The 112174-nt window shown below is 74.5% G+C and carries 98 protein-coding genes and 1 pseudogene (2 of these 99 only partly in view); 40 read left to right on the forward strand and 59 right to left on the reverse strand.

Annotation, left to right across the window (positions count from 1 at the left end; translation table 11 throughout):
* A protein-coding gene (gene lnt, locus ACGFZP_RS11825) for an apolipoprotein N-acyltransferase (protein WP_392931201.1) crosses the window boundary here: on the forward strand, positions 1 to 509 show its end. It extends 1030 nt beyond the left edge of the window; only the last 509 of its 1539 coding nucleotides appear in the window; its start codon lies beyond the left edge, outside the window; its stop codon occupies positions 507 to 509.
* A gap of 29 nt (positions 510 to 538) precedes the next feature.
* On the opposite strand, the gene ACGFZP_RS11830 is transcribed toward lnt, so the two are convergent.
* The 4 genes from ACGFZP_RS11830 to gdhA all read right to left on the reverse strand — a co-directional run bounded on the left by ACGFZP_RS11830 (position 539) and on the right by gdhA (position 4433).
* Positions 539 to 1303, reverse strand: coding sequence for a VOC family protein (locus ACGFZP_RS11830; RefSeq protein WP_392931203.1), 765 nt, complete (start codon positions 1301 to 1303; stop codon positions 539 to 541).
* Between the two features lie 22 nt (positions 1304 to 1325).
* Positions 1326 to 2234, reverse strand: a complete 909-nt coding sequence (locus tag ACGFZP_RS11835) for an NADP-dependent oxidoreductase (protein WP_392931205.1) — start codon at positions 2232 to 2234, stop codon at positions 1326 to 1328.
* Between the two features lie 193 nt (positions 2235 to 2427).
* Positions 2428 to 2931, reverse strand: a complete 504-nt coding sequence (locus ACGFZP_RS11840; protein ID WP_392931206.1) for a DinB family protein — start codon at positions 2929 to 2931, stop codon at positions 2428 to 2430.
* Positions 2932 to 3053: 122 nt separating this feature from the next.
* Positions 3054 to 4433 carry an NADP-specific glutamate dehydrogenase gene (gene gdhA, locus ACGFZP_RS11845; protein ID WP_392931207.1) on the reverse strand — a complete coding sequence of 460 codons (1380 nt, stop codon included), beginning with the start codon at positions 4431 to 4433 and terminating at the stop codon, positions 3054 to 3056.
* Positions 4434 to 4726: 293 nt separating this feature from the next.
* Between gdhA and ribA the strand changes: the two genes are divergently transcribed.
* Complete coding sequence (gene ribA, locus ACGFZP_RS11850; RefSeq protein ID WP_392931209.1) at positions 4727 to 5371, forward strand: GTP cyclohydrolase II; 645 nt, start codon at positions 4727 to 4729, stop codon at positions 5369 to 5371.
* Positions 5372 to 5455: 84 nt separating this feature from the next.
* A complete protein-coding gene (locus ACGFZP_RS11855; protein ID WP_392931211.1) occupies positions 5456 to 6667 on the forward strand; it encodes an FAD-dependent oxidoreductase in 1212 nt (403 codons plus the stop codon).
* Here ACGFZP_RS11855 and ACGFZP_RS11860 read toward each other — a convergent pair.
* The 11 genes from ACGFZP_RS11860 to ACGFZP_RS11910 all read right to left on the reverse strand — a co-directional run bounded on the left by ACGFZP_RS11860 (position 6635) and on the right by ACGFZP_RS11910 (position 21267).
* The gene (locus ACGFZP_RS11860) at positions 6635 to 7921 is read right to left on the reverse strand and encodes an ATP-grasp domain-containing protein (RefSeq protein ID WP_392931212.1); all 1287 of its coding nucleotides are present in this window, start codon (positions 7919 to 7921) and stop codon (positions 6635 to 6637) included. The two genes, ACGFZP_RS11855 and ACGFZP_RS11860, sit on opposite strands and share 33 nt — an antisense overlap.
* A gap of 15 nt (positions 7922 to 7936) precedes the next feature.
* Positions 7937 to 9331, reverse strand: a complete 1395-nt coding sequence (locus tag ACGFZP_RS11865) for a family 16 glycosylhydrolase (protein WP_392931214.1) — start codon at positions 9329 to 9331, stop codon at positions 7937 to 7939.
* Complete coding sequence (locus ACGFZP_RS11870; RefSeq protein WP_392931215.1) at positions 9328 to 11250, reverse strand: glycosyltransferase; 1923 nt, start codon at positions 11248 to 11250, stop codon at positions 9328 to 9330. The genes ACGFZP_RS11865 and ACGFZP_RS11870 overlap by 4 nt, the downstream gene beginning before the upstream one ends.
* Positions 11243 to 12055 (reverse strand): polysaccharide deacetylase family protein, encoded by an 813-nt coding sequence (locus tag ACGFZP_RS11875; protein ID WP_392931217.1) that lies wholly within the window; start codon positions 12053 to 12055, stop codon positions 11243 to 11245. Before ACGFZP_RS11875 ends, ACGFZP_RS11870 begins: the two co-directional genes overlap by 8 nt.
* Entirely contained in the window at positions 12052 to 13068 is a 1017-nt protein-coding gene (locus ACGFZP_RS11880; protein ID WP_392931218.1) for a glycosyltransferase family 2 protein, read from the reverse strand. The genes ACGFZP_RS11875 and ACGFZP_RS11880 overlap by 4 nt, the downstream gene beginning before the upstream one ends.
* Entirely contained in the window at positions 13068 to 14441 is a 1374-nt protein-coding gene (locus ACGFZP_RS11885) for a lipopolysaccharide biosynthesis protein (RefSeq protein ID WP_392931220.1), read from the reverse strand. The genes ACGFZP_RS11880 and ACGFZP_RS11885 overlap by 1 nt, the downstream gene beginning before the upstream one ends.
* Positions 14441 to 15733: a glycosyltransferase family 2 protein gene (locus ACGFZP_RS11890; protein ID WP_392931221.1), complete on the reverse strand. Its 1293-nt coding sequence runs from the start codon at positions 15731 to 15733 to the stop codon at positions 14441 to 14443. The genes ACGFZP_RS11885 and ACGFZP_RS11890 overlap by 1 nt, the downstream gene beginning before the upstream one ends.
* Positions 15730 to 17076, reverse strand: coding sequence for a glycosyltransferase family 2 protein (locus ACGFZP_RS11895; protein WP_392931223.1), 1347 nt, complete (start codon positions 17074 to 17076; stop codon positions 15730 to 15732). Before ACGFZP_RS11895 ends, ACGFZP_RS11890 begins: the two co-directional genes overlap by 4 nt.
* Positions 17073 to 17900 (reverse strand): glycosyltransferase family 2 protein, encoded by an 828-nt coding sequence (locus ACGFZP_RS11900; RefSeq protein ID WP_392931225.1) that lies wholly within the window; start codon positions 17898 to 17900, stop codon positions 17073 to 17075. Before ACGFZP_RS11900 ends, ACGFZP_RS11895 begins: the two co-directional genes overlap by 4 nt.
* A gap of 449 nt (positions 17901 to 18349) precedes the next feature.
* Entirely contained in the window at positions 18350 to 20464 is a 2115-nt protein-coding gene (locus ACGFZP_RS11905) for a putative bifunctional diguanylate cyclase/phosphodiesterase (RefSeq protein ID WP_392931227.1), read from the reverse strand.
* Positions 20461 to 21267: an SAM-dependent methyltransferase gene (locus ACGFZP_RS11910; RefSeq protein ID WP_392931229.1), complete on the reverse strand. Its 807-nt coding sequence runs from the start codon at positions 21265 to 21267 to the stop codon at positions 20461 to 20463. The genes ACGFZP_RS11905 and ACGFZP_RS11910 overlap by 4 nt, the downstream gene beginning before the upstream one ends.
* Before the next feature lie 184 nt (positions 21268 to 21451).
* Here ACGFZP_RS11910 and ACGFZP_RS11915 point away from each other — a divergent pair, with 184 nt between their 5' ends.
* Together ACGFZP_RS11915 and ACGFZP_RS11920 are read left to right on the forward strand one after the other, a co-directional pair.
* Positions 21452 to 23233 (forward strand): glycoside hydrolase family 15 protein, encoded by a 1782-nt coding sequence (locus ACGFZP_RS11915; RefSeq protein ID WP_392931230.1) that lies wholly within the window; start codon positions 21452 to 21454, stop codon positions 23231 to 23233.
* 9 nt (positions 23234 to 23242) lie between these two features.
* A complete protein-coding gene (locus ACGFZP_RS11920) occupies positions 23243 to 23686 on the forward strand; it encodes an SRPBCC family protein (RefSeq protein WP_392931232.1) in 444 nt (147 codons plus the stop codon).
* Positions 23687 to 23755: 69 nt separating this feature from the next.
* Here the strand turns inward: ACGFZP_RS11920 and ACGFZP_RS11925 are convergent, their stop codons facing one another.
* Positions 23756 to 24388 (reverse strand): antibiotic biosynthesis monooxygenase, encoded by a 633-nt coding sequence (locus ACGFZP_RS11925; protein ID WP_392931234.1) that lies wholly within the window; start codon positions 24386 to 24388, stop codon positions 23756 to 23758.
* A gap of 268 nt (positions 24389 to 24656) precedes the next feature.
* Between ACGFZP_RS11925 and ACGFZP_RS11930 the strand changes: the two genes are divergently transcribed.
* From ACGFZP_RS11930 to ACGFZP_RS11960, 7 genes are all read left to right on the forward strand, one after another.
* On the forward strand, positions 24657 to 25808 hold the full coding sequence (locus ACGFZP_RS11930; protein WP_392931235.1) for an aminotransferase class I/II-fold pyridoxal phosphate-dependent enzyme: 1152 nt from the start codon (positions 24657 to 24659) through the stop codon (positions 25806 to 25808).
* Positions 25809 to 25985: 177 nt separating this feature from the next.
* On the forward strand, positions 25986 to 27338 hold the full coding sequence (egtA, locus tag ACGFZP_RS11935) for an ergothioneine biosynthesis glutamate--cysteine ligase EgtA (RefSeq protein WP_392931237.1): 1353 nt from the start codon (positions 25986 to 25988) through the stop codon (positions 27336 to 27338).
* Positions 27335 to 28774, forward strand: coding sequence for an ergothioneine biosynthesis protein EgtB (gene egtB, locus ACGFZP_RS11940; protein ID WP_392931239.1), 1440 nt, complete (start codon positions 27335 to 27337; stop codon positions 28772 to 28774). The genes egtA and egtB overlap by 4 nt, the downstream gene beginning before the upstream one ends.
* Entirely contained in the window at positions 28774 to 29511 is a 738-nt protein-coding gene (gene egtC, locus ACGFZP_RS11945; protein ID WP_392931240.1) for an ergothioneine biosynthesis protein EgtC, read from the forward strand. The genes egtB and egtC overlap by 1 nt, the downstream gene beginning before the upstream one ends.
* Positions 29512 to 29567: 56 nt before the next feature.
* Positions 29568 to 30539, forward strand: coding sequence for an L-histidine N(alpha)-methyltransferase (gene egtD / locus ACGFZP_RS11950; RefSeq protein ID WP_392931242.1), 972 nt, complete (start codon positions 29568 to 29570; stop codon positions 30537 to 30539).
* Positions 30540 to 30657: 118 nt separating this feature from the next.
* Positions 30658 to 32088 (forward strand): sugar porter family MFS transporter, encoded by a 1431-nt coding sequence (locus ACGFZP_RS11955; protein WP_392931244.1) that lies wholly within the window; start codon positions 30658 to 30660, stop codon positions 32086 to 32088.
* 130 nt (positions 32089 to 32218) lie between these two features.
* Positions 32219 to 33433 (forward strand): nitric oxide synthase oxygenase, encoded by a 1215-nt coding sequence (locus ACGFZP_RS11960; protein ID WP_392931246.1) that lies wholly within the window; start codon positions 32219 to 32221, stop codon positions 33431 to 33433.
* Here ACGFZP_RS11960 and ACGFZP_RS11965 read toward each other — a convergent pair.
* Positions 33376 to 34074 carry a TetR/AcrR family transcriptional regulator C-terminal domain-containing protein gene (locus ACGFZP_RS11965; protein WP_392931248.1) on the reverse strand — a complete coding sequence of 233 codons (699 nt, stop codon included), beginning with the start codon at positions 34072 to 34074 and terminating at the stop codon, positions 33376 to 33378. The genes ACGFZP_RS11960 and ACGFZP_RS11965 overlap by 58 nt on opposite strands.
* Before the next feature lie 122 nt (positions 34075 to 34196).
* Here ACGFZP_RS11965 and ACGFZP_RS11970 point away from each other — a divergent pair, with 122 nt between their 5' ends.
* The 4 genes from ACGFZP_RS11970 to ACGFZP_RS11985 all read left to right on the forward strand — a co-directional run bounded on the left by ACGFZP_RS11970 (position 34197) and on the right by ACGFZP_RS11985 (position 38903).
* The gene (locus ACGFZP_RS11970; RefSeq protein ID WP_392931250.1) at positions 34197 to 35345 is read left to right on the forward strand and encodes an acyl-CoA dehydrogenase family protein; all 1149 of its coding nucleotides are present in this window, start codon (positions 34197 to 34199) and stop codon (positions 35343 to 35345) included.
* A 31-nt stretch (positions 35346 to 35376) separates the two neighbouring features.
* Positions 35377 to 36564, forward strand: coding sequence for a thiolase family protein (locus ACGFZP_RS11975; protein WP_392931252.1), 1188 nt, complete (start codon positions 35377 to 35379; stop codon positions 36562 to 36564).
* Positions 36565 to 36583: 19 nt separating this feature from the next.
* Entirely contained in the window at positions 36584 to 37342 is a 759-nt protein-coding gene (locus ACGFZP_RS11980; RefSeq protein WP_392931254.1) for a beta-ketoacyl-ACP reductase, read from the forward strand.
* Between the two features lie 196 nt (positions 37343 to 37538).
* Positions 37539 to 38903 (forward strand): S8 family serine peptidase, encoded by a 1365-nt coding sequence (locus ACGFZP_RS11985; RefSeq protein WP_392931256.1) that lies wholly within the window; start codon positions 37539 to 37541, stop codon positions 38901 to 38903.
* Positions 38904 to 39005: 102 nt separating this feature from the next.
* Here ACGFZP_RS11985 and ACGFZP_RS11990 read toward each other — a convergent pair whose 3' ends face one another.
* Positions 39006 to 41198: a hypothetical protein gene (locus tag ACGFZP_RS11990; protein ID WP_392931258.1), complete on the reverse strand. Its 2193-nt coding sequence runs from the start codon at positions 41196 to 41198 to the stop codon at positions 39006 to 39008.
* A gap of 510 nt (positions 41199 to 41708) precedes the next feature.
* Positions 41709 to 42665, reverse strand: coding sequence for a hypothetical protein (locus ACGFZP_RS11995; RefSeq protein ID WP_392931260.1), 957 nt, complete (start codon positions 42663 to 42665; stop codon positions 41709 to 41711).
* 65 nt (positions 42666 to 42730) lie between these two features.
* Here ACGFZP_RS11995 and ACGFZP_RS12000 point away from each other — a divergent pair, with 65 nt between their 5' ends.
* Positions 42731 to 43393, forward strand: coding sequence for a TetR/AcrR family transcriptional regulator (locus ACGFZP_RS12000; protein WP_392931262.1), 663 nt, complete (start codon positions 42731 to 42733; stop codon positions 43391 to 43393).
* A gap of 60 nt (positions 43394 to 43453) precedes the next feature.
* Here ACGFZP_RS12000 and ACGFZP_RS12005 read toward each other — a convergent pair whose 3' ends face one another.
* The 14 genes from ACGFZP_RS12005 to ACGFZP_RS12070 form a co-directional block, all read right to left on the reverse strand.
* The gene (locus ACGFZP_RS12005; RefSeq protein ID WP_392931264.1) at positions 43454 to 43888 is read right to left on the reverse strand and encodes a VOC family protein; all 435 of its coding nucleotides are present in this window, start codon (positions 43886 to 43888) and stop codon (positions 43454 to 43456) included.
* A gap of 133 nt (positions 43889 to 44021) precedes the next feature.
* Positions 44022 to 47783: a BTAD domain-containing putative transcriptional regulator gene (locus ACGFZP_RS12010; RefSeq protein WP_392931266.1), complete on the reverse strand. Its 3762-nt coding sequence runs from the start codon at positions 47781 to 47783 to the stop codon at positions 44022 to 44024.
* Positions 47783 to 48178 (reverse strand): hypothetical protein, encoded by a 396-nt coding sequence (locus ACGFZP_RS12015; RefSeq protein ID WP_392931268.1) that lies wholly within the window; start codon positions 48176 to 48178, stop codon positions 47783 to 47785. Before ACGFZP_RS12015 ends, ACGFZP_RS12010 begins: the two co-directional genes overlap by 1 nt.
* Positions 48179 to 48434: 256 nt before the next feature.
* Positions 48435 to 48839, reverse strand: coding sequence for a TadE/TadG family type IV pilus assembly protein (locus ACGFZP_RS12020; RefSeq protein ID WP_392931270.1), 405 nt, complete (start codon positions 48837 to 48839; stop codon positions 48435 to 48437).
* A gap of 95 nt (positions 48840 to 48934) precedes the next feature.
* Entirely contained in the window at positions 48935 to 49414 is a 480-nt protein-coding gene (locus tag ACGFZP_RS12025; protein ID WP_392931272.1) for a TadE/TadG family type IV pilus assembly protein, read from the reverse strand.
* Positions 49415 to 49449: 35 nt separating this feature from the next.
* Positions 49450 to 49770, reverse strand: a complete 321-nt coding sequence (locus tag ACGFZP_RS12030) for a hypothetical protein (RefSeq protein WP_392931274.1) — start codon at positions 49768 to 49770, stop codon at positions 49450 to 49452.
* Between the two features lie 54 nt (positions 49771 to 49824).
* Entirely contained in the window at positions 49825 to 50706 is an 882-nt protein-coding gene (locus ACGFZP_RS12035) for a hypothetical protein (RefSeq protein ID WP_392931275.1), read from the reverse strand.
* Positions 50703 to 51683 carry a type II secretion system F family protein gene (locus tag ACGFZP_RS12040; RefSeq protein WP_392931277.1) on the reverse strand — a complete coding sequence of 327 codons (981 nt, stop codon included), beginning with the start codon at positions 51681 to 51683 and terminating at the stop codon, positions 50703 to 50705. The genes ACGFZP_RS12035 and ACGFZP_RS12040 overlap by 4 nt, the downstream gene beginning before the upstream one ends.
* On the reverse strand, positions 51680 to 53284 hold the full coding sequence (locus ACGFZP_RS12045) for an ATPase, T2SS/T4P/T4SS family (RefSeq protein WP_392931279.1): 1605 nt from the start codon (positions 53282 to 53284) through the stop codon (positions 51680 to 51682). The genes ACGFZP_RS12040 and ACGFZP_RS12045 overlap by 4 nt, the downstream gene beginning before the upstream one ends.
* Positions 53274 to 54566, reverse strand: a complete 1293-nt coding sequence (locus tag ACGFZP_RS12050) for a hypothetical protein (protein WP_392931281.1) — start codon at positions 54564 to 54566, stop codon at positions 53274 to 53276. The genes ACGFZP_RS12045 and ACGFZP_RS12050 overlap by 11 nt, the downstream gene beginning before the upstream one ends.
* 1 nt (position 54567) lies before the next feature.
* Positions 54568 to 55317, reverse strand: coding sequence for an SAF domain-containing protein (locus tag ACGFZP_RS12055; RefSeq protein WP_392931283.1), 750 nt, complete (start codon positions 55315 to 55317; stop codon positions 54568 to 54570).
* A gap of 157 nt (positions 55318 to 55474) precedes the next feature.
* Positions 55475 to 56416, reverse strand: coding sequence for a hypothetical protein (locus ACGFZP_RS12060; RefSeq protein ID WP_392931285.1), 942 nt, complete (start codon positions 56414 to 56416; stop codon positions 55475 to 55477).
* Entirely contained in the window at positions 56410 to 56970 is a 561-nt protein-coding gene (locus ACGFZP_RS12065; protein WP_392931287.1) for a hypothetical protein, read from the reverse strand. The genes ACGFZP_RS12060 and ACGFZP_RS12065 overlap by 7 nt, the downstream gene beginning before the upstream one ends.
* Before the next feature lie 201 nt (positions 56971 to 57171).
* The gene (locus tag ACGFZP_RS12070; RefSeq protein ID WP_392931289.1) at positions 57172 to 58020 is read right to left on the reverse strand and encodes a hypothetical protein; all 849 of its coding nucleotides are present in this window, start codon (positions 58018 to 58020) and stop codon (positions 57172 to 57174) included.
* A 284-nt stretch (positions 58021 to 58304) separates the two neighbouring features.
* Here ACGFZP_RS12070 and ACGFZP_RS12075 point away from each other — a divergent pair, with 284 nt between their 5' ends.
* The 3 genes from ACGFZP_RS12075 to ACGFZP_RS12085 all read left to right on the forward strand — a co-directional run bounded on the left by ACGFZP_RS12075 (position 58305) and on the right by ACGFZP_RS12085 (position 60733).
* Positions 58305 to 58736, forward strand: a complete 432-nt coding sequence (locus ACGFZP_RS12075; RefSeq protein ID WP_392931291.1) for a pyridoxamine 5'-phosphate oxidase family protein — start codon at positions 58305 to 58307, stop codon at positions 58734 to 58736.
* 101 nt (positions 58737 to 58837) lie between these two features.
* The gene (locus tag ACGFZP_RS12080; RefSeq protein ID WP_392931292.1) at positions 58838 to 59290 is read left to right on the forward strand and encodes a MaoC family dehydratase; all 453 of its coding nucleotides are present in this window, start codon (positions 58838 to 58840) and stop codon (positions 59288 to 59290) included.
* A 252-nt stretch (positions 59291 to 59542) separates the two neighbouring features.
* Positions 59543 to 60733, forward strand: coding sequence for an MBL fold metallo-hydrolase (locus ACGFZP_RS12085; RefSeq protein WP_392932224.1), 1191 nt, complete (start codon positions 59543 to 59545; stop codon positions 60731 to 60733).
* Positions 60734 to 60800: 67 nt separating this feature from the next.
* Here ACGFZP_RS12085 and ACGFZP_RS12090 read toward each other — a convergent pair whose 3' ends face one another.
* Both ACGFZP_RS12090 and ACGFZP_RS12095 read right to left on the reverse strand, forming a co-directional pair.
* The gene (locus ACGFZP_RS12090) at positions 60801 to 63491 is read right to left on the reverse strand and encodes a DUF6493 family protein (RefSeq protein WP_392931294.1); all 2691 of its coding nucleotides are present in this window, start codon (positions 63489 to 63491) and stop codon (positions 60801 to 60803) included.
* Positions 63488 to 64867, reverse strand: coding sequence for an SWIM zinc finger family protein (locus tag ACGFZP_RS12095; RefSeq protein WP_392931296.1), 1380 nt, complete (start codon positions 64865 to 64867; stop codon positions 63488 to 63490). The genes ACGFZP_RS12090 and ACGFZP_RS12095 overlap by 4 nt, the downstream gene beginning before the upstream one ends.
* 135 nt (positions 64868 to 65002) lie before the next feature.
* On the opposite strand from ACGFZP_RS12095, the gene ACGFZP_RS12100 reads away from it, so the two are divergent.
* The 4 genes from ACGFZP_RS12100 to ACGFZP_RS12115 all read left to right on the forward strand — a co-directional run bounded on the left by ACGFZP_RS12100 (position 65003) and on the right by ACGFZP_RS12115 (position 68812).
* Complete coding sequence (locus ACGFZP_RS12100; protein ID WP_392931298.1) at positions 65003 to 65917, forward strand: acyl-CoA thioesterase; 915 nt, start codon at positions 65003 to 65005, stop codon at positions 65915 to 65917.
* Between the two features lie 93 nt (positions 65918 to 66010).
* Positions 66011 to 66661, forward strand: coding sequence for a TetR/AcrR family transcriptional regulator (locus ACGFZP_RS12105; RefSeq protein WP_392931300.1), 651 nt, complete (start codon positions 66011 to 66013; stop codon positions 66659 to 66661).
* Positions 66662 to 66855: 194 nt separating this feature from the next.
* Positions 66856 to 68493 carry a BCCT family transporter gene (locus tag ACGFZP_RS12110; protein ID WP_392931302.1) on the forward strand — a complete coding sequence of 546 codons (1638 nt, stop codon included), beginning with the start codon at positions 66856 to 66858 and terminating at the stop codon, positions 68491 to 68493.
* A 139-nt stretch (positions 68494 to 68632) separates the two neighbouring features.
* On the forward strand, positions 68633 to 68812 hold the full coding sequence (locus ACGFZP_RS12115; protein WP_392931304.1) for a hypothetical protein: 180 nt from the start codon (positions 68633 to 68635) through the stop codon (positions 68810 to 68812).
* 175 nt (positions 68813 to 68987) lie between these two features.
* On the opposite strand, the gene ACGFZP_RS12120 is transcribed toward ACGFZP_RS12115, so the two are convergent.
* On the reverse strand, positions 68988 to 70706 hold the full coding sequence (locus ACGFZP_RS12120) for a DUF2398 family protein (RefSeq protein ID WP_392931306.1): 1719 nt from the start codon (positions 70704 to 70706) through the stop codon (positions 68988 to 68990).
* Positions 70707 to 70933: 227 nt separating this feature from the next.
* Here ACGFZP_RS12120 and ACGFZP_RS12125 point away from each other — a divergent pair, with 227 nt between their 5' ends.
* On the forward strand, positions 70934 to 71731 hold the full coding sequence (locus ACGFZP_RS12125) for a lysoplasmalogenase (protein WP_392931308.1): 798 nt from the start codon (positions 70934 to 70936) through the stop codon (positions 71729 to 71731).
* Positions 71732 to 71820: 89 nt separating this feature from the next.
* On the opposite strand, the gene ACGFZP_RS12130 is transcribed toward ACGFZP_RS12125, so the two are convergent.
* The 7 genes from ACGFZP_RS12130 to ACGFZP_RS12160 all read right to left on the reverse strand — a co-directional run bounded on the left by ACGFZP_RS12130 (position 71821) and on the right by ACGFZP_RS12160 (position 79433).
* On the reverse strand, positions 71821 to 72426 hold the full coding sequence (locus ACGFZP_RS12130; protein ID WP_392931310.1) for a hypothetical protein: 606 nt from the start codon (positions 72424 to 72426) through the stop codon (positions 71821 to 71823).
* A gap of 157 nt (positions 72427 to 72583) precedes the next feature.
* The gene (locus ACGFZP_RS12135) at positions 72584 to 73387 is read right to left on the reverse strand and encodes an exodeoxyribonuclease III (protein ID WP_392931312.1); all 804 of its coding nucleotides are present in this window, start codon (positions 73385 to 73387) and stop codon (positions 72584 to 72586) included.
* Positions 73388 to 73500: 113 nt separating this feature from the next.
* Positions 73501 to 75288, reverse strand: a complete 1788-nt coding sequence (ggt, locus tag ACGFZP_RS12140) for a gamma-glutamyltransferase (protein ID WP_392931314.1) — start codon at positions 75286 to 75288, stop codon at positions 73501 to 73503.
* Positions 75289 to 75425: 137 nt separating this feature from the next.
* On the reverse strand, positions 75426 to 76487 hold the full coding sequence (locus tag ACGFZP_RS12145; protein ID WP_392932226.1) for an ROK family glucokinase: 1062 nt from the start codon (positions 76485 to 76487) through the stop codon (positions 75426 to 75428).
* 41 nt (positions 76488 to 76528) lie between these two features.
* Positions 76529 to 77392, reverse strand: a complete 864-nt coding sequence (locus tag ACGFZP_RS12150) for an ATP-binding cassette domain-containing protein (protein ID WP_392931316.1) — start codon at positions 77390 to 77392, stop codon at positions 76529 to 76531.
* Positions 77389 to 78417 (reverse strand): ABC transporter permease, encoded by a 1029-nt coding sequence (locus ACGFZP_RS12155; protein ID WP_392931317.1) that lies wholly within the window; start codon positions 78415 to 78417, stop codon positions 77389 to 77391. The genes ACGFZP_RS12150 and ACGFZP_RS12155 overlap by 4 nt, the downstream gene beginning before the upstream one ends.
* Entirely contained in the window at positions 78414 to 79433 is a 1020-nt protein-coding gene (locus ACGFZP_RS12160) for a sugar ABC transporter substrate-binding protein (protein WP_392931319.1), read from the reverse strand. Before ACGFZP_RS12160 ends, ACGFZP_RS12155 begins: the two co-directional genes overlap by 4 nt.
* A 366-nt stretch (positions 79434 to 79799) precedes the next feature.
* Between ACGFZP_RS12160 and ACGFZP_RS12165 the strand changes: the two genes are divergently transcribed.
* Positions 79800 to 80903, forward strand: a complete 1104-nt coding sequence (locus tag ACGFZP_RS12165; RefSeq protein ID WP_392931321.1) for an alpha/beta hydrolase — start codon at positions 79800 to 79802, stop codon at positions 80901 to 80903.
* Between the two features lie 98 nt (positions 80904 to 81001).
* Here ACGFZP_RS12165 and ACGFZP_RS12170 read toward each other — a convergent pair whose 3' ends face one another.
* On the reverse strand, positions 81002 to 82594 hold the full coding sequence (locus ACGFZP_RS12170) for a PucR family transcriptional regulator (RefSeq protein ID WP_392931323.1): 1593 nt from the start codon (positions 82592 to 82594) through the stop codon (positions 81002 to 81004).
* Positions 82595 to 83020: 426 nt separating this feature from the next.
* On the opposite strand from ACGFZP_RS12170, the gene ACGFZP_RS12175 reads away from it, so the two are divergent.
* From ACGFZP_RS12175 to ACGFZP_RS12195, 5 genes are all read left to right on the forward strand, one after another.
* Positions 83021 to 83908, forward strand: a complete 888-nt coding sequence (locus tag ACGFZP_RS12175; protein ID WP_392931324.1) for an FAD binding domain-containing protein — start codon at positions 83021 to 83023, stop codon at positions 83906 to 83908.
* Positions 83905 to 84393: a (2Fe-2S)-binding protein gene (locus tag ACGFZP_RS12180; protein WP_392931325.1), complete on the forward strand. Its 489-nt coding sequence runs from the start codon at positions 83905 to 83907 to the stop codon at positions 84391 to 84393. Before ACGFZP_RS12175 ends, ACGFZP_RS12180 begins: the two co-directional genes overlap by 4 nt.
* Positions 84390 to 86762 (forward strand): xanthine dehydrogenase subunit D, encoded by a 2373-nt coding sequence (gene pucD / locus ACGFZP_RS12185; protein WP_392931327.1) that lies wholly within the window; start codon positions 84390 to 84392, stop codon positions 86760 to 86762. The genes ACGFZP_RS12180 and pucD overlap by 4 nt, the downstream gene beginning before the upstream one ends.
* 316 nt (positions 86763 to 87078) lie before the next feature.
* Positions 87079 to 88569 carry an NCS2 family permease gene (locus tag ACGFZP_RS12190; RefSeq protein ID WP_392931328.1) on the forward strand — a complete coding sequence of 497 codons (1491 nt, stop codon included), beginning with the start codon at positions 87079 to 87081 and terminating at the stop codon, positions 88567 to 88569.
* Between the two features lie 87 nt (positions 88570 to 88656).
* Positions 88657 to 89847 (forward strand): XdhC family protein, encoded by a 1191-nt coding sequence (locus ACGFZP_RS12195; protein WP_392931330.1) that lies wholly within the window; start codon positions 88657 to 88659, stop codon positions 89845 to 89847.
* A 24-nt stretch (positions 89848 to 89871) separates the two neighbouring features.
* Here the strand turns inward: ACGFZP_RS12195 and ACGFZP_RS12200 are convergent, their stop codons facing one another.
* Positions 89872 to 90165: a hypothetical protein gene (locus ACGFZP_RS12200; RefSeq protein ID WP_387945951.1), complete on the reverse strand. Its 294-nt coding sequence runs from the start codon at positions 90163 to 90165 to the stop codon at positions 89872 to 89874.
* A gap of 168 nt (positions 90166 to 90333) precedes the next feature.
* On the opposite strand from ACGFZP_RS12200, the gene ACGFZP_RS12205 reads away from it, so the two are divergent.
* Entirely contained in the window at positions 90334 to 90627 is a 294-nt protein-coding gene (locus ACGFZP_RS12205; RefSeq protein ID WP_392931332.1) for a hypothetical protein, read from the forward strand.
* A gap of 12 nt (positions 90628 to 90639) precedes the next feature.
* Here the strand turns inward: ACGFZP_RS12205 and ACGFZP_RS12210 are convergent, their stop codons facing one another.
* Positions 90640 to 91260, reverse strand: coding sequence for a LysE family translocator (locus tag ACGFZP_RS12210; protein ID WP_392931334.1), 621 nt, complete (start codon positions 91258 to 91260; stop codon positions 90640 to 90642).
* A gap of 18 nt (positions 91261 to 91278) precedes the next feature.
* Entirely contained in the window at positions 91279 to 91485 is a 207-nt protein-coding gene (locus ACGFZP_RS12215; RefSeq protein WP_392931335.1) for a cold-shock protein, read from the reverse strand.
* 111 nt (positions 91486 to 91596) lie between these two features.
* On the opposite strand from ACGFZP_RS12215, the gene ACGFZP_RS12220 reads away from it, so the two are divergent.
* On the forward strand, positions 91597 to 91863 hold the full coding sequence (locus ACGFZP_RS12220) for a WYL domain-containing protein (RefSeq protein ID WP_392931337.1): 267 nt from the start codon (positions 91597 to 91599) through the stop codon (positions 91861 to 91863).
* Here ACGFZP_RS12220 and ACGFZP_RS12225 read toward each other — a convergent pair.
* From ACGFZP_RS12225 to ACGFZP_RS12280, 12 genes and pseudogenes are all read right to left on the reverse strand, one after another.
* Positions 91854 to 92768 (reverse strand): SDR family oxidoreductase, encoded by a 915-nt coding sequence (locus tag ACGFZP_RS12225; protein ID WP_392931339.1) that lies wholly within the window; start codon positions 92766 to 92768, stop codon positions 91854 to 91856. The genes ACGFZP_RS12220 and ACGFZP_RS12225 overlap by 10 nt on opposite strands.
* 300 nt (positions 92769 to 93068) lie before the next feature.
* Positions 93069 to 94802, reverse strand: coding sequence for an SDR family oxidoreductase (locus ACGFZP_RS12230; protein ID WP_392931341.1), 1734 nt, complete (start codon positions 94800 to 94802; stop codon positions 93069 to 93071).
* Entirely contained in the window at positions 94799 to 95641 is an 843-nt protein-coding gene (locus ACGFZP_RS12235) for a M24 family metallopeptidase (protein ID WP_392931343.1), read from the reverse strand. The genes ACGFZP_RS12230 and ACGFZP_RS12235 overlap by 4 nt, the downstream gene beginning before the upstream one ends.
* A 15-nt stretch (positions 95642 to 95656) precedes the next feature.
* Positions 95657 to 96742 carry a PDR/VanB family oxidoreductase gene (locus tag ACGFZP_RS12240; protein WP_392931344.1) on the reverse strand — a complete coding sequence of 362 codons (1086 nt, stop codon included), beginning with the start codon at positions 96740 to 96742 and terminating at the stop codon, positions 95657 to 95659.
* Positions 96743 to 96768: 26 nt separating this feature from the next.
* A complete protein-coding gene (locus ACGFZP_RS12245; protein ID WP_392931346.1) occupies positions 96769 to 97689 on the reverse strand; it encodes a metal-dependent hydrolase in 921 nt (306 codons plus the stop codon).
* Positions 97690 to 97900: 211 nt separating this feature from the next.
* Entirely contained in the window at positions 97901 to 98680 is a 780-nt protein-coding gene (locus ACGFZP_RS12250; protein WP_392931348.1) for an IclR family transcriptional regulator, read from the reverse strand.
* Positions 98681 to 98899: 219 nt separating this feature from the next.
* Positions 98900 to 100360 carry a catalase gene (locus ACGFZP_RS12255; protein ID WP_392931350.1) on the reverse strand — a complete coding sequence of 487 codons (1461 nt, stop codon included), beginning with the start codon at positions 100358 to 100360 and terminating at the stop codon, positions 98900 to 98902.
* Between the two features lie 266 nt (positions 100361 to 100626).
* Positions 100627 to 101679, reverse strand: a pseudogene (gene alc, locus ACGFZP_RS12260) (allantoicase); the annotation flags it as partial.
* Between the two features lie 13 nt (positions 101680 to 101692).
* Positions 101693 to 103048 (reverse strand): allantoinase AllB, encoded by a 1356-nt coding sequence (allB, locus tag ACGFZP_RS12265; RefSeq protein ID WP_392931352.1) that lies wholly within the window; start codon positions 103046 to 103048, stop codon positions 101693 to 101695.
* A gap of 108 nt (positions 103049 to 103156) precedes the next feature.
* Positions 103157 to 104299 (reverse strand): glycerate kinase, encoded by a 1143-nt coding sequence (locus ACGFZP_RS12270; protein ID WP_392931354.1) that lies wholly within the window; start codon positions 104297 to 104299, stop codon positions 103157 to 103159.
* 361 nt (positions 104300 to 104660) lie between these two features.
* The gene (locus ACGFZP_RS12275; RefSeq protein WP_392931356.1) at positions 104661 to 105548 is read right to left on the reverse strand and encodes a 2-hydroxy-3-oxopropionate reductase; all 888 of its coding nucleotides are present in this window, start codon (positions 105546 to 105548) and stop codon (positions 104661 to 104663) included.
* 40 nt (positions 105549 to 105588) lie between these two features.
* Entirely contained in the window at positions 105589 to 106434 is an 846-nt protein-coding gene (locus ACGFZP_RS12280) for a TIM barrel protein (protein WP_392931357.1), read from the reverse strand.
* Positions 106435 to 106670: 236 nt separating this feature from the next.
* Here ACGFZP_RS12280 and ACGFZP_RS12285 point away from each other — a divergent pair, with 236 nt between their 5' ends.
* The 7 genes from ACGFZP_RS12285 to ACGFZP_RS12315 all read left to right on the forward strand — a co-directional run.
* Complete coding sequence (locus ACGFZP_RS12285; protein WP_387946203.1) at positions 106671 to 106916, forward strand: thiamine-binding protein; 246 nt, start codon at positions 106671 to 106673, stop codon at positions 106914 to 106916.
* Positions 106913 to 107299: a helix-turn-helix domain-containing protein gene (locus ACGFZP_RS12290; RefSeq protein WP_392931359.1), complete on the forward strand. Its 387-nt coding sequence runs from the start codon at positions 106913 to 106915 to the stop codon at positions 107297 to 107299. The genes ACGFZP_RS12285 and ACGFZP_RS12290 overlap by 4 nt, the downstream gene beginning before the upstream one ends.
* Before the next feature lie 240 nt (positions 107300 to 107539).
* Positions 107540 to 108043 carry a 2-oxo-4-hydroxy-4-carboxy-5-ureidoimidazoline decarboxylase gene (uraD, locus tag ACGFZP_RS12295; RefSeq protein ID WP_392931361.1) on the forward strand — a complete coding sequence of 168 codons (504 nt, stop codon included), beginning with the start codon at positions 107540 to 107542 and terminating at the stop codon, positions 108041 to 108043.
* 59 nt (positions 108044 to 108102) lie between these two features.
* Complete coding sequence (uraH, locus tag ACGFZP_RS12300; RefSeq protein WP_392931362.1) at positions 108103 to 108438, forward strand: hydroxyisourate hydrolase; 336 nt, start codon at positions 108103 to 108105, stop codon at positions 108436 to 108438.
* Positions 108439 to 108465: 27 nt separating this feature from the next.
* On the forward strand, positions 108466 to 109380 hold the full coding sequence (gene pucL / locus ACGFZP_RS12305; RefSeq protein WP_392931364.1) for a factor-independent urate hydroxylase: 915 nt from the start codon (positions 108466 to 108468) through the stop codon (positions 109378 to 109380).
* Between the two features lie 271 nt (positions 109381 to 109651).
* Positions 109652 to 111115: a nucleobase:cation symporter-2 family protein gene (locus ACGFZP_RS12310; RefSeq protein ID WP_392931366.1), complete on the forward strand. Its 1464-nt coding sequence runs from the start codon at positions 109652 to 109654 to the stop codon at positions 111113 to 111115.
* A 62-nt stretch (positions 111116 to 111177) separates the two neighbouring features.
* Positions 111178 to 112174, forward strand: partial view of an 8-oxoguanine deaminase gene (locus ACGFZP_RS12315; RefSeq protein WP_392931368.1) — the 5' portion only. Its footprint extends 389 nt past the window's final position; the window shows 997 of its 1386 coding nt (coding positions 1-997); it begins with the start codon at positions 111178 to 111180; its stop codon lies off the right edge, out of view.

Raw genomic sequence — 112174 nt, forward strand, 5'->3', positions numbered from 1 at the left:
GCCCGCTGCTCGGCTGGATCGCCGGGGTCAGCAGGGCCGCGGGCGAGAACCGCGCCCCGGGGACGGCCTTCCACCCGCTGCCGGCCACCGGCCGCGGCGGCGACCCGCTGCCGGTCGGCGCCCTGATCTGCTTCGAGTCGGCGTTCCCCGACATGTCCCGGACGGCCGCGCGGGACGGCGCCCGGCTGCTGGTCTACCAGTCCTCGACCTCGACGTTCCAGCGCACCTGGGCGCCCGAGCAGCACGTCTCGCTCGCCGCGATCCGGGCCGCCGAGACCGGCCGCCCGGCCGTCCAGGCCTCGCTCACCGGCGTCTCGGCGGCCTTCGACGCCCAGGGCCGCGAGCTGGCCCGGCTCGGCACCGACCGGACCGGCGCGCTGACCGTCCGGCTGGCGCTCACCGAGCCGGGCGCGCTCACCTGGTACGACCGGGTCGGCGACGTGGTGCCGCTGGCGGCGCTGCTGGTCACGGCCGGCGCGGTGGTCGTCGCGGCCCGGCGCCGCCCCTGAGACGGGCCCTGGCACGTCCGCCCGCGGCCTCAGCCCTCGTGGCCGGCCGAGTAGAGGGCGAACGCAGCGCCGATCGGGTCGCGCAGGACGGCGACCCGCCGGCCGCCCGCCATCGAGACCGGCGGCAGCAGCACGTCGGCGCCGAGGTTCCCGGCCCGGAACGCCGACACGTCCACGTCCGCCACCGCGAAGTACGGCAGCCAGTGCGGCGGCACCTGCGGCGGGAAGCGCTCGTCCATCACCAGCATCCCGCCGAAGTCGAGGCCCGCCAGGCCCCACTGGGTGTAGACCTCGGACGGGTTGACCGTCCAGCCGAGGACCGCCGGGTAGAAGGCGGTGGCGCCCGCGGCATCCCGGGTGAGCAGCTCGACCCAGCCGAGCGCGCCGGGTGCGTTGAGCACCTCGGCACCGGCCAGGGAGCGCCCCTGCCAGAGCCCGAACACCGCGCCGGACGGGTCGGCGGCGATCACGAACCGGCCGAGGTCCAGCGCGTCCGTCGGCTCGACGAGGACGCTCCCGCCCGCCCCGCGGACCAGGGCGGCGGAGGCGTCCGCGTCGGCGACCGCGAAGGAGACCGTCCAGGCCGTCGGCTGGTCCTCCCCCATCAGCGGGGCGACGGCCGCGGCGATCGCCTGGTCCAGCCGCAGGTAGGTGTAGCCGCCGGCCTCGGGCCGTTCGTCGGTCTCGGCCCGCCAGCCGAACAGCTCGCCGTAGAACCGCTGGGCGCCCTGCGGGTCGGCGCTGCCGTGCTCGACCCAGCAGGGTCCGCCGACGGCCACTTCGTTGATCTTCATCCCTCGTACCCTCCTCGGTCGTTCAGCCGATTTCCAGGACCAGCTTGCCGCGCACGTGCCCGGACTCCACCAGCGCCAGCGCGTGGGCGGCGTGCGCCAGCGGATGGCGGCCGGTGATGTGCGGGTCCAGCGTGCCGGCGGCCACCATGGCGGCCAGCGCGGCGAGGCTCCCGGAGGTGGTGCTCCGGGTGATGTAGCGCCCGCCGAGCTCCGCGACGGTGTCCGGGTCCACGGTGCTGACCAGCTTCGAGCGGTCGGCGAGCGTCTCGGCGGCGGCCCGCAGGTCCTCGCCGCCGACCAGGTCGAGGATGCCGTCCACGCCGTCCGGCGCCGCCGCCCTGATCCGCTCCGCCACCCCGGCGCCGTAGCGCACCTGTACCGCGCCAAGCGACTCCACGTGGCCCCGGTTGGCGTCACTCGCCGTCCCGATCACCCGCAGGCCCCGGCTGCGGGCGATCTGCGCGGCGGCACTGCCGACCCCGCCGGCGATGCCGAGGATCAGCAGGGTCCGCCCGGAGCCGAGCCCGACGTCGCGGACCCCGTCGTCGGCGGCCGCGGCGGCCACCGGAAGCGCCGCCGCCTGGTCGAACCCGACCCCGGCGGGCTTGCGCGCGCTCTGGGCGGCGACCAGCAGGGCCTGCTCGGCGTAGGCGCCCGCCGCGGTGACCCCGAACACCTCGTCGCCCGGGGTGAACCCCTCGACGCCGGGGCCGATCCGCTCCACCACGCCCGCCGCCTCGGTGCCCAGCACGGCGGGCAGCTCGCGGCCCCGCCCGAGCAGCCCCCGGCGGATCTTCCAGTCGACGGGGTTCACCCCGGCCGCCCGGACGGCGATCCGCAGCTGTCCCGGCCCCGGATCAGGCGCCGGGCGGTCCAGGAACTCCTGAGTCTGGGGCCCGCCGTAGTCGACGAACCCGAACGCCTTGGACATCGTTGATCGCACTCCTCGGGTAGGCGGGCTGCACCCCCGCCCAGCATGCGGCCGCCCGCCGCCCTTGGCCCGCCGCCGCTGCGCCGAACGGACCAGGTCCTGTCCGGTCGGTCTTGGCGGATCAGCGCGCGGCTCCCCCGGCCTTCGGCCGGGAGGTACCCCAAGGGGCCGCGCCGCCTCCCCGGGGCCGGGCTCAGCCCCGGTTGTGGTCGCCGGTCCGGCCGTCGATCAGCTCGCGCAGGATGTCCAGGTGGCCGGCGTGCCGGGCGGTCTCCGTCGCCATGTGGATCAGCACCCAGCGCAGCGTCACCTCCTCGCCGAACCAGGACCGGCCGCGGTCCTCCAGGTCGAGCTCCTCGATCACCAGGTCGGCGGCGGCCCGCGCGCGGGCGTAGAAGGTCAGGATGTCGGCGGTCGACTCGTGCGGCGCGACCCGCAGGTCCGACTCCTCGTCCTCGTCCAGGTCGAACGGGAGCGGGCCGGTCTCCCGGCCGAACGTCTCGCAGAACCAGCCGAGTTCGACGCCGCCGAGGTGCTTGAGGAGCCCCAGCAGGTTCGTCCCGGACGGGGTTATCGGGCGCCGCAGCTGCTCGTCGTCCAGGCCTTCGAGCTTCCACAGCACCGCGTCCCGGTGCCGGTCGAGAGCCACGTACAGGCTCTCCTTCTCCCCACCCGTGAAGGGCACGCGCTTCGTCATGTCGCGGACCCTAACAGGCCGCCGGGCCGACGGGGCGGCCAACGCCCCATCGGCCCGGCCCAGTTCACCGCTCGGACCGCCCCCGCCCGGGGATCCGCCCCCGGGCGGTTCTTGAGCGGGCGTCAGATCAGGCCCTGCGCCAGCATCGCGTCCGCGACCAGTTCGAAGCCCGCGATGTTCGCGCCCACCACGTAGTTGCCCGGGCTGCCGTAGCGTTCGGCCGTGGCGTGGCAGGAGTCGTGGATGTGCCGCATGATCTCGGCGAGCCGCTGCTCGGAGTGCGCGAAGGTCCACGAGTCGCGCGAGGCGTTCTGCTGCATCTCCAGGGCGCTGGTGGCCACGCCGCCCGCGTTGGCCGCCTTGCCGGGGCCGAAGGCCACCCCGGCCTCCTGGAACACCCGCACGGCCTCCGGGGTGGTGGGCATGTTGGCCCCCTCGGCGACCGCCAGCACACCGTTCCGGACGAGGGCGAGCGCGTCCGGCCCGGTCAGCTCGTTCTGGGTCGCGCACGGCAGTGCGACATCGCAGGGCACGCCCCAGACGCCGGGGCCCTCGACGAACCGCACATGGGAGCCGCGCAGCTGCGCGTAGTCGGAGACCCGGCCGCGGCGGACCTCCTTGACCTCCTTGAGCAGGGCGAGGTCGATGCCCTTCTCGTCCACCACGTAGCCGGTGGAGTCGGAGCAGGTGAGCACGGTCGCACCGAGCTGCTGCGCCTTCTCGATCGCGTAGACGGCGACGTTGCCGGAGCCGGACACCGCCACCCGCCGCCCGTCCAGGCTGTCGCCGCGGCTGCGCAGCATCTCGGCGGTGAACAGCACGCATCCGTACCCGGTCGCCTCGGTCCGCACCTGCGCGCCGCCCCAGCCGAGGCCCTTGCCGGTGAGGACCCCGGACTCGTAGCGGTTGGTGATCCGCTTGTACTGCCCGAAGAGGTAGCCGATCTCGCGGCCGCCGACGCCGATGTCCCCGGCGGGGACGTCGGTGTACTCGCCCAGGTGGCGGTGGAGTTCGGTCATGAAGGACTGGCAGAACCGCATGATCTCGGCGTCCGAGCGGCCCTTCGGGTCGAAGTCGGCGCCGCCCTTTCCGCCGCCGATCGACATGCCGGTCAGGGCGTTCTTGAAGATCTGCTCGAAGCCGAGGAACTTCACGATGCCGAGGTTGACCGACGGGTGGAACCGCAGCCCGCCCTTGTAGGGGCCGAGGACGCTGCTGAACTCCACCCGGAAGCCGCGGTTGACGTGGATGCCGCCGCGGTCGTCCGACCACGGCACCCGGAAGATCAGCTGGCGCTCGGGCTCGCAGATCCGCTCGATGATCCGGGCGTCGACGAGCTCGGGCCGGCGGGCCAGCACCGGGCCGAGGGTCTCCAGGACCTCGCGCACCGCCTGGTGGAACTCCTGCTCGCCCTGGTTGCGGCGGAGCACCTCGGTGTAGAGCGACTCGATGAGCTGGACCTCGGTCGCGCTGGGCGCGGAGGAACGGGGGGTGGCCGGCATCTGATCAGGACCTTTCGTGGTCGAGTGATCGGCAGGTACGGGGAGAGCTGCGGCACAGATAAGTCTTGCAGTGTTAACAGCAGATTTCCGGCGGCATCCACCATCTGAAACTTCGTCGGGCGATTCCCCGGCGCCCGGGCGGGCGGTGGGAACACCGGGTGGGGCGGTGGTGTTCCAAGCGCCTGGTGGGACGGGCGGGGCCGGCGAAGGTCACATCCGACCCCTGTTGTTCAAATTGGAACTACCTAGTACGGTCGACAACCGATCCACCACCCAGTAACGGAGGCCCGCCCATGCCGCAGTCCGCCACGGCGCAGCCCGGCACCGCCACGGTGCGCTCGCGTGTGCGCATCCCGCTGACCTTCCCGGACGGCTTCCGCGCCGAGGCCGAGGTGTCCACCTTCCACGGCCTGGACGACGGCGCCGAGCACCTGGCGCTCGCCTTCGGCACCGTCCGCGAGGGCGCGACGCCGCTGGTGCGGCTGCACTCGGAGTGCCTGACCGGCGACGTGTTCGGCTCCGACCGGTGCGACTGCGGGCCGCAGCTGCGCGAGTCGGTGGAGCGGATCTCCGAGGCCGGCGGCTACCTGCTCTACCTGCGCCAGGAGGGCCGGGGCATCGGCCTCTACAACAAGCTCGACGCGTACGCCCTGCAGGACTCCGGCCTGGACACCTACGACGCCAACACCGCGCTCGGGCTGCCCGAGGACGGCCGGGACTACACCGCCGCCGCCCAGATGCTCACCGCCCTCGGCGCCACCGGCATCGACCTGCTCAGCAACAACCCGGACAAGGCCGCCCAGCTGGCCGGCCTCGGCATCACCGTCGAGCGCCGGGTGCCGACCGGCGTGCACCTGTCCGCGAGCAACGTCCGCTACCTCCAGGCGAAGGTGGAGCGCACCGGCCACTCGATCGAGCTGTCCCGGCTGGTCGGCTGAGCGGGGCGGCGGGCCTCAGCTGATGCCGCCGGGCGGGCGGGAGCGCATCCTGGGAAGGACTTCGCAGCGTTCCTGGAGGAGGCCATGCCGACGCAGTACCTGCCGGTCGCGGTGGTGGGGGCCGGCCCGTACGGGCTCGCCACCGCGGCCCATCTGAAGGCGCGGGGTGCGGCCCTGCGGGTGTTCGGGGAGCCGATGGACGGCTGGCGCACCCACATGCCGGCCGGGATGTTCCTGAAGTCCACACCGCGGGCGTCGAGCATCTCCGACCCCGCCGAGCGGCACCGGTTGGCGGACTTTCGCAGGTGGCGAGGCCTTCCGCCGATCAACGACCGCTACCCCGTGCCGATCGCGGAGTTCATCGACTACGGCGAGTGGTTCCAGCAGTCCTGCGTCCCCGAGGTGGAGCGGTCCGCCGTCCGGCACATCGGCTACGACCGCGGTGTCTTCCGGCTGCGGCTGGACACCGGCGAGGAGGTCGCGAGCCGCGCCGCGGTGCTCGCGACGGGCCTGCGGCCCTTCGCCCACGTGCCCGCGGAGCTGGCGGCGGCACGGGAGGCGGGCCTCGCCTCGCACCCCGCCGAACACGCGGACCTCGGCGTCTTCGCCGGTCGCCGGGTGGCGGTGATCGGCGCCGGGCAGTCGGCCCTGGAGAGCGCGGCCCTGCTGCACGAGGCGGGGGCCGACACGACGCTGCTGGCGCGCACGGACCGCCTGCTGTTCGGCAGCGCGCCCGAGGCGGGCCTGCCGGGCGCGCGCCCGCTGGCGGCCCGGGCCCGGCACCCCGGCTCCGACCTCGGCCCCGGGTGGAACCTGCTCAGCTACTGCCGGGCCCCCTGGGCCTTCCGCCACCTCCCGGACGGCGTCCGCGCCCAGCGGGTCCGGACCGTCCTGGGGCCGGCCGGCGCGTGGTGGCTGCGGGAGCGGGTGGAGGGCTCGGGCATCCTGCTGCTCACCGGGCACACCGTGGAGTCCGCCCGGGAGAACGGGGGATCGGTACGGCTGCGGATCCGCGGCCGCACCGGGGAGCTGGAGGTCGACCACGTCCTGGCGGCCACCGGCTACCGGGTGGACGTCGATCGCCTCGACGTGCTCGACCAGGGCCTGCGGCGGGCGGTGCGGACGGCGCAGGGCGCGCCCCGGCTGTCGAACGGGTTCGAGTCCTCCGTCCCCGGGCTGTACTTCACCGGGCTGGCCGCGGCGAACAGCTTCGGCCCGGTGCTGCGCTTCGTCTGCGGCACGGGCTTCGCGGCCCGCCGGGTCTCAGCCGCGCTGGTCGGCGGTCCGCGCGCCTGACGGCCGGGCCGCCGCCGCCACCGCGCAGCGGATCCGGCGGGCGGCGTACAGGGCGGCGCGGCCGCCGAACCGGGCTGCCTCGGCGGCGGCGGGCGCGGGATCGTCCGGGCAGAGCCAGGCCCGCTCGGTGCCGCGCTGCGGCGCCACGCCGCACGGCAGGCGGCGCCGGCGCCAGGCGGAGGAGCCGGCCGAGAGCAGGTCGAGCTGGCCGACGGTGTAGCCGCGGGCCAGTTGCGGCCCGCGCGGTACCGGGCGGCCGGTGAGCGACAGGTGCAGGGCGCGCACCACGTCGACGCCGTCCGCCGTCTCGAACAGCCGGAACTGGGCGCCCGTGCGCGGGTTGAAGTCGACCAGCTTGTAGCGGCCGTCCCGCAGGTCGAGGCGCCAGTCGAGGTCGGCGATCCCCTGGTAGCCGATCCGCCGGCAGAACCGCTCGGCCAGTTCGGCCAGTTCGGGGTTGGCGACGGCGCGGGCCCGTGTGGTGACACCGGCCTCGGGGGGCCAGGAGCGCAGCTTGACGCCGGTGAAGAGGACCAGCGGTGCGCCGCCGGGGCCGCAGGTCAGATGGGTGAACCAGTCCTGGGCCTGGTCGGCGGGCAGGTACTCCTGGGCGAGTACCGCGAGCGGCGGGCCGCCCGGCGGGCAGAGCTCCAGCAGCCGGGCCTCGTCGCGGACGACGGTGGTGTGGCCGACCACGGGGCGTTCCAGCCGGGTGAACGGCTCGCGGTTCTTCAGGACCAGCGGGTAGCCGAACCGGCCGGCGGCGGCCCGCAGTTCGGTGCAGTCGGCGGGCGCGCAGGCGCCCGGGGTGGGCGTGCCGGTGGCGTTGCAGAGCCGGTACAGGCCGACCTTGTCGGCGAGCCTGCGGGGCAGGCCGGGCTCCACCTGGGGCAGCAGGAGGTCCGCGGAGAGCTCCGCGGCGTGCTCGGCGAGCAGGACCGCCGCCTCGTCGTCGGTGGCCACCGCCACGGCGCGCCGCCCGGTGCGCCGTAGGACCTCGCCGGCCGCCTCCCGCAGGGCGGCGACCAGCCGCTCCGGCGGCTCGCAGCCGGTGGTGGGGCGGACGATCGCCCCGGCGAGGTAGCGGGAGACGGCGGTGGGGGTGAACCGGTCCTCGACCATCGCGTAGACCGGGACGCCGAGCCGGCCGAGCGTGCGCGCGGCGCCGACGGCGCTGTGCGACTGCGGGTAGTGGCCGACCTTCACCAGCAGGGCCGGAACGGTGCGGTCCGCATCGGGACGGCTGTGTGCCATGACGCTCCCACCTCCTCAGTGCTGCCACACCTGGACCCAGCGCACACCCAGCGCGGCCGAGTCGGTGCCGGCGGGCGGCGACTGCAGGTACCCGACGGCCAGGTTGATGACGATCTCCATGGCCACGTTCGGGATCCGCGAGGGGTCGGTGACCTGGAACCACTGCCTGCCGTCGATGTACCAGGTCACCGCGTCCGGCTCCCAGTCGACGGCGAAGACGTGGTAGCCGGAGGCGAAGTCGGTCGGCCCCCAGTTGTCGCCGACGTGCTGGTCGGATCCGTCGGCGCCGCGCCAGTGCAGGTTCATGTGGACGTACTGGCTGGTGTTGGGGAACTCGGCGACGTCGACCTCCGGCGGGGTGCCGCGGGTGTCGGCCGGGATCAGCCAGAAGGCGGGGAAGAAGCCGTCCGGGTTCGCCGGGACCTGGATCGAGGCGGCGAAGTAGCCGTAGGTGAAGGTGTGCCGCGGTTTGGCGTTCCAGCTGTCCCGGCCGGTGCTGATCATGCCGGAGACCCAGGGGTACGCCTTGCCGTCGCCGCCCGTGACGGCCCTGCGCTGCGCGGTGAGGGTGAGCCGGTCACCGCCGACCTTGACCTGGCCGGGCTGGTACCACTGCTGCTCGTGGTTGCCGGCGTTGGTACAGCCGTTGTCGTTCCAGTCGTAGCAGGTGGTCCAGGCCGACCGGTCGAGGGTGGATCCGGTGAACTCGTCCTGGAACGCCAGGCGCCAGCTGCCGGCGGCGGCCGGCTGGCCGGGCAGGGCTCCGCCGAGCTGTTCGGCGGCCGGGCCCGAACCCGGCTGCACCACCGCCGTCCTCGGCCCGGAGCCCGCGGTGGCGCCGGAACAGGCCGTGGCGAGGACCAGCAGGGCGGCCACCGCCATCCCGCCGGCGCCGCGCCGCAGCCGGCGCCGCCCCTTCCGCGAGCGGTCGGCCTGCGAGCGGTCGGCCTGCGAAGGCCCGGACCCCTCGGACCCGCCGGACCCGCCGGATCCGGGCCCGTCGGACCCTGACCCCGCGGACCCGGACCGATCCGCCCGGCCCGCCCGGGAGCGGCCCGGCCACGACCGGTGCGGCAGCAGGGCGAGCAGCGTGCCGACGACGGCCAGGACCGCGATCGCCCGGCCCGCGGTGAAGGCCCCGTAGCCCAGCAGCGCGACGGCGACCAGCGCCGCGAGCGCGGTGCTGATCGCGACCGCGAGCGAGGCCGCGGCGATCCGGTCCGGCCCGCCGGCCGTCCGGGCGATGGTCGGACGCGCCAGCAGCGCGGCCGTCCCCGGGCCGACCAGCAGGAAGCCGGCGGTCAGCGCGACCCGCAGCGGGTTGGCCGGCGGCAGCGCGGTGGCCGCCAGGGCCACCCAGCCGAAGAGGGCCAGCAGCAGGCGGGGCACGGTCCGCGGCGACGTCCTCATGGCTTCCCACTCTCGCTGAAGGGGCTCTCCGGGGCGACCGGGGTGGTGTGCCGGTACACCACCGCGTCGCCGTCGGTGAACACCACGCGCAGCGTGGACGAGGCCGAGGCGGCGGCCCTGACCCGGTCGACGGTGTCGGCGGGCAGGATGCCGGTCAGCTCGCACTCGGCGATCTGGGCCCTGGTCAGCACCAGGTAGGAGGGGCCGGTGATGGCCGGGTCGGCGAGCGCGGCCTCCACGGCCGCGGCGGGGTCGGTCAGCAGGTGCCGGCGGTCCTCGGGGGTGCCCAGGGCGAGCGCGGCCCGGCTGTGTTCGTCGTACCGCTCCTCGCCGCCGGGCAGGTCGGCGGTGACCGAGATGATCCGCGAGCCCGGCGGCGCGGTGTGCGCGACGTACCGCAGGGCGGCGACCTCGCCGGGGGTGAAGCTGTTCATCGACTCCTTGCTGTAGTAGCCGAAGAGCAGTCCGCCCAGCAGGGAGAACAGGACGGCCGTGGTGAGCCCCCAGTGGAGGACGGGCAGCGCCCGGCGCACCCCGCGCGGCCGGACGGGCGCCCGGGCGCCGGACGGGATCACCAGGGTGGCGGCCAGCAGGGCGGCGGCGGGCAGCGCGAACAGGTAGGCGCGGAAGACCATCTCGCCGCCGTAGTTGTTGGCGAGCAGCAGCGGGACGGGCGCGCACAGCAGCAGCGGCAGGTTGGTGCGGCGCACCCAGCGGTGCCGCACGACGGCCGCCACCGCCAGCAGCAGCACGGCCGCGGTCAGGCCGCGGTCGACCCAGGACGCGAACACCTGCGCGGCGGCGGGCTGGGCGAGCCGCTGCAGGCCGGGGAGGGCGTTGCTGTCGGGGGAGGCCAGGGCGGCGACCAGGTTGTCGATGTTCCTGGCCAGGTAGGGGCGCGCGACCGTGGCGTCCCAGGCGAAGGTGATGGCGACGGCGGCGGCCAGGGCGGGCAGCACCACCCGGCGGTTGCGGCGCCGCAGGGCGAGCATCAGCAGGGTGCTGATCAGCATCAGCGGGGTGAGCTGGTGCGAGCAGACGATGGCCGCGATCAGGACCAGCAGCAGGGCGAACGGCAGCGGCCGCCAGCCGGCCCGGGCGGGCGTGTCGGAGACCCAGGTCACCGCCCGTGCCCCGGTGCCCTCCCCCGGCGGCGCCCCGTCGGGGGGCTGCGCGGCGCGGGCGGCGGCCAGTCGGCGCAGCACCAGGGCGAGGACGGCGAGGAACAGCAGGTAGGTGAAGGCCTGCGGGGAGAAGTAGTCCTGCCCGACCCAGGAGGCGCTGAAGTAGATCCAGATCCCGCCCCAGACCAGTCGGCGGTCCTGGGTGACGGACCGGAAGACCAGCAGCAGCGGGCCGAGCAGCAGGACGTTGGCGAGCACCGGGTACCAGGCGGCGTAGCCCAGCGAGGAGTGCAGTCCGGTGGCGCGCAGCAGCAGGACGTTCAGCTGGAAGAAGCCGGGCCACTGGTTGTAGATGTCGAGTTCGCCGGCGTGCGGCACCGAGCCGTCGTGGCGCAGCATCGCGTCGACGACCATCACGTGCTTCCACGCCCAGGCGTAGCGCAGCGTCGGGTAGAGCAGGGTGGGTGTGGCGTGGATGAAGGCGATGAGCGCGAGGACGTAGCCGGCCGCCCAGCGCTGGCGGATCCGGGGGTCGTGCAGGACGGCGACGAATCCGGTGACGAGCAGGGCGAGGCCGGCCCAGTAGAGCACCGGCAGTACCTGGAGCAGGCCGAGGTCGCCCATCCGGTCGATCCGGACCCGGGGCAGGGCGAGCGCCCAGAGCAGCAGCGCCGCGGGCAGGGCGCCCCGGGCGAACAGGCCGAGCGGCCCGATCGGCTGCCCGCCGCCGCGCGGGCCGCGGGACGGTGCGTCCCCGCCCGCCGGGGTCCGGGCCCGGGTCACCTGGTCAACCATTGGAGGGCCTTCCGACCGGACTGCCGACGGCGGTGCGCAGTCGGCGGTAGTTGCGCCAGAGCCGCGTGTAGAGGCTCTCGGGGACGGGCCCGGTCCGGGCGCCCCGGCCGGCCGCCCAGTCGTGGAAGACCCGGTCGGGGGTGTCGCTGCGGACCATCAGCCGGCAGATCCGCAGGACGGAGTCGGACGCGGAGCTGAACTTGTTCTCGACCGCGGTGGCCGAGGTCCAGCCGGCCTCGCGGACCTTGCGCCGAACGGCGGGGCTGGAGTAGCCGTGCGGGTAGGCGAAGGCGCCGACCTCGTGGCCCAGGGCGTCCTCCAGGCGCTGTTTGCAGACGACGATCTCGTCGGTGCAGCGCTGCCCGTAGACGGTGTCCAGTTGGGCGTGGGTGACGGAGTGGCCGCCGATCTCGACGCCCATCGCGTCGAGGGTGGCGATCTGGCGCCAGTTCAGCATGTCCGCGGGCGGGAAGAGGCTGCCGGTGGGGCGGCCGCCCGGCGGGTGGACGGCGCCCACGGTGACGTAGAGGGTGGCGGGCAGGCCCCGCTCGGCGAGCAGCGGGGCGACCGTCCAGTAGAAGTCGGCGAAGCCGTCGTCGAAGGTGAGCACGGCCGCGCGGGGCGGCAGCGGCGGGCCGCCGAGGATCGCGGCGACGAGTCGGCGCAGGGGTACCACCGGCAGGCCGCTGTCGACGATCCAGTCGAGCTGTCGGCGGAACGTCTCGGGGGTCACGGTGTAGGGGGCGATCCACGGGGGCGGATTGTCGGACACCGAGTGGTAGAGGAAGACCGGTACCGCTCTCATGTCCGCCTCCCCGTCACGGATGGGCCGGCGGGGGCCGGGCGCCCGGTCGGGGCGGCGGAGCCGTCGGCCGGGCGGACCGGGCGGGCCAGTCGGCCGGTGGTGTATCCGACCGCCGCCAGGCAGGCGCCGGTTCCGAGGGCCGCGGCGGCCCGCAGCCGGCCTGCGCGCAGGGCGCTGCCGACGGCGGCGGGCAGGGTGTGGCGCACGTAGCGGCGCTCGCTGGAGAGGGCGGACCGGGTGCCCGCGTGCCGGGCGACGACGGCCTTGGAGCGGCCCTCGGCGTAGCAGCGGGCGCTGAAGTAGCGCCAGGTGGCGCGGGCCGGCGGGACGTGCTGGCGGACCACCGCGGCGGGTTCGTAGCGCAGTTCGCGGCCGGGGTGGCGGGCGGTCAGCCGCAGGCAGAGCTCGGTCTCCTCGCAGCCGAACGGGCTGGTGCCGATCCGGCCGAGGTCGCCGCGGAAGCCTCCGGCGGCGACCACCTCGGCGCGGCGGAAGGACATGTTGGCGCCGATGAAGTTGCGCACCGTGCCGGTGGCCTCGAGGGCGCCGGGGTAGGAGCAGCCGACCACCCAGTCGTACTCGGGCGGGAACCAGTCGGGGCGGCCGGTCTCCCACCAGGACTCGACCGGGCCTCCGACGCCGATCACCCGCTGGTCGCGGTAGGCGGCCAGCAGTCGGCCGGTCCAGTCGGGTGCGGCCACGGCGTCGTCGTCGAGGAAGGCGACCACCTCGCCGCGGGCGGTGCGGACGCCGGTGTTGCGGGCGCCCGAGACGCCCGGTTCCTCGGGGCTCTCCACCAGGCGCAGGCCCGGGCGGTCGGCCAGCCGGGCGGTGAGCTCGGGGCAGTGGTCCACCACGACGACGGTCTCGTCGGGCCTCAGCCGCTGGGCCTGGAGCGAGTCGAGGGCCGCGCACAGGTCCTCCCAGCGGTCGAGGGTGTAGCTGCAGACGACGACGGACAGGGTCGGCGAGCGCTCTTCGGTACCCGGACCGGGCTTCGGCACGGTGTTCATCACGATCTCCGATCGGGGGACGGAAGCCAGCGCGGGAGGGCGACCAGCAGCGGGAGGGCGAGGACCGTGCCGGCGAGCAGCCAGGCCAGGCCGACGCCGGTGAGGCCGAGGACCGGCAGCAGTACGGCGGTGAGTCCGATGACGAGGACCGCGTAGACGAGCTGCAGCCCGATCATCCAGCCGAGGGCGCGGCGTACCCGCGCCACGTCGGTGGCCATGCTCAGCACGACGTTCGGCAGTGCGGAGAGGGCCATCAGCCGCAGCACCGTGGTGCCGTGCTCGGCGTATCCGGGGCCGAACAGCTGGAGCAGCCAGGGCGCTCCGGCGACGATCACGACGACGGCGCCGAGCACCAGCAGTCCGGTGTGGCGCAGCATCCGGCGGGCGTGCTCGGAGAGCCGGTCGGGGCGGTCCGCGGCCTCCACGACCAGTGAGCTGCCCATGCTGTAGGCGGCCATGTAGAGGCTGTCGGCGATCACCCAGGCGAGCGAGTAGTAGGCGTTCTGCTCGGCGCCGAGCATGGCGAGGACCATCAGCGGCACGACGCTGCAGGCGGCGATGCCGGAGATGTTGCCCAGGTAGTCCGCCATCGCGTACCGGGCCACCCGCGGGGGCGCCGGTGCGCTCTCGCCGGCCGCCCGCTGGTGGGCCGGGATCGCCCGGCGGAACAGCACGACGTTGGTGAGCAGGACGGTGACCAGCAGGGCCGCCGCCCAGGAGACGAGGATGCCGGTGCCGACGGCGAGCACGGTGCAGACGGCGAGTGCGCCGGCCTTGGCGACGGCGAACATCGCGTTCTCGCCGAGGACCCAGCCGGTGCGCCGCAGCCCGGTGAGGGCGCCGTCCTGGAGGACGAACAGCGAGTAGCCGGCGGTGACGACGACGAACGCGACGGCCATCACCGGTTGGCGCAGCGAGTCCAGGCTCGGGGAGAGCCAGGGGATCAGCAGCAGGAAGAGGATCGCGGCGAGGCCGCTGGCGAGGATGCTGGCGAGGTAGCAGCGCATCACCAGCCGGCGGGTGTGCCGGCCGGCGCCGGGCAGGAAGCGCACCAGGACGCTGCTGAGGTTGAAGCGGCCGAGGGCGGACAGCAGCCCGGCGGCGGAGACGGCGGCGTAGCTGAGGCCGACCGTCTCGGCGCTGTACCAGCGGGTGGCGAACACCCAGAAGACGGCGCCGAGGGCGGCCGCGACGACCGAGCTGGCGAGCAGCATGTGGCCGTTGCGCAGCAGCGGCTCGCCGTCCAGGTGGACCCGGCCGGCCCGGACCCTGGCCCGCAGCAGGGCCGGGTAGGAGCACTGGCAGGGCAGCGGCAGCGGGCAGGAGCAGGGCCGCCGCGCGGGGGCGGTGGTCCGGGTGCTGAGGAGTTGCATCAGGACCAGTCCTCGGCCCGGAACCTGTGGTCCTGCCGGAGGCTGACCAGGTAGCTGAAGGGGCCGTAGCACAGGCCGCGCAGTTCGAGCCGGCCGAGCCGGGCCAGGGCCGGGTCGGGGGCGTCGGCCGGTCCGGCGGTGGCCCGGCGCAGGGTGTACCGGGCGCCGGCCGGGAGTCGGCGGAGCAGTTCGGCGAGCAGGCCGGGCCGGTGGGTGACGGCGGCGGTCAGGTAGGCGCCGAGGCCGGTGCCGAAGCCCTGGATCTGGGCGTCGAGCGCCGCCATGGTGCGCCGGTGCCGGTGCCAGACGACGGCGTCCGGCCGGTAGCCCAGGGTGTGTCCGGCGACCAGGACGCGCAGGAAGGCGAGCAGGTCCTCGCCGCCGCGGGTCGGGGTGCCGGCGCCGGTCGCCGGGTCGAAGCCGCCGATGCCGCGGATGACGGAGGTGCGGAAGGCCATGTTGGCGCCGGTGCCGAAGCGGCCGGCCGCGAACGGGAAGAGCGGGTCGCGGCGGTTGGCGCGCAGCGACCAGTCGCGGGCGGTGAAGCCCTTGCCGAAGCCGCAGTACCGTTCGAAGACCGCCTGGGCCTCGGTGTCGAGTTCGGCGGGGACGACCAGGCCGGTGACGCAGGAGATCCGGCGGTCGGTGCGGAAGGCCGTGGCGAGGGCGCTCACCCAGCCGGGGTCGGCCAGCGCGTCGTCGTCGGTGAAGGCCACGAACTCGCCGCGGGCGGCGGACAGGCCGCGGTTGCGGGCCCGGGACAGGCCCGGGACGGGCTCGCGCAGGTAGCGCAGCCGGCCGGGGGCGAGGGTGCGCACGAGCCGCTCGGTGGCGTCGTCCTCGGGGGCGTTGTCGACGACCAGGAACTCGGCGGCGGGGTAGTCGGTGCGCAGCAGCGCGCTCAGGCTGTCGCCGAGCAGGGTGGGCCGTCCTCGGGTGCAGACGATGACGCTGACCAGCGGGGCGGGGGCGGGCGGGGGCGCCGGTGCGGCGGCGGGCGGCCCGGTGGCGAGGTCCCGTTCGGCCGCCTCGACGAGGCGGTGGCGCAGCTCGGCGCAGTCCCGGGGGCCATCCGGCCCGGTGTCCGGGGCGAGGGTGACCAGGCCGATGGGTCGGCCGGCCCGGCGGACCAGGGCCACGATGGACCCCTGCGGGCGGACCGGGGCCGTGAAACCGGGCCGCCACGGCCCACCGGGCCGGTCGAGATCGAGTTCGACCACCTGCGCGGGGACGGGCAGGGCGGTGGCCGGTCGCGTGGTGGCCGACAGCGCGGTGGCCGTGCCGCCGGTCATGACGCACCTCCGGTGCGCGCGCGGTGGTCGCCGGTCCGCACGGTGTGCTCGTGCCAGAGGCTGAGCAGGTAGCCGAACGGGCCGACCAGGAGGCCGCGGAACTCGCGGCGCCCCAGGCCCAGCAGGACGGACTCGCCGTCGGCCGGACCGGAGCGGGCGCGGTGGTGGCGTACGGTCTGCCACCGCCGCAGGCCGCCGGGCACCCGCCGCAGCAGTGCGGTGAGCATGCCGGGGCGGTGCGAGACGGCCGCGGTCAGGTAGGCGCCGAAGCCGACGCCGAAGTTGAACACCTGCCGGGTCAGCGCGTCGCAGGTGCGCGGGTGGCGGTGCCAGACGATGGCGTCGGGCTGGTAGGCGACGGTGTGGCCGGCGTCGAGGGTCTGGAAGAAGGCCAGCAGTTCCTCGCCGCCGCGGGCCGGGGTGCCGGCGCCGGTCGCCGGGTCGAACCCGCCGATGCCGCGCAGGACGGCCGTCCGGAAGGCCATGTTGGCGCCGGAGCCGAAGCGGCCGACCGAGAACCGCATCAGCGGGTCGTCCGGGCGCTCGCGCAGCGACCAGTCGCGGGCGGCGAAGCCGCGCGAGTAGCCGCCGTACTGTTCGAGGGCGGCCTGCGCCGGGGTGTCGAGCTCGGCCGGCAGGACGAGCCCGGTGACGCAGCCGATCCGGTCGTCCGCGCCGAAGGCGTCGGCCAGCGCCTCCACCCAGGCGCCGTCGATGATCAGGTCGTCGTCGGCGAACGCCACCACCTCGCCGCGCACCTCTGACAGTCCGCGGTTGCGGGCCCGGGAGAGGCCCGGCACCGGCTCGCGCAGGTACCGGACGCGGTTGCGGTACCGCGTGGCGACGAGGCGTTCGGTGGCGTCGCTCTGCGGGGCGTTGTCGACGACCAGGATCTCCGTGTGCGGATAGCCGTTCCGCAGCAGGGAGTCCAGGCAGCTCCGCAGTTGATCGGTCCGGTTGCGGGTGCAGATCACCACGCTGACCGTGACCGGGCCCGCGGGCACCCGGGCGCGGCCGACCCGACCGGGACGCGCCGCGGGTGTCGCGGTGGACAGGGCGGGAACGCGAAGTTCCCGGTGAGCGGCGTCGACCAGCGCCCGGCGCAGCGCGGCACCTTCGCCGGCTGTTCCGGTGGCCTTGACCAAGCCGAGCGGGTGTCCGTGCAGTCGCACCAACGCCAACACGCGGCCGGCCGGGTCGACTGTGCCGAGACCGCCGGGCGGGCGCAGCCCGCTCGGTTCGTCCAGATCCAGCTCGACGACGCGGACGGGGGTGTAGAGCGAGTCGCGGGCGGCAGGGCGCGGGCAGGCAGCTGCGGTGCGCCGGTCGGAGCCATTCATCATCGCTCCCCCGTGGAGGCGGCCGCCGAGGACCGGGCGCCGGGACGCTCGGAGATCAGGGTCCGCAGCACCCGGCGTCCGTCGGAGACGGCGTGCAGGTGGGATCGACCGCTGCGGCGGGGAAGTTCGAGGCTCGGCACCTCGGCGATCCGCAGTCCCGAACGCAGCGCGTGCGCGATCATCTCGGCCTCGATCTCGAAGCCGGTGGCGCGCAGGTCGAGGGCGTCCAGGAAGGAGCGGCGGAACGCACAGTAGCCGTAGCACAGGTCGGTGAGGCCCGCGTCGTAGAGGCGGTTGACGACGGCGAGCAGGGCGCGGTTGCCGAGCGAGCGGATCCTGGTGAGGTCCAGCGAGCCGCCGCCGGCGATGCACCGGGAGCCTTTGACGAAGTCGAAGCCGTGATCGAGGAAGTGCAGGAAGTGCGGGATCTCGCCGGGCCACATGGAGCCGTCGGCGTCCATCATGACGACGTACTCGCCGGTGGCGGCGGCGAAGCCGGTCCGCAGGGCGTTGCCCTTGCCCGGTCCGCGCTGCTCGACGCTGCGCACGGTCGGCAGGCAGTGCCGGGCCATCGGGACGGTGGCGTCCACGGACGATCCGTCGACCAGGATGACCTCGTCGACGCAGCGCGGGATCTGCTCGAACACCCAGGGGATGTTGCGGGCCTCGTTCCGGGCGGGGACGACCAGGCTGACGCTGTGTCTGCTGACGGCGCCGTCCCCGGCTCGGCGCATCGGACGCCGGAGGGTGACCTGGTCGCCGGCCCGCCGCAGCGGATGGCCGTCAGGCGCGTACGCGAGGACGTGAGGAGGCAGGGCGGTACTCATCGGGGGCGGCCTCTCCGGGGGAGGCGGCGGGCGGCGCCGGAGAGCGGCGCGGCCCCTGGTGACGGGGCGGTCCCGCGGCGCGACGGAAAGCGCCGGGGCGGGGCCCCGGGAGGGAAGTCCCTGAGGGGGACGAACTACGGAGAGCGACCGTGGCGGCGGGTGGAGTGCGGGCCGCCGGGCTCTCGGGCGCCTGGGCGCCGGTGTGTCGAACTGGCCAACGTGCCTCCCGCACCGGGGGTGCGGGGTGTGCCAGGGCCTCATCGTGCCCAGGTGACCGGCGTCACGTCAAGGGGGTTTGTCCTGTTACTTTCCGTTTTTGCCGAAATCCTGACCGGGCGACTCCGGAGCGGCGTCGGCGCCACGTCGGCGCGGCGTCGGCGCCGCCCGGGCCGGGGCAGCGGTTCAGCCCCGGCCCGGTTCAGCTCTGGACCGGCCGGCCCCGGCCCGGTTCAGCTCTGGACCGGCCGGCCCTCCGGCTCCTCGGCGATCCGGCGGGCGATCTCGCCGGGCCGCACCGGGCGGCCGAAGTGCCAGCCCTGCGCCCAGTCGCAGCCGATCGTGCGCAGCCGCTCGGCGTCCCGCCGGGTCTCCACCCCCTCGGCCGTGACGGTCAGGTTGAGCGCGTGCGCCATCGACACCAGGCCGCTGACGATCCGCCAGCCGGTGGACTCGTCCTTGGCCGGGTCGTGCAGGTCGCCGACGAAGGAGCCGGCGATCTTCAGTCCGGAGACCGGCAGGTCGCGCAGGTAGGCGAGGTTGGACCAGCCGGTGCCGAAGTCGTCCACGGCGAGCGAGACGCCGAGGCCGACCAACCCGTGCAGGGTGCGCAGCGCCTCGTCCTCGGGGCCGACCACGGTGGACTCGGTGATCTCCAGCTGGAGCAGGCCCGGGTCCAGTCCGGTCTCGTCGAGGATCCGCCCGAGGTCGGCCACCAGGGCGGCACTGCGGGCCTGACGGACGGCCAGGTTGACGTTGAGCTGCGGTGCGTCGGCGCCGAACCGCTTGGCCCAGTCGGCGGCCTGGCCGCAGGCCTGCTCCAGCACCCAGCGGCCGAGCGGCATGATCAGGCCGGTCTCCTCGGCGGTGGTGACGAACTCGTCCGGACCGAGCACGCCGAGCTGCGGGTGGCGCCAGCGCACCAGCGCCTCGACGGCGGCGAGCCGGCCGTCGGCCAGCGCGTACAGCGGCTGGTAGTCGATGAAGAACTCGCCCCGGTCCAGGGCGGCGGGCATCCGCACCGAGACGGCGTAGCGGCTGACCGCGCGGGCGTTGGCCTTGGGGTCGAACAGCGTCCAGCGGCCGCGCCCGGCCTCCTTGGCGCGGTACAGCGTCAGGTCGGCGGCCCGGACGGCGGCCCCGGGGGTGGTGGTGGAGACCCTGCGTTCCAGGACGCCCACGCTGGCGCCGACGGCCAGCTTGTGGTCGCCGATCAGGACCGGCCCGGCCAGCGCCTTGAGGACGGTCTTGGCGGCGGCGACGGCCTCCTGCTCGCCCCGGCAGTTCTCCAGCAGCACCACGAACTCGTCGCCGCCGAGCCGGGCCACCAGGTGTCCGAGCGGGGTGAGCGCCGCCTTCAGCCGGGCGGCGACGGCGGAGAGCAGCTGGTCGCCGGTGTCGTGGCCGAGGCTGTCGTTGACCACCTTGAAGCCGTCGAGGTCCACGTAGCAGAGCCCGAACCGGGCGCCCGGGTCGGGTTCCTCGAAGAGCTTCTCCAACCGTTCGAAGAAGGCCGCGCGGTTGGGCAGGCCGGTCAGCGGGTCGTGGGTGGCCTGGTGGCGCAGCCGCTCCTGGAGCCGGTAGCGGTCGGTGATGTCCTCCAGCATCGCCACCTGGTACTGCGGGCGGCCGTCGTCGTCGCGGATCAGCGAGACCGTCAGGTGCGTCCAGACCACCTCGCCGTCGTGCCGGTAGTACGGCTTGTCGAACTGGAAGTAGTCCCGCTTGCCGCTGATCAGCTCCTCGTACGCCTCCCAGACGCCCGGGGTGTCCTCGGGGTGGACGAGGTCGCCGACGCGCCGGCCCCGCATGTCCTCCGGGCCGGCCCCGAACAGCTCCTGCAGGGCGCGGTTGACGGCCAGGATGTTGCCCTCGGTGTCGCCGATGCCGATGCCGATCGCGGCGCTCTCGAACAGGGCGCGGAACCGGGCCTCGGAGACGCGCAGGGCCCGCTCGGCGTCCAGCCGGGCGGAGTCGGCGGCGGTGCGGATCGCCTCCTGCTCCCGCAGCGTGCGCTCGCGCAGGGCGGCGGCCCAGCCGGCCGCGAACGCGCCGCACAGGGCGGGCCCGCGGCCGTCCACGGCCGGCTGCTCCTGGAGCAGCTCGACCGCCCGGGCCAGCACCACCGGGTCGGTGAAGTGCGCCTCGACCAGCTCGGCGCCGGCCTGCGAGGCCAGCAGCGGCTCGAAGGGGTCGTCCTGCTGGGCGCGGTGGAGCAGCGCGGCGGTCCTGGACACCAGCCGGCCGAGCAGGCCGGGGTGGACCGCCGTGCCGTGGTCACCGGAGAGCAGCCGCGCCCAGTCCTCGTGGAACCGTTCGGCGCTGCTGGGAACCGGTGTTCCGGTCACGGACGGAACCCCACGCCCGCCACCCCGGTCATCCGCTCCGGGTGCTGCCCGACGGCCTCCGGCAGGTCGGGGCGCCACTGCGGCAGGTAGACGACGCCGGGCTCGACCAGTTCGAAGCCGGCGAACATCGCGCTGATCTGCTCGTGGGTGCGCATGGTGAGCGGGGTGGGCGTCATCCGGTACAGCTTCTGGTGGTCCTCCGCCTGGTCCGGGCGGCCCTCCAGGGAGGCGTGCGAGAGGACCAGCGCGCTGCCCGGCGGCAGCGCGTCGCGCAGGACCGCGACCAGCTTCCAGGGGTCCTCGGCGTCGCTGACGAAGTGCAGGACGGCGACCAGCAGCACCGCCACCGGCTCGCCGGCCGCCAGCATCGCCGTCACCTCGGGGCGGCTCATCAGGTCGTCGATGTCCCGCAGGTCGGCCTGGACGGCGCAGCTGTGACGGTCGCCCTCCAGCAGCAGCCGGCTGTGCGCGACGGCCACCGGGTCGCGGTCGATGTAGACCACCTCGGCCTCGGGGCGGATCGCCCGGGCGATCTCGTGCACGGAGCCGAAGGTGGGGATGCCGGAGCCGATGTCCAGGAAGCGGGTGATGCCCTGTTCGGCGGTGAACTGCACGGCGCGGCGCAGGAACGCCCGGTTGGAGCGCATGATCTGGGGCAGCTCCGGCCACAGGGCGATCGCCTTGCGGGCCATCTCCCGGTCCACCTCGAAGTTGTGCGACCCGCCGAGGTAGTAGTCGTAGACCCGCGCGGCGTTCGGTTTGTCCAGGTCCGTGCCCTCCGGTACCCAGTTCGCTCGCCGCATCCTCGGGACTCCTTCGCTCCGGTTATGGGGGTGCAGCCGACTCACGAGGCGGCTGTGACAGATGAGACTACAAGCACAAAAGATCCTCCTCTGCACGCCGAACGCGTGCAAGCGGAGTCGCCCACTCCTTCCGCCCGCACCCCCCGCACTGCCGGGGCGGCCTCCGGGCCGGAGAATGGACCCGATGGCCGGACGCATCGAGGACTACGCCCTCATCGGTGACCTGCAGACCGCCGCCCTGGTCGGACGGGACGGTTCGGTCGACTGGCTGTGCCTGCCCCGGTTCGACTCCCCCAGCTGCTTCGCCGGACTGCTCGGCGACCAGCGGCACGGCGGCTGGCGGCTGGCCCCGGTCGGCGCCGGCCACTGTTCGACCCGCCGCTACCGGGGCGACACCCTGGTCCTGGAGAGTGAGTGGCACACCGTCTCCGGCTCCGTCCGGGTCGTCGACTTCATGCCGCAGCGCGGCCAGGGCGGCCGGCGCGCCCCGCAGCTGATCCGGATCGTCGAGGGGCTCAGCGGCAGCGTCCCGATGCGCGGCGAACTGCGGCTGCGCTTCAACCACGGCCGGATCGACCCCTGGGTGCGCCGCACCGGCCGCCACCGGGTCGCCGTCGCCGGGCCGGACTCGGCCTGGCTGCGGGTGCCGAACGGCGTCCACACCTACGGGGTCGACGGGGTCACCGCCTCGGACTTCACCGCCACCGCCGGGTGCAGCGTCCCGTTCGTCCTCACCTGGCAGCCCTCCCACCTGGCCACCACCCCGCGCACCGACCCCGACCAGGCCCTGCTGGACACCGTCCGCGACTGGCAGCACTGGGCGGCCGGCTGCCGCTACCGCGGCGAGTGGCAGGGCGCCGTCCTGCGCTCGCTGATCACCCTCAAGGCGCTCGCCTACGCCCCCACCGGCGGCATCGTCGCCGCCCCCACCGCCTCGCTGCCCGAGCGGATCGGCGGGCTGCGCAACTGGGACTACCGGTTCTGCTGGCTGCGCGACTCCTCGATGACGCTCTCCGCCCTGCTGCGCGGCGGATTCCGCGAGGAGGCCGCCGCCTGGCGCCACTGGCTGCTGCGTGCCATCGCCGGCGACCCGCGCGACCTGCAGACCGTGTACGGGGTGGCCGGGGAGCGCGTGCTCGGCGAGACCGTCGCGCACTGGCTGCCCGGCTACGAGGGCTCCCGGCCCGTCCGGTTCGGCAACGCCGCCGTCGACCAGCTCCAACTCGACGTCTACGGCGAGGTGGTGGACACCCTGCACCTCGCGCTGCTGGCCGGGATCCCGATGGAGCGACACGTCTGGAGCCTGCTGCGGGCCCTGATGGCCTACCTCGAACAGCACTGGCGGGAGCCCGACGAGGGCCTGTGGGAGGTGCGCAGCGGTCGCCGGCACTTCGTCCACTCCAAGGTGATGGCCTGGGTCGCCGCCGACCGGGCGATCCGGATGGCCGAGGCCACCGGCCTGCCGGCGCCGGTCGACCGGTGGCGGGCGATGCGGGACGCCGTGCACGCCGACGTCTGCGCGCACGGCTACGACCCGCGGCTCGGCGTGTTCGTCCAGCACTACGGCGGCCAGGGGCTGGACGCGGCCACCCTGTTCGTCGTCAAGAGCGGCTTCCTGCCGCCGGACGACCCGCGGGTGGTGCGCACGGTGGACGCGGTCCGCGAGGGCCTCGACCACGGCGGGCTGGTCCGCCGCTACCAGGCGCACCAGCGCACCGACGGCCTGCCCGGCGGCGAGGGCGCCTTCCTGGCCTGCTCGTTCTGGCTCGCCGACGCGCTGGCCGCCACCGGGCGGCCGGACGAGGCGCGCGAGCTGTTCGCCCGGGTGGTCGGGCTCGGCAACGACCTCGGGCTGCTCTCCGAGGAGTGGGATCCGCGCGCCCGCCGCCAACTCGGCAACACCCCGCAGGCGTTCACGCATGTCGCGTTGGTCAACACCGCCTTCACGCTGGCCGAGCCCGCCTAGGCTGCCGGCGTGGACCCCAACCACTACCGGTTCAGCGGCGCCTGGCTCCTCGACGCGCCACCGCACGCCGTGTACGCGGCACTTGAGGACGTGCCGCGCTACCCGTTGTGGTGGCCGGACATCCGCACCGCGCGGCAGACCGGCGCGGACACCGGGGAGGTGGTGATCCGGGCCCTGGTGCCGTACCGGCTGGTCCTCGTGCTGACGGCGGCGCGGCGCGACCCGGCGGCCGGGGTGCTGGAGGTCGCCATGGACGGCGACCTGGTCGGCTGGTCGCGCTGGACGATCGGCCCGGACGGCGCCGGCACCCGGGCGCTGTTCGAGGAGGAGACCCGCCCCGGCAAACCGCTGCTGCGCCGTCTCGCGCGCCCCGGCCGACCGGTGTTCCGGGCCAACCACGCCGTGATGATGCTGCGCGGGCGGCGCGGCCTGCGGGCGTACCTGGCGGGCTGAGCCGCCCCGGGGGCGCGGATCCCGCCGGGGGGCGGATCCCGCCGGGGGCGCGGTCAGTCACGGGGACGGTCAGTCACGGGGGCCGAAGAGCCAGCCGCGCAGCAGGCGGGTGACCACCGGCAGCGCCGCGTACGTCATCAGGGCGCTGATCAGCGGGGCCGTGACCAGCGAGCGGACGGCCACCGGGAGGCCGGCCAGGTACGGGTTGAGGAACAGGCCCGCGGTGATGGTGAGCGGGGCGATCGCGATGGTCGAGGCGACCGCCATCCGCCAGCGCACCGGCGGACGGCGGCGGTCCGCGCCCGGGGTGGCGGCGAACCAGCCCTCCATGCCGAGGATCTCGTGCCGGTGCACCTCCACGTGGTGGCCGTCCGCCTTGGCGAAGCAGGCCGCCCGGGCCGGGGAGTCCTGCCAGGAGCGGAAGGCGGCGGCGTCCCGGAAGTGCAGCAGCAGGTGCCAGGGGTCGTCCGGTCCGGCGGGGCGCAGCAGACCGGTGCCCAGGTTGCCCTCGTGGGCGGAGGCCGCGCCGAGGATGCCCTTCGCCCACTGCTCGAACGCCTCCTCGTGTCCGGGCTCCACCCGGCGGGCCACGAAGAGGGTGACCTCGTCCTGCGCGCCCGGCCCGTTCGCCGCGCCCCCGGGCCCGGCCGTCCCCGTCGGCGCCGACGTCCCTGCCGCTGTCGTCCTGGTCGTCCCTGCCATCCCCGCCACTCCCCTGGTGCCAGCCCTGCGAGCCGCCCCCGCTGGTGCGGCAGAGCGCAGCGTACGGCGCGCGGAGCGGCCCGCGCGCCCCTGACCGCGCCGGGCGCAGGCGGAACCGGGCCATCGTCCGGCACTCCCCCGCCCCCGGCCCGCCGGTTTCGGCGGATCGTCCGTAGCCGCCGCCCCCGCGTGCGGCCGGGGCTACCGTGGCCACACGACCCGCCGTGGCAGCCCGCGCTGCCCGCCCGCCGACCGGGAGGCCCCTGCCATGACGCGACCGCCGGACGGGTTCGGCTTCGACGCCCCCTTCGACCGCTCCGGCACCGGCAGCAGCAAGTGGGCCCGGGCCGGCGGCGGGGCCGGCGGGGTGATCGCGATGGGGCTGGCGGACATGGACCTGCCCGGCCCGCCGGCCGTGGCCGAGGCGCTGGCGCGGCGGGCCGCGCACCGGGCGTACGGGTACACGGCCTGCGACCCTGCGGGCCGGGAGCTGGTGGCCCGCTGGTACCTCGAACGGCACGGCGCCGCGGTGGATCCGGAGTGGGTGCTGCTGCTGCCGTTCGGGCCGCGGACCGCGCTGCGGCTGCTGCTGGAGGCGCTGCGCCCGACCGGGCCGGTGCTGTTCCCGACACCCGAGTGGGGCGGGTTCGGGCAGCTCTGCCGGGCCGCCGGGCTGCCGTACGAGGAACAGGCCCTGGTCCAGGAGGGGGCGGGCTACCGGCTGCCGCTGGAGGCGTTCGCCGGCCGCCGGGTCGGGGCGGTGCTGCTGAGCAACCCGCACAACCCCTCCGGCCGGGTCTGGACCGCCCGGGAGATCCGCTCGCTGGCCGAGGCCGCGGCGGGCGCCGGGGCCGTCCTGGTCTCCGACGAGGTGCACGGCGACCTCACCCACCCCGGCCGCCGGCACCCCGTCGCGGTGGTGGCGGCGGGCGGGCTGCGGGCGCACACCGTCACGCTGAACTCCGTCGGCAAGACCTTCAACTGCTCCGGCATCCCCAGCTGCTTCGCGCTCGTTCCCGACCCGGCGCTGCGCGGGCGCCTCGCCGAGCTGATGGCCGGGTACGGCCTGTGGGAGGGCGGCCTGGTCGAGCAGCTGGTGCAGCAGGCGGCGCTGCGCGAGGGCGGGCCGTGGCTGGACGCCCTGCTGCGCCACCTCACCGCCGCCCGGGACCGGCTGACCGGGCTGCTCGGCCCGGCCGTCCGGTCCCGGCCGGAGGCCTCGTACCTGCTCTGGGTGGACGCCGTCGCGCTCGGCCTGCCGGCCGTCGGCGCCGGCCCGGCGCTGCTGGCGCACTGCGGTCTGGAGGCCTCCGACGGCGCGGGCTTCGGCCCCGGCGGGGAGGGCTCGCTGCGGCTGAACTACGCCCTGCCGGGCCCCGTCCTGGAGACGGTGTCCGAGCGCCTGCGGCGGCTCGGATAGCACCCCCCCGGACACCCCCTCCGACCGCGGCGGCGCCGCCATTTCACCCGATCGCACCATGCCTGACCTGCGCGGATACCCGTTCACAGGATGTTTGCGGGGCGGCCTGGCATGGTCCGTAGCAGACTGGGCAGGGTAGACCGGGCCGCAATCGTGATCCCGAGGATGGTGAGTCCGGTGATACCCGTTCGCCCGACCAGTCCGACCGACCGGCAGAGTGCCGGACCGCTCCCGAGCGGGGTGACCCCGCTGACCGAGTCCGCCGCCCGCAGCCATGTGGCCGGCGTCTGCTTCAAGATCGGGCCGCCCCGGCTGGTCGGGGTCGAGGTCGAGTGGTTCGTCCACGACGACCGATGTCCCACCAGCCCCGTCCTACCGGAGCGGCTGCACGCCGCGATGGATTCGCTGCCGCTCGGCGGCCCGGACGGCGCATCGCTCCCCTCCGGGTCGCTGCTGACCCTGGAGCCCGGCGGCCAGGTCGAGCTCAGCTCCCCGCCCGCCACCAGCCTCACCGCCTGCGTCGACGACACCCGGCGCGATCTCGCCGCCCTGCGGGCCGCCTTCGCGGCGCAGGGCCTGCGACTCACCGGCACCGGCACCGATCCGCTGGCCCGCCCCCGTCAGATGGTCCTGGACCACCCTCGCTATCTGGCGATGGAACGATTCTTCAACTCCGCCGGGCCCTGGGGCCGGATCATGATGACCGGCACCGCCTCCGTCCAGGTCTGCCTGGACGCGGGCGCCGCGGGCGGCCCGCACGCGATGGACCGCCGCTGGCGGCTGGTCCACTCGCTGGGGCCGGTCCTGGTCGCCGCCTTCGCCAACTCCCCGCTGCTGGACGGCCGGCCGACCGGCCACCGGTCCACCCGGCAGACCGTCTGGTCCCGGATGGACCCGACCCGCACCCTCGCCCCGGACCCGGACCACGGCGACCCGCGCGAGGCCTGGGCCCGGTACGTGCTCGACGCCGAGGTGCTCTGCATCCGCCGACCCGAGGGCCTGCCCTGGACGGCGCCGGTCGGCCTGACCTTCCGCGACTGGCTGCGCGGCGCGGGCGAGCGCCCGCCCACCCTGGCCGACCTGGACTACCACCGCACCACGCTCTTCCCGCCGGTGCGCCCGCGCGGCCACCTGGAGCTGCGGATGATCGACGCCCAGCCCGGTGACGGCTGGATCGTCCCCGCCGCCCTGGTCACCGCGCTGCTGGACGACCCGGTCGCGGCCGACGCCGCGCTGGCCGCCCTGGAGCCCCTGGAGCGCCCCGACGGGCCGCGCCCGCCCCGCAACGACGTCTGGCGCCGGGCCGCCACGCTGGCCACCGCGGACCCGGCGCTGCGCCGCGCCGCGCTCGCCTGCTTCGCCGCCGCCGACGCCGCACTGGGCCGGCTGCCCGGCGCCGACGGCCTGCGCACCGCCGTCGGCGAGTTCGCCGAGCGCTACCCCGCGCGAGGCCGCTGCCCCGGCGACGACCAGCTGGACGCCCTGCGCTCCGGCACCCGACGCACTCCTCCGGAGGAGGCCGCACCATGATCGACGACGCCCGCCCGACCGGCGCCCCCGCCGGCGCCCAGAGCCCCGCCGCAGCGCTCCCGAAGACCCCGCAGACCGCGCAGACCGCGCAGACCCCGCCGCCCGCCGTCGTGCCCTGGGAGAACCTCTCGCGGGAGGCCCTGCGCGAGGCGATCGCCACCGAGCTGCTGACCGCCCGCGCCCGCACCGCCGCGCTGACCGACTGCGTCGAGGACCCGGACCTCACCGCCCAGCACTCCCCGCTGATGTCGCCGCTGGTCTGGGACCTCGCGCACATCGGCAACCAGGAGGAGCTCTGGCTGCTGCGCAACGTCGGCGGCCGCGATCCGCTGCACCCGGAGATCGACCCGCTCTACGACGCCTTCGAGCACCCGCGCGCCGAGCGGCCCAGCCTGCCGCTGCTGCCGCCGGGCGAGGCCCGCGCCTACGCCCACGACGTCCGCGGCCGGGTCCTCGACCTGCTCGCCGCCAGCCCCCTGGAGGGCGCGCCGCTGCTGGACGCCGGGTTCGCCTTCGGCATGATCGCCCAGCACGAGCAGCAGCACGACGAGACCATGCTGATCACTCACCAGCTGCGCCGGGGGGAGCCCGCCCTGGCCGCTCCCCCGCCGCCGTCCGCCCCGGCGGACGCGGCCGCGCTGCCCGCCGAGGTGCTCGTCCCCGCCGGGCCGTTCACCATGGGCACCGACACCGAGCCCTGGGCGCTGGACAACGAGCGGCCCGCGCACCGGGTGGAGCTGCCGGCCTTCCGGCTGGACACCACGCCCGTCACCAACGGCGCCTACCAGCGGTTCATCGCCGACGGCGGCTACGACGACCCGCGCTGGTGGGCGCCCGAGGGGTGGCAGCACCGCCTGCAGGCCGGGCTGAGCGCCCCGCTGTTCTGGCGCCGCGAGGGCGGCGGCTGGCTGCGCCGCCGGTTCGGCCTGCTGGAGCCGGTGCCCGAGGACGAGCCCGTGCTGCACGTCAGCTGGTACGAGGCGGACGCCTACGCCCGGTGGGCCGGGCGGCGGCTGCCGACCGAGGCGGAGTGGGAGAAGGCCGCCCGGCACGACCCGGCCGCCGACCGCTCCCGCCGCTACCCCTGGGGCGACCGGCCGCCCGCGGCCGAACACGCCAACCTGGGCCAGCGGCATCTGCGCCCGGCCCCGGCCGGCAGCTACCCGGCGGGCGAGTCCCCCTACGGCGTGCGGCAGTTGATGGGCGACGTCTGGGAGTGGACGGCCAGCGACTTCCGTCCGTACCCGGGCTTCCGGGCCTGGCCGTACCGGGAGTACTCGGAGGTGTTCTTCGGCCCGGAGTACAAGGTGCTGCGCGGCGGCTGCTTCGCGGTGGCACCGGTCGCCTGTCGGGGCACCTTCCGCAACTGGGACTACCCCGTCCGGCGCCAGATCTTCGCCGGGTTCCGCACCGCGGCCGACCCGGAGGCCGGCTGATGTGCCGCCACCTCGCCTACCTGGGAGCCCCGGTGACGCCCCGGGAGCTGCTGGTGGAGCCGCCGTTCGGGCTCTACCGGCAGTCCTGGGCGCCGCGCACCCAGCGCTACGGCACGGTGAACGCGGACGGCTTCGGCCTCGGCTGGTACGCCGACGGGGACGAGGTGCCCGCCCGCTACCGGCGGGCCGGGCCGATCTGGGCGGACGCCTCCTTCGCCGACCTCGCCCGGGTGATCCGCACCCGGGCGCTGCTGGCGGCCGTCCGCTCCGCCACCGAGGGCTGCGCGGCCGGGGAGACGGCGGCCGCGCCGTTCGCCGCCGGGCGCTGGCTGTTCAGCCACAACGGCGCGGTCGACGGCTGGCCGGCCAAGCTGGACGCGCTCGCCGCGCTGCTGCCGCCCGCCGAACTCCTCGCCCTGGAGGCCCGGACCGACTCGGCGCTGCTCTGGGGCCTGGCCCTGCACCGCCTGCGGGCCGGAGCCGGCCTCGGCGAGGCACTGGCCGGCGCCGTCGCGGACACCGCCGCGCACACCACCGGCCGGCTCAACCTGCTGCTCACCGACGGCCGCACGCTCGCCGCCACGGCCTGGGGCGACACCCTGCACCACCGGACCCTGCCGGACGGCGCGGTCCTGGTCGCCTCCGAGCCGTTCGACGACGACCCGGCCTGGACGGCCGTTCCGGACCGCTCGCTGCTGCTGGCCGGACCGGACGGGATCACCGTCCGGCCGCTCTGAGCGACCCGTCCGCACCTCCACCATCCTTCACCTTGTGAATAGAGGACTCACCTGTCATGAGCACCTTCGATCTCATCCGCCTGCTGCCCGCCGACCACTTCAGCACCGCCCTGCGGCACGACGTGCAGCACGGTCTGACCTCCGAACCCAAGTGGCTGCCGCCGAAGTGGTTCTACGACGCGCGGGGCAGCGAGCTGTTCGAGGAGATCACCCGGCTGCCCGAGTACTACCCGACCCGCGCCGAGCGGGCCATCCTGACCGCCCGGGCCGACGAGGTCGCCGCCGTCACCCGGGCCCGCACCCTGGTGGAGCTGGGCTCGGGCTCCTCCGAGAAGACCAGGCTGCTGCTGAGCGCGCTGCGCGGCCTCGGGACGCTGGACAGCTACGTCCCGGTGGACGTCAGCGAGAGCGCGCTGGCCGCCGCCGGCGAGGCACTGGCCGCCGACTACCCCGGGCTGTCCGTGCACGCCGTGCTGGCCGACTTCACCGCCCGGCTCGCCCTGCCCCCGGACGGCGGCCCACGGCTGGTCGCCTTCCTCGGCGGCACCCTCGGCAACCTGCTGCCCGCCGAGCGGGCGGCCTTCCTGCGCGGCCTGCGCGCCACCCTCGACCGGGGCGACTTCCTGCTGCTCGGCACCGACCTGGTGAAGGATCCGGACGTCCTGGTCGCGGCCTACGACGACGCCGCCGGGGTGACGGCCGAGTTCAACCGCAACGTGCTCAACGTGCTCAACCGGGAGCTGGCCGCCGACTTCGACCCGGAGGCGTTCGCGCACGTGGCGCGCTGGGACGCCGAGCACGAGTGGATCGAGATGCGGCTGCGCTCGCTGCGCACCCAGACCGTCAAGATCCCGGCCCTGGACCTGCCGGTCCACTTCGAGAAGGACGAGGAGCTGCGCACCGAGGTCTCCGCGAAGTTCCGCCGGGAGCGGGTCGCCGAGGAGCTGGCCGCGGCCGGCCTGCGGCTCGCCCACTGGTGGACGGACGACGAGGGACGGTTCGGACTGTCGCTGGCCCGACCCATTTGATAGTTCACTTTACTAATAGACAAAGGGACTTGCCGGGCATCCCACGTACAACACTTGAACATTGACGGGTTACGATCGCGGCTACCAAGCTCAGCGTTGAGTACCAGGAGTCAATCTCGTGAGCGTCACCAAGCAGCCCTCGGAGCTCGCGGCGGCGGAGGCCCGGCCCTCCGACCGCCTCGGCTTCGTCGTCTTCATCACCGCCGCCGCGGCCCTCGGCGGCTTCCTGTTCGGCTACGACAGCTCCGTGATCAACGGCGCGGTCTCCGGCATCCAGGAGCGGTTCGCCGTCGGGGACGGCGTGACCGGGCTGATCGTGTCCTCCGCCCTGCTGGGCTCCGCGGTCGGCGCCGCACTGGCCGGCCGGTTCGCCGACCGGTACGGCCGCATCAAGGTGATGAAGGCGGGCGCGCTGCTCTTCGCGGTGAGCGCGGTCGGCTCGATGCTGCCGTTCTCCGCCTGGGACCTCGCCCTCTGGCGGGTCCTCGGCGGAGCGGCCATCGGCATCGCCTCGGTGATCGCCCCGACCTACATCGCCGAGGTCGCCCCGACCAGGTACCGCGGCCGCCTGGCCTCCTTCCAGCAGGCCGCGATCGTGCTCGGCATCGCGATATCCCAGCTGGTCAACTGGGTGCTGGCGGACGCCGCCGGCGGCGACACCCGCGGGCGGCTGCTCGGCCTGGAGGCCTGGCAGTGGATGCTCGGCATCTGCGTCGTGCCGGCCGCCGTCTACTTCGTGCTGTCCTCGATGATCCCCGAGTCCCCGCGCTACCTGATCGCGGCCGGCCGCCTGGACGAGGCCCGCACCGTGCTGGGCGAGGTCGAGGGCACGGGCTGCGACACCGACGCCCGGATCGCCGAGATCCAGGGCCTGATCGCCTCCGACCACCGCCCGCGCTTCCGCGACCTGCTGGGCGGCCGGTTCGGCCTGCTGCCGATCGTCTGGGTCGGCATCGGCCTCTCGGTCTTCCAGCAACTCGTCGGCATCAACGTGATCTTCTACTACTCGTCGATCCTCTGGCAGTCGGTCGGCATCGACCAGGGCGACTCGCTGCTGATCAGCTTCATCGGCTCGGTCATCAACATCCTCGGCACCGTGGTCGCGATCCTGCTGGTCGACCGGATCGGCCGCAAGCCGCTCGCGCTGATCGGCTCGGCCGGCATGGCCGTGGCGCTCGGCGCCTGCGGCTGGGCGTTCTCCTCGGCCACCGGCAGCGGCGACAACGTCGTGCTGCCCGACCTGCAGGGCACCGTCGCGCTGATCGCCGCCAACGCCTTCGTGCTGTTCTTCGCGATGTCCTGGGGCGTGGTGGTCTGGGTGATGCTCGGCGAGATGTTCCCCAACCGGATCCGGGCCGCCGCACTGTCCGTCGCGGCCTCCGCGCAGTGGCTCGCCAACTGGGCGATCACCGTCTCGTTCCCGTCGCTGTCGCGCTGGAACCTGTCGGCGACCTACCTGGTCTACGCCGCCTTCGCGGCCCTGTCGATCGTCTTCGTGGCCCGCTTCATGAAGGAGACCAAGGGCGTCCGCCTGGAGGACATGGGCTGATCCGACGGTCTGACCGGCTGACCGGCCCCCGCACCCTAGCGCCATCCGCGCGGTGTGGGGGCCGATTCGCTCACTCCCTGCGCCGGGGCACGCACATCCGGTACTCCTGTTCGCCAGGAGGGATGTGTCCTTGATCTTCAATCGGCTTCGTACCCGCGGCCCGCGCAGACCCGCGGCGGCTCCGGCCGGCGGCTGCCCGTACGCCCACGCGCACACCGTTCCCGAGGCGCCGCTGCTGCCCGAACCGCCGCCCCGGGCCGAGCACTTCACCGACCCCGACGAGGCCGCCAGCTTCATCCGGCAGTTCCACCGCGAGCAGCCCGCCGCCGGGGACCCGGTCGAGCGGGTGCGCGCGGTGCTCGACGAGATCGACCGCACCGGCACCTACGCGCACACGGCCGCCGAGCTCGGGTACGGCGCCAAGCTCGCCTGGCGCAACGCGGCCCGCTGCATCGGCCGGCTGTACTGGCGCAGCCTGGTGGTGCGCGACCTGCGGCACCTGAGCGCAGCCGACGACATCGCCGCCGAGTGCTTCGAGCACCTGCGGCTGGCCGGCAACGACGGCCGGATCCGCCCGGTGGTGTCGGTGTTCGCCCCCGACCGGCCGGGCCGCCCGGCCGCCCGCATCCTCAACCAGCAGCTCGTCCGCTACGCCGGACACCCCGTCGAGGGCGGCTTCGTCGGGGACCCGGCTGGCGCCGCACTGGCCGCCCGCTCCCGGGACCTCGGGTGGAAGTGCGGCGAGGAGCGGTTCGAGGTGCTGCCGCTGCTGGTCCAGGAGCGCCCGGGGGCCCGGCCGCAGTGGTACGAGCTGCCGGACGACACCACGCTGGAGGTCGAGCTGACCCACCCCGACCACCCCTGGTTCGCCCGGCTGGGGCTGCGCTGGTACGCGGTGCCGGCGATCAGCGACATGACGCTGGAGATCGGCGGGGTGCACTACCCCACCGCACCGTTCAACGGCTGGTACATGGGCACCGAGATCGGCGCCCGCAACCTCGCCGACGCCGACCGCTACGACATGCTGGCGGAGGTCGCCGAGCGGCTCGGCCTGGACACCTCCAGCGACCGCACGCTCTGGCGGGACCGGGCGCTGGTGGAGCTGAACGTGGCGGTGCTGCATTCCTTCCAGGAGGCCGGGGTGACCATGGCCGACCACCACACCGAGTCGGAGCGGTTCCTGCGGCACGTGGCCCAGGAGAAGCGGCTCGGCCGGGACACCCCCGCCGACTGGAGCTGGATCGTGCCCCCGGTCTCCGGCGGGCTCACCCCCGTCTACCACCGGTACTACGACCCGGTGGACCCTTCGCTGCGGCCGGCCTTCACGGCCCGCTCGCCCTGGTGAGCCCCGGGGACGGTGCGTTCGTAGCGTAGGGCGAGGCCGTCGAGGAGCGCCTCCAGCCCGGTCTCGAAGGCGCCCTCGTCGATCGCGCCGCGGTGCTCGGCCAGCCGGTGCGCCTCGCCGAGGTGCGGGTAGTCGGCGGCGTCGTAGAGCCCGGCGTCCTCGGGGAAGCCCGCGGCGAACGAGGCGAGCGCCGAGCCGGTGACGAAGTACCGCATCAGCGCGCCGATCCGGGTGGCCTGCCCGCGCGGCCAGCCGGCCTCGACGAGGCAGCCGAAGACGGCGTCCGCCAGGCGCAGCGCGTTCGGCCGCCGCCCGGGGCCCTGGGCGAGCACCGGGACGATGTTGGGGTGGGCGGCCAGCGCGGCGCGGTAGGAGCGGGCCCAGTCGCGCAGGGCCTGCGGCCAGGGTGCGGCGGCGTCCGCGAACATCGACAGGTCGACCTCGCCCATCACGCTGTCCACCACGGCGTCCAGCAGCTCGTCCTTGGTGGCGAAGTGGTTGTAGAGGGAGGGCCCGCTGACCGAGAGCCCGGTGGCGAGCCGGCGGGTGGAGAGGGCGTCCAGGCCCTCGGCGTCGACGAGTTGCAGAGCGGCCGTGACGATGCGCTCGCGGCTGAGCAGGGGGGTGCGCGGGCGGGCCATCGTCGCGGTTCCTCCGGTCGAGTGGGGTGTGGACCGATTCTGGCAGGCGCCTCTTCCCAGTGCGGCCCGGTCGGCGCTACAGTCCCGGTAAAACTTGCAGCGCTAGTTTAATCGAGGCCGCCATGGATCTGGAGCTGTCCGAAGAACAGGCCGCCGTCCGCGAGCTCGCGGCGGGGTTCACCGACCGCGAGATCGCGCCCCACGCCGCCGCCTGGGACCGCGCCGAGTCCGTCGACCGCGCGATCGTCGGCAAGCTCGGCAAGGTGGGCTTCCTCGGCCTGACCATCCCCGAGGAGTACGGCGGCAGCGGCGGCGACCACCTCGCGTACTGCCTGGTCCTGGAGGAGCTGGGCCGGGGCGACTCCGCCGTGCGCGGCATCGTCTCGGTCTCGCTCGGCCTGGTCGCCAAGTCCGTCAACGCCTACGGCAGCGAGGAGCAGAAGCGCCACTGGCTGCCCCGGCTCACCTCCGGCGAGGCGCTCGGCTGCTTCGCGCTCACCGAGCCCGGCACCGGCTCGGACGCCGCCAACCTCACCACCCGGGCGGTCCGGGACGGCGCGGACTGGCTGATCAGCGGCGCCAAGATGTTCATCACCAACGGGACGTGGGCCGACGTCGCCCTGGTCTTCGCCCGGACCGGGGAGGAGGGCCACCGGGGCATCACCGCCTTCCTCGTCCCCACCGACCTGCCCGGCTTCACCCGGACGGAGATCCACGGCAAGCTCGGCCTGCGCGGCCAGGCCACCGCCGAGCTCGCCTTCGACGGCGTCCGGGTGCCCGACTCCGCCCGGCTCGGCCCCGAGGGCAAGGGCTTCGGCGTCGCGATGGCGGCGCTCGCCAAGGGCCGGATGTCGGTCGCCGCGGGCTGCGTCGGGATCGCCCGGGCCTGTCTGGAGGCCGCCGTCCGCTACGCGGGCGAGCGCGAGCAGTTCGGCCGGCCGATCGCCTCGCACCAGCTGGTGCAGGAGCTGCTCTCCGACATCGCGGTCGACGTCGAGGCCGCCCGGCTGCTCACCTGGCGGGTCGCCGACCACATCGAGCGCGGCCTGCCGTTCGCCACCGAGTCCTCGGTGGCCAAGCTCTTCGCGAGCGAGGCCGCCGTGCGGGCCGCCAACAACGCGCTCCAGGTGTTCGGCGGCTACGGCTTCATCGACGAGTACCCGGTCGGCAAGTACCTGCGCGACGCGCGGGTGATGACCCTCTACGAGGGCACCAGCCAGATCCACAAACTGCTCATCGGGCGTTCGCTCACCGGCGTCAACGCCTTCTGACCGCCCCTCATCGGATAAGGAGCCCGACGACGTGCGTCCTGTCTACTTCGCCGCAGCCCGCCGCACACCCATCGGCCGGCTGCGCGGAGCGCTCGCCACGGTCCGCCCGGACGACCTCTCGGCCACCGTGCTGCGCGCCCTGGTCGCCGACCTGCCCACCCTCGACCCCGCCCGGATCGACGACGTCTACTGGGGCGCCGCCAACCAGGCCGGCGAGGACAACCGCAACGCCGCCCGGATGGCCGTGCTGCTCGCGGGCCTGCCCGACACCGTGCCCGGCGCCACCGTCAACCGCCTCTGCGCCTCCGGGCTGGAGGCCGTCACCATGGCCGCCCGGGCGATCGGCTCGGGCGAGGCCGACGTCGTCCTGGCCGGCGGCTGCGAGTCGATGACCCGCGCGCCGTTCATCCTCCCCCGCCCCGACGAGGCGCTGCCGCACCGGATCGAGACGTACGACACCCGGCTCGGCTGGCGGCTCACCAACCCCCGGATGGCCGAGCTGCACGGCGTACTCGCCATGGGCGAGACCGCCGAGGAGGTCGCCACCCGGTACGGCATCGGCCGCGAGCGCCAGGACGCCTTCGCGCTGCGCAGCCACCAGCTGGCCGCGGCCGCCCGCAAGGACGGTCTCTTCGACGCCGAGCTGATCCCGGTCGAGCGGCCCGACGGCGTGACGGTCCGCCAGGACGAGGGCATCCGCGAGGACTCCAGCCTGGAGAAGCTGGCCCGGCTGAAGCCGGCGTTCCGGCAGGGCGGCACCGTGACGGCGGGCAACGCCTCCCCGATGAACGACGGCGCGGCCGGCCTGGTGCTGGTCAGCGAGGAGGCGCTGGGCGACCTCGGGCTCCAGCCGCTCGGCCGGTACGTCGCGGGCGCCTCGGCCGGGGTGCACCCGGACGTGATGGGCATCGGCCCCGTCCCGGCCACCCGCAAGGCGCTGGGCCGGGCCGGCTGGTCGCTCTCCGACCTGGCGGAGGCCGAGCTCAACGAGGCCTTCGCCGCCCAGGTGCTCGCCGCCGTCGACCAGCTCGGGATCGACCCCGACCTGGTCAACCCGACCGGCGGGGCGATCGCCCTGGGCCACCCGCTGGGCGGCTCCGGCGCCCGGATCCTCACCACCCTGCTGCACCGGATGCGCCGTACCGGCGGCCGGCGCGGGCTGGCCACCATGTGCGTGGGCGTCGGGCAGGGCACCGCCGTCCTCGTCGAGAACGTCTGATCCCCTCCAAGGAGCTGCTGTGACTCGTTTTTCAGGCAAGGTCGCCGTCGTCACCGGTGCGGCGCAGGGCATCGGCGCGGCCACCGCGCGGCTGCTGGCGCAGGAGGGTGCGGCCGTCGCGGTGGTCGACCTGACCGCCGAGCGGGCCGCCGGGACGGTCGAGGAGATCACCGCCAAGGGCGGGACCGCCCGCGCGTACGGCTGCGACGTGGCCGACTACGACGCGGTGGAGGCGGTCTTCGCCGAGGTCGCCCGCGACCTCGGCGGGGTGCACGTCCTGGTGAACAACGCCGGGATCACCCGGGACAACCTCTTCTTCAAGATGCCGAAGTCCGACTGGGACACGGTGCTGACGGTCAACCTGACCAGCGCCTACAACTGCAGCCACGTCGCGCAGAAGTACATGGTGGCGCAGAAGTACGGCAAGATCGTCTCGCTCAGCTCGCGCTCGGCCCTCGGCAACCGGGGCCAGGCCAACTACGCCGCCGCGAAGGCCGGCATCCAGGGGCTGACCGCCACTCTGGCGATCGAGCTGGGCCCGTTCAACATCAACGTCAACGCCGTCGCCCCCGGGTACATCGCCACCCCCATGACGGCCGCCACGGCCGAGCGGGTCGGCGCCACGGCGGAGGACCACCAGACGGAGGTCGCCGCCCGGACGCCGCTGCGGCGGGTGGGCCAGCCGGAGGAGATCGCCTCCGTCGTGGTCTTCCTGGCCAGCGAGGACGCCTCGTACGTCAGCGGGCAGACCCTGTACGTCAACGGTGGGGCGCGCTGAAACACGACTGACGTTTCGTCAGACCATCGGCCCAGGTGGAGGGTTACCTTCGCCTGGGCCGGCCTTTACCTTTTCCCGTGGCCAGGCATGACCATGCCGGCGGTACCAAATGACTATGGCATGATCATGCGGCACTCGATGGGATGGCCGGACCACCCGACCTGACCAGGTCGGGCCCTGCGTCCCAAGGAGTCCCATGGGCAGCTCCGCGCCCCTCCGCGCCCTGACCCTGCTCGCCGCCGGGGCCACCGCCCTGACGGCCGGCACCGTCGCCGTGCCCGTCGTCGGCACCGCCTCCGCCACCGCGCAGCCCGCGGCCGCCGTCCACGTCCGCCCCGCCTCCAGCGGCCACGTCAGCGCCATCGGGCGGACCGCGCCACTGCCCACCTCGCAGTGCGTCGGCGAGATCGGCATCCACTGCTACTCGCCGCTCCAGTACCGGACCGCCTACAACCTGGACCCGCTCTACAAGGAGGGCATCACCGGCAAGGGCCGCACGATCGTCATCGTCGACTCCTTCGGCTCGCCGACCATCCAGCACGACCTGGAGACCTTCGACAAGCAGTGGGGCATCCCGGACACCCAGGTCGAGGTGGTCAAGTGGGGCGACGTCCCCGTCTTCGACCCCACCAACCCCGACCACACCGGCTGGGCCGGCGAGACCACCCTCGACGTCGAGTACGCCCACGCCATCGCCCCCGACGCCCACATCATCCTGGTCGAGACGGGCGTCGCCGAGACCGAGGGCACCACCGGCCTGCCCGAGATGATGGACGCCGAGAAGGCCCTCATCAAGGCCGGGCGCGCCGACGTCATCTCGCAGAGCTTCGGGGCCACCGAGAACACCTTCCCCGGCTTCGACAAGGGCGACTTCAAGTCGCTCACCGACCTGCGCTACGCCTTCAAGGAGGCCGCCGCCCACGACGTCACCGTGCTGGCCGCCTCCGGCGACGCGGGGGCCACCGACTCGCAGGCCAACGGCGAGGACCTGTACCCGTACAAGGTCAACTCCTGGCCCTCCTCCGACCCGCTGGTCACCTCCATCGGCGGCACCCAGCTCAGCCTGGACGACGCGGGCCGGCGGACCGCGCCCGACAAGGTCTGGCACGACAAGTACGGCGCCGGCGGCGGCGGGGTCTCCGGCGTCTTCGAGCGCCCCTGGTACCAGGCGGGCGTCGCCTCCGCCACGGGCGACCACCGCGGCACGCCCGACATCAGCATGAGCGCGGCGGTCGACGGCGGCGCCTGGACGTACGAGTCCTACGACCCGACCTCCGCCGGGTGGCACATCACCGGCGGCACCAGCGAGGCGACCCCGATCTTCTCCGGCGTCGTCGCGCTCGCCGACCAGCTCGCCGGCCACCGCCTCGGCCAGCTCAACTGGCGCCTCTACGGGCTGAACCTGCTGCCCTCGCAGTGGAGCGGCCTGGTCGACGTGACCACCGGTGACAACTCCTGGGACACCGTGACCGGCTACCAGGCCGGCAAGGGCTACGACCTCGCCAGCGGCCTCGGCACCATCGACGGCGCCCGCTTCGTCCACGCGGTGGCGGGGCGGTAGCACGGGTTGAGGTGAGGAGCAGGAAGTCGGCCGGGCCGACTTCCTGCTCCTTCGGCGTTCCGCCGTCGGGCGGGGGTGGCCGGCGGGTGCGGTCTGCGCTCGTCAGGCGTGGTCGGCGCCCGCCGCGGCGAGCTGGGCCAGGTAGCGCTCGGCGGCGCGGAGCTTGCGGCCGTCGGTGCCCGGCAGGTAGGCGCGGAGCTCGATGATCTCCGGGGCGATCCGGATGGCCTCCGTACGGTCCTTGATCGCACGCCAGCACGCCTCGGCGTTGGTGGCCGCCTGCTGGGTCTCCGGGTGGTCCGGGCCCTGCGCGCGCAGCAGGGTGAGGGCCACCTCGCGGTAGATGTCCGCCGCCTCGGTGACCCGGCCGGCGAGGCGGGAGACGTGCGCCCGGACCTGCCTGACCTGGAGCACGGGGGCGGAGAAGGCGCCGTGCTCGGCGATCGCCTCCAGTTCGAGCGCGAAGGCGAGGTCGGTGGCGGCGGCGTGGTCCCCGGCGTCCGCGCTGCGGACGATCCGGCCGATCACCTCGCGGTAGTCGGCCCGGGGCGGCGTGGCCGGGGGGTCGTCGGTGGCGGCCTCGGCGGCGGCCTCGGTGGCGGCCTCGACGGGGGCGTCGGCGGGGGTGTCGGCCGGGGCGGGGGCGGGGGTGGCGTCAGACGGTTCGTCGGCGGGCTCGGCGTCGCTCGGCTCGGCAGCGGGCTCGGCGTCGCTCGGCACGGCAGCGGGCGCGCCGTCGCTCGGCTCGGCAGCGGGCACGGCGTCGCTCGGCACGGCGTCCAAGGGCTCGGCGGCCGTCGGCTCGGGGACGGGGGGCGCGGGCGCAGCGGGCGCCGCCTCGGCCGCGTCCAGGAGGGCGTCCGCCTCGGGCACCGCATCCACCGGCGCAGCGTCCGTCGGCACGGCGCCCACCGGCACCTCATCCACCGGCAGGGCGTCGAACGGCAACGCGTCCACCGGGCTGGCCTTGGCCAGCCTGACGCCGGCGGAGGCCACCGCCCGCCAGGCGTACGCCTTCAGCAGATTGACCGGCCGGGCCGGGGGCGGCGGGGTCGGCGGGACGGCCGCCTTCAGCAGGCTGACCGGGCCGAGCAGCTCCGCGGCCACCGGCGCCGCCGCTGCCGAAGGCGCCGGCGCGGACACGGACTCGGACACGAACGGGGCCGCGGGGGCCGGCACGAACGCGGGCGCGGCTGCCGGGGCCGGCACGGGGGCCGCGTCCGCCATCGGCATCCCCGCCGGGGCCGCCGGCTTGTCGAGCGTGACGGCGGGCCGGCCCGGCGCGGGGTGCGGCGCCGAGGGACGGGGCAGCACCGCGGGCGGGCGACGGCCCTCGAACGGGACGGAGTCCAGCAGCGGGCCCTCGGCGCGGCGGGCGGTGTTGCGGAAGAACGGGCGGTCCGGCGCATGGGTGGCCAGGATGGCCACGTCGGGCCGCAGCACCGAGTACACCTGCTGGCGCAACTGCTCCGGCGTCAGGACGGCGTCCACGCCGGGCCGGCCGCCGTGCAGGGCCTCGATCAGCGCGCGGGTGAAGGTGCCGATCTGCTCCGGGTCCGGGCTGACCACCGCCCAGAGCGGCAGCCCGTCGGTGAGCGGTGAGACGGGGCTCTGGAGGAACGGCCAGGCGTTCTGATCGGCGCTCAGGTCGGCGATGACCAGGGTCGGCCAGTCGGCGGGCCGGTGCCGCAGCTCGGCGGCCACGGACTGCCAGGGCAGGCCGTCCTGCCGGACGCTGCCGGGCTTGGAGTCACGGAGGGTGAGGTGGAGCTGGCCGCTGCGCTTGTCCGCGACCAGGTGGCCGCCGAGGTGGACGAGCAGCGGTCCGGGGTGGCGGGCGGCCGCCCGCAGGTGGGCGAGGACGGTGTGCGGGTCGCTGGCGCCGGGCAGGTGGACGGCGTCCACGGCGTCGGCCGCGAGCAGGACCTGCGGTGAGACGGCGGCGAGCATCGCGGACAGCACCGGCGCCTGGGTGGGGCCTCCACGGCCCCAGGTGCGGCGGCCGGAGTTGCCGTAGCCGCCCTCGACGACGAGGATCCGCCCGCGCGGTCCGCCCGGTCCGAGTCCGCCGGGGGCGCCGAGGCCGCTCACCCCGTGGGCGGGCGTGGCGCCGGGCGCGGTGAACGGCGGCGGTGTCGCCGCGGGCGGCGGGGCCACCAGGGGGATCCCGGTGACGGTCCATCCGGTCGGCGGTGCGACGGGCGCGGCCGGGGGCTCGTACAGCGCGGCGGGGCCGGGGGTGTGCTCCTCGTACGGGTTGCCCGGCGGCCCCGGCGGCGGCACGGCATCCGCCACGGGTTCCGGACTCCCGGGGACAGCCGTAGCCTCCGCCATCTCTGGTCACCGCCCCGCCCCGCCGCTGAACGGCGTCTGATGCCCTTGCCCCGTGGTGCCGTCCACCACGTCTGTTTCCGCCACCCTACGAGATCCCGGCACACCCGATCCAGGCCGGGTCGGCCCGACGGCCGCTACCGTACAGCGATGACGGATGCCGCACCGCCTCTTCTCTTCCTCGATGTCGACGGGCCGCTCCTCCCGTTCGGGGCGACACGCCATCAGTTCCCGAACGGGTACCCGACCCATCGGACGGCCGGCGGGCCGCCGGGAGCCGACCGCAATCCGCTGCTGGACCGGATCGATCCGGCCCTCGTGCCGGCCGAAGCAGGTGCAGACGTCCCGGGAGAGCGCGCTGCCCGCCGGGGCCGGGTCTGGTTCGTTCGCCATGCCGCACACGAGACCGGACCGGGAGGGTCTCTCCACCCGTCGACAGGCGCCCACCGGAGCGAGGTCCAGGGGGCCCGCTGGTCAGACCGTCAGTTCCCCGATCAGTCGGCGGTAGGTGTCGAAGGCGGGCTTGGGGGTGTAGTCGTCCCGCAGGAGGCCGAAGCGGTCGAACAGGCCGGTGCCCGCGCTGTCGGCGTCGCGCAGGTCGAAGAAGGAGTACCCGGTGAGGTTGAGCTCCTCGCGGAGTCCGGCCACCGCGCGGATCACGGTCTCGACGACCTCGGCCTGGCGCTGCTCGGTGCGGTCCGGTCCGGTGGGCCAGCCGTTCTCGCAGATCCGGATGGGCACCTCGCGGCCGATGCCGGCCTTCGGGAGGCTGGTGTCGCGGAAGGCGGTGAGGACCGCGGCCACCGCGCCGGGCAGTCGGTCCGCCGGCTGGGGGTGGAAGACGTCGGGGAAGAAGTCCAGGCCGACGTAGTCCAGGGAACGGTGGAAGCGGTCGTCGGCCAGCGCGCCGAGGTCCGGCCAGAAGGTGTCGGCGGGGTCGAAGGTCGGCACCGCGTTGAAGCCGACGGCGATGTCGTGGCCGCAGGCCCGGGCCTCCTCCTTGGCCGCGATGACGCCCTGGACCAGGGCACGGAGCACGTTCGGCATGCTGCCGTCGAGGGCCGGGAGGTCCAGGTTGGGCTCCTCGCAGAGTTGGAGCGTCGCCAGGTGCGGGCCGTCGGTCCGCACGGTGGCCCGGACGAAGTCCAGCCAGCCGTCGAGTTCGTCGCCCGGCTCGCGGAACGTGAGCACCAGGTCGAGCCTGCGGCCTTCGCCGAGGTAGCGCACGGGGTCGGCCGGGGTGGCGCGGGTGTCCGGGCCGTCGCCTGCCGGGTAGGGGCGGTAGGCGCGGACCAGCAGGGTCGGGGCATCGCCCTGGAGCCGACGCAGCGCGGCGGTGATCCCCTCCGGCCGGTCGGGGCTGACGGGGTGCACGATGCCGGTGTCGCTGCCCAGGGCGGCGCCCGGGTAGATCCCGAAGGTGAAGGTCATGGATCCCACCCTAGACGAAATTTTTGGTGTCACACCAATTTTGCTGCGACCCTATGATTCAGGCCATGGGACTCCGTGAGCTCAAGAAGCAGCAGACCCGGGCCACCCTCGCCGACACGGCGACCGGGCTCTTCCTCCAGCACGGCTTCGACCAGGTCACCGTGGCCGAGGTCGCCCGGGCCGCCGGGGTGTCCGTGAACACGGTCTTCAACTACTTCCCCACCAAGGAGGACCTGTTCTTCGACCGGCAGAGCGAGGTGGAGGCGCAGCTCGCCGAGCTCGTCCGCACCCGGCCGACGGGCCGCTCCGCGGCCGGCGCCGTCCGCGACGGGCTGCTGGCGGCGCTCGAACGCGACGAGCCGACCCTCGGGCTGAACGACCAGGCGAAGCCGTTCTGGCAGGTGGTCGCCGACAGCCCCGCCCTCCAGGCCCGCGGCCGCGAGATCGCCGAACGCTCCGAGGCCGCGCTCGCGGCGGCCCTCGCCGAGGAGACCGGGGCCGCCCCGGAGGACCCGCTGCCCCGACTGCTCGCCGGGGCCATCGCCGGGGCCTACCGGGCGACCACCCACGAGATCCACCGCCGGGTGGTCGCGGGCGAGCCGGCGGAGGAGATCAGGCGCTCCGTCCTCCTCGCCACCCGGCAGGCCTTCGACCTGCTGCAGTCAGGACTCGACGGCTATCCGCCCCCCGCCGACCCGCGCCCGGGCCTCGGCCCGGGCCCCGCATGACGTCCACGATGCGGGGCCCGGCCGGGCGGAGGTCGGGGTGCGCCCCCGCCCCGGGCCGCTTCAGACCGAGGCTGCGGCGATGCAGAACTCGTTGCCCTCCGGGTCGGCCATCACGACGTGATGCCCGTCGAACTCCTCCAGGACGGCCCCGCCCGCCTTCACCAGCCGCTCGGACTCCGCCTTGATCCGCGCCCACCGCTCATCGGGACCACCGTGCCCCGGCACCCGGACGTCGATATGAAGCCGGTTCTTCGCCGTCTTCGGTTCGGACACCGTGAGGATGGAGAGTCGGGGGCCGACGCCGTCGGGATCGCAGAGCCACGCCCCGCCGTCCGCGGAGTCGTCCTCCGGCAGGTCGAACTGCGCGAGCCACTCCTCGCGCGTCTTGAAGGGCGCAGGCGGCGGCTCGTCGATGTAGCCCAGTGCCGTCTTCCAGAAGTCGGCGAGGAGCCGTGCGTTCGCGCAATCCAGGGTCAGATCGATTTTGGCTGCCATGACGGGACGGTACTGCCGACCTCTGACAGCCACCGACCGTCACCACGGCTCGCGATCCACCGGGTGCGCTCGGACGGCGCAAATGATCCGCCGACAGTGCTCACGGTTGAGGACCCTCCTCCCGGGCCGATGGTCACGCCCCCGACAGGAGGTCGCGGAGCAGGGCCACGGTGTCCGCGTCGAGCTCGCGGCCGGTGCGGCGGCTGAGGGCGTCGAGGCGGTTGACGGCCCGCAGCAGCTGGTCGCGGGCGCCGGCCGAGGCGTAGGCGTAGAAGAGGTCGCGGTGCAGGAGTTCGACGTCCGGGGCCACGGCGAGGCCGCGGAAGACGGCGGCCTCGGCGCTGCGGTGGTCGCCGTACTGGAGGCGGCGGGCGGCGAGTTCGTGGGCGGTGTCGACGATCGCGGCGATCATGTCCTGCCGCTCGGCCTCGGCCCAGCCGTACGCGGCGGGCGGCGCCTCCGCGAACGGTGCGCCCCGGACCAGGGCGAGGGCGTGGGCGAGGGCCGCGTCGGCGGTGGCGCTGGTGCTGCGCATGCCGCGGCGGTAGAGGCCGCGGAACTCGTCCCAGTCGCAGGTCACGGTCGGGGCGAAGGAGTAGCCCTCGGCGGTGTCGGTGGGCAGGAAGGCCCGGCCCTCGGGCGAGGTGCCGAACCAGGCGGCCAGGTCGCCGAGTTTGCCGGGCAGCGGGCTGGTGGCGTCGGCGGCGGTGGGGTGCGGGTCGAGGTGGGCCGCGCCGGGGTGCAGGTCGTGGTCCAGCGCGGTGTGGTCGGCGCCCGGGCGCAGCGCCAGGTAGGCGGCGAGCTCGGTGAGCCGGGGCAGCGCGGCGGGTTCGGCCGTACCGCCGGCGCTGACCACGTCGACCGGGCCGAGCAGTCGGATGCGGGGGGCGGTGCGGACGGCGTGCGCCTCCGGGGAGCGGAGGATCGCGAGCAGGTCGTCGCAGTCGGTGCGGCCGGAGGTGGTGCGGGCCACCGGGGCGGCGGCGGCCGGGCCGGGCTCGGGCTCGGGCTCGGCGGCCGGCTCCGGGCGGGCGGGGATCCGCGGGTCGGCACCGGTGGGCGCGGGCGCCGCGTCGTGCGTCGGCGCGGGCTCCGGTACCGCCACGGGCGCCGGCTCGGCCGCGGGGGCCGGCTCGACGGCGGGTGCCTGCTCGGCCGGGGGCGCCGGCGGGAGGGGCTGGACGGGGACGACCACCTCGGCGCCCGTGGGCAGCCGCAGGTTCTGGGTGGTCTCGTCCAGGTCGGCCTCCGGCTCCTCCTCCAGCCGAGGCTCCGGCCGCGACTGCGGCTCGGACTGCACCAGGGGGTGGCTCGCGTGCCGGCCGAGGCCGTTGACCAGGTAGCGGCCGGGCCCCGGCATGGCCGGCGCGGCCGGGTCGGTGCCCGCGAACGGGCTGACGCCGGTGCCGATCACCCGGGCCAACAGCCGCGGACCGGCCGCCTCCGCGCCGTCCGCGCCGTCTCCGGGGCGCTCCCCCGGAGCGCCGACGGCGGCCAGCACCGGGACGGGGGCGGGGAGTTCGGCCGGTTCGAGGTCGATACCCGGGCCGTCCAGGGTCCAGGCGGGGGCCGGGTGCTGGGTGGTGTCGTCGGCGGCCCGGAGCAGCTCGGTGACCTGCTCGTACTGCGAGCCGGTCAGGCGCTGCAGCTCCAGGGTGAGGTGCAGGCCGGGGATGGTGGCCGGGCCGGTGCTGGGCAGGGTCCAGCGGGCGACCGGACCGGTGCCTCGCTCGGGTGCGCGGGTGATCACGGCGACGCAGGTCCGGGGGCGGGCGTCGAGCAGCCGGCCGAGCTCGGCGGGGATGTCGCCCCCCGGCTGGTGGGCGCAGAGCACGATCTCCGGGACCCAGGACTCGTCGGCCTCGCCCCGGCTGCGTGCGTCCCGGGGGCTGGCGGCGTCGGCGGCGACCAGCGTGGCGCGGGCCTTGGCGGTGCGCGGGCCGAGGGCGGTGAGGGCGGCCTCCAGGGTGGTGTGGCGGTGGACCCGCTCGGCGGCGGGACCGCTGATCGGCAGCTCCTCGGCGAGGTCGACCAGGTGCAGGTGCAGGCGGTCGGCGAGCGGGCTGTGGGCCAGCTCTATGGCCAGGGTGCGCATCACGTCGCGGGCGTCGTCGGGGTGCCCGGAGAGGTGGAGCAGCCGGACGGTCTCCAGGTCGGCCAGGACCACCGAGCCGTCGGGGGCCGAGCCGAGGGTGACCAGCGCCGGGTAGGGCGCGGCGGTCTTCCGGGCCTGCGAGGGCGAGAGCAGGTCGCCGGAGTCGGCGGCACACCACCAGACGTTGGGGGCGTGGGCGGCGCGGAACGGCGCGATCGGCGCGGCCGGGCCGGAGAGGTGGAGCTCGATCGTGCGGCCGGGGGTCAGCCGGGCGGCGACGATGGCGGGCAGCCGCTTGCCGCCCCGGACGGTGTTGCGGGCCATCGTGCGCAGGGCGCGGTCGAGCAGGTCGAGGCCGCTGTCGTCCTGACGGGCCTTGAGCTCGGCCTCGAAGGCGGCGGCCGGGGTGGCGGGCAGGGCGATGCGGTGGCGCGGGCGGCGGGCGCGCAGCTGGGTGCCGCGCTTGTGGGCGACGGTGCCGACCATCATCGCGGCGAGCAGCACACCGACCGTGGAGGCGGCGAGGGCGACGGTGTAGTCGTCGCTCGGGGCGTCCTGCGCGTGCGCGGCCGGGGCCGGGGCGTGGGCGGCGGGCGCCTGGGTGGCCGGCGCGGGTGCCGGGGTGGCGGGGGCCGGGGCCTGGGTGGCGGGGGCGGGTGCCGGGGTGGCCGGCGGCGCAGGGGCCTGGCCGACCGGCGGCTCGGGAGCAGGGGCCGGAGCGGGAGCAGGCGCAGGGGCCGGAGCAGGAGCAGCCGCCCCCGGCAGCGTCAGCACCATCCCCGGTACCACCACATCCGGATCGGTGAGCGTCTCACCGTCCGGCGCGGCGGCGCCCCGGTTCGCCTCGAAGAGCTGCGGCCACGCCTCGGCGTCCCCCAACTCCCGCTGGGCGATGGCCGACAGGCTGTCACCGGCGCCGACCGTCACGGTCGTGTGCCCGCCACCGGAAGTCCCCGACTGGGGGACCGGTGCGGGCGCCGGGGCGGGAGCCGGCGCCGTGTCCGCCTTCGCGTCGCCCGGCATCAGCAGCTCCCAACCGGGCTGGATCGGCCGGTCCGCATCGAAGCGGACACCCGAACCGTCCATCACCCGGCCGTCGTTGAGCTTGGCGATCTCCACCCACCGCTCGCCCGAGCCGAGTTGGCGCTCGGCGATGGACCAGAGGCTGTCGGCCGGCCGGCTGTCCCGCACGGTGTACGCGGGCTGCTGGTCGGCGGCGGGCGCCACCGCGGGCGCGGCCTGCGCGGCGGGCAGCGCGGCCCGCTGCGCCCCGATCGTCAACTGAGCTGGTGCGGAGGCGGACTGGGCCCGGTCCGGGGCGGCCGCGAAGGCCGAACCGGCCACCGGCAGCAGCGCGATCACCGAACCGACCAGGCCCGCCGCGACCCGCTGGCTCCAGCCGAACGCCGGGATCCGGCGGGCGATCCGCCCGCGCAGCTGCGCCGGGATCTCCAGCAGCACGGAGGCCGCGAAGCACAGCCAGCCGAGCCAGCCGACCACCACCAGCAGCCAGAGGAACAGCCGCCCGTCGTCCGGGCTGGTCAGCAGCTGCCCGAGGCCGTCGGGTGCGACCTCGCCCATCGCGGCGACCGCCCGGGTGCCGTAGAGCAGCAGTGCGGGGACGCCGGCCAGCAGGCCGAGCAGGGTGACCAGTGCCGCGAGCGCGGTGATCACCGAGCCGCCCCGGCGGCCCCGGCGCGGCGGCAGCGGTGCCGGCCGTCGGCCGGCTCCCGGGGAGGCGGGCGTGCCGTGCGCCGAACGTCGGGCGCGGGCTTGGTCCTTGGCGCGTGGCGCGGCCATCAGTCGGTCTCCGGTTTCTCGACTCCGTGGACGAGGGTGGCGCTGCCCTTGCCCTTCACCTTCCGCTTGCCGAGCTCGCCCAGCAGGACCGGCTTGTAGTCGGCCGTCACCGTGACGGTGACGACCCTGCCGTCCGGGGAGAACTGGACGTCGTCGACCGCCAGACCGTAGGCCCGTTCGTACAGGCCCAGGTAGCTGTTGACGGCGTCCTTGGCGTACTGCTCCTTGACCTTGTACCCCTCGCCCTGGAGCACGGCCGCCTCGTCGAGCTGCTGGCCGACCACCCGGGCGGCCTCCAGCGCGACGCCGTCGGTCCGCTCGGCCACCCGCAGGCGGCCGCCTGCGTCGACCACGAGGGCGATGACGAGGACCAGGAAGGCGGAACAGATCGCCACGAAGATCGCGATCGATCCGCGGTCCGACCGTCCGCGGCGCCCGCGGGCACGCCGGGCGCCCCCGCCGAGCCCTGCAAGCCGTGCGCGCCCCATCGCGCCCCCTCCCCTACCGCCGTCTCCCCCGGCTGCCCCGCCCGGGGCCGTTCCGTCGTCCGATCGGCGTCCCCCGACGCCCTCCGCTTGCGTCTCCCCCGCCTGGGCCGCCCCCAACCCCCGCCCCGGGCACCTCGTCACCGCCGGCCGCGCCACCCCGCCGTCACCGCCCCCGGTAACGGTCGACCACCGAGACGAACCGCCCGACGAGGGTCTTCGTCACCGGCAGGTTCGGCCCGGCCACCAGGTCCGACAGACCGACCGTGCAGCTGACCCGCACGGTGAGGGTGGCCAGGTCGCCGGCCCCGGTGTGCAGCACCCCGTCCTCGGTCGCGACGTCCAGCCTGCCGCAGTCGACGCCCTGTTGGGCGAGGACCTCCCGGGCGGCCCGCTCCGCCACCGCGTCCGTGGCCGTCGCGTCCGCACTGCGGGCCAGCGAGACCGTCCTGGCCGCGGAGCGGGCGGCCGCCTCCACCGCGGAGGCCGTGGTCTGCACCCGGCCGGCCGCGATGGCGAGCAGGATCAGCGTGACGACGGCCGGAGCGACGATCGCCGCCTCGATCGCCACCCCGCCACCGTCCCGTCCGCGGCCGGACCGCACGAGCCGGCCCGACCGCACCGCGCCCGGCAGCCGGACTGACCGCCGACGCGGCCCCGGCCCCTTCACGGCCCCTGCCTGGACGGCGCACCCGATGACGGCGCACCCGAAGGCGCACCCGCGGACGGACCGGCCGCCGCCGCACCCGCCGGCTTCGACGCACCCGGCCTCGGCGTCGACACGACCGGCGGGACGAACCGCTCGCGCGGGGCCTGCGCCGACTGCGTGATGGTGATGCCGGGGATGCCGGGGACCAGCATCGCCGACCGCACGCTCACCGTGACCCGGATCAGCTCCGGCGTACTGCCGGCCGTGCCGACCTCGAAGTCCCGCCCGCCCTGCCGCCGGAGGAAGTCCTCGGCCTGCCCGACCGCCGCGGCGTTCTTGACCGCGTCACCGGCGTTCCCCTGCATCCGGCCCGCGTCCACGCCCTCGCGGGCGGCGGTGAGCGCGAGTTGGCGGCTGTACCACCACATCGAGCCCTGGACGACGAGCAGCACGAGCAGGAGCACGACCGGGAAGACGATGGCCAGGCTCAGGCTCATCGCCCCTCGGTCGCCACGGCGACGGGGTCGGTACGTCACGAGCCGTTCGCACCGCCCGCCGCGCCACCGGCGGCGGCACCGCCCGCGGCGCCCGCACCCGGCAGGTTCGGATCCTGCTCGACCTTCTTCACGACCTTGTCCTTCAGCGTGTACAGCGCCACCGCCACGGCCCCGGCGACGAATACCAACGCGATGATGGCCAGGGCGAGTTCGATGCTGATCGCACCCCGGTCGCCACGGGCCCGGGCGGCCCGCAGGCGGCCCATCCGGAAGGTGAAGAGCAGCAGCGCGAACTGCACGGGCAGCAGGACAGGTCGAAGGAACCTGCCTGCCAGGTCTTTCAGGTGGACGGTCATCAGGACTCCCGGGAGGTGGTGTGGTGACAGCTGCTCGCAACGTCCGCTGCCGGACTAGCCGTTGAGCATCTGGTGGAGCGCGGGGAAGACGATCAGGGCGGTCATCAGCAAGGTCAGGGCGGCCCCCGGCGCGACCATCCGCTCGCTGTCCGCGTTGGCCCTGGCCAGGTCCTCGGCCAGCAACTCGCCGCGCAGGCCCTTGGCGCGGGCCCGCAGCGTGTCGTACACGGCCGCGCCGTCGGTGCCGGAGAGCCGCATGATGTCGGCGACGTCCTGCAGCGGGGTGAGGCCGAGCTCGGCGGCGAGCGCGTCCAGGCCGGCCCAGGGCGGCAGCCGGTCGGTGGCGGCGCGGTCCAGGGCGTCCCGGATCCGGCGGAACACCGTGCCGCGCCCGACCGAGGCGGCCCGGCGCAGCGCCTCGGCGGGACCGCAGTCGGCGGCCCGCTCCAGCGCGACGAGTTCCAGGTAGGCGGCGATGCCGTGCAGGTACTCGGTCCTGGCCTCCTTGGCCTCACCCCGCACGATGGCGTCCGGGACGAACCAGAACAGCCCGGCCAGCAGCGGTCCGACCACCAGCGGCAGCGCGAACGGCAGGCCGACGTCGAGCAGCACCGCCATCGCGGCCAGGTAGGCCGGCAGGACGAGGCCGATGACGGCGAACAGCAGCTTGTGCGCCATGAACCGGGCCGGGGTGCGGCCGATCAGCGACAGTTCGCGCTGCGGGATGCGCACCCCGCGCAGGGCGAGGGAGCGCTCGCCGATCCGGTCGAACCAGCGCGGCCGCTCGTCCGGGTCGGGCTCCCGCTCGGCGGGCGTGCGGTGCAGCCGGTCCAGGGCCTGGCCCAGGTCGGGTGGCGCGGGCCGGAGTTCGGATATCAGCATGGCGACGCCGCCGGCCGCGAGGGCGCCGGCCAGCACGGACCAGGGGGAGATCATCGGACCTCCCCGAGGCCGAGGAGGCGCTCGCCCTCGGCGGAGCCGTCCAGGCCCTCCCCGGGCGCGGACCGGCGGCCGGTGCGGCTGCGCCGGTCGGCCTCCAGCAGCCGGGGTACCGGCGGGTGCGAGGCGAGCGCGCGCATCCAGGCGATCACCGCGACAAACAGCGCGGCGACCACGGCGAGCACGACCTGCCCGAGCACCGTGCTGTACGGCCGGGTGTAGTCGGTGTTGAACGAGCCGATGACCACGACCAGCACGATGATGCCGACCAGCCAGCGGATGGTGGTGCGGTGCTTGGCCCGGTCGGCCTCGATGGTGCGGCGCTGGCGGACCTCCTCGCGGACCGAGTCCGCCATGTCGGACAGGGCCCGGGCGAGGCCCGGCCCGCTGTCCCCGGAGCGCAGCAGCAGCGCGGCGAGCACCTTGTCGGCGGTGGCGTCGGCGAGGCTGTCGGCGAAGGCGCGCAGCGCCTCCTCGGGCCGCCAGCGGGCCTGCAGCCGGGCGGCCAGTTCGCCGATCTCCTCCTCCAGGGCCGCGGGGGCGGTGCGGCGGCTGGTGACGATGGCCTGGTTGAGGCCGACGCCGAGCAGCAGCACGTCCGCGATGCGCTGGGTCCACTCGGAGAGCGCCTCCAGCCGCTCGATCCGGTGGGTGTCCGGGCGGGTGGTGTCGAACAGCCAGGGCAGGCCGAAGACGCCGAGCGGCACCAGCAGCGCGGTGAGCGGGATCCCGGTGAACAGCCAGCCCAGCGGCGCGCCGACCAGGGTCAGCGGAAGCTGGACCCGGCGCAGCCGCACCACCCGGGCGGGGGTGGTGCCGGGCGCGCCGTACCAGAACACGTGGGCGCGGCCGGTCAGCGGACTGCGGGTCCGGTCCTCGTCGTCGCCCGTGTCCTCGCTGCCGCGGGCCCAGGTCACCAGCGCGACCAGGCCGGTCATGACCAGCAGCCCGCACAGGGCGTAGAGCAGCATCATCGCGCGCCACCGCCGATCCGCAGCTGGAGCGGCCCCGTCCAGCTCCCGTACCGGGAGCCGAGCAGCGCGGCGTCGAAGCCGGCCCGGCGCAGGTCGTCCAGGCAGTTCGGCGGGGTGTGCGGGACGGCGCGCGGCTCGCCGAGTTCGGGGCGCGGGCCGAAGACGGTGTTCAGCGCCGGCCGGCCGCTCTCTCCGAGGCCTGCCACCTCCAGGACGTGCGAGACGAAGCGGTGCCGGCGGCCGCCGACGGCGGTCTCGTCGACCATCGCCACGTGCACGATCAGGTCGACGGCGTTGGCGGTGAGCCGGTAGGCGAGGGCGTCGGTCATGTGCGAGCCGTACTCCAGGCAGAGTTCGGCGATCCGGTCGACCACCATGTGCGGGCCGCGGGCGTGCAGCGTGCACATCGAGCCGCCCTCGCCGTTGGTCATCACCCGCAGCATCGGGACGACCTCGCCGGAGCGGACCTCGCCGACGATGATCCGGGAGAGGGTCATCCGCAGCGCCGCGGGGATGAGGTCGCCGATGGTCAGCTCACCCGCGATCCGGCCGTCGACGCGCTCGCCGTTGCCCTCCCGGGCCTCCATCGGGACGACCTGGCGCAGGTGGCCGAGGGTGTGCAGCCAGAGTTCGAACTCCGACTCCAGGGTGCCGATCCGCTCGTCCGGCGGGATCTCGGCGGCCATCGCGCGCAGCAGGCTGGTCTTGCCGACGCCCTGGGTGCCGGTGATCATCACGTTCTTCCTGGCCCGGATCGCCGCGGCCAGGAAGGCGGCCAGGGTGGAGTCCAGGGTGCCGAGTTGGACCATTTCGGGGAGGGTCGCCGAGGCCACCCGGTGGCGGCGGATCGCCACGTAGGGCCGCGGGGTGACCTCGGTGAGCGCCTGGAGGCGCATGCCGCCCTCCAGGCGCAGGGCGAGCGTCGGGCTGGCGGTGGAGAGGCTGCGCTCGCCGCCGCCGTGCTGGCGGGCCAGGTCCTGGAGCAGTTCGACGAGTTCGGCGTCGCTGTCGGCCACCGGCGGGACCTGGCGCAGGGGTTGGTGCACCCGGGAGACCCAGACGTCGTCGCAGCCGTTGATCAGGATGTTCTCGATCTCCGGGTCGTCCAGGTAGGGCTGGAGCCGCCCGGCGCGGAACAGCAGGTCGAAGACGGCCTCGGCGAGCGCGCGGTCCTGCTCGCGGGTGGGCGGGATCCCGTGGGTCTGCGCGTAGGCGTCCGACCAGCGGGCGACGGCCTCCTCGATCAGCGCCCGGCCGCGCTGGCGGCGGGTGGCGCGGTCCGGCTCGGCGCCGGAGGCGGCGGTCAACCGGGTGATCTGCTGGTGCAGTTCGGCGGCGACCTGGCGCTTGAGCTCGCGTGCCACCTGCGGGTCGACGGCCGGCCGGGTGCCGGCGCCGCGCCGGTCGAGCGAGGGGAGCTGGGAGGGGACGGCGGTGGGGGTCGCGGAGCCGCTCTGGTACGCGGGCGCGACCGGGCCCGGGGTGACCGGCCCGGGCTGGACCGCCGGCGAACCAACCGGCTGGGCCACCGGCGGGGCCGCGGTCCACGGCAGCCCGGCCGGGTCGGCCGCCGGGTGCTGGTGCAGGGGGCTACCGCGCACGGAGCACCTCCCCGTAGGTGATGTGCGACTGCTGCGGATGGCCGTACTGCGGCACCCCGTCGGGGTCGGCCGGCGGGCCCGGCTGGACCTGGCCGGCCCCGGGCGCGGGCTGCTGGACGTGCGCGGGGAACGGCGAGGGCGCGGCCGGCTGGACGTGCGCCGGGAACGGCGCGGCCTGCTGCACGTGCGCCGGGAAGGGCGCGGGAGCGGCCGGCTGCGGTGCCAGCCCGGCGAGCGGCGCCACCGGCCCGGTGGTGATCACCGGCGGGACGGGCTGCGGCGGCGCGTACGCGAACGGCTGCCCCTCGGGAGCCGCCTCGGGCGTGCCGAAGCCGGAGCCCGGGCCCCCGAAGCCGGGGCCGCCCGGGCCCGGGGCGCCCGGCTCGTGGACGCCGAAGCCCTGGCCGACCGACCCCGGGGCAACCGCCCCCGGAGCAACGGGAGCCGGAGCAACGGGAGCCGGAGCGATCGGCACCGGAGCGGGCGCAGCCGAGGGCGCCAGCCGCTGCCGCCGGCGCCGCACCAGCAGCTGGACCTCGTCCGCCGCCGACCGGGCGGTCCGCATCAGCTCCGAGCGGATGAACCGCCGGTCGGTGCTGTCCCCGCCGTCCGACAGCACCCGAGCCGTCCGCGCCGCGTGGGGCAGCAGCCCGAGCACCGGAAGGCCGAACTCCCGCGACACCTCGGCCGCCGAGTACGGCCCCTCGGCGATCAGCAGCAGCCCGAGCGCGTCCGCGCCGGTGCCCGCCGCCGCCAGGTCCTCGGTCAGCGCGGCCAGCCGGGGGCGGACCGCGCTCAGTCCGCGCAGGGTGGTCCGCACGGTCACCGCGACCACGTCCGCCCGGCGCGCCAGGACGGCACTGACCCCGGTGGCGCCGGAGCGCCCGAGGTCCAGGAGCACGTCGTAGCCCTGCTGCTCCAGCCCGTGCAGCACCTCCATCAGCGGCTCCCAGGTGTAGGCGAGCCCCGGGGCCTGGGTGGGGTCGGTCAGTCCGGGCAGCAGCAGCCGCTCGGCGTTCCCGTCGGGCGAGAGGTCGATCAGCTGCTCCCAGAGCGCCTGGGCGAGCAGCCCGCGCCGGTCGGCGACGGCGAGGTTGCGCAGCCCGTAGACCGCCTCGACCCGGCCCTCCAGCGCGCCGGCGAGCACCGCGCCGCCGTCCGGGTCGCATTCCACCAGCAGGATGCGGCGCCCGGGCTGCAGCGGCCAGGCCAGCAGCAGCGCCAGCGCCGTCGTGGTCGCGCCCGGTGCGCCCGGGCCCCCGACCACCGCGATGACAGCCATCTCAGGCCCCACCCACCCCGCTCGGCGACGCGGACCCGGCCGGAGCCGCCGCCCCGGAGGGCGCACCCGACGGTGCCGCCGCGCCAGAGGCCGCGCCCGAGGGAGCAGCCGGGGGAGCCGCGGCGGCCCGCGGAGCCAGCACCACCTGGATCCGCCCGCTGGCCACCCAGGCGGCCAACCGGGCCGCGTCCGCGGCGGGCACCGCCACGTCCACCACCTGGCTGCCGTCGGTGTCCACCCGCCCGACCGCGGTGACCACGGCGCCCATCGACTCGGGCCGACCGGTGTCCGGCGTGAAGACCACGACGATCTGGACCCCGGGCAGCAGCCTGGTCGCCGGCAGCTGGGTGCGCTTGGCGGACACGCCCACCACCAGCTGGCCCGGTTGGACGGTCAGGCTCCTCGCCAGGTCGCCGGTCACCACCAGCGCCCCGCGCTTGAGGTCGGTGGTGGCCCGCATCCCGATCGCGCCGTCCCGGTCCGCGGCCGACAGCGGTTTGAGCACCGGGTCGCTGGCGATCCGCGCCACCACCAGGTCGGCGTCGGTGATCACCTGCCCGTACGGCACGTCCCGGGCCATCGCCAGCACCGCGACCCGCTGTCCGGTGCTGTTGTAGAGCACCGCCCCGCCGAGTCCGCCGGCGGCTATCAGGGCCACGGCCATCGCCAGCACCGCGGGCCGGCGCCGCCGGGCCCGCAGCGTCCGGCCGGGCGCGTGCGGCGCCCCGCGCCCGGGTTTCTGCTCGGGCACCGGTGCGGACGCGCCCGCTGATCCGGTCGTGCCGGACCCCGGCGTCGCAAACGTACGGTTCTCCACCGGGCTCCGGCCTTTCCACGTCGATCGGTTGGGTGCGGGCCGCGCTGCGTCCGGCCCTGCGGTTCGGCGGACGACTGCGCCCGCCCGTCGGTCAGTTGAGGACCTGCACCTCGGCCACTCGGACCTCCAGCGGGGTCGACAGGATCATCGGCAGCGGGTCGATCCGCTGGGTGCCGCCGGTCACGGTGACATCGGCCCGCCAGTACACCGTGACGCTCCCGGCGAAGCCGCCGCCCGGCACGGTGCCGGAGCCGATGTCGAACCGGTGCGAGCAGTCCGGCGACTTGCGGGCGCCGTACGAGGGGTCGTACGGCGTCCCGGCGGTCGCGCAGGTCTCCTCGCGCCCGTCACCGAGGTCCCAGACCACCTTGAGCAGCCGGGGGGTGACCGTCACCGTGAGGGTGTTGCCCCGCACCGTGACCGGGGCGGGCACCGCCGGGCCCTTCGACTGGTCCAGCCAGAGCCAGACCGGCACGCCGACCACCGCCGCGCCCTTCGGCGCGATGCCGGGGACGGGGTCGGGGAAGTCGATCTTGTCCTGGGCCTCCTTGGCGAGCGCCACCGGGTCGTCCGGCGGCGGCCCGGCGGGGGCCTGGGCGAAGAACCTCGGCTCGGTCGTGCCCAACCCGTCCTCGGTGAACTTGCAGCTCACGTTGTAGACCGCGCCGTCGGACGGCTTGTGACCCTCCCAGGCCGGATCCCCGGCCTCCGGCTGCGGGCTGAGGTACCGGTAGTAGCAGCCGGTCGAGTTGCTGAACCAGCCCGCCTCCGGGTCGTGGCAGGGCCAGTCCTTCCCGTTCCAGCTGCAGACCTGCGGGCCGCCGCCACCGCCACCGCCGGTACCGCCGCCCCCGTTCGGCGGCGGTGCGGTCGCCGGATCCTTGACCTTGTCGCAGATCGACTTCACCTCGCAGTGGTTGACCGTCCCGCCGCCGGGCGTCGGTTCGTCCGCCATCGCAGGCACCGCCGCGGATAACAGCAGTCCGGCGACGAACAGTGCACGGATCAGGATTCGGGACTCGAATTTCAGCATGTCCGGCCCACCTCGCGCTTGAAGTCGTAGATCAGCCACCTGGCTTCGGACTTTCGCAGGGACGCCGTCGCGATGTAGCGCGACAGCCGTTGCACGGGATCCTTTGTCGCTTGCGTACCGGCATCCGCCTGGTGCCAGCCCGTCACATCGAGGCAGTCCTCGACCACGGCGGTCTGCGGGTTCGCCTTCAGATCAAGGGTCTTCACCACGGGGGAATTGCGGGGACCGCCGATCATCACCAGTTTGGCGGCATGCAGCCCCTGGAGGTCGACGAGCACTCCGCTGAGCGCCTGGCCCGAGGAGTAGGCCTCCAGGGCGGACCCGTCCGAGTCGACCCTGCCGAACGCCTCGACCTGGGCCTGCCACCAGTCCTGATACGTCCTCAGCACCGACCTGGCGGCGGCCCCCTCGGGGCCGTCGGTCGGCGCGATCCCGACGTTTGAGGAACCACCCGAAGGTGTTACCGGAGTCATCACCGCAACACTGGGCGCAGCCGTCCCCAGACGATCGACGGAACCGGCGCCACCACTGCTCGCACAAGCGCTCAGCAGCATCGCCAAAACCACCCCGCCGACCCCAACCGCCCCAGGGCGCAACACATTTCCGCGCTGCCGCATCGCCCCACCTCGTCGCGACCGACCCCGTCCGTGGCCCGTGGTCGCCAGAAGAATTCCGCCGTCCCGCCGATGTTGCCGCGAGAGCATCGATTCTTCGCCAACCCGCCCCTTCACGGCAACACCTCGGGCCCCCTGACCTTACGCGGAAGGCGGATCCGTCGGGGCACTTTCCCGCCACAGAACGGCCAACAGTTCTTCGGAAAGCGACAATCCGGCCAATGCGCCCCGCACGGCGGCCCGATTGCGCATCAACAGGCGCCCGCCGTGCGGCGGAACGAGCAGGCGCGCGCCGGCCGTGCCCGGGCCGCCGGCGGCCGCCGGGTCGCCGCCCAGCCGGGCGGCCACCGCGGGTTGCAGGTCGAGCGGCGCCACGGCGGCCGGGGCGCCCGGAATCCCCTGTTCCAGAACGGCGGTGAGGGCCCGGCTGAACGATCCGCCGCCACCGGGCAGCACGTCGTCCCGGCCGCGTCTACCGGGGGTGTAGCGGCCGACCCTCCCCCAGAGCGGGACTCGCGAGTAGCCGAGCAGCTCCCCCGCGCCGTCCTCGCGTTCGAGCGCCGCCCAGGTGTCCCGGTCGGCGACGGCGTCGACCAGCAGCAGCGCCTCCTCCTGGTCGCCGTGGACCATCGCGCTGACCACCCAGTCCCAGGCGAGCCCGCGCCGGTAGGCGTTGTCGGCGGTACTGCCGCCGGTGACCAGCGCCAGCCGCCGCCCGCGCGGGTCGGCGACCAGCTGGCCGAGCAGGCAGACCACCAGCCACCGGCCGGGCCGGCGGGCCGCCTCGCGCACCCCGGTGAGCATGGTGTTGGCGTCGGCGGCCGGATCCACGACCGTGACCCGGCAGCCGGCCGAGCCCGCGTCGAAGCACATCCCGGGCAGCACGTCGGCCAGCAGCCGGGCGCCGTCCGCCGCCGCCGCCGAGCCGCCGAAGCCCCGGTCGGGCCCGCCGTCCGCCCCGACCACCACCAGATCGACCCCGCTGATCATCCCCACGCCCCCTTCCTACCGGCCCGGCGCACCGGAACCGCCTGCCGCCCACACCGCGCGCGCCACCGGGGCGCCCGCTCCGGACGCCTGCACCGGACGCCCGGTACCCGCCGGACAAGCTACCGCCCCGGGCCGTCACCGGCCGGGCTCCGGCCAGGTCCGCGGCCGGTTCACCCGACCCGTTCCGCCGGTGGCCGGGCGGCCGTCGCGACGGCCTCCCGTCCCCCCGCTCAGGGACCATGGGCCCTATCGGCCCGCACCGGCGCGGGAGGACGATCGGACCCATGGACCGTGAAGAGCACGTGGAGACCCTGGGCGAGGCCGAGTGCCTGCGGCTGCTCAGCACCGTGCCCGTCGGGCGCGTGGTGTACACCGAACACGCACTGCCCGCCGTGCTGCCGGTCTCCTTCCAGGTCGCGGCGGACGGGCGGCTGCTGCTCGCGGTGCGCCGGGTCGGCACGACCGCGCGCTGCCTGGACGGCACGGTCGTCGCCTTCCAGGCCGACCTGCTGGACCCGGTCACCCGGACCGGGTGGAGCGTGCTGGTGCACGGCCGGGCGGACGTGGTGCGCGACGCGGACCAGTACCGGCGGGCGCTGCGCTCCGGGCTGCGGCCCTGGGTCGGCGATCCGGACCCGATGTTCGTCGCGCTGGTACCCGAGTTGGTCGGCGGCCGCCGGCTCCTCCCGCTCGGCCGCCGGGTGCAGCACTCCTGAGCCCGCCGGGGCGCCCGGGACGCGACAGGCCCCTGACAGGTGACCGGCGAGTAGGCATACTCTGCCGGAGTCCCCGCAGTCCCCGCCCCCAGGAGCGCACCTTGACGACCTTCGCCTCCCTCGCCGACCTGACCGCCGCCGTCGGCACCGAGCTCGGCACCAGCGCGTGGCACACCGTCGACCAGGCCAGGATCGACCTGTTCGCCGAGGCCACCGGGGACCACCAGTGGATCCACGTCGACCCGGAGCGGGCGAAGGAGAGCCGGTTCGGCTCGACCATCGCGCACGGCTATCTGACGCTGTCGATGATCCCGGTGCTGGCGAAGGAGTGCTACGGCGTCGAGGGCGTGCGGATGGCGCTGAACTACGGCTCGGAGAAGGTGCGCTTCCCCGCGCCCGTCCCGGTCGGCACGGCGATCCGGGCGACGGCCGAGCTGCTCTCCGCCACCGAGGTCCCCGGCGGCGTCCAGGCGGTCGTCCGGTTCACCATCACCAGCGCGGAGAGCGCCAAGCCGCACTGCGTCGCGGAGACGATCACCCGCTTCTACGCCTGAGCCCTCCGGACCTGGTGGGAGGCCCCGCCGTACGCCGAACGGCCCGCGCAGGGCCTCCCACCAGGTCCGGACGGCCCACAGCGAGTAACCTCCGACGAGATGGTTGTCGTACCGGGCCGGACCGCACCACCGGCGGTACGCACCTCGGCATGCCCGGTAGCCGTAACCGTCTTTGGAGGTGCCGTGCCCCGCCCCGCTCCGTGGTATTCCCGCGTCGCCGGTCTGACCTCGCAGTTCTCCACTCCCCCGGGCCTGGCCGGCCTCCGGCGCTCCGTCTGGCACCGGGTCAGGACGGACGCCTTCGGGGCCGAGCCCCGGGGCGAGCGCCTGTCCCGGATCCACCGCTCCCCGCAGTTCGCCGACGGCGCCTTCCGCAACCCGCTGCCCACCCGCCGACTGGTCTACGAGCGCACGCCCCTGGAGATCACCCGGGCCCAGCTGACCTCGAACCGGACCCGCCGCAACCCCACCGCCGCCGTGCCGCTGCACCGGCTGCTGCCGGTCGAGCTGGCCACGCCGCCCGCCTCCGGACTGCGGCTGACCTGGCTGGGGCACGCCACCGTGCTGGCCGAGATCGAGGGCCGCCGGGTGCTGTTCGACCCGGTCTGGGGCGAGCGCTGCTCGCCGTTCGGCTGGACCGGCCCCAAGCGGCTGCACCCGGTGCCGCTGCCGCTCGGCGAACTCGGGCCGGTGGACGTGGTGGTGGTCTCGCACGACCACTACGACCACCTGGACATGGCCACCGTCCGCGCGCTGGCCGGCACCGGCGCCGTGTTCGCGGTGCCGCTCGGCGTCGGCGCCCACCTGGAGCACTGGGGCGTACCGGCCGACCGGATCGTCGAGCTGGACTGGTGGGAGTCGGCCGAGGTCGCCGGGCTGACCCTGACCGCCACCCCGGCCCGGCACTACTGCTCGCGCGGACCGCGCACCAGCGCCCTGTTCCTCTGGGCCTCCTGGGTGGTGGCCGGGGCCGAGCACCGGGTCTTCCACAGCGGGGACACCGGCTACTTCCCCGGGTTCGCCGAGATCGGCCGCCGGCTCGGCCCCTTCGACGCGACGATGATGCAGGTCGGCGCCTACAGCGACTTCTGGCCCGAGGTGCACATGACCCCCGAGGAGGGGGTCCGGGCGCACCTCGACCTCGGCGGAGAGCTGCTGCTGCCGATCCACTGGTGCACCTTCAACCTGGCGCCGCACCCCTGGGAGGAGCCCGCCGAACGGGCCGTCGCCGCCGCCCAGGCGCTCGGCGCGCGGCTGGCGGCGCCCCGGCCCGGCAAGCCGTTCGAACCGGCCGACCCGCCGCCGCTGCGGCTCTGGTGGCGGGCCGTCGCGGCGCTGCCCCCGGGCCCGGAACTACTCGTCCCCGACGGCCCGGCCAAGGCCGCGGGCGGCCCCGCCACCCGGCCGCAGGCGGCCGCCGAGGACGGCGGCGTCACGGTCTGACCATGCGTGACCCGGCCCGGCGCTCGCTGGAAACCACCCGCGAGCGCCGGGCCCACCCCTGCGGCCGTCAGCCCGCCAGCACCTCCCGCAGCGCCCGCGCCTCCTTGACCAGGCGGCTGGACCCCGAGCGGGCCGCCACCCGCGTCACCTCCTCGACCGGGCCGCGCGCCCCGGTCCGCCTGGCACAGTCCGCGGCCACCGCGACCAGGTCGCCCAGGCCCCGCGGCGCCGGGTCGAGCACCAGCAGCCCGGGCAGCGCCGGGGCCAGCACCGACCAGACCGTGCCGTACGCGCCGGTCTGCGCCGCCGCGGCCAGCGCCTGGCCCAGCCGCGAGGGCAGCACCGTACCCGCGGCCACCAGCGCCGCCAGCTCCCGGCCGAGCAGGCCTCCGTCCAGATCCCCGCGCGCGGCGAGCACCAGCAGCGCGTCCACCGCCGCCGTCCGGTCCTCGGGGAAGCGCGCACCCAGCCCGTACGCCACCACCAGGTGCACCGCGAGCCCGGCCGGACCGCCGGCCTCGGCAAGGACGGGCAGCATCCCGGTCGCACCGCGCCGCTCGCGGTCGGCCGAGTCGGCGAACCAGTCCAGCCAGCGGGCCGCCAGCTCCTCCCGGTGGTGCGGGAGCACCGCGGCCCAGTGCACGGTGGGCTGCCACCCCCACTGGTCCTGCTTGCGGGCCCGGGCGACGCTCGGCTCGGTGCCCTCCAGCAGGCCCCGGAAGACGGCGTCCAGCCGCTCGCCGGCCGGACCCGCGGGCCCGGCGCCGATGCCCGGCTGAGCGACGGCGACCCGGTTCAGGGCCTCCCACCAGCGGTTCCAGAAGGGGTGGCGGTCGTCGGCGCCCGGGCCGGGCGCGAACACCACCCGCTCCGAGGGCTGGCCGGGCAGCCCTCCCCGGACCAGCCAGTGCGCCACCCGGCGCCCCGCCGGGGAGGCGAGCCGCCCCGCCGCGGCGAGCGCCTCGGCGTCGGTGGTCGGGGTGAGCCGCAGCAGGGCGGCCTGCAGATCCACCTCACCCGGTTCCACCCCCGCCTCCTCGTACCGGGCCAGCCGCCCGACCAGCGCGGACGCCTCCACCGCACCGGTCGCATCGGTGGGGGTGGCCAGCAGCAGCGGCAGCCCGTCGGTGCCGATCCGCTCGGCCGCCTCCACCAGCCGGGCGCCCAGCACATGGCCGTACGCCGTGTTGTTCGCACCGCGCAGCGCGGGCCGGCCCTTGCGCCGGAGCACGCCCTTGCGGTGGTGCGGGTCCACCTGCCCGGTGACGGTGAGTGCGACGTACAGGACGTCCCGCGGCCCGCAGTCGTGCCAGCGCCCCGTCTCGCTCCAGTGCTGCCCCCGCAGGACCGGCTCCAGCGCCGTGCCGAGCGCCGCCCGGTCGAGGCGGGCGTGCCGCACCAGGCCGTCCAGGACGCGCTCGAAGTCCGCGACATCCGGCTGGTACCCCGCCAGCAGCGCGGACAGCTCCTCGGCGACCTCGGCCGGCGTGGCGATCGGGTCCGCCAGCGGGCGCGGGACGGGCACCGGCGGCAGCAGCTCGCTCCACCCGGTGTCCGGGTCGTCGCCGCCGACCGGGGCGCCGAACAGCCCGGCTGCGCGGGCGTGGTGGGCCGGGTTCAGCCCCTCGGCGGCGAACCGCAGCTCGGGCAGCACGGCCGGGCCGGCCGCCCCGAGGTGCCGGGCCACCACGTTCAGCGCCCGCTCCTGGAGGGCGGTGTCCGGGTGCCCGAAGGCCTCGGCGGCGGCCAGCACCACCGGGCCGGCCCGCTCCGGCGAGCGCCTCGCGGCCTTCTCCAGCCAGCCCAGCTGCGCCCGGACCAGCTTCTTCTCCGTCCGGAACAGCACCACCGCCGAGGCCTCGGCCACCACCTCGGGCTCGACCAGTGCGGCCTCGTCCAGGCCGGCGAGCACCTCCTGGGCGTGGCCGGCCACCACCGAGACGCCGTCCAGCAGCGCGAGCAGGCTGCGGACGTGCCCTGCGTACTCCGCGGGCCCGGGGGCGAGCTCCCGCAGCATCGCGAGGAAGAGCCGCTGGTCGACCGGGCGGCCGCCGCGCACCAGCCGGGCGAGGCAGCGGTCGATCAGCTCGGCGCGGTCCAGCTCGCCGCTCGCGGCCAGCCCGGCGACCGCCTCGGCCCAGACGTCCCCCGGCCGGTCCGACCACCGGAACTCCAACAGCGAGCCGATGTCGGCCAGTTCGAACACCCGGGGCAGCAGCACCGGCCGGAAGGCGTCGGCGCGCAGCCGCTCCAGCAGCGTCGCGCGCGTACCGCCCCGGCCGCCCTCGCCCTGGACGAGCCGGCGCAGCCACTCGGTGACGAAGGCGTCGGACTCGGGCACCGGGCAGCCCGTCCGCCGCACCACCTGTTCGATCAGCGGGTAGAGCTCCCAGCTCCAGCCCTGCGGGGAGCGCTGGGCGAGCCGGGCGGCCACGTCGGTCTGCCACTCGACCGGCTGCGCCGCCACCACCTCGGCGAGCGCGGGGTGGCGGGCCCAGGAGCGCTCCGCGAAGTCCCGCCCGCCGATCCAGGCGGCGGCCGCGGCCGGCCCCGTGTGGCAGCCGGCGCCGGCGACCAGCAGGGCCCCGCTCTGCCGGTCGGCCGCGTTCGACCACTCGCCCCGGAGCTGCTTGCGCAGCTCCTTCAGCTCCACCAGGCAGGCCCGCCGTTCGGCCGGGCCGAGCGCCGCGGCCAGGGCCGGCACCTGCGGTGTGCGCCCCTCCCGGACGGCCCGCAGCAGCTCCTCGACCCCGCTCATCGGCCGGCCCCCGTCCCGTTGTGGGCCTCGCGGACCATTCCGACCGCCAGTGCGTGCTTGCACGGGCCGCGCCCGCCCCGGTACTTGGCCCACCACAGGCAGGTGCAGGCCGCCCGGCCCGACGCGTCCGTCCGCACCCGCTGGATGTGGTCGTCCACCGTGACGGTGGCGAGGGCGCCGCCCTCCTCCAGCCGTACCGCACCCGCCGCGACCAGCGCGCGGGCGGCCCGCAGCCGCGGGTTGTGCACCTCGGCGCGGCCGGCGTCGTACGGCAGCTGGCGGTGGAAGTAGGCGGCCTCCGCCGTGTCGTAGCCGATCTGCCCGGCCGTGCCGAGCCTGGTCAGCGCGGCCCGGACCCGCTCCGGGGGGAGCCCGGACTGCTCGGCCAGCTCGGCGGTGTCGATCCTCGGCTCCCAGGCGAGCAGCACGCCGACCAGCTCGGCGTCCTGCTCGGCCGTGCCGGTGGCCAGCGCGCCGAGCACCCCGCCCTCGCCGGAGAAGCCCCGGGAGGCGTCGGGCGAGAGGGTGAGGGTGAGCCGCATACCCGGCAGCACCACCTCCCAGGCCGAGGCCTCCGATCCGGAGCCCGCCACCGGCCCGTACACCCGCAGCGCCAGCGCGTGGCGCAGCACCCGGTGCAGGGCGGCCAGCCGCTCCGGGCCGAGCAGCCGGATCGCGCCGGGCACCGGCCGGGTGGTGGGGCGCAGCGTCCGGCCGGCCGGCACGACCCACCCCGGGGCGCCGGGTCGGGCGCCGCCGCGCGGCAGCGAGCGCAGGAAGCGGACGGCCTCGGCAGCGGGCAGCTCGGCCCGCAGGTCGAAGCCGGCGGCGGTGACCTGGGTCTCGGCGAAGCCGCGCAGCCAGCGCTCGGGCAGCGGGACCTTGCGCTCGACGACGGGCCCGTCGAAGGTGGTGACCTCCAGGGCGTCCGGTCCGACGGCCAGGTGCAGCGGGTCGGCCGGGCCGATCCGGGTGAGCGCCTCGCGCAGCGGGTTGTTGACGTCGACGTTGGTGGTGCCGTGGCCGATGTCGTCGCCGTCGAGCCCGGCCTCCAGCACGTCCAGGCGGGCGTAGACGCCGCAGCAGCCGGAGAAGGACTCGAAGCGCAGCCGGTCCCCGTTGGCGGTGACCACCGGGTCGAGCGAGGCGCGCAGCCTGGGCTGGTAGTAGCGGGCGGCGGCGACGTCGGCGACGGCGAGCAGCCCGGCGGCGGCCGGCGCCGGGTCGGCCAGGAAGCCCGCGAAGAAGCGCGGGTTGGCGACCGCCCCCAGCGGGGTGGCGCCGCCGGAGGTCTCCAGGGCGAGGCGTGGGCCGTCGGCTCCGTCGAGGACGGCGGACGGGCGCAGATAGGCGTACGCGTGTGCGGCTTGCGTCATGCCGAGCACGCTAGGTGACCGCACTGACAGTCCGTCCGGCCACCACGGGACTGAAACAGGTTCTATTGCGTGGAATACCGCCAGAGGTTACCCAGGTCACACCGGCGGGACGTTGGCTTCTGCCACTATGGGCCGGTGAACGAGCTGACCCATCAGGAGACTCGGGCCACCGCCACCGGTAGCCCGTTCGCCGAGCTGCTGCGGATCGACCGGCTGGACGGGAACACGTTCCGGGGCCGCTGCCACGCCGGCGCCCCGATGCGGGCGTTCGGCGGGCAGGTCGCCGCGCAGGCGCTGACCGCGGCCGGGCGCACCATCGGCGAGGGCCGCTCGGTGCACTCGCTGCACGGCTACTTTCTGCTCCCCGGCGATCCGACCCGTCCGATCCGCTACGAGGTGGAGCGGCTGCGCGAGGGCATGTCGTACGCCGCCCGCCGGGTGACGGCCGTCCAGGGCGAGGAGGCGATCTTCACCCTGTCCGCCTCCTTCAAGCGCTCCGAGCCCGCCACCGACCGGCACCGGGAGATGCCCCCGGTGCCCGGGCCGGAGGAGCTGCCGGACGCCTTCGCGCGCTGGGACGACGCCGCCCGCGGGGACGACCGGGCCCGGTTCGAGGGGTTCCGCGCCCTGGAGCTGCGCTTCGTGCCGCCGGACGCGCCCGGGCTGCCCCCGGCCGTGCCGGGCATGCCGCAGCAGTTCGTCTGGCTGCGCACCGGCTCCCCGCTGCCCGCCGGGGATCCGCTGGTGCACGTCTGCGCACTCACCTACCTGTCGGACCTGACGCTGGCCTCGACCGCCGGGCTGCACCTGCAGCCCAACTTCTTCCACCGCACCCAGCCGCCCCGGCTGATCCTGGCGTCGCTGGACCACTCGATGTGGTTCCACCGCCCGTTCCGGGCCGACGAGTGGCTGCTGTTCGCCCAGCGCAGCCCGTCCGCCGCGGACGGCCGGGGGCTGTCACTCGGCGAGTTCTACGACCGGGACGGCCTGCTGGTGGCCTCGGCGGTCCAGGAGGCCCTGGTCCGCGAACGGCCTCCCCGCCCCCGTTGACGGGTGCCCGCCGCACCGGTGGCCGGTACGCGAACAAGGGGAGGCCGGTCGGCGTCATACTCCTGAGCGGTCCCGAGCCGTATCATGGTGCGGGTGACCAAGGTTGACCTGTCACCACGGCCGGTGGAGACGATGTCTCCGCGTCAGCTCGAACGCCGCGAGTCCCTGATCGCGGCCGCGCTCGCCCTGGTGAACGAGATCGGCGTCGAGCGGCTGCAGATGAAGCAGGTCTGCGAGCGGTCCGGAGTCGCCCTGGGGACGGCGTATCGCTACTTCTCCTCCAAGGACCACCTGTTGGCCGCGGCGATCGCCGAGTGGCACCGGCTGCTGCTGGCCGACCTGGTGGCGGAGCTGCGCGGGCCGCGGGCGGGGCTGGGGGCCACCGACCGGGTGGTGCGCTTCGTCCGGGGCGGCATGCGGGCCTATCAGCGCCAGCCCGAACTGGCCCGGCTGAGAGTGGCCGTCGCGGCGTCCACCGATCCCTTCGCGAGCGAGGCCCTGCAGGGCATGGCCCGTGCCGACAGCACCGCGCTCCAGGCGGTGATGGCCGAAGTCCCGGCCGCCGCGAGCGATCTGGTGCGGCACATCGTCGGCCATGCCTGGCAGGGGGAGCTGACCGCCTGGGTGACCGGCCGGACCACCCTGGGGGACGCCCGGCGGCGGCTGGAGGACGTGGTGCGGCTGGTGCTGACCCCGTACGAGACGCCGCACCCGGCGCCGTACGAGGTCCGGCCGACCAGCTGAGCCGACCGGCCCGGCCGACCGGGCCGGACGGCGCGCGGTTCGGCGCCGTCTGACGGTCCGGCACGCCCTGCCGCCTCCTCGCCGCTCCCCGGCGTGCCCTCCCCTCTCCGCGCACGGGGACTGGACATAGTACGACATGTATCCATTTCTTGATCATGCCGCCGACCGTCCAGTACGCCGTGAGAGGTACCCCCATGAGCAGTCCGCCGCCGGGCCCTGACGAACCCGCAGCGACCCTCCCCGCCGACCGGGCGGTCTTCGGGATCAGCGCCGTGCTGGTGCTGGCGGTGGTCGCCTGGGGGGTCTTCGCCCAGGACTCCCTCGGCGACGCCTCCAGCACCGCGCTCGCCTGGGTGCTGCACAACTTCGGCTGGCTGTTCGTGGTCGCCGCCGACGTCTTCCTCGTCCTCACCGTCCTGCTCGCCTTCAGCCGCTTCGGCCGGATCCGGCTCGGCCGCGACGACGACCAGCCCGAGTTCTCCACCCTCGCCTGGGTCGCGATGATGTTCAGCGCCGGCATGGGCATCGGCCTGATGTTCTACGGCGTCGGCGAGCCGCTCCAGCTGTTCGCCGCCCCGCAGCCCGGCTCCGGCCTCGAACCGCAGAGCCCGGCCGCCGCCCAGAGCGCCCTGGAGTTCTCGCTCTTCCACTGGACGCTGCACCCGTGGGCGATCTACGCCGTGGCCGGCCTGGCCCTCGCCTACACCACCTTCCGCAAGGGCCGGGGCAACCGGCTCTCCGCCGCCTTCGTCCCGCTGATCGGGCAGCGCGGCGCGGACGGCTGGGCCGGGCGGGCGATCGACCTGCTCGCCGTGTTCGCCACCGTCTTCGGCTCGGCCACCAGCCTCGGCCTCGGCGCCCTCCAGGTCGCGGACGGCCTCGGCTACATCTCCTCGGTGCGCAACACCGAGAACGCCCAGCTGGTCATCATCGGCTCGCTGACCGCCGCCTTCGTGCTGTCCGCCTTCTCTGGCGTGCACAAGGGCGTCAAGTGGCTGTCCACCGCGAACGTCGTGCTGGCCTCGGTGATCATGGTCTTCGTCTTCCTGGTCGGCCCGTCGGTCTTCGTGCTGGACGCGATCCCCTCCAGCGTCGGCGGCTACCTCTCCGACCTGGTCGCCATGTCCACCCAGACCGGCGCCTTCACCGACGAGAGCTGGCTCGGCACCTGGACGATCTTCTACTGGGCGTGGTGGCTCTCCTGGGCGCCCTTCGTCGGCACCTTCATCGCGCGGATCTCGCGCGGCCGCACCATCCGGCAGTTCCTGCTCGGCGTCCTGCTGGTGCCCAGCGGCGCCACGGTGATCTGGTTCTGCGTGATGGGCGGAACGGCGATCCGGCTGGACTCCACCGGCGCGGCCGACCTGGTCGCCACCATCCCGCAGGGCGCCGAGGCCTCGCTCTTCGAGATGCTGGACGCCCTGCCGCTCGGTTCGGTGACCAGCGTGGTGGCGGTCCTGCTGGTGATGACCTTCTTCATCACCAGCGCCGACTCCGCCTCGCTCGTCCTCGGCTCGCTCTCCAGCCGGGGCTCACTGCACCCCCGCACCTGGCTGGTGGTGGTCTGGGGCGTGCTGATGGGCGGGGTGGCCGCCGCGCTGCTGCTGGCGGGCGGGCTCACCGCACTGCAGAACGCCACCATCCTGGTCGCGCTGCCGTTCGTCGTGGTGATGCTGCTGCTCTGCGTCGCCCTGGTGAAGGAGCTGCGCGGGGACCCAGCAGCCGGACCCTCCCGCCTCCACCCCGCGCACGGCCTGCGGGACGCCGTCCGGGTCGCCGTCGGCGAGGCGATGGCCGACGCCGGCCGGGGCCCGCGTCCGCCGTCCGGGTGAACCACCGCACCCGAAGCACCCGGTTCGGGCCCCGCTCCACCCGGGGCGGGGCCCGGCCCGCACAATCCGACGCCCACGCCCCATCGGGACTTCACCCGTGCGTAGCGACCGTTAACGCCGTCCTGGAACGCTCTCTGACATGAACGCCAACCCTCCGGCGACCCTCGAGGATCCGCGCTTCCCGCTCCCCCAGCGCCACCGCCGTTTCCTCGCCGTCGCCGCCGTGCTCGCCTCCGTCGCCCTCGGCACCCTGGGCGTCGGCGCCACCGTGGAGACCGTCCGACACGACACGGTGGCGACGGCCACCGCCGGACGGTGAACTGACCCGGGCCGCGACGGCCCTCCCTCCCCGCACGCTCGCCCGTCCCCGGCACCGCAGTCCGGCCGCCCAGGCCCCGGATGCGGTGCTTTTCGGTGTTCCGGAGCGCCGCGCTCCGGCCCCGCCGCCCGGGCCGGGGGCTCGGGCCTGGAGCCCGGGCCGGGGGCTCAGGGCGTCAGACCCGCTGCTGCGTGAGCGGGCCCGGCTGGCCGGGGACGGCCGGCGGCTCGGGGCGGGAGTGGCGGCCGGTGCCGGGGGCCGGGAGGAGGTCCGCGGCCGGGGCGTAGCGGGCCGCGGGGGCCCGCAGCAGCCAGCCCGGCGGGCGGGTGCCGAGCGGCGCGCGGGTGATCAGGCCCATCCGGTGCAGCAGGTCGAGGGCGTCGCGCCGCAGCGCCGTCCGGTCGGCGAGGTAGTCGCGGCGCCAGCCGGCCGGGAGGCCGTACTCGTCGGCGATGTCCCCGAGCACGCCGTCTATCAGCGCGTCCGGGATCGACACGTCCGTGCCGGCGCTCTCGCCCGGGAGCGGGCGGACCTCCTCGACCAGGCGCTCGACCAGCAGCAGGGTGGCCTGGGCGAGCATGCCGGTGCCGGGCAGGGCCAGATCGGTGAGCTCGTCCGCGGGGTCGAGCAGGGCGACGCCCTCGGCCCGCAGCTCGGCCTCCAGGCCGAGGAAGTCGGCGAGGGCGGCCGGCCCGGTGTGGCGGTGGCGGTCCAGCCAGCTCCGCTGGTCCTCCGTGAGGTCGGCGCCGAGGGCGGCCGGGGTCTCGGCGAGGCGGCGGCGGACGGCGATCGCGGGCTCGGCCTCGGCGGCCCGGCGGATCAGGTCGGCGGCGTCGTCCGCGAGGGCGGGCGGACCGGCCGGGACGGCGCGGGCGAGCTCCCGGTCCACGGTCAGGACGGCCGCCGGGTCGGCCTGGGCCGGGGCCTCGGTGAGGACCTGCCAGTCGGCCAGGGCCGCGAGGGCGGCGGCCAGCTCGGCCGGGTCGGCGGCCAGCCCGGGGGCGGCGGCGACCATCGCCGCCAACAGCCGGTCGAGCGGCAGCTCCTCGGGGGCGTCGACCAGCAGCGCCAGCGCGAGCGCGAGTTGGGCGTAGGCGCCGGGGGTGAACGGGACTCCGGTGCCGGGGTGTTCGAGCCGGCGGGCGCCGCCGGGGCCGAGGCCGGCCTTGCAGAGCCGGGCGTGCCAGGGGCCGACCACCAGCCGGTAGCCGAGCAGGGTGTCGAACCGCTCGGTCAGCCAGTCCCGGTGACGGCGGATCAGCGGGAACCCGTCGGCGTGCGGCCCGGCGGCGGTGACCAGCGGATGGGCCAGCAGCAACCGGGCGGCGATCCGGCGCTCGGCCGCGGCGGAACGGTCCTGCGGGCAGGCGGCGGCCCGGGAGCGCTCGGGCTTGCGGTGCCGGCCCGGCCTGCCCGGGGCGGCGTCCGGGAGGGCGGCGTCCGGGGCGTCCGCGTCCCGCCGGGCCCGGCGCACACCGCGCACCGGGCGGGCCTCCCGCAGCCGCAGCACGGCCGGGGCGTGCGCGGTCGGCCCGTGCCACCAGCTGACCTCGGCGTCGGCCGGGTCGGCCCCCGGCTCGGCCAGGACGCCGAAGTGGCGGGCGGGGTAGAGGCCGAAGGAGGCGGCGCACAGGTCGTCGGCGGTGCCCGGGGAGGCCTCGGCGAACCAGTGGGCCAGCCGCAGCAGCCCCGGGTCCGGCGACAGCCGCTCGGCCGGCCCGCCCGCCAACGGCCGACCGGGCTCCGGCCGGGCGCCCTCCTGCGGACCGTCAGGACGGATGCCGCGCACGGCGATGCCGGCGTCGGTGGTCCCCCGCCGCGCCCCGCCCTCGCGCCCGTCCGACGTGCCACCGGCCACCCGCGTGGTGCCGGTCGCGTACTCCTGCTGCTCCATGTCGTGGACCAGACTAGACGCTGGGCGCCGCCGCCGGTGGCAGTGCCCGGGGCCCGGGGCCGATCGGCCGGCCTCCGGGCCGTCCCGGTACGGAGGCAGGCCGCCCGCCCCCGCCGCTACGCGCCGGTAACAAACCCTTCCCCCACCGGGTACGGTCGCCTATCGTGCCGAGCACCGGCCCGCCGGCCGCCGCGCCCACCCACCCGACCCCCGGAGGACACCGCCGCATGAGCATCCGTACGACCACCCGCGCCGTCCTGGGCGGGCGCCTGCGCTCCGCCACCGGGCTGCTCACCGGCTTCGCCGCCACCTCGGCGGCCCACCTGGGCGCGATCCTCACCGACTCGCCCGTCCTGCGGCACGCCACCAAGCCGGCCCTGATGCCGCTGCTGGCCGCACACAGCGTCACCGCCGCCGCCACCGCCGCCCGGGAGACCCCGAAGCTGCTGGCGCCCGCACTTCTGCTGAGCGCCGGCGGGGACGTCCTGCTCCAGCTCGGCAACGACCCCGCGTTCCTGGCGGGCATGGGCTCCTTCGCGGCGGCGCACGTCTGCTACGTGACGATGTTCGTCCAGCGCGGCGCGCTCACCGACCGGCGGCGGGCGGCCGTGGTCGCGGTGGCGTACGCGACGGCCTGGGCGGCGATGGTCGGTCGGCTCTGGCCGGACCTCGGGGATCTGCAGGTCCCGGTGGCCGGCTACAGCCTGCTGCTCACCTCCACCGCCGTCACCTCGGCGGGCCTCGGCTGGCGGACGGGGCTGGGCGGGGCGCTGTTCCTGCTCTCCGACACCCTGATCGCCACCAAGCTGGCGAAGTGGCGGGAGCTGCCGGGCCATCAGTTCTGGATCATGGCCACCTACATCCTGGCCCAGTACCTGCTGTCCACCGGCCTCCTGACGGCCCTGCGCGAGGAGGAGTCCGCCACCGGGGCGGCCGCGCGGCCGGCCGCGCCTGACCACGGGCCGGGCCGCGGGTCGAACGCCGGGCCGGGAGCCGGGCGGAGCCCCCGGCCGGCCACCGCCTGACACGCCTGCGCCGCCGGACCAGCGGCCCGGCGGCGCAGGAGGTGAAGCGGGAGAAGCGGGGTGGGGCAGGTTGAGCGGGCGGAGCCGCCTCAGACGGACCCGGCACCGCCGCGCCGCCGCAGCAGCCAGAAGCCGCCGATACCGCCCGCGACCAGCGCCGCGCCGCCGGCCAGCTCGGCCGGGTTGGCGGCGACCGAGCCGCCGAGACCGGTCTTCACCGCGCCGTGCGGGGCGACCTGCTGACTGCCCGCACCGGACTGGCCGAGCGAACCGGCCCACTCCCCGGCCGCCTTGCCCCACTCGCCGAGGCTCTCGGTGGGCGAGGAGGACGAGGCGGCGACGGTCGTCACGGTGACGCTGGTCGAGAAGGCGCCGCCGTCGGGGCAGGTGCCGTCGACCTTGCTGGCACCGCCGTCCCTGCTCGCCAGCCGGGCGGAGCCGGTGTGCTTGCCGTCCGAGCCGAGGGTGAGGGTGGCCGGACCGCCCTCGAAGGCCGCGGAGCTGGCGGTGATGGTCTTGGCGTTGGGCTTGTCGGACTTCTCACAGGAGACCGTGACCGTCACGGTCTGGCCCGGTGCGGCCTGGGACGGGCTGACCGTGGCGGCGCCGTCCTTGGCCAGCGCGAGGGGGGCCGTCAGGCCGGTCAGCACCGTCGCGCCGATCAGGGCGGCGGCGGCCGTACGCATGGAGCGCATACCCGAACCTCCGGGATTCTCGGGCGCAGCCGGGGACTCCGATGTCCTCGTGATCGAACAACTACACCCAGTCACTCACCGACAGTAGGCACGCACCCCCCGCCCGGCCACCGCTCGGGACCGTTCGGGGGACTACGGCGGGTGACCCGGACCGGGCTCAGAGGTCCAGGTCGACCACGACCGGCGCGTGGTCGGACGTGCCCTTGCCCTTGCGGGCCTCGCGGTCGACGTAGCTGTCCGTCACCGCGTCGGCGAAGGGCTTGTTGGCGTAGGTGAGGTCGATCCGCATGCCCCGGTTCTTGGGGAAGGCCAGCTGGCGGTAGTCCCAGTAGGTGTAGGGGCGGTCGTACTTGAGCGGGCGGGGCACGACGTCCTGGAGGCCGGCCTCGCCGAGGGCGGCCAGGGCGGCGCGCTCGGCAGGGGTGACGTGGGTCAGGCCCTCGAAGGCGGCGGGGTCGAAGACGTCCTCGTCGGTGGGCGCGATGTTGAAGTCGCCGAGGACGGCGAACGGCCGCTCCCCCGCGGCGTCCTCCAGCGAGGCCTGGCGCAGGGCCTCCAGCCACTCCAGCTTGTAGCGGTAGTGGGCGTGGTCGACCTCGCGGCCGTTGGGCACGTAGACCGACCAGACCCGGACCGGCCCGCAGGTGGCGGCGATGGCGCGCGGCTCGACGTCGGGCAGCAGGGCGTCGTCGGCGAGGTAGCCGGGCTGGCCCGGGAGGTCGCGCACCACGTCGTCCAGGCCGATCCGGGAGACGATCGCGACGCCGTTCCACCGGCCGGTGCCGTGGGCGGCCGTCTCGTAGCCCAGCTCGCGCACCGGCTCGTACGGGAAGGCGCCCCCGGCGCACTTGAGCTCCTGGAGGCAGAGCACGTCCGGCTTGGCGCTCTCCAGCCACTCCAGGAGTTTGGGCAGCCGCGCGGTGACGGAGTTGATGTTCCAGGTGGCGATGCGGACGGTCACGGCGGGTGGCCTTCCCGGTGGTGCGGACAGGGGGACGGGCGAGGGTGGGCGGCCCCGCAAGGCCGGGAGCGCCCACCCCGAATCTACCGCCGCGCACTGACAGACCGGTCGGCTCAGGGGGCGGGCCGCACCACCGCGGCCGCGCCGCCGCCGCGCCGCACCGGCTCGGCGGCCGCCACCCAGCGGCCGTCCGGCAGCCGCTCGACTCCGGTCGCGGCGCCGATCTCGGGCGTACTGGCGAAGACGTGGCCGAGCGCCTCCAGCCGCGCCCGCTCGGGCAGCGCGAGGAAGCCGGGCTCGGCCTGGGTGGCCGCGGTGTTGCGCTGGCTGGCGCGCGGCGCGGCGATCGCCTGCTCCAGGCTCAGGCCGCGGTCGAGCCGGCCGAGCAGCACCTGCAGGGTGGTGGTGATGATGGTCGCGCCGCCGGGCGAGCCGGCCGCGAGGACGGGCTCGCCGTCCCGCAGCACGATGGTCGGCGAGAGCGAGGAGCGCGGGCGCTTGCCGGGCCCCGGCAGGTTGGGGTCGGGCACCCCGGGGACGAGCGGGGTGAAGCTGAAGTCGGTCAGCTCGTTGTTGAGCAGGAAGCCCCGGCCGGGCACGGTGATGCCGCTGCCGCCGGTCTGCTCCAGGGTCAGCGTGTAGGAGACGATGTTGCCCCACCGGTCGGCGACGGTGAGGTGGCTGGTGCTCAGCCCCTCGTACGGCTCGGGCGCCGCGCCGCCCGAGCTCGCGCAGTCGGCCGGGTGGCGCGGGTCGCCGGGGGCGAGCGGGCTGGTGAGCGCGCGGTCGGGGCTGATCAGGCAGGCCCGCGCGGCGGCGTAGCGCGCGGAGAGCAGCTCCTTGGCGGGGACGTCGGAGAAGCGCGGGTCGCCGACCCAGCGGTTGCGGTCGGCGAAGGAGATCCGGGAGGCCTCCAGGAAGTGGTGGTAGTACTGCGCGGTGTCCAGGGCGGACAGCTCGCCGTCCTCCAGGATGCCCAGCGCCTCGCCGACGGTGGTGCCGCCGGAGCTGGAGGGGGCGATCGAGTAGATGTCGTAGTCGCGGTAGGCGACGTGGGTGGGCTGCTGGCGGCGGACCTGGTAGGCGGCCAGGTCGGCGGCGTCCACCCGGCCCGGGCGGGCGTTGCGCCCGGAGGCCGGGTCGACCGGCGGGTGCTGGACGGTCCGGACGATGTCGGCGCCGAGGCCGCCCTGGTAGAGCGCCCTGGTGCCCTCCCGGCCCAGCTGCCTGTAGGTGGCCGCGAGGTCGGGGTTGCGGAAGGTGGAGCCGACCTCCGGCAGTTTGCCGCCGGGCAGGAAGAGGCTGCGGGTGGCGGGGAAGTCCTTGAACCGGTCCTGGTTGAGCGCGGTCTGGTCCTGGAACGTCCGGTCGACCGTGAACCCCTGCTCGGCGATCCGCTCGGCGGGCTTCAGCGCGTCGGCGAACGAGCGCTTGCCCCACGCCTGGACGGCCGTCTCCCAGGTCGCCGGGGAGCCGGGCACCCCGACCGAGAGCCCGCTGGTGACGGCGTCCGCGAACGGCAGCGGCTTGCCGTCCTCCAGGAACAGCCCCTCGTCGGCCGTCCGGGAGGCCGTCTCCCGGCCGTCGATGGTGTGGACCCGGCCGCTGTCGTGGTCGTAGTAGACGAAGTACCCGCCCCCGCCGATGCCGGCCGAGTACGGCTCCGTCACGCCGAGCGCCGCCGCCACGGCCACCGCCGCGTCCACCGCGTTGCCGCCCTTGCGCAGCACCTCGATCCCCGCGGCCGTGGCATCGGCGTCCACGCTGGCCACGGCGCCGCCCCAGCCCACCGCCTCGGGCGTCTTCGGCGGCGGCCCCGCCGCCCCGGCCGGCCCGGCGGCCGAACAGACCAGCGCGGTGGCGAGCAGCAGCGGCGGGGCGATACGGGCCAGAGCTCTCATCCGAGGGCCTCCTGAGTCGACGTCAACTCCGTTGTTTCACAGGAGGCATGGACCGGACAACAGGGCCTCGCGGCTACCAACGGGTAGTTGACACGCCGCCCGGCCCGCCGGGAGCCGGAGGCCGGCCGGGAGTAGGCCTACTGCACGCTGCGCTCCACCCGGCGGCGCTTGATGGTGCGGAAGCGGCGGGCGACCTGGCGGGCGAGGTCGGCGGCGCCGACCAGGCCGGCCTCGTTGCCGAGGGCCGCGTGCACGATGGCGGCCTCGGGCCGGAACCCGCGGCCGGTGAGGGTGCGGCGGAAGGTGTCGCGGGCGGGGGCGAGGAGGAGGTCCCCGGCCTCGGAGACCCCGCCGCCGATCACGAACCGGCCCGGGTCGAGCGCGGCCGCCAGGTTGGCGATGCCGACGCCGAGCCAGGTGCCGACCTCGTAGAGCAGCTCGGTGGCGGTCGGGTCGCCGGCCTGGGCGGCCTCGGTGACCAGCGGGCCGGTGATGCCCTCGACCGCGCCGCCGGCCCGGGCCAGCAGCGGCTGCACCACCGGGGACTCCTCGGCGACCAGCTCGCGCGCGTCCCGCACCAGGGCGTTGCCCGAGGAGTACTGCTCCCAGCAGCCGCGGTTGCCGCACGGGCAGCGGTGCCCGCCGGGCACCACCTGCATGTGCCCGAACTCGCCGCCCAGCCCGTACTTGCCCCGGTCGACGTAGCCGTCGCGGACGACGGCCCCGCCGATGCCGGTGCCGAGGGTGAGCATCACCATGTGGTCCTCGCCGCGCCCGGCGCCGAACCGCCACTCCGCCCAGGCGGCCGCGTTGGCGTCGTTCTCGACGATCACCGGGAACCGCAGCCGCTCGCTGAGCGCCTGCTGGAGCGGCTCGTTGCGCCAGTTCAGGTGCGGCGCGAAGAGCACCTTGGAGCGGTCCGCGTCCACCCAGCCGGCCGCGCCGATGCCCACCGCGTGGACGTCGTGCCGGTCGGCGAGCCGGAGCACCAGCTCGACGATGACGTCCTCGACCACCTTGGCGCTCTTGCTCTTGTCCGGGGTGTCGGTGCGCAGCTTCTCCAGGATCCGGCCCTCGCCGTCCACGACGCCCGCGACCACCTTGGTGCCGCCGATGTCGACGCCGATGGTGGGCAGCCGCAGGATGCCCGCGGGCAGGGCGCGGCGGCGGCGCTCGGCGCGCGGGCCGAGGCCGAGCAGGTTGGGCAGGACGGCCGGCCGGGTGGTGCCATGCGGGCTGGTCACGGCTGCGGGCGCTCCTTCGGGTCGGTGGAGGGGTCGGGGCGGCCCAGTTCGTGCGAGAGCTCGGCGAGGTCGGAGCCGCCCGCCATCTCGGTGGTGAGCTGTTCGAGGCCGATCTCCGCCCGGGGGTGGCTGCCGGCCATCCGCCCCCGCTTCAGCAGGGTGAAGTGGTCGCCGACCAGGTGGGCGTGGTGCGGGTTGTGGGTGATCAGGACGACCCCGAGCCCGGCGTCGCGGGCGGCGGTGACGTACTTGAGCACCACGCCGGACTGCTTGACGCCGAGGGCGGCGGTCGGCTCGTCGAGGATCAGGACGCGCGCCCCGAAGTGGACGGCCCGGGCGATCGCCACGCACTGGCGCTGGCCGCCGGAGAGGGTGCCGATCGGGCGGTCCACGTCGTGCAGGTCGATGCCCATCCGGGCGAGCGCCTCCCGCGTGGTGGCGCGCATCCCGTCGGCGTCCAGCCGGAGCCCGCCCCAGCGGCGGTACCCCTGTTCGGAGCCGAGGAAGAAGTTGCGCCAGACCGGCATCAGCGGCACCACGGCGAGGTCCTGGTAGACGGTGGCGATGCCGAGGTCGAGGGCCTGGCGCGGGGAGTCGAGCCGGACCTCCTCGCCGCCGACGGTGTAGCGGCCCTCGTCGTGCTGGTGCAGCCCGGCGATGATCTTGATCAGGGTGGACTTGCCGGCGCCGTTGTCGCCCAGCACGCAGCTGATCTCGCCGGCGTGCAGGGTGAGCGAGACGTCCTGGAGCGCCCGGACGGTGCCGTAGGTCTTGCCCACGCCCTCCAGGGAGAGCAGTTCGGCACCCGGCTCCGGGTGCCCGCCGGAGACCGGCCCGTCGGTCGGCAGCGGCCTGTTCATCGCGGCCCCCGCTCGGCCCGGCCCTTGACCCAGGAGTTCAGCAGGGCGGCCAGCAGCAGCATGGCGCCCAGGAAGAACTTGAACCAGTCGGGGTTCCACTGGGCGTAGATGATGCCCTTGCTGACCATGCCGAAGATCAGTGCGCCGAGCGCGGAGCCGACCACCGAGCCGTAGCCGCCGGTGATCAGGCAGCCGCCGATGACGGCCGCCACGATGTAGATCAGCTCGTTGCCGACGCCCTCGCCGGACTGCACGGTGTCGAAGGAGAACAGCAGGTGCTGGCCGAGCACCCAGGCGCAGAAGCCGACCCCGAGGTAGAGCACCGTCTTCGTCCGGGCCACCGGCACGCCGACCGCCCGGGCCGCGGCCGCGTCCCCGCCGACGGCGAAGACCCAGTTGCCGAAGCGGGTGCGCAGCAGCACCCAGCTGCCGGCCGCCAGCAGGCCGAGCCACCACCAGACGGTGGCCTTGATCGTCAGCCCGCCGACGGTGACCTCGGAGGCGAACAGCCAGCGGCAGGAGGCGAAGCCCTCCATGTCGGAGATCGGCTTGGTGGAGACGGTGCCGGAGACCAGCTTGGTGACGCCGAGGTTGGCGCCGGTGAGCATCAGGAAGGTGCCCAGGGTGACGATGAAGCTGGGCAGCCTGGTGCGGCCGAGCATCCAGCCGTTGAAGCCGCCGACGGCCAGCGTGACCAGCAGCGACACCAGGACGCCGACCCAGGTCACCGCGGTCAGCTGGTAGCTGACCATGGACGAGGTGAGCGCCGCGGTGGTGACCAGCACGCCGGCCGAGAGGTCGAACTCGCCGCCGATCATCAGCAGCGAGACCGGTACCGCCATGATCCCGATGGTGGAGGCCGCGTACAGCACGGTGCCCAGCGAGGAGACCCGCAGGAAGGGCTCGGCGACGGCGGCGAAGACCAGGAACACCGCGACGGCGGCGATCAGCGCGCCGAGTTCGGGGCGGGCGAGGAGCCGCCGCAGGGCCGCCGGGCGGTCCTGGGCGAGGACGTCGGTGCTCAACGCGTCCCCCTCGCGACGTACTCGGCGAGCGCGTCCGCGTTCTCCTTGGTGAGGATCTGCGGGCCGGTGAGCACGGGCTTGCCGCCGCCGAGCATGTCCAGGTTGGAGCGGTAGAGCCAGAGCAGGTCGACGCCCTCGTAGCCCTGGAGGTAGGGCTGCTGGTCGACGGCGAAGCCGACGCTGCCGGACTTGAGGCCGGCCACCACCTGCGTGCCCAGGTCGAAGGTGTCGAGCTCGACGGTGCGGCGGGCGTCCTGGATCGCCTGCAGACCGGTGGCGGCCATCGGGCCGGAGAGGGTGAGCACGGTGTCGATGCCCGGGTCGGCCTGGAGCTTGGCGGAGACCGAGGCGCGGGCGTCGGGCATGTTGACGCCGTCCACGTAGAGCACCTGGAAGGAGCCGGCGGCCTTGGACTGGGCGCCGGAGCAGCGCTGCTCCTGGCCGACGTTGCCCTGCTCGTGGATCACGCAGAGCACGTTCCTGCGCCCGCGCGCGGCGAGCTCGGCGCCGGCCGCCTGGCCGGCGGTGGTCTCGTCCTGGCCGATGTGGGTGAGCGCGCCGAACCGGGCGGAGTACTCCTGGCCGGAGTTGATGGTGATCACCGGGATGCCGGCGGCCTTGGCCTTGCCGAGCACGTCGCCGAGCGCGTCGCCCTTGGCGAGGGTGACCAGCAGGCCGTCCACCTTCTGGTCGATGGCCGCCTGGACGAGCTGGACCTGGTTCTGGGTCTGCGCGTCGTTGGAGTACAGGAAGGTGATGTTGTCCTTGGCCGCTGCCTGCTCGGCGCCCTTGCGCACGGTGTCCCAGAAGGCGTCGCCGGCACCCGCGTGGGTCACCATGGCGACCTTCCAGCGGGGGGTGGTGACGGCGGCTCCGGCGGCCGCGGCGGCCTTGTCGCGGGCCTGCTCGGCGCGGAGGCCGCCGGTGCTGCTGCAGCCGGCCACGGCGGCCAGCAGCACCAGGGCGGCGCAGGCCGGCCGGAGCCGGCGGTAAGGGCGAAAGCGGGTTGTGCTCATCCCCATAGTCTCGCTGCCCGCCCCACGGGCTCTTGCACCGCCTCGCCCGCCGCCGCCGTCCGTCCGGGCGGTATCGTGCCCGCGGGGGCGATCCTGGGAGTTCGCTGGGCATCGCGCCCGGCCGAAGTCCGGATGACGGCCGCCCAGATGGCAGACTATGTCCGACCCGAAAAGGGATCATCACGGAAACGTGATGTTCCTCTCAGGTTCCGCACAGATTCGGACGGCAACCGACCCCCGTTCCAGACCGTCTGATGCCATTGGAGTGCGTTCCGGGCGAGTGGGGCCCGGGGCGGCTTGCAACCCGGATACGAGAACTTGATGCAACTGGTAGGTACGCCATTCTTCGTCTGCACGGTGATCCTCGTGCCGATCTCCATCGCGGTGGCGATGCTGCTCTGGGGCAAGGTGCGAGGCCCCGAGCCGGTGCGGATCCTGTCCAGGCTTGCCATGATCGTGTTCTGCCAGGTCACCGCCGTGGTGATGGTCTTCGTCATGGTCAACAACGCCAACCTGATCTACGGCAGCTGGGACGACCTGCTCGGCACCGGTAACCACGTCCGGGCCGTGCCCTCCGTCCCGCCGGCGGAGCCCGCGGCGCCGGGCGGTGCGGCCGGCACCCCGGCACCCGCCGGTGACGCCAAGCCGCCCGCGAAGGCGCTGCAGTCCTTCAAGGGCGTGGACGACCCCAAGGTGCCGAACGACGTCCAGAAGACCGAGCTCAAGGGCCAGCTGTCCGGCGTGGACGGCGAGGTGCTGGTCTGGCTGCCGCCGCAGTACCACGACCCGGCGTTCAAGGACCGCAAGTTCCCGGTCGTCGAGCTGATCCCGGGCTTCCCGGGTTCGTCCTCCACCTGGTACGGCACGCTGAAGGTCTCCGAGCAGCTGAAGCCGCTGATGCAGCAGGGCAAGGTGGCGCCGTTCATCCTGGTCTCGCCGCGCACCCTGCTGCTGGGCAACAGCACCGACGCCGGCTGCACCGACGTGCCCGGCAAGGTCAACGCCGACACCTGGCTGACCCGGGACGTCCCGCAGATGGTGCTGGACAACTTCCGTGCCGACCCGTCCCCGGACCGCTGGGGGGTCGCCGGCTACTCGGCCGGCGCCCACTGCGCCACCAAGCTGTCCCTGGCCCACCCCAACCGCTACCGGGCCGGCGTCAGCCTCTCCGGCTACAACGACCCGGCGACCGAGAAGGACTCGCTGGTCGGCAAGGACGCGAAGCTGCGCGAGGCCAACAACCCGGTCAACATCGTGAAGACCGCCGCCCAGCCGCCGAAGGTCGCCCTGTACATCAGCGGCAACAAGGGCGACGGCTACGAGGACGGCCAGGCCATCGCGGCGGTCGCCAAGGCCCCGACCACCGTCCAGGTCCAGGAGACCACCGGGCCGCACTCCAGCGACGTCTGGAAGAACATGGTGCCGGGCGTCTTCGAGTGGCTCACCTCGGTCATCCCGGCCCAGCCGTAACGGGGCAAGCCGGACGGAGCACGGCGACAGGGCCCGCCGCGCGGCTGCGCGGCGGGCCCTGTCGTGTGCGGAGGGGGGGACGGGGAGCAGGCTCCGGCTCAGGCCAGTTCGAGCGCCAGGTAGAAGTCCACCCGGTCCTCCAGCCGGGAGAGGTCCCGGCCCGTCAGTTCCTCGATACGGCCGATCCGGTACCGCAGCGTGTTGACGTGGACGTGCAGCTGGGCGGCGCAGCGGGTCCAGGATCCGTCCGAGCGCAGGAACGCCTCCAGCGTGCGGACCAGGTCCGCCTGGTGCTCGATGTCGTAGGCGATCACCTTGTCCAGCAGCCGGCTGCGGAAGGCCCGGCGGACCTCGTCGGGGACGGCCGCCAGCAGCAGCACGTGCGAGGCCAGCTCCTCCGGACCGGCCACGCAGACCCGGCCGACCCGGGCGGCGGCGATCCGGCGGGCGTGCCGGGCCTCCTCCAGGGCGCCGCGCAGGCCGCCCGCCTCGGAGGCGGGGGCGGAGACGCCGAGGGTGATCCGGCCCTCCGAGCCGAGGCCGGCCTCCAGCGGCGCGAGCAGCTCGCGCAGGGTGTCGGCGGGCACCGAGCTGTCGAAGGCGGGCATCACCACCACGGCGCCGGTGCCGGCCCCGGCCACCAGGGCGCGGTCGGTGGTCCCGTTGAGAGCTTCCTCCAGGATTGAGCGCACCACTCCCTCGGGTAGGCCCGTCCCCTCGGCGCTGAGCACCAGCCAGGAGCCGTCCGGGGTCTGCGGCTTGGGCTCGGGGCTCTCGTAGCGGGCGGCCATCGCACTGGAGGCGTAGAGGGTGCGGCTGATCTCGGCCGGGTCGGCGTCGCGCTGAAGCAGGGTCAGCACCTCGTCGGCAAGGCGGCGGCGCAGCCGGCGGCCCTCGTCGCGGCGGTGGCGCTCGGCGGCGACCAGCCGGGCCAGGTTCTCGGCGAGCTGCTGGCGCTTGCCGGTCCACTCGGTGACGTCGCCGGCCACCGCGAGCACCCAGTCGGCGAGCGGCGCCTCGGTGTCGGCCAGCGCGGGGGCGGGCAGCAGCGAGTACGAGCCGGTGGCCAGCCTGGCCCGGTGCGGGGGGCGGCGGCGCTGGCGCTGGGCGCCGAGGTGGGCGCGGACGAGCTGGTCGCGGTCCTCGGCGGAGAGCCGGTCGGCGGGGCCGGCGATCACCGCGCCGGTCGGGGTGAGCACCCAGCAGTCGAGGTCGAGGTCGCCGCCGAGCAGGTCGAGGACGGCGTCCAGGCCGCCGCCGCCGGCCGCGGAGACCAGCAGCCGGTGGCGGTCGACCAGGGCGGCCAGGTCCGCGGCGCGGTCGGCGGAGACCTGGCGTCCGATGAACTCGGTGACCGTGCCGAAGGCGATGTCGTCGGGTACGGCCAACAGGGGCATCCGGTGGCGCCGACACGCCTCGACCAGGTCCTCGGGGACGGGCCCGACCTCGGCCTCGCCGGCCGCGAGGGCGACGGCGCCGCCGGCCACGATGGTGCGCACGAAGCGCTCGGAGTCGGCCGGCGCGGTGCGCCAGAGCATGCCGGTGAGCACCAGCTCGCCGCCGTGCAGGTAGCGCCCCGGGTCGTGCAGGTCGGTGGTCATGACGCCGCTGACCTGCCGGTCCAGCTCGTCCTCGGCCGCGAGCAGGCGCAGTCTCGGGGCGCCGGGGGCGAGCAGGTCACGGACACGCATCCGCGGACTCCTAACGGGCTGGGGTGAGGGTGGGGGTGCCCGAGCACGCGGTCCGGGGGGTCACAGTGTGCCCGAACATCCGTCCTCGGTGTTACGTACCGACCGGCACCCGGATCACGGGCCCGTAGCTTGGGAATCACAGCCGGATTACGGTCGTAGGTGGCGCCCGGTCCACAGCTGGGCTGCGAGATTGTCGTCCTTAGAGGAACGTACAGGATGGCGGGCGGGACCACAGCCGGGGCTTCATGCCATCGGTGACTGCCAGTGGGCCCCGTCACAGCGGTTCACTGGCAAACACGCCGCCGGACACAGACCGGTGACCAGGATCCGACGCCAAGGCAACGAAGCGGTTTGCGAGGTCCGAACACCGGGTTCCGGGCACTGTGCCCACCCGCCCGGCAGGCGACGACTTGAGGAGACACCCGCATGGAGTTCCTTCGGCCCGCTAGCTGGGACGAGGCACTCGCGGTGAAGGCTGAGTACCCGACCGCGCTGCCCATCTCGGGCGGTACGGACGTCATGGTCGAGATGAACTTCGACGTGCACCGGCCATCCGCGATTCTCGACCTGAACCGCATTACCGAGCTCACCGAATGGTCGAACGACGGCGACGTCGTCCGGCTCGGTGCCTCCGTCCCGTACACCAGGATCATCAACGAGCTGTCCGGTCCGCTGCCGGGCCTCGCGCTGGCGTCCCACACGGTCGGCTCCCCGCAGATCCGCAACCGCGGCGGCGTGGGCGGCAACCTCGGTGGCGCCTCGCCCGCCGGCGACGCGCACCCCGCGCTGCTGGCGGCCGGCCGGGACGTCTTCGTGGAGGCCGCATCCGTGCGCGGCACCCGGATGATCCCGATCGACGAGTTCTACGTCGGCGTCAAGCGCAACTCGCTCGAGCAGGACGAGCTGATCCGCGCGGTGCACATCCCGGTCGCGGACGGCCCCCAGCAGTTCTCCAAGATCGGCACCCGCAACGCCATGGTGATCGCGGTCTGCGCCTTCGGTTTCGCCCTTCACCCGAAGAACGGCACCGTCGGCACCGGCATCGGCTCGGCCGCCCCCACGCCGCGCCGCGCCGTGGAGGCCGAGGAGTACCTGCAGGGCGTGCTCGCCGAGCGCGGTCTGTGGGAGTCCGGCGAGCTGCTGGGCGCCGAGGTGATCCAGAAGTTCGGCGAACTGGTGAAGGCCGCCGCCTCCCCGATCGACGACGTCCGCGGCACGGCCGACTACCGCCGGCACTCGCTGGCCGTGATGGCCCGCCGCACGCTCACCTGGACGTGGAACGACTACAGCAAGCAGATCAGGAGCGCGGCATGAGGGTCACTTTCACCGCCAACGGAAAGCCCGTCGAGGCGGACGACGTCTGGGAGGGCGAGAGCCTCCTGTACGTGCTGCGCGAGCGGGTCGGCCTGCCGGGTTCGAAGAACGCCTGCGAGCAGGGCGAGTGCGGCTCCTGCACGGTCTACCTGGACGGCACCCCGGTCTGTTCCTGTCTGGTCGCGGCCGGCCAGGTGCAGGACCGGGACGTGCGCACCGTCGAGGGCCTGGCCGACGAGGGCGGCGAGCTGGGCCTCGTCCAGCAGGCCTTCATCGACGCCGGCGCCGTGCAGTGCGGCTTCTGCACCCCCGGCCTGCTGGTGCAGACCGACGCGCTGCTGGAGCAGGACGCCCAGCCGAGCGACAACGACATCCGCGAGGCGCTCTCCGGCAACCTGTGCCGCTGCACGGGCTACGAGAAGATCATGGACGCGGTGCGGCTGGCTTCCGCCCGCAAGTGCGCTGGTAAGGGGCTTGGAGCATGAGCACTCGCACCATCCAGGGGCAGAAGAACCTGCAGAACATCAACCAGGTCAGCAAGGACGGCATCGGCGGCTCGCCGCTGCGCCCGGACGGCAACCTGAAGGTCAAGGGCGAGTTCGCCTACTCGTCCGACATGTGGCACGAGGACATGCTCTGGGGTATGGCGCTGCGCTCGCCGCACCCCCGCGCCAACATCCTCTCGGTGGACATCTCCGAGGCCCTGAAGGTCCCCGGCGTGTACGCGGTCCTCACCCACGACGACATCCCGGGCTCGAAGTTCTACGGCCTGGAGATCCAGGACCAGCCGGCCCTGGCGATCGACAAGGTCCGCTACCACGGTGAGGCGATCGCGCTGGTCGCGGCCGACCACCCGGAGACGGCCCGCCGCGCGGTGAAGAAGATCAAGGTCGAGTACGAGGTGCTCACCCCGATCACCACCGAGGAGCAGTGCCTCGACCCGCAGACGTACGGCTACGTGCACGAGCCGCACGAGTACAAGTCGCACGGCTACGACAACATCTGCCACGAGCAGAAGCTGGTCTCCGGCCTGGGCGTGACGGACGAGGTCCGCGCGCTGGCGGACGTCGTCGTCAGCGGCGACTACGAGGTCGGCATGCAGGACCAGGCCTTCCTCGGCCCGGAGTCCGGCCTGGCCGTGCCCGCCGAGGACGGCGGCATCGACCTGTACATCGCCACCCAGTGGCTGCACGTGGACCGCCAGCAGATGGCGCCCGTGCTGGCCCTGCCGGAGGAGAAGGTCCGCCTCACCCTGGCCGGCGTCGGCGGTGCCTTCGGCGGCCGCGAGGACCTGTCGATGCAGATCCACGCCTGCCTGCTGGCGCAGCACACCGGCAAGCCGGTCAAGATCGTCTACGCCCGTGACGAGTCCTTCTTCGGCCATGTGCACCGCCACCCGGCCCGGATGCACTACGAGCACGGCGCCACCCGCGACGGCAAGCTGGTCTTCGCCGACTGCCGGATCGTGCTGGACGGCGGCGCCTACGCCTCCGCCTCGCCCGCCGTCGTCGGCAACGCGGCCTCGCTCGGACACGGCCCGTACGTGATCCCGAACGTGAAGATGCACGCCATCGCGCTCTACAGCAACAACCCGTCCTGCGGGGCGATGCGCGGATTCGGCGCCGTCCAGGCCGCGTTCGGCTACGAGACGCAGATGGACAAGCTGGCCGCCGCGCTGGGCATGGACCCGGTCGAGCTGCGTCAGCTGAACGCCATGGCCGAGGGCGACCACCTGCCGACCGGCCAGCAGATCGACTCGCCGGCCCCGGTCGCCGAGCTGCTACGGCGGGTCAAGGACATGCCGCTGCCGCCGCCGCTGGACCTGGCGAACCTGGACGTCCGCCAGATCCCGGGCGCGCTGTCCAACACCTCGCACGGCGAGGGCATCGTGCGCGGCGTCGGCTACTCGGTCGGCATCAAGAACGTCGGCTTCTCCGAGGGCTTCGACGACTACTCCACCGCGCGGGTGCGCATCGAGGTCATCGGCGGCGAGCCGGTCGCCATGGTGCACACCGCGATGGCCGAGGTCGGCCAGGGCGGCATCACCGTGCACGCCCAGATCGTCCGCACCGAGCTGGGCGTGGAGCAGGTCACCATCCACCCGGCCAACACCGAGGTCGGCTCGGCCGGCTCCACCTCCGCCTCGCGCCAGACCTACATGACCGGCGGTGCGGTGAAGCTCGCCGCCGAGGCGGTCAAGCAGGCCGTGATCGACAAGGGCCGCCGGCGCTACGGCTGGACCCAGACCGATCTGACGCTGGCCGGCGGCAAGGTGGTCTCGGAGTCGGCGGGTTCGCTGATCTCCATCGTCGACCTGCTGGGCGACGACGCGATCGACCTCACCCGTGAGCACCACCACCGCCCGACCGTCCCGTTCGACAAGGAGACCGGGCAGGGCTTCGGCCACGTCCAGTACACCTTCTGCGCCAACCGCGCGGTGGTCGACGTGGACGTCGAGCTGGGCCTGGTCAAGGTGGTCGAGCTGACCGCCGCCCAGGACGTCGGCAAGGCGCTCAACCCGCTCTCGGTGGTCGGCCAGATCCAGGGCGGCTGCACCCAGGCGCTCGGCCTGGCCGTGATGGAGGAGATCATCGTCAAGGACGGGAAGGTGCGCAACGCGTCCTTCACCGACTACCTGATCCCCACCATCCTGGACACCCCGCCGATCCCGGTGGACATCCTGGAACTGCCCGACCCGCACGCCCCGTACGGGCTGCGCGGTGTCGGCGAGGCCCCGACCGTCTCCGCGACGCCGTCCATCGTGGCCGCCATCCGCAACGCGACCGGCCTGGCGCTCAACCGGATCCCCGTCCGGCCCGAGCACCTGACCACCGAGACGCCCGGCGCCCTGTAGGCCCCGGACCCGTGAACCTCCCCGGGGCGGTGAACCCCCCTGCCGGGCACCGCCGCCCCGGGGCAGCACCACCCGCACCACCGGCACCACCAACGCAGTGAAGAGCACCACCCATGCACCAACTGACACGAAGCGAACGCTCCATCCCGCTGCCTCTCCCACGCCGGGGTTCTGCAGCGGTGCGCACCACCTACGCACCGCAGGCACCGCCACAGAGTGCGCCCAGTGAGTCGAGTAGTCCCCCTGTGCCAACTTCGTTGACTGGCTGTCAGGTCGGCTCGCCCACCCCAACCCCCTTTGACACTTGGGAGTGGACATGACCCGGATTCCCACGGAGCCCGGCACCACTGAAGACAGACCCGCCGAGGACGACACCCCCATGTCGCCCCCGGCCAGCTCCCCGAGGAACGCGCTGGACGCGTACTTCAAGGTCTCCGCCCGGGGATCGACCCTCGCGAACGAGCTTCGCGGCGGCCTCACCACCTTCATGGCGATGGCCTACATCGTCCTGCTCAACCCGATCCTGCTCGGCGGCGCCGACAAGACCGGATTCAAGCTCGACCACTCCCAGCTGACCACCGCCACCGCGCTGGCCGCGGCCGTCACCACCATCCTCATGGGTGTGATCGGCAACGTCCCGCTGGCGCTGGCCGCCGGTCTCTCGGTCTCCGGCGCGGTCTCCGCGATCGTCGTGCCGAACACCACCTGGCCGCAGGCCATGGGCCTGTGCATCGTCTACGGCCTGCTGATCGTGCTCCTTGTCGTCTCCGGCCTCCGGCAGAAGATCATGGACGGCATCCCACTGCCGCTCAAGCACGCCATCACCATCGGCATCGGCCTCTTCGTCGCCCTGATCGGCCTGGTCAAGGCCGGCTTCGTGCACCACGGCCCGGACCCGTACGGGCCGCCCGTGTCGCTCGGCCCCAAGGGTGAGCTGGTCGGCTGGCCCGTCCTGATCTTCGCGGTCACCCTCCTGGCGATCTTCGTCCTGCTCGCCCGCAAGGTCCGCGGTGCCATCCTCATCGGCATCGCCGGCGGCACCGCGCTGGCCTTCGTCGTCAACGCCGTGGTCGACCTGCCCGAGCACACCTGGGCCAGCTCGATCCCGGAGTGGCCCGGCAGCCCGGTCGCCGCCCCCGACTTCGGCCTCTTCGGCAAGGTCGACCTGTTCGGCGCCTTCGGCAGCCAGGGCATGGGCGCCATCAGCGCCTCCGTCGCGGTCTTCACCCTCGTCCTGGCCGGCTTCTTCGACGCGATGGCCACCATCATCGGCGTCGGCACCGAGGCGGGTCTCGCCGACAAGCAGGGCCGGATGCCCGGCCTCTCCAAGGCGCTGTTCATCGACGGTGCCGGCGGCGCGGTCGGCGGCCTGGCCGGCGCCTCCGGGCAGACCGTCTTCGTGGAGTCCGCCACCGGCGTCGGGGACGGCGCCCGGACCGGCCTCGCCTCCACCGTCACCGGCGCACTCTTCGCCCTGATGCTGTTCTTCTCGCCGCTCGCCGGCATCGTCCCGGTCGAGGTCGCCTCCGCCGCCCTCGTCGTCATCGGCTCGATGATGATGAGCCAGGCCCGCCACATCGACTGGTCGGACCGCGAGATAGCCATCCCGGCCTTCCTCACCTGCGTCCTGATGCCCTTCACCTACAACATCACCGCGGGTGTCGCCGCCGGCGTCATCTCCTACGTGACCATCAAGGCCGGCACCGGCAAGTGGCGCGAGCCCGGCGTGCTGATGTGGATCCTGACCGCGGTCTTCGTGGTCTACTTCGCCCTCACCCCGGTCAAGTCCTGGCTGGGCGCCCACTAGCAGCACCGCCGCCGTACGGGAATCGTTTCCCGTACGGCGGCACCCCCCTTCCGCTCACCATCCGCGATCCGTGAGGAGCTCCCCGACATGCAGGACATCGCCGAGCAGCTGCAGGCCTGGCACGCGTCCGGGCGCTCCTTCGCCGTGGCCACGGTGGTCGGGGTCTCCGGCAGCGCGCCGCGCGACCCGGGGGCCGCGCTCGCCGTCGACGCCGGGGGCGAGGCGATCGGGAGTGTCTCCGGCGGCTGCGTCGAGGGGGCCGTGTACGAGCTGTGCCAGGCGGCGATCGCCTCCGGCGAGCCGGTGCTGGAACGGTTCGGCTACAGCGACGAGGACGCCTTCGCGGTCGGCCTGACCTGCGGCGGCATCCTGGACGTCTTCGTCCAGCCGATCACCCCCGGCGCCGACGCCGCGCTCGACGCGGGCATCACCTACATCGCCTCCGGCACCCCCGTGGCGCTCGCCCGGGCCATCGCCGGGCCGTCGGCCCTGGTCGGGGCCACCGTCTGCGTCACCGCCGACACCCACCACGGCGCCCTCTCCCCCGCGCCCTCGACGGTGGCCGCCCTGGAGCGCGCCGTCGTCGCCGAGGCCCGGGCCATGCTGGACGCCGGCCGCACCGGGAGGCTCGTCCTCGGCCTGGACGGGCGGCCCTGCGACGACGCCGACCAGGGCACCGTCACCTTCTTCGTCGAGTCCTACGTGCCCGCGCCCCGGATGATCGTCTTCGGCGCGATCGACTTCGCCGCCGCCGTGGTGCGGATCGGCCGGTTCCTCGGCTACCACGTCACGGTGTGCGACGCCCGCCCGGTCTTCGCCACCGAGCGGCGCTTCCCCGAGGCCGACCAGGTCGTCGTCGACTGGCCGCACCGCTACCTCGACTCCCAGCTCGACCGGATCGACGGCCGGACGGTGCTCTGCGTCCTCACCCACGACGCCAAGTTCGACATCCCGCTGCTGGAGCGCGCCCTGCGGCTGCCCCTCGGGTACGTCGGCGCGATGGGCTCGCGCCGCACCCACCGGGACCGCGACGCCAAGCTGCGCGAGGCCGGCCTGACCGAGGCCGAGATCGCCCGGCTGCGCTCGCCGATCGGCCTGGACCTCGGCGCCCGCACCCCCGAGGAGACCGCCGTCTCCGTCGCCGCCGAGATCATCGCCCACCGCCGGGGCGGCAGCTGCCTGCCGCTGAGCGCCGGCGACGGGCCGATCCACCACGACCTGGCGCGCGCCCAGGAGCCGGCCGGCGCCGCCGGAAAGCCGCGGCCGCACGCGGCGTGAGCCCCTGCCCGTCGGCGCCGGGCTTCAGCGCACCACGTTGTAGGCCTCGCACAGCAGCGCCGGCGTGGTCGGGATGCCGACCTCCTGGAGGATCGGCATCAGCACCGCCGCGAAGTGCTCGAAGGCCTCGCGGGACTCCCACACGTCGGTGACGTGCCAGCCGCCGTCCGGCGACGGGCCCGCCGCGTGCAGGACCAGCCCGCGCACCGGCCAGTCCGACGGCGAGTGCAGCCCGGTACCGCCGGTCAGCCGGTCCACGGCCTCCTCGTACTGCGCCTGGCCGACGCCGGGGAACTCGAACGCCGCGATGATCGCCATGGGGCTGCTCCTGCCTGGTGGGCTGTCGCCTCCCATGCAGCCCCGCCCCCGCCCGGACGGCCATCCCGGCGCCCCCACCCGGGTGACGTTGCGGGCCCCGGACGGCGGCGGCACGCTGGAGATCAGGGATCCGCCCTGACGCCCCGGTCCGGGGAAGGGAGCACCGCCATGCGCGCCCTGCTGGAAATCACCCTCGACACCGCGACCACCAACCGGCTGATCGCCGACGGCGCGGTCGCCGGGATCTTCGACCGCCTCATGGACGACCTCAAGCCCGAGGCCGCCTACTTCTTCTCCCGCAACGGCCGGCGCAGCCAGATCATCGTCGTCGACGTGCCGGACGAGGCCGCGCTGCCCGGCATCTGCGAACCGTTCTGGCTGGAGTTCAACGCCGACGTCGACGTGCACCTCTGCATGGACCCCGCCCAACTGCGCGAGGGCCTCGGACGCCTCGGGCGCTGAGCCGCCGGGGCCCTACTGCGAGGCCGCGAGCCGCAGGCCGAAGCCGACCACCACCACGCCGGTCACCCGGTCCAGCACGCGCCGCGCGGCCGGCCGCCGCAGCCACCCGCGCAGCACCCGGGCGAAGCCGACCAGGACGGCCGACCAGAGCAGCCCCTCCACGACGTGGACGCAGGTCAGCGCGACGCCGGCGGCGAAGTGCGGGGCCGCCGCCGGGATGAACTGCGGCAGCACCGCCACGTAGAAGACGCCGACCTTGGGGTTCAGCAGGTTGGTCAGCGTGCCGCGCCGCCAGCCGTACCGCAGGCCCCCGCCGACCGGCCCCTCCTCGGGCGCCGCCGCACCGCCCCGGGCGCGCAGCATGCCGACGCCCATCCAGACCAGGTAGGCGGCCCCGGCCCAGCGCAGCACCTCGTACGCGAGCTGGGAGGCCGTCAGCAGGGCGGTCACCCCGGCCGAGGTGAGGGTGCCCCAGATCAGCGTGCCGGTCTGGATGCCGAGCACCACGCCCCAGGCCTGGCGACGGCGGCCGAGGGCCGCCGTGCGCAGGACCAGGGCGGTGTCGAGGCCGGGAGTGAGGGTGAGCAGCCCCACGACGAGTGCGAAGGACCACAGGGCCGTCGAGATCTCCATGGCCCCTGATCGTAGGGGCTACACCGGCCGCACCCGCTCGGCCACCGGGCGGCCCTCCTGCTCGGTCGGGTCGTACTCCACCCGCTGCCCCTCGGTCAGCGCCCGTTCGCGCTCCGAGCCCTGGATCGAGTCGAAGTACACGTACAGCGCGGGCCCGTCGTCGTCGGGGGTGATCATGCCGTAGCCGTGATCCACGTGGTAGGACTGCACGGTGCCGGTGGCCATGGGGAGCTCCTTCGCTTCCGCGGGGTGATGGACCTCCTGGGTACCAAACCCCCGGGCCCGCACCGGCCACGACGCGCCCGACGCCCCCTGGGATCGGGACGACCGGAAGGGGTGGACGTCCGGCTCAGCCCGCTCGGCGCCGAGCGGCTCCCGCACCTGTTGGAGCCGCTGGCGGCCCGCCAGGCGCTGGACTCCGCCGGGGAGCCGGACGGCGACGGCTGGATCACCGTCCGGCTCCCGGTCGAATCGTCGGAGGTCGCCTACGAGGAGCTGCTGCGGCTCGGACCTGAGGCGGAGCTGCTCGAACCCCCGGATCTACGGCGCCGGTTGGCGCGGGCGGCGGCCCGCACCGCGGCGCTGTACACCGCTCAGCGGTAGCCGGCCGCGTCCAGCGGGGCGTCCGCCGCCTCCGCGTCGACCAGGTAGCTCCAGGCGTCCGGGCGGCTGCCGTCCAGGTCGGTGAAGCCGTACTCCCTCGCCAGGGCGCCGCTGGAGAGCGAGGCGGCGTTGAAGCGCCGCACCTCCGGGTCGCCGGCCAGCGCGACCACCGCGCGGCCGACGTAGGCGGGCGACTCGGAGATGCCGAAGTCCGGGTGCTCCACCACCGCCTCGCGCCAGGTCTCCTCGGTGACCCCGAAGTGCTCCAGCATCATCTCCGAGCGCAGCCAGCCGGGGGTCAGCGCGACCGCGGTCGCACCGCGTGGGCCGAGCTCGTGGCCCAGCGCGAAGGCCATCCGCAGCACCGAGGACTTGGCGAGATCGTAGAAGAGGGAGTTGCGGTAGCGGGTGGCGTTGTACTCGGCGGTGCCGTCGGTCATCTCCACCACCAGCCCGCCAGGGCGTCGCAGCAGCAGCGGCAGCAGGTGGTGGTTGGTGATCGCGTGCGTCTCGACGGCGAGGCGCAGCAGCCGCAGCCCGTTGTCGAGGTCGTGCTCCCAGACCGGCTTCTCCCACTCGAAGAGGTTCTCGCCGCCCCAGATGTCGTTCACCAGCAGGTCGAGCCCGCCCTGCTCGGCCTCGACCCGCTCCGCCACGGCCGCGACCTCGGCGGGGACGAGGTGGTCCGCCCGGACGGCGATCCCGTGGCCGCCGGCTGCCGTCACCAGCGCCGCCGTCTCCTCCAGGGTCTCCGGCCGGCCGTACTCGGAGCGCCGGCCCCCGGCACTGCGGCCCGTCGCGTAGACCGTCGCCCCGGCGGCCCCCAGCTGCACCGCGATCCCCCGCCCGGCTCCCCGGGTCGCCCCGGCGACCAGTGCGACCCTGCCCTTGAGCGGCTGTCCCATGTCGTGCCCTTCCGTGGTGGTTCCTCCGGCACCACCGATGCTGTCGTGGAATCCCGACGCCTGCTGTCCGGATTCCCGATGCCCTGCCTGCGAACGTACGGCGCCGGCACCGTGCGCATACGGCTCTCAAGCGCACCGTTGCGGCTGCGGAGTTCCGCACCGACACGATCCCGAACATCGACCGGCGCGAATTCCGGGCGGTCAGGCCGCTGACCATGCACAAGGCGTTCCGGATCCTGCCGTTCGGCCTGTGGGCCGCGGCTCTGCGGGCCCTGTGGGGGGCAGGGCCCGCGGGGGTGGTCAGGTGATGTTGAGGCGGGCCGCGAGGCGTAGCAGGCCCGGGGAGAGGCGGCTCAGGAGGCGGGCCGCCTTGGCCTCCGGGGTGACCGGGACGACCGGCCTGCCGGTGCGGACGGCGTGCAGGATCGCGGTGGCGACCTTCTCCGGCGGGAATCCGCGGCGGGCGTAGAGCCTCGCGGCGCGGGCCTGCTTGGCGGCCTGCTGGTCGGGGGTGGTGGCGGAGAAGGTGGAGGTGCGGGTGATGTTGGTGTTGACGATGCCGGGGCAGATGGTGGAGACGCCGATGCCGTGCCCGGCGAGTTCGGCGCGCAGGCAGTCGGAGAGCATGAAGACGGCGGCCTTGCTGGTCGCGTAGGCGGTCAGCGCCTTGGACGGCAGGTAGGCCGCGGCCGAGGCGAGGTTGACGATGTGGCCGCCCTGGCCGCGGTCGGCCATCAGGGTGCCGAAGGCCCGGCAGCCGTGGATGACGCCCCAGAGGTTGACGTCCAGGACGCGCTGCCACTCCTTCTCGGTGGTCTCCAGGAACGTCCCGGAGTGGCCGATGCCCGCGTTGTTGACCAGCACGTCGGGGACGCCGTGCTCGGCGGCGACCTGGCGGGCGAAGGCCTCGAAGGCGGCGCCGTCGGAGACGTCGACCCGGTAGGCGCGGGCGGGCGGGCCGACCAGTCGGGCGAGTTCGGCGGTGCGCTCGGCGGCGGGCAGGTCGAGGTCGCAGACCACCACCCGGGCGCCCTGCTCGGCGAAGGCCAGCGCGGTGGCCCGGCCGATGCCGCTGCCGGCGCCGGTGACCACGACGAGGGGGCCGGTGCCGGCCGGGTCGGTGCGGTGGCCGGCGCCGACGGCGGCGGTGAAGTCGCGGACCATGGCGGCCACGGCGCTTCCCTTCTCCAGGAGGGCGGACCAGTGGGTGGCGTGCAGGGAGCGGCGGGTCAGGTTCGGCACCCAGCGCTCCAGGCCCTCGGACAGGTAGGTGCCGACGTAGTGGTCCCGGGTGAGCGTGATCAGCTGGACGGGCACCTCGGTGGGCCGCTCGCGCGGGTTGCGCAGGGTGGGCCGCATGTTGGCCCGGTAGAGCTCGATGCCGCGGACGGCGTCCCGCCGCAGGGTGGGCTGCGGGTGGTCGGCCCGCGGGGTGACCTCCTCCAGGTCGCGCAGCACCCGGGGCCAGGCGCGGGCCAGTCCGAGCCGCCAGAGACCGGGGGCGAGGAAGGGCAGGTGGAAGGCGGTGATGTACCAGGAGGCGATGCCCTGGGTGAGCAGCTGGCGCAGGTGGCGCGGGGTGGGCCGGCGGTAGCGCTCGCGCAGCCAGTGGCCCATGTGGTCCAGGCAGGGGCCGGACATGGTGGTGTAGGAGGCGATCCGCCGCTCGGCGCCGGGGGTGGTGACGGCCTCCCAGGACTGCAGCGAGCCCCAGTCGTGGGCGACCACGTGCACCGGGCGGTCGGGGCTGACCGCGTCGGCGACCGCGAAGAGGTCGGCGGCCAGCTGGTCCAGCCGGTAGCCGTCCCGGGAGGCGGGGGCCCCGGAGGCGCCGGCGCCGCGCACGTCGTAGCGGACCACGTGGTGGTCGCGGGCGAGGTCGGCGGCGATGTCGTCCCAGACCGCGTGGGTGTCCGGGTAGCCGTGCACCAGCAGCACGGTGGGTGCGTCCGGGTCGCCCTCCTCGAAGACGGCGAGCGGCAGCCCGCCCGAGTGCACGGTGCGGCGGCGGGTGGTCTTCGGACGGGTGGTCATCGGGCCTCCTCCAGCGTGGTCCAGCGCCGCACGTGCGGCAGGTCGTCGTCGAGCCAGTAGGCGTCGTCCTCGGTGACGACGAGCAGCTCCTCGAACTTGATGCCCACCTCGCGGAAGCCGATGTGCGGCTCCACCGCCCACAGGCCCGGGGTCGGCGCGTGCCGGGAGGACCGGCCGTCCGCCCAGAGCGGGGAACGGCCGTGCAGGCGTTCGCTGATCAGCTCGCGGCCGAGCGTCTGGAGTGTACGCACCCCGAAACCGAGCACGTTCACCCCGGCCGGGCCGCGGGCGGTCGTCCTGGTCACCTGGTGGCCGATCACCCGGCCCGGGTAGACCCGGTGGCGGTTGTCGTAGCCGTGCGCGGCGATCTGCGCGTCCACCGCCGCGTACACCTCGTCGAGCGGCCGGCGGGCCCGGACCTCGGCGAGGATCAGCTCGCGGTAGACCCGGAGGTCCGCGGCGAGCCGGTCCCAGACCGGGTTGTCGCCGACCTTGCCGCCGTAGCCGATGTCGGCGGTGTAGCCGTCCACCACGGGCGCGCAGTCCAGCACGTAGGGCATGCCCTCGGCGAGCCGGCGCCCGCCGGCGAAGAACTGCAGCGGGGTGTGGAAGTGCCGGAACGCCGTCCGGTCTCCGAACCAGGCGAACGGGACGTGGAAGAAGTCCTGCACCCCGGCGGCGACCAGGCGGCGGCGCAGCTCGGCGGTGGCCTGCCGCTCGGTGACGCCCGGTTCGATCCAGGCGGCGACCTGTTCGGCGCAGTGGTAGGCGAGTTGCTGGACCTCCCGGAAGCGGGTGAGGTCGTACTCGGTGTACGGGAAGGACGGGGGTTTCGCCATCGCGGGGGCTCCTTGCTACAGGTCGAGGACGAGGGTCTCGCCCTCGGGGGCCCGGGAGACGCAGGGCAGCAGGACGCCGGCGGCGCGCTGCTCGGGGGTGAGGCGGCGGTCGCGGTGCTCGGGGGCGCCGGCCAGCAGGCGGACCTCGCAGGTGCCGCAGAAGCCCTGCCGGCAGGAGTACGGGAGGTCCGGGCGGGCCTCGCGCAGCACGTCCAGGGCGGAGCGGTCGGCGGGGACGCCGAGGGTCGGCCCGGCGGCGCCGAGGCGGACGGTGAACGGCTCGCCGCCGGTGACCGGCGCGGCGCCGAACCGCTCGAAGTGCAGGGCGGCGGACGGCGCCGCGGCCAGTGCGTCCTGGACGGCGGCGAGCATCGGGGCCGGGCCGCAGCAGTACACGGCGGCGCCGTGCGGGGCGTGCGCCAGCAGCTCGGCGCCGGTGGGGACGCCGTGCTCGTCGTCGGTGCGCAGTTCGACCCGGTCGGGGGCGAGGGCGCGCAGCTCGTCGGCGTAGGGGAGGGTGTCGGCGCTGCGGCCGACGTGGACCAGCCGCCAGTCGAGGCCGTGCCGCTGCGCCTCGCGGGCCATCGGCAGCAGCGGGGTGATACCGATCCCGCCGGCCAGCAGCAGGACGGCGGGCTCGGCGCAGAACGCGAAGCCGTTGCGGGGGCGGCGGGCCGTCAGGCGGCTGCCGGTGGGCAGCTCGTCGTGGATCTCCACCGAGCCGCCGCCACCCGCGGGCAGTCGGCGCACGGCGATCCGGTAGCCGCGGCGGTCGGCCGGGTCGCCGCAGAGCGAGTAGTGCCGCTCGCGGCCGGAGGGCAGGGCGAGGCGCAGGTGGGCGCCGGGCTGCCAGCCGGGCAGGTCGCCTCCGGACGGGTCGGCGAGGTGCAGTTCGACGACGTCGGTGGCGATCGTGCGGCGGTCGGCGACGACCAGGCGCAGCGGCCCGGCGGGGACGCTGTACGGGCGCCGGGGGCTGCGGCGCAGCAGGGGGAGGCCGAGGGCCGGGGTGTAGCGGTCGCCGAAGGCGGTGAGGCGCCGCATGAACCGGTCGGCGTGCGGGCGGCCGTACAGGTCGGGGGGCGGGGTGCGCAGGTCCATCCGGGCGGCTCTCCTGGCGTGGTCGGTCAGTGGGCGGCGGCGCGGGCGGCCGGGGAGGTGGCGAGGTAGCCGAGCGCCTGGCTGGAGGAGCCCTCCTGGGTGGGGTGGTAGCCGCGTCGCAGGTAGCGCAGTCCGGAGCGGACCGACCGGACCGGGTCGGGCAGCAGGCCGCGCCGTGCGATCAGCCGCGCCTCGCGCCAGCTGGGCCGCAGCCGGCCGTCGAGGGTGGGGTCGGCGGCGAGCAGGAAGCGGACGCCGCGGACCCAGAGGTGGACCAGCAGCGGTCCGGAGACGACCATGCCGCGGACCCGGCGCAGGTAGCCGGGGTCGAGGTGGACGAGCAGGTCGAAGGCGACGCTGCGGTGTTCGACCTCCTCGGCGCCGTGCCAGCGCAGCAGGTCGAGCATCGTCGGGTCGGCCTTGGCGCGGTCCAGGCCCGGGGAGTTGAGCACCCAGTCGCCGAGGAAGGCGGTGAAGTGCTCGATCGCCGCGATGAAGGCGACCCGTTCGATGACGTTCTCCCGGGCCTGGGCGGGCGTCAGGCCCGGCTTCTCGCCGAGGACGCGCTGGAACAGCCAGGCGACCTGTCGGACGTACGGGCGGGGGTCGAGGCCCTGGGCGAGCAGGTGGTCCAGCACCTCCTGGTGGGCCTCGGCGTGGATGGCCTCCTGGCCGATGAAGCCGAGCACCTCCTCGCGCAGCTGCTCGTCGCGGATGAGCGGGAGGGCCTCCTTGAAGGCCTTGACGAACCAGCGTTCACCCTCGGGCAGGAGCAGGTGCAGGACGTTGAGGATGTGGGTGGCCATCGGCTCGTCCGGGACCCAGTGCAGCGGCAGCCGGGCCCAGTCGAAGCGGACGTCCCGGGGGGCCAGGACGAGGTCGTCGTGCACCCGGGCGGCGGGGGCGGCGACGGCGGGGACGGGGGTGGGGGCGGTGGATCGGGGCATGGGGAGGCCCTCCTGTACCTGGGGGCGGGTGGCTCGGCCCGCGCTGGTCCGCTCGGCCTGCAGGCAACCTACTCGCGGGTAGTGGCCGCTTCAAGGGTTTCGGCAGTCCTTATCGACATCGAGTCTAATAAGTGATGTGCACCGCGGCGGCCCCCGGGAAACACGAAAGGCCCCGCCGGATCGGCGGGGCCTTCGCGGGGCTGCGGTGCGGTCAGACCGCCATGGCCAGCATCAGCGGCGCGGCACGGGCCGCGAGCAGTTCGGCGGCGGCCTTCAGCCGGTGGACGTTGTCCAGCGGCATCGAGGTGGCCAGGCAGCCGACGGTGCTGCCGGCCGTCACCGGGACGGCGGCGCAGACCGTGCCGAGCGCGTACTCCTGGATGTCCAGCACCGGCACGGTGGCCGGCTGGCGCTCCAGACGGTGCATCAGCTGGTCGGCGTCGGTGACCGTCCGGGAGGTCAGCCGCGCCACCGGGTGCCGGGAGAGGTGGTCGAGGCGGCCGTCGTGGTCCAGCTGGCTGAGCAGGCACTTGCCGATCGCACTGGCGTGCGCGGTGGCCCGGAAGTCCACCCACTCCTGCACCGCCGGGGCGTGCTCGCCCGCGGCGACCGCCTCCACCGACAACTCCCCGTCGTGGTAGCGGCTGAAGTACACCGCCGCACCCAACTCGTCGCGGAGTTCGGCCAGTTTGCGGTTGAGCCGGGCCCGCACCAGCTGCTCGCGGTTGTGCTGCCCGAGCAGCGCGAAGGTGCCGCCGAGCACCCAACCGCCGTCCTGGCACTGGAGGTAGCCCTCGATCTCCAGGATCTCCGCGAGCTGCCGGACGGTCGGCAGGCCGAGCGACGTCTCCCGGGCGAGGGTCACCAGGGTGGCGCCGTCGGGGTGCCGGTCGACGGCCTCCAGCAGTCTCAGGGCGTGCTGCAGAGAGGTGAACGGACCGGGTACACCCTGGTCCAGCATGGCGTGACGACCCGGGGCTGGTGTCGACATGTCGTCCCCTTCCGATGTCCAGCACGCGGAGCTACCCGCGGGCGTCTCCAGCCTAACCACCCCGGGGGCCCGGCAGTTGCCGTCCGCGAATATTCGGTGAAGGCGCTGGACAACAGCGGGCCCCTCCCCCACTGCCCTGGGGGGAGAGGCCCGGTGTGCGGCCGCCGGGGCGCGGGCCCCGGCGGCCGGTGAGGGCGGTCGGTCGGTGTGCGGGGGCCGTCAGCCCTCGTCGCCGGCCCGCAGCCTGGTGACGGCGGCCTCCAGGCGGGCGCCGTACTCCTCGTCGGCCGCGTGGAAGTGGGCGAGGTTCCTCTCGACGATGTCGTCGCGCGTCACCTGCGCCAGGAAGCCCGCGATGTTGTTGACCAGGCGGGACTTCTCGCCCTCCGACATCAGCCGGTAGAGCTCGCCGGCCTGGAAGAAGTCGTCGTCCTTGGTGTGCGCCGGCGTGGTGTAGGTGCCGGTGTGGCCGTCCAGCCGGACCGGCGCGGCGAGCGCGCTGTCGGTCTGGGCGGGGCCGTCGTACGAGTTGGGCTCGTAGTTCCGGGCGCGGCCCGACTTGTTGACGGCGGCGAGGCCGTCCCGGCCGTAGTTGTTCGCCTCGGTGGCCTTGGGGGCGTTGACGGCGAGCAGCGTGTGGTTGACGCCGAGCCGGTAGCGCTGGGCGTCGGCGTAGGCGAACAGCCGGCCCTGGAGCATCTTGTCCGGGGACGGGCCGATGCCGGGCACGAAGTTGTTCGGGGAGAACGCGGACTGCTCGACGTCGGCGAAGACGTTCTCCGGGTTCCGGTTGAGGACCAGGCGGCCGACCTTGACCAGCGGGTAGTCGGCGTGCGGCCAGACCTTGGTCAGGTCGAAGGGGTTGAAGCGGTACTCGGCGGCCTCGGCGACCGGCATCAGCTGGACGTAGAGGGTCCAGGACGGGAAGACGCCCCGCTCGATGGCCTGGTGCAGGTCGCGCTGGTGCGAGTCGGCGTCGGCGCCGAGCACCTCGGCGGACTGGTCGCCGTCCAGCGAGCGGATGCCCTGGTTGGTCTTGAAGTGGTACTTCACCCAGAAGGCGTCGCCCTGCTCGTTGACCCACTGGTAGGTGTGCGAGCCGTAGCCGTTCATGTGGCGGTAGGAGGCCGGGATGCCGCGGTCGCCGAACAGCCAGGTGATCTGGTGGGTGGAGGCCGGCGAGTGGGCCCAGAAGTCCCAGACGTTGTCCGCCTCCTGGACGCCGGTGAACGGGTCGCGCTTCTGCGAGTGGATGAAGTCCGGGAACTTGATCGGGTCCTTGATGAAGAACACCGGGGTGTTGTTGCCGACGAGGTCGTAGTTGCCCTCCTCGGTGTAGAACTTCAGCGCGAAGCCGCGCGGGTCGCGCACCGCGTCGCTGGAGCCCAGGTTGCCCGCCACGGTGGAGAAGCGCAGGAACAGCTCGGTGCGCTTGCCGACCTCGGAGAGGAAGGCGGCCCTGGTGTACTGCGAGACCTCGTCGGTGACCTCGAAGTAGCCGTACGCGCCGGAGCCGCGGGCGTGCACGACGCGCTCCGGGATGCGCTCGCGGTTGAAGCGGGCCAGCTTCTCCAGGAGCTGCTGGTCCTGGATGAGCAGCGGGCCGTACTCGCCGGCCGAGGCCGAGTTCTGGTTGTCGGCGATCGGCGCGCCGGACTCCGTGGTCAGGATCTTGGACATGGAGGGTCCTTCAGGTGTCGATAAAGGCGGTGCGTGGAGGGGGTGGCGGCGGGTCAGGCGCCGAGCAGGCGCCAGGCGGCCGAGCGGCGGCGGGAGGACTGCTCGCCGTCGGGGCCGTCGGCCGGCTGGAGCGCGGCGACGGCGGCGGTGGCCGCGGCCTGGTCCGCCAGCGGGCGGGCCGCGGCCAGCGCGGCGGCCTCCTCGGCGGTGAGGCCGGCCTCGGCCAGGGCGGCGGCGGCCTCGGCGGCGGGCACGGCGTTGAACCAGCGCAGCGCGAGGGCGGCGCGGCCGGCCTCGGTCAGGCGGCCGGTCAGCCGGAGCCGGGCGAGGCCTCCGTCCGGGTGGACGTTGATGCGGACGTGGGTCACCGGGCGGCCGACGTCGAGCCGGAAGCGGTGGCGGGTGTCGGGCTGGAGGCGGGTGCGGGGCAGGATCTCGAACCAGCCGTCACGGTCCTCGGCGGGGTTGCCGCCCTGCGAGGCGTCGTAGCCGGCCAGGTCGGCCCAGCCGGGGGCGTTGGCGACGAAGTGGGTGGTATCCACCTCGGCGGCAAGGACCTCGCCGCCCCCGGCCAGGGCGATCTGCACCCAGTCGTTGGCCTTGTCGCGCCGACGCCGGGTCTCCCAGCCCTCGCCCATGACGGAGGCGCGACCGGGAGCGTTCAGGTTGTGCGGGGAGGAGAAGTAGCGGTCGGAGGCCGCCTCGGCCACGCCGCCGTACTCCTGGGCGGCCAGGTCGAAGGTCAGGCCGTCCAGCTCGCGCGGGTCCGCCAGGACCTCGCCGTGCACCCGCAGCCGGGCGACGCCGCCGTCCGGGAAGATGGCGAGGCGGACGTGGGTGTAGCGGGTGTCGTCGTGCACCTCGAACGCGTGGGCGGTGTCGCCCTGCAGCGGGGTGCGCGGCAGCAGCTCCACCCAGTCGGCGGCCTGGAGCTCCTCGGGCGAGGGGTGTCCGGGCACCGCGGCGGCCTGCACGGAGGCGCTCTCCGGGTAGTTGCCGGTGAAGTGCGCGGTGTCCACGATCAGACCGCGGATCACGCCGCCGACACCGAGCCGCACGATCGCCCAGTCGTGGTCCTCGTCGGTGGGGTGCGGCTGCTCGGCGCTTGTCCCGCGGCGGCGCTTGGACTCCCAGCCGTCCATGATCTGGCCCTTGTGGCCGAAGGTGTGCGGGCGGAACTCGGCGGGCTTGGCGACCAGCAGGTTCTCCGCGTCCGCGAAGGTGTCCTCGTTGGTGGCGACGACGCCCGCGCCGAGCAGCCGGGAGGCCAGGTTGACCAGCTCGGTGAACGGAGCGCTCGGGGTGGTACCGGTGCTCATAGGGGTCTCCTGCTTACGGGTTGTGGGTGAGCTGGCGGCCGAAGGGCGCGGCGGCGGTGTCGACCGGCCGGCCGCGCAGCCAGGTGGCGCGCACGGCACCGGTCAGCGTCCGGCCCGCGTACGGGGTGACGGGGTTGCGGTGGTGCAGCTCGGCGGCCTGCACCGCGAAGGCGCCGTCCGGGTCGAACGCCACCAGGTCGGCGTCGTGGCCGACCGCGATGGCGCCCTTGGTGCCGGTGAGGCCGACCAGCGAGGCCGGCCCGGCCGCCATCCAGCGGACCACGTCGCCCAGCGAGTGGCCGCGCCGGCGGGCCTCGGTCCAGATGGCCGGCAGGCCGAGCTGCAGGGAGGCGATGCCTCCCCAGGCCTTGGCGAAGTCCCCGCTGCCGCCGTACTCGGGCAGCAGCTTGAGGTCCGGGGTGGACGGCGAGTGGTCCGAGACGATCGCGATGAACTCGCCGTTCGCCAGGGCCGCCCAGAGCGCGTCGCGGTTGGACTCGTCGCGGATCGGCGGGCAGCACTTGAAGGCGGTGTCGCCGTCCGGCACCTCCTCGGCCGCGAGGGTGAGGTAGTGCGGACAGGTCTCGGCGGTCACCTGGACGCCGTCCTCGCGGGCCTGGCGCAGCAGCGGCAGTACGGCGGCGGAGGAGACGTGCAGGATGTGCACCCGGGCGCCGGTGCGGCGGGCGGTGTCGAGCAGCCGGGCGACGGCCGCGGTCTCCGCGTCGGCGGGGCGCGAGGCGAGGAAGTCCCGGTAGTGCACCCCGGGTTGCTGGGGTGCGGCGGCCAGGACGGCCGGGTCCTCGGCGTGGATGATCGCCAGGGCGCCGATCCGGGCCTGCTCGGTGAGCGCGGCCTCCAGGTCGGCCTGCTCCACGTGCGGGAACTCGTCCACGCCGGACGGGGCGAGGAAGCTCTTGAAGCCGAACACGCCCGCCCGGTGCAGCGGTTCGAGGTCGGGGACGTTGCCGGGGACGGCGCCGCCCCAGAAGCCGAGGTCGACCCAGGCCTGGCCCTCGGCGGTCTTCCGCTTGGCGTCCAGGCCCTCCACCGTGGTGGTGGGCGGGATGGAGTTGAGCGGCATGTCGATGATGGTGGTGACGCCGCCGGCCGCGGCGGCCCGGGTGGCGGTGGCGAAGCCCTCCCACTCGGTGCGGCCGGGCTCGTTGACGTGCACGTGGGTGTCGACCAGACCCGGGAGCAGCGCGGTGTCGCCGAGGTCGGTGAGGTGCCGGTCGCCGACCGCCAGGGAGCCGTGCGCGGCGATCTGCTCGATCCTCCCGTCGCGGATCAGCACGTCGGCGGGGCGCTCACCATCGGGCAGGACGACCCGGCGGGAGCGGATCACCGCCGTCTCGCTGAAGGACATGGGGGACCTCCGAAACCTTGGTACGAGTGGGGTGTGCCGAAGGAATGCCCGGAGCCTAGGGCCGCCTTCAACAAAACGTCAATGTAGGAAAACACGAGAGGGCGCCCGCTAGCGGGTGAGGAACTCCGCCGCCAGCCGCTCCCCCGCGACCTCTGCCAGCTCACCCGCCCTGGTCATGCTGTCCCCCGGCTGCTCGGCCAGGTCGGTGAGCGCGTACGCGGCGGCGAAACCGGCCGCCCGCCACTCCCGTTCCGACAGCTCCAGCCGTCCTGCCACAGCGGCCACCCGAACCCCCGCCCGGGTAGCCGCCGCGGCAACGCCGGCGGGGGCCTTGCCATGGAGCGTCTGCGCGTCCAGGCACCCCTCACCGGTCACGACGAGGCGTGCCCCACGCACGGCCGCGTCGAAACCCAGCAGTTCGAGCATCAGCTCGATGCCGGGTCGCATGGTGGCGCCCAGCAGGGCGAGGGCGGCGAAGCCGACCCCGCCCGCGGCCCCGGCGCCGGGGGCGTCACGGAAGTCCCGTCCGACGGCCTCGCCGACCACGTCGGCGAAGCGGGCCAGGCCCTCCTCCAGGATCACCAGGTCCTCGCCGTCCGCGCCCTTCTGCGGGCCGTAGACGGCGGTCGCGCCGCGCGGGCCCAGCAGCGGGTTGTCCACGTCGCAGGCCACCACGACCTCGACGCCGGTCAGCCCGTCGGCCAGCGAGCCGAGGTCGAGCCGGGCCAGGCGGCGCAGCGCGGCGCCGCCGGGGGGCAGCTCGGTGCCGCCGGCGTCCAGCAGGCCGACGCCGAGCGCCTGGACCATGCCCGCGCCGCCGTCGGTGCAGGCGCTGCCGCCGAGGCCGAGCACGATCCGCTTGGCCCCCAGGCCGACCGCCCGGCCGATCAGCTGGCCGACCCCGTAGGAGCCGGCCGCGAGCGGGGCGGTCCGGCCGCCGGGCAGCCGGGCCAGTCCGGAGGACTGCGCCAGCTCGACCACGGCGGTGTCGCCCCGGACGGCCAGCGCGGCGGCCACCGGCAGGCCGGTCGGACCGGCCACCTTGGCCGGGATCCGGGTGAAGCCGGCCGCCAGCGCGGCGGCCAGGGTGCCCTCGCCGCCGTCGGCGACGGGCAGCTCGCGGATCTCCACGCCAGGTGCGCCGCGGCGGATGCCGGCCGCGATCCGGGCGGCGACCTCGGCGCCCTCCAGGGTGCCCTTGAACTTGTCGGGAGCTACGACCACATGGCCCTGAGTGGGGGTGGCGGGCATGGTGTGGGCCTCACTTCCGGACGTCTGGCGATGGTTCGTCAAGCATGTGCCCCCGCGGCGGGCCGGGCCCGGGAGGGGCCCGGCGGGATCCGCCGTCGGGGATCGGGGTTCGGCCCCCTCCCCGCCGTTCCCCTCGTCCCGCTTCCGACGTACGAGAGGCTCCCCTCGGCTGGGGAGGAGGCCGGGCGGCACGCAACTGGCACGACCGAAGTGCCCCCGACAGGGAGTGCGCGCCGCCGGTCTGGTCGATCGGCAGGGGGCGGATGAGCCCCAGCCCGCCTGCCGATCGGGTCGAGCCTCCTGGTGGCGCGGGCACGACCGGATAGGTACACGCCACCAGGAGGAGTCAGGGGGAGCGGGGCTACGCGACCTCGCGGCCCGAGAGCCGCTCGACGCCGCGCAGCAGCGCCGAGTGGTCGAGCGAGCCGTCGCCGTTGGCCCGGGCGGAGGCGACCAGCTGGGCGACCACGGCGCCGACCGGCAGCGCGGCGCCCACGGCGCGGGCGGCGTCGGTGACGATGCCCATGTCCTTGTGGTGCAGGTCGATCCGGAAGCCGGGGGCGAACTCGCGGTTCAGCATGTTCGCCTTCTTGCGGTTCAGCACGGTCGAGCCGGCCAGGCCGCCGCCGAGTACGTCCAGCGCGGCGGCGAGGTCGACGCCGGCGTTCTCCAGGAAGACCACGGCCTCGGCCAGGACCTGGATGTTCACCGCGACGATCAGCTGGTTGGCCGCCTTGACGGTCTGGCCGGCGCCGGCCGGGCCGACGTGGACGACCGTGGTGCCCAGGACGTCGAACAGCGGCTTCGCCTCGGCGAAGTCCTCGGCCGCGCCGCCGACCATGATCGACAGCACCGCCTCGACGGCACCGGCCTCGCCGCCGGAGACCGGGGCGTCCAGGGTGCGGACGCCCTTCTCCCGGGCGGCGGCCTCCACCTTGATCGAGGTCTGCGGGGTGATGCTCGACATGTCGATGACGAGCGTGCCGGGCTGCACGTTCTCCAGCACGCCGCCCTCGCCGAGGACGGCCTGCTCGACGTGCGGGTCGGCCGGGACCATGGTGATGACGACCTCGGCGTCCTTCACCGCGTCCGCGATGCTGCTCGCGCCGTGGCCGCCGGCCGCGACCAGCGCGTCGATCTGCGGCTGGGTGAGGTTGAAGCCGGTGACGTGGTGGCCGGCCTTGACCAGGTTGGCGGCCATCGGGCTGCCCATGATGCCGAGGCCGATGAAGGCGATCTTGCGGCTCATCGCGTCGTTCCTTATGTCGTGAAGGGGGTGGGGGCGGGGACTACTTCGCGGCGCGGTGCTCGCGCGGCAGCCACTCGAAGGCGTCGGCGCTGACGCCGCCGGCCGGGCGGTACTCCAGGCCGATCCGGCCGGCGTAGCCGGCCGCGGTGAGCCGGGCGAAGAGGTCCTCGAAGTCGAGCTCGCCGGTGCCGGGCTCGTTGCGGCCCGGGGTGTCGGCGATCTGCACGTGGCCGAAGCGGTCGGCGTAGCGGTCGATCACGGCCGCCAGGTCCTCGCCGTTCCTGGCCAGGTGGTACAGGTCGCAGAGGAACCGCGCGTTGCCCAGGCCGGTCGCGGCGTTGACCTTGTCGACGACCTCGACCGCGGCGGCCGCGGACACCAGCGGGTAGTCCGGGGACTCGGGCTTGTTGAGCGCCTCGATCAGCAGGACCGCGCCGATCGCGTGGGCGGCCTCGGCGGCGATCACGAGGTTCTCCAGCGCGAGCGCGTCCTGTTCGGCCGGGTCCACGCCCTCGACCCGGTTGCCGTAGAGCGCGTTGAGCGCCTTGGTGCCGAGCGAGGCGGCGAGTGCGGCCGTGACCGGGACGTTGGCCCGGAAGCGGTCCTTCTCGGCCGGGACGGAGACGGTGCCGCGGGCGCCCCTGGTCAGGTCGTCGAGGAAGTTGAGGCCGGTGAGCTGCACTCCCGCGTCCGTGAAGGCCTTGCGGAGCGCGTCCAGCTCGGCCTCGGACGGGGCGTGGTCCTCGCCGAAGGGCCACCACAGCTCGGCGGCGGTGAAGCCGGCGGCGGCGGCCGCGGCCGGGCGCTCCAGGAGCGGAAGCTCGCTGAACAGGATCGACAGGTTGACCGTGTAGCCGTGCTCGGAAGCGGCAGTCACGTCAATCACCTCTCACTCTCTTCCGTCTATCCGCAACTTCCACGATCCGGAAGAGGGATTCTGCTTGGTGGAAGCATGTCCGCCGGGTCGAGCGGGTGTCAAGGCCGCCGCAACAATTTGTTGAAGTGGCCCGGTCCCGCCCGCCGCCCCGGCCGCGGACTGTTCGATCGACCAGCCGCCGACCGGCCCGTGACCACCCCCTGACCGCCCCCGCTCCCGCTCGCTACAGTGAGCAGGTGCGATTGATGGTGGAGTTCACGACAGAACCGTTCGAACTGGACACGTTCCCGGAGCACGCCGCGGCGGCCCGGAAGGTGGTCGACGAGGCCGGCCTGGCCGTCGCGGTCGGCCCGTTCGGCACCGGCGCGGAGGGGGAGGCCGACCAGGTCCTCGCCGCCGTGACCAAGCTGCTCCGGGAGACCCTGGACGCCGGCGCGACCCGGATCTCCGTCCAGGTCAGCGTGCTCGGCGAGGAGGGCGGTACGCCGTGACCGAGCAGCACCACGTGGAGCACCCGCTCGCCGCGGCGATAAAGCCGCTGCTGGACGCGGTCGGCGCGACGCCCGTCCCGCTGGACGAGGCGAAGGCCGAGGACGTCGTCCTGGAGTGGGAGGGCGCCCCGGCCCTGGCCGTCCGGCTGCCCCACCTCAGCAGTGCGCTGGACCGCCTGCTCACCGAGATGACCCGGCAGTTCGACGGCCGCCCGCTGGCCGAGCTGGACCGCTGGGAGAAGCAGCGCGTGGTCGCCCTGCTGGAGGAGCGGGGCGCCTTCACCGTCCGCCACGGGGTGGAGACGGTCGCCTCGGCGCTCGGCGTCAGCCGCTTCACCGTGTACAACTACCTCAACCGCCAGGACGGGACGAAGTCCGGCTGATTCCGGCCGGTCGCGTACGCCCGGGGGCGGACCCGCAGGCCGGGCCGAACGGGTGAAACCCCTCGGCTCGGCCAGTCTGGACCAGCCCCCGACGGGGCACACTTGGCTAATCGCACACGAAACGGCCAGGCAACACGCGCCGGTTCAAAACGTAACCACCAACCGTTCAACAAAGTGTTGACGGCCCGGGTGGGTCGATCTAGCTTGTGCGGGTGGCACCACTCTTCAGGAGGTCCACCCGTGACCAACCACCCCCACGCCCTTGAGGCCCTGGCGGCGGCCGACGCCGCCGAGCTGAAGGCGATTCTGCTGGAGGTCTGCTCCAGCCCCGGCTGGGCCACCGCCGTCGCGGCGGCCCGACCGTGGTCCGACCGTGACGCCCTGCTCGCCGCCAACGCGGCGGCCATGGACGCGCTCACCGTCTCCGACCTGCACGACGCCATGGCCGGCCACGCCCGGATCGGCAAGCCCAAGACGGGCGACGCCACCTCCGAGCGCGAGCAGGCCGGCATCCAGGGAGTGGACACCGCTCTCCTCGATGACCTGCACGAGGCCAACGCCGCCTACGAGGCCAAGTTCGGCCACGTGTTCCTGATCTGCGCGACCGGCCGCACCGCGGCCACCATGCTCGCCGCCCTGCGCGAGCGCTACCCCAACGACGCCGCCACCGAGGCGGAGATCGTCCGGGGCGAGCTGCGCAAGATCAACGACATTCGCATCAACCGCCTGCTCGACGAGTCCTGAACTCCCGCCCCGGGGGCAGACTCAGCGTCATATCTGCCATCAGTAAGGTCACTTAACCCATGACTGGCATCTCCACCCACGTGCTCGACACCAGCCTCGGCCGCCCGGCCGAGGGCGTCCCGGTCGAGCTCGCACTGCACACCGAGGGTGGCTGGACGGTGCTCGGCACCTCCGCCACGGACTCCGACGGCCGGGCCAAGGACCTGCCGGCCGTGGAGGCGGGCTCGGTCGTCCGGCTCCGGTTCGACACCGCCGCGTACTACGCGCGGAAGTCGGACGAGGCGCCGTTCTTCCCCGAGGTCTCGATCGTCTTCACGGTCGCGCCCGCGCAGCACCACTACCACGTGCCGCTGCTGCTCAACCCGTTCGGATACTCGGTCTACCGCGGAAGCTAGACCGCCTCATTGATTGGGAGCCATGTCATGGCCCACGTGCTCGGTCAGAACCAGTACGGCAAGGCGGAGAACCGCATCGTCCGCGTCTACCGTGACAGCACCCGTCACGAGATCAAGGACCTGAACGTCTCGGTCGCCCTCTCCGGCGACCTCGACGACGTCCACCTCACCGGCTCGAACGCCAACTGCCTGCCCACCGACACCACCAAGAACACCGTCTTCGCCTTCGCGAAGGAGTACGGGATCGAGTCGGCGGAGCAGTTCGGCATCACGCTGGCGAAGCACTTCGTGGACAACAACGAACCGATCCACCGCGCCCGGATCCGGATCGAGGAGTACAGCTGGGACCGGATCAAGACCCCGGACAACTCGGCGCGCTTCATCGGCTCCGAGGAGGTCGGCCACTCGTTCGTCCGCAACGGCGGCGAGACCCGCACCAGCGAGATCGTCTACGACGGCGAGACCGTCCAGGTCATCTCGGGCCTCAAGGACCTCGTGGTGATGAACTCCACCAACTCGGAGTTCTGGGGCTACATCAAGGACAGGTACACCACCCTCCAGGAGGCGTACGACCGCATCCTGGCCACCCAGGTGACGGCCCGTTGGAAGTACGGCTTCAACGGCCGCGACGCCGAGGCCCAGCCCAACTGGAACCGCTCCTACACCCACGTGCGGCGGCACCTGCTGGAGGCCTTCGCCGAGACCTACTCCTACTCGCTGCAGCAGACCCTGCACTCGATGGGCACCCGCGTGCTGAACAACCGCGCCGAGGTGGACGAGGTACGCCTGGAGCTGCCCAACAAGCACCACTTCCTGGTGGACCTGGAGCCGTTCGGCCTCAAGAACGACAACGAGGTCTACTACGCCGCCGACCGGATGTACGGCCTGATCGAGGGCACCGTGCACCGCGAGGGCGTCGTCCCGGTCATCCCGGTCGCCTGACCGCCCCACCCCCGTGAACCCCGACCGGCACCACCGCACCCTCCGGCCTTCCACGGCCGGCTGGTGCCGGGCGGACCGCTGCACCCGCAGTACCTGTTTCTCCACCCCCACCAACCGGAGATCGTGCCCGCCTCACGGCGGCCGGCCCGGGGTGCCGGAGAGGCCGGCCGAGGGATCCTTGCACCGCCGTCCCGTCCTCGGTCACCGCACAGCAGGCCGTTCTCCAGCGCCGCGGGCGCGCCGGGAGCCTCGGGCACAAGAGGGGCTCGACATGGCACCCAGCAACACCAGCACCAAAGACGGCGGTTCCACCCCTGACAGACCCCTTGGTCCGGACGGTGTGTCAACCAACCTCCCCGACACCCCGTCCGGGCCGGGGGTCCACCCCGTGGACGAGCTGCTGCCACCCGTGAGGCTCTTCTCCACCGGCCTCCAGCACGTCGCCGCGATGTACGCGGGAGTCGTCGCTCCCCCGCTCATCGTCGGCGCCGGCGTGGGACTCTCCCCCGCCGAGCTCGCCCTGCTCATCTCGGCCAGCCTGTTCACCGCCGGACTGGCCACCCTCCTGCAGACCCTCGGCATCTGGAAGATCGGCGCGCGGCTGCCGTTCGTGAACGGCGTCTCGTTCGCGGGCGTCGCCCCGATGATCGCGATAGCCAAGGAGCACGGACCGAAGGACGCCCTCCCGGTGATCTTCGGAGCGGTGATCGTCGCGGGGCTCCTGTGCTTCCTCGCGGCGCCGTACTTCTGCAAGCTGATCAGGTTCTTCCCGCCGGTCGTCCAGGGCACCGTGATCACCCTCATCGGGGTGTCCCTGCTGCCGGTGGCGGTGAACTGGGCCCGCGGCGGCTCGCCGGCCGCGCCCGGGTACGGCTCCACGCGGGCCATCGGCCTCGCCGCGACCACCCTCGTCGCGGTGGTGCTCTGCAACCGGCTGCTGCGCGGCTTCTGGCAGCAGCTCTCCCTGCTCATCGGTCTGGCGATCGGCACCCTGCTCGCCTTCCCGCTGGGTCTGGCCGACTTCGGCGCGGTCCAGGACGCGAAGGTCTTCGCGCTCCCCTCCCCGTTCCACTTCGGCGCACCGATGTTCGACGCCGCCGCGATCATCTCGCTGTGCATCGTCATGGTGGTCTCGATGACCGAGTCCACCGCCGACATGCTCGCGCTCGGCCGGATCGTCGACCGCGAGGCCGACGAGCGCACGCTCGCCGCGGGCCTGCGGGCCGACGGGCTGGCCACCGCGCTCAGCCCGGTCTTCAACGGCTTCGCCGCCAGCGCCTTCGCCCAGAACATCGGGCTGGTGGCGCTGACCAGGATCCGCAGCCGCTTCGTGGTCGCGGCCGGCGGAGGCATCCTGATCCTGCTCGGGCTCTTCCCGGTGCTCGGGTCGGTCGTCTCCCTGGTACCGCAGCCCGTTCTGGGCGGCGCCGGGATCGTGCTCTTCGGCACGGTCGCGGCGAGCGGCATCCGCACCCTCGCGGAGGCCGGCATGGAATCCAGCTCCAACACCATCCTGGTCTCCGTCTCGCTCGGTGTCGGGATCATCCCGATCGCCGCACCGACCTTCTACGACGCGTTCCCGGAGGCCGTCCGCACCCTGATGCACTCCGGCATCTCGGCCGGCTGCGTGATGGCCGTCCTGCTCAACCTGCTCTTCCACCACGTCGGAGTCGCCCGCCGGTCCCCCACCGACGGGAGCGCCGGCGCGACGGTGCCGACGGCGACACCGTCCTGACCGGTCGGGGGTGCGCACCGCTCACGGCGCGCCCCCGGCCCTCCCCCCATAGGAGACACACCATGGCAGTCCAGCCCCCGCCCGCCGACCAGCGGATCGTCATCGAGAACGTCGCGATCGCGACGGTCGACGCCAACGACACCGAGTACGCCCGCGGCCACGTGGTCCTCCTCGGCAACAGGATCGAGTCGGTCGGCGACGGCCCCGCCCCGCAGTGGCTGGACAACGTGGTACGCCGGATCAACGGCGAGGGCCACCTCGTCACCCCCGGCCTGGTCAACACCCACCACCACTTCTACCAGTGGATCACCCGCGGCCTGGCCCAGGACGACATCCTCTTCGACTGGCTGGTCGCCCTGTACCCGACCTGGGCCCGGATCGACGACCGGCTCGTCCACGCCGCCGCCCAGGGCTCGGCCGCCGCGCTGCTCAAGTCCGGTTGCACGACCGCCTCGGACCACCACTACGTCTTCCCCAAGGACGGCGGCGACATCCTCGGCGCCGAGATCGAGGCCGTCCAGGAGCTCGGCATGCGCTTCACCGCGCTGCGCGGCTCGATGGACCGCAGCAAGAAGGACGGCGGCCTGCCGCCGGACCACGCGGTCGAGAACACCGAGGACATCCTGATCGCCTCCGAGGCCGCCGTGGACAAGTACCACGACGCCTCCTTCGACTCGATGCTGCACATCGCCATCGCTCCCTGTTCGCCCTTCTCGGTCTCCACCGAGCTGATGCGCGAGGCCGCCCTGCTGGCCCGCCGCAAGGGCGTCCGGCTGCACACCCACGGCTCCGAGACCGCCGAGGAGGAGGCGTTCTGCAAGGAGCTGTTCGGCATGGGCCCGACCGACTACTTCGAGTCGGTGGGCTGGCTGGGCGAGGACGTCTGGATGGCGCACTGCGTCCACATGAACGACTCCGACATCGCCAAGTTCGCCGAGACCGGCACCGGCGTGGCGCACTGCCCCTCCTCCAACGCCCGCCTCGCGGCCGGCATCGCCCGCGTCCCGGACATGCTCAGGGCGGGCGTCCCGGTCGGCCTCGGCGTGGACGGCACCGCCT

This window comes from Kitasatospora sp. NPDC048239, from assembly GCF_043202015.1.
Lineage (GTDB): Bacteria > Actinomycetota > Actinomycetes > Streptomycetales > Streptomycetaceae > Kitasatospora.

Coding starts and splice junctions, on each gene's coding strand:
- ACGFZP_RS12250 (WP_392931348.1), bottom strand. CDS start 98,680: ATGTCGACACCAGCCCCGGGTCGTCACGCCATGCTGGACCAGGGTGTA.
- gdhA (WP_392931207.1), bottom strand. CDS start 4,433: ATGCCGGCCACCCCCCGTTCCTCCGCGCCCAGCGCGACCGAGGTCCAG.
- ACGFZP_RS11995 (WP_392931260.1), bottom strand. CDS start 42,665: ATGACCTTCACCTTCGGGATCTACCCGGGCGCCGCCCTGGGCAGCGAC.
- ACGFZP_RS12255 (WP_392931350.1), bottom strand. CDS start 100,360: ATGTCCAAGATCCTGACCACGGAGTCCGGCGCGCCGATCGCCGACAAC.
- ACGFZP_RS12050 (WP_392931281.1), bottom strand. CDS start 54,566: ATGGCTGTCATCGCGGTGGTCGGGGGCCCGGGCGCACCGGGCGCGACC.
- ggt (WP_392931314.1), bottom strand. CDS start 75,288: ATGAGAGCTCTGGCCCGTATCGCCCCGCCGCTGCTGCTCGCCACCGCG.
- ACGFZP_RS12065 (WP_392931287.1), bottom strand. CDS start 56,970: ATGCTGCTGAGCGCTTGTGCGAGCAGTGGTGGCGCCGGTTCCGTCGAT.
- ACGFZP_RS12030 (WP_392931274.1), bottom strand. CDS start 49,770: ATGACCGTCCACCTGAAAGACCTGGCAGGCAGGTTCCTTCGACCTGTC.
- ACGFZP_RS12040 (WP_392931277.1), bottom strand. CDS start 51,683: ATGATGCTGCTCTACGCCCTGTGCGGGCTGCTGGTCATGACCGGCCTG.
- allB (WP_392931352.1), bottom strand. CDS start 103,048: ATGTCCTTCAGCGAGACGGCGGTGATCCGCTCCCGCCGGGTCGTCCTG.
- uraH (WP_392931362.1), top strand. CDS start 108,103: ATGACTGGCATCTCCACCCACGTGCTCGACACCAGCCTCGGCCGCCCG.
- ACGFZP_RS12090 (WP_392931294.1), bottom strand. CDS start 63,491: ATGAGCGGGGTCGAGGAGCTGCTGCGGGCCGTCCGGGAGGGGCGCACA.
- ACGFZP_RS12060 (WP_392931285.1), bottom strand. CDS start 56,416: ATGCTGAAATTCGAGTCCCGAATCCTGATCCGTGCACTGTTCGTCGCC.
- ACGFZP_RS11860 (WP_392931212.1), bottom strand. CDS start 7,921: ATGGCACACAGCCGTCCCGATGCGGACCGCACCGTTCCGGCCCTGCTG.
- ribA (WP_392931209.1), top strand. CDS start 4,727: ATGCCGCAGTCCGCCACGGCGCAGCCCGGCACCGCCACGGTGCGCTCG.
- ACGFZP_RS11830 (WP_392931203.1), bottom strand. CDS start 1,303: ATGAAGATCAACGAAGTGGCCGTCGGCGGACCCTGCTGGGTCGAGCAC.
- ACGFZP_RS12200 (WP_387945951.1), bottom strand. CDS start 90,165: ATGGCGATCATCGCGGCGTTCGAGTTCCCCGGCGTCGGCCAGGCGCAG.
- pucL (WP_392931364.1), top strand. CDS start 108,466: ATGGCCCACGTGCTCGGTCAGAACCAGTACGGCAAGGCGGAGAACCGC.
- ACGFZP_RS11855 (WP_392931211.1), top strand. CDS start 5,456: ATGCCGACGCAGTACCTGCCGGTCGCGGTGGTGGGGGCCGGCCCGTAC.
- ACGFZP_RS11900 (WP_392931225.1), bottom strand. CDS start 17,900: ATGAGTACCGCCCTGCCTCCTCACGTCCTCGCGTACGCGCCTGACGGC.
- ACGFZP_RS12240 (WP_392931344.1), bottom strand. CDS start 96,742: ATGGACCTGCGCACCCCGCCCCCCGACCTGTACGGCCGCCCGCACGCC.
- ACGFZP_RS12205 (WP_392931332.1), top strand. CDS start 90,334: ATGCGCGCCCTGCTGGAAATCACCCTCGACACCGCGACCACCAACCGG.
- ACGFZP_RS12160 (WP_392931319.1), bottom strand. CDS start 79,433: ATGAGCACAACCCGCTTTCGCCCTTACCGCCGGCTCCGGCCGGCCTGC.
- ACGFZP_RS12245 (WP_392931346.1), bottom strand. CDS start 97,689: ATGCCCCGATCCACCGCCCCCACCCCCGTCCCCGCCGTCGCCGCCCCC.
- ACGFZP_RS12005 (WP_392931264.1), bottom strand. CDS start 43,888: ATGGCAGCCAAAATCGATCTGACCCTGGATTGCGCGAACGCACGGCTC.
- ACGFZP_RS12170 (WP_392931323.1), bottom strand. CDS start 82,594: ATGCGTGTCCGTGACCTGCTCGCCCCCGGCGCCCCGAGACTGCGCCTG.
- ACGFZP_RS12275 (WP_392931356.1), bottom strand. CDS start 105,548: ATGAGCCGCAAGATCGCCTTCATCGGCCTCGGCATCATGGGCAGCCCG.
- egtD (WP_392931242.1), top strand. CDS start 29,568: ATGAGCACCTTCGATCTCATCCGCCTGCTGCCCGCCGACCACTTCAGC.
- ACGFZP_RS12110 (WP_392931302.1), top strand. CDS start 66,856: ATGAGCAGTCCGCCGCCGGGCCCTGACGAACCCGCAGCGACCCTCCCC.
- ACGFZP_RS12180 (WP_392931325.1), top strand. CDS start 83,905: ATGAGGGTCACTTTCACCGCCAACGGAAAGCCCGTCGAGGCGGACGAC.
- ACGFZP_RS12270 (WP_392931354.1), bottom strand. CDS start 104,299: ATGCCCGCCACCCCCACTCAGGGCCATGTGGTCGTAGCTCCCGACAAG.
- ACGFZP_RS12195 (WP_392931330.1), top strand. CDS start 88,657: ATGCAGGACATCGCCGAGCAGCTGCAGGCCTGGCACGCGTCCGGGCGC.
- ACGFZP_RS12210 (WP_392931334.1), bottom strand. CDS start 91,260: ATGGAGATCTCGACGGCCCTGTGGTCCTTCGCACTCGTCGTGGGGCTG.
- ACGFZP_RS11865 (WP_392931214.1), bottom strand. CDS start 9,331: ATGAGGACGTCGCCGCGGACCGTGCCCCGCCTGCTGCTGGCCCTCTTC.
- ACGFZP_RS12130 (WP_392931310.1), bottom strand. CDS start 72,426: ATGCGCTCCATGCGTACGGCCGCCGCCGCCCTGATCGGCGCGACGGTG.
- egtC (WP_392931240.1), top strand. CDS start 28,774: ATGTGCCGCCACCTCGCCTACCTGGGAGCCCCGGTGACGCCCCGGGAG.
- ACGFZP_RS12035 (WP_392931275.1), bottom strand. CDS start 50,706: ATGATCTCCCCCTGGTCCGTGCTGGCCGGCGCCCTCGCGGCCGGCGGC.
- ACGFZP_RS12190 (WP_392931328.1), top strand. CDS start 87,079: ATGACCCGGATTCCCACGGAGCCCGGCACCACTGAAGACAGACCCGCC.
- ACGFZP_RS12070 (WP_392931289.1), bottom strand. CDS start 58,020: ATGATCAGCGGGGTCGATCTGGTGGTGGTCGGGGCGGACGGCGGGCCC.
- ACGFZP_RS12125 (WP_392931308.1), top strand. CDS start 70,934: ATGAGCATCCGTACGACCACCCGCGCCGTCCTGGGCGGGCGCCTGCGC.
- ACGFZP_RS11835 (WP_392931205.1), bottom strand. CDS start 2,234: ATGTCCAAGGCGTTCGGGTTCGTCGACTACGGCGGGCCCCAGACTCAG.
- ACGFZP_RS11925 (WP_392931234.1), bottom strand. CDS start 24,388: ATGGCAGGGACGACCAGGACGACAGCGGCAGGGACGTCGGCGCCGACG.
- ACGFZP_RS12175 (WP_392931324.1), top strand. CDS start 83,021: ATGGAGTTCCTTCGGCCCGCTAGCTGGGACGAGGCACTCGCGGTGAAG.
- ACGFZP_RS12075 (WP_392931291.1), top strand. CDS start 58,305: ATGGACCGTGAAGAGCACGTGGAGACCCTGGGCGAGGCCGAGTGCCTG.
- ACGFZP_RS11885 (WP_392931220.1), bottom strand. CDS start 14,441: ATGCAACTCCTCAGCACCCGGACCACCGCCCCCGCGCGGCGGCCCTGC.
- ACGFZP_RS11870 (WP_392931215.1), bottom strand. CDS start 11,250: ATGGTTGACCAGGTGACCCGGGCCCGGACCCCGGCGGGCGGGGACGCA.
- ACGFZP_RS11875 (WP_392931217.1), bottom strand. CDS start 12,055: ATGAGAGCGGTACCGGTCTTCCTCTACCACTCGGTGTCCGACAATCCG.
- ACGFZP_RS11910 (WP_392931229.1), bottom strand. CDS start 21,267: ATGCGGCGAGCGAACTGGGTACCGGAGGGCACGGACCTGGACAAACCG.
- ACGFZP_RS11895 (WP_392931223.1), bottom strand. CDS start 17,076: ATGATGAATGGCTCCGACCGGCGCACCGCAGCTGCCTGCCCGCGCCCT.
- ACGFZP_RS12285 (WP_387946203.1), top strand. CDS start 106,671: ATGGTGGAGTTCACGACAGAACCGTTCGAACTGGACACGTTCCCGGAG.
- ACGFZP_RS12115 (WP_392931304.1), top strand. CDS start 68,633: ATGAACGCCAACCCTCCGGCGACCCTCGAGGATCCGCGCTTCCCGCTC.
- ACGFZP_RS11890 (WP_392931221.1), bottom strand. CDS start 15,733: ATGACCGGCGGCACGGCCACCGCGCTGTCGGCCACCACGCGACCGGCC.
- ACGFZP_RS12310 (WP_392931366.1), top strand. CDS start 109,652: ATGGCACCCAGCAACACCAGCACCAAAGACGGCGGTTCCACCCCTGAC.
- ACGFZP_RS12150 (WP_392931316.1), bottom strand. CDS start 77,392: ATGAACAGGCCGCTGCCGACCGACGGGCCGGTCTCCGGCGGGCACCCG.
- ACGFZP_RS11915 (WP_392931230.1), top strand. CDS start 21,452: ATGGCCGGACGCATCGAGGACTACGCCCTCATCGGTGACCTGCAGACC.
- ACGFZP_RS12000 (WP_392931262.1), top strand. CDS start 42,731: ATGGGACTCCGTGAGCTCAAGAAGCAGCAGACCCGGGCCACCCTCGCC.
- ACGFZP_RS12120 (WP_392931306.1), bottom strand. CDS start 70,706: ATGGAGCAGCAGGAGTACGCGACCGGCACCACGCGGGTGGCCGGTGGC.
- pucD (WP_392931327.1), top strand. CDS start 84,390: ATGAGCACTCGCACCATCCAGGGGCAGAAGAACCTGCAGAACATCAAC.
- ACGFZP_RS12025 (WP_392931272.1), bottom strand. CDS start 49,414: ATGAGCCTGAGCCTGGCCATCGTCTTCCCGGTCGTGCTCCTGCTCGTG.
- ACGFZP_RS11840 (WP_392931206.1), bottom strand. CDS start 2,931: ATGACGAAGCGCGTGCCCTTCACGGGTGGGGAGAAGGAGAGCCTGTAC.
- ACGFZP_RS12230 (WP_392931341.1), bottom strand. CDS start 94,802: ATGACCACCCGTCCGAAGACCACCCGCCGCCGCACCGTGCACTCGGGC.
- ACGFZP_RS11880 (WP_392931218.1), bottom strand. CDS start 13,068: ATGAACACCGTGCCGAAGCCCGGTCCGGGTACCGAAGAGCGCTCGCCG.
- ACGFZP_RS12225 (WP_392931339.1), bottom strand. CDS start 92,768: ATGGGACAGCCGCTCAAGGGCAGGGTCGCACTGGTCGCCGGGGCGACC.
- ACGFZP_RS11965 (WP_392931248.1), bottom strand. CDS start 34,074: ATGGCCCGCCCGCGCACCCCCCTGCTCAGCCGCGAGCGCATCGTCACG.
- ACGFZP_RS12010 (WP_392931266.1), bottom strand. CDS start 47,783: ATGGCCGCGCCACGCGCCAAGGACCAAGCCCGCGCCCGACGTTCGGCG.
- ACGFZP_RS11930 (WP_392931235.1), top strand. CDS start 24,657: ATGACGCGACCGCCGGACGGGTTCGGCTTCGACGCCCCCTTCGACCGC.
- ACGFZP_RS11985 (WP_392931256.1), top strand. CDS start 37,539: ATGGGCAGCTCCGCGCCCCTCCGCGCCCTGACCCTGCTCGCCGCCGGG.
- ACGFZP_RS11970 (WP_392931250.1), top strand. CDS start 34,197: ATGGATCTGGAGCTGTCCGAAGAACAGGCCGCCGTCCGCGAGCTCGCG.
- ACGFZP_RS12235 (WP_392931343.1), bottom strand. CDS start 95,641: ATGGCGAAACCCCCGTCCTTCCCGTACACCGAGTACGACCTCACCCGC.
- ACGFZP_RS12095 (WP_392931296.1), bottom strand. CDS start 64,867: ATGACGCAAGCCGCACACGCGTACGCCTATCTGCGCCCGTCCGCCGTC.
- ACGFZP_RS12215 (WP_392931335.1), bottom strand. CDS start 91,485: ATGGCCACCGGCACCGTGCAGTCCTACCACGTGGATCACGGCTACGGC.
- egtB (WP_392931239.1), top strand. CDS start 27,335: ATGATCGACGACGCCCGCCCGACCGGCGCCCCCGCCGGCGCCCAGAGC.